This window comes from Variovorax sp. GW460-12-1-14-LB1, from assembly GCF_059423605.1.
Genome location: NZ_JBWKYF010000009.1, coordinates 1 through 111,489, shown reverse-complemented (window position 1 = coordinate 111,489; position 111,489 = coordinate 1). Strand labels below are relative to the sequence as shown.

Annotated in this window: 111 protein-coding genes and 3 tRNA genes (1 of these 114 only partly in view); 42 read left to right on the top strand and 72 right to left on the bottom strand. The window is 67.5% G+C overall.

The genetic code is table 11. From position 1 onward, the window contains the following. The 6 genes from bioF to AC07Y4_RS07235 all read right to left on the bottom strand — a co-directional run. Positions 1-84: the 5' portion of an 8-amino-7-oxononanoate synthase gene (gene bioF, locus AC07Y4_RS07260; protein ID WP_095745235.1), read on the bottom strand. Its footprint begins 1,149 nt before the window's first position; only the first 84 of its 1,233 coding nucleotides appear in the window; its start codon is at positions 82-84; its stop codon lies beyond the left edge, outside the window. Further along, positions 68-1,495 carry an adenosylmethionine--8-amino-7-oxononanoate transaminase gene (gene bioA / locus AC07Y4_RS07255; RefSeq protein ID WP_495274318.1) on the bottom strand — a complete coding sequence of 476 codons (1,428 nt, stop codon included), beginning with the start codon at positions 1,493-1,495 and terminating at the stop codon, positions 68-70. The genes bioF and bioA overlap by 17 nt, the downstream gene beginning before the upstream one ends. A 298-nt stretch (positions 1,496-1,793) precedes the next feature. Continuing rightward, complete coding sequence (locus AC07Y4_RS07250; RefSeq protein WP_487847014.1) at positions 1,794-2,105, bottom strand: plasmid stabilization protein; 312 nt, start codon at positions 2,103-2,105, stop codon at positions 1,794-1,796. Between the two features lie 114 nt (positions 2,106-2,219). Continuing rightward, positions 2,220-2,810 carry a DUF4304 domain-containing protein gene (locus AC07Y4_RS07245; protein ID WP_487847015.1) on the bottom strand — a complete coding sequence of 197 codons (591 nt, stop codon included), beginning with the start codon at positions 2,808-2,810 and terminating at the stop codon, positions 2,220-2,222. Beyond that, entirely contained in the window at positions 2,807-3,424 is a 618-nt protein-coding gene (locus tag AC07Y4_RS07240; RefSeq protein WP_487847016.1) for an alpha-ketoglutarate-dependent dioxygenase AlkB, read from the bottom strand. The genes AC07Y4_RS07245 and AC07Y4_RS07240 overlap by 4 nt, the downstream gene beginning before the upstream one ends. Then, on the bottom strand, positions 3,402-5,741 hold the full coding sequence (locus tag AC07Y4_RS07235) for an ATP-dependent DNA helicase (RefSeq protein WP_487847017.1): 2,340 nt from the start codon (positions 5,739-5,741) through the stop codon (positions 3,402-3,404). The genes AC07Y4_RS07240 and AC07Y4_RS07235 overlap by 23 nt, the downstream gene beginning before the upstream one ends. A 141-nt stretch (positions 5,742-5,882) precedes the next feature. On the opposite strand from AC07Y4_RS07235, the gene AC07Y4_RS07230 reads away from it, so the two are divergent. The 5 genes from AC07Y4_RS07230 to AC07Y4_RS07210 all read left to right on the top strand — a co-directional run bounded on the left by AC07Y4_RS07230 (position 5,883) and on the right by AC07Y4_RS07210 (position 12,524). Further along, positions 5,883-9,383, top strand: coding sequence for a response regulator (locus tag AC07Y4_RS07230; protein WP_487847018.1), 3,501 nt, complete (start codon positions 5,883-5,885; stop codon positions 9,381-9,383). A 47-nt stretch (positions 9,384-9,430) separates the two neighbouring features. After that, positions 9,431-10,261 (top strand): CheR family methyltransferase, encoded by an 831-nt coding sequence (locus AC07Y4_RS07225; protein ID WP_062480071.1) that lies wholly within the window; start codon positions 9,431-9,433, stop codon positions 10,259-10,261. Further along, positions 10,258-10,872 carry a chemotaxis protein CheB gene (locus AC07Y4_RS07220; RefSeq protein WP_307693691.1) on the top strand — a complete coding sequence of 205 codons (615 nt, stop codon included), beginning with the start codon at positions 10,258-10,260 and terminating at the stop codon, positions 10,870-10,872. The genes AC07Y4_RS07225 and AC07Y4_RS07220 overlap by 4 nt, the downstream gene beginning before the upstream one ends. Beyond that, complete coding sequence (locus tag AC07Y4_RS07215; RefSeq protein ID WP_487847019.1) at positions 10,862-12,079, top strand: hybrid sensor histidine kinase/response regulator; 1,218 nt, start codon at positions 10,862-10,864, stop codon at positions 12,077-12,079. Before AC07Y4_RS07220 ends, AC07Y4_RS07215 begins: the two co-directional genes overlap by 11 nt. A gap of 85 nt (positions 12,080-12,164) precedes the next feature. After that, the gene (locus AC07Y4_RS07210) at positions 12,165-12,524 is read left to right on the top strand and encodes a response regulator (RefSeq protein ID WP_095745227.1); all 360 of its coding nucleotides are present in this window, start codon (positions 12,165-12,167) and stop codon (positions 12,522-12,524) included. 19 nt (positions 12,525-12,543) lie between these two features. Here the strand turns inward: AC07Y4_RS07210 and AC07Y4_RS07205 are convergent, their stop codons facing one another. From AC07Y4_RS07205 to AC07Y4_RS07195, 3 genes are all read right to left on the bottom strand, one after another. Next, positions 12,544-12,774 carry a hypothetical protein gene (locus AC07Y4_RS07205; RefSeq protein WP_070060568.1) on the bottom strand — a complete coding sequence of 77 codons (231 nt, stop codon included), beginning with the start codon at positions 12,772-12,774 and terminating at the stop codon, positions 12,544-12,546. A 185-nt stretch (positions 12,775-12,959) separates the two neighbouring features. After that, entirely contained in the window at positions 12,960-13,310 is a 351-nt protein-coding gene (locus AC07Y4_RS07200) for a hypothetical protein (protein ID WP_487847020.1), read from the bottom strand. Positions 13,311-13,432: 122 nt separating this feature from the next. Further along, positions 13,433-14,380, bottom strand: a complete 948-nt coding sequence (locus AC07Y4_RS07195) for an adenylate/guanylate cyclase domain-containing protein (RefSeq protein ID WP_062480056.1) — start codon at positions 14,378-14,380, stop codon at positions 13,433-13,435. A 331-nt stretch (positions 14,381-14,711) separates the two neighbouring features. Here AC07Y4_RS07195 and AC07Y4_RS07190 point away from each other — a divergent pair, with 331 nt between their 5' ends. Next, positions 14,712-15,047, top strand: a complete 336-nt coding sequence (locus tag AC07Y4_RS07190; protein ID WP_062480058.1) for a hypothetical protein — start codon at positions 14,712-14,714, stop codon at positions 15,045-15,047. A gap of 52 nt (positions 15,048-15,099) precedes the next feature. On the opposite strand, the gene AC07Y4_RS07185 is transcribed toward AC07Y4_RS07190, so the two are convergent. From AC07Y4_RS07185 to AC07Y4_RS07150, 8 genes are all read right to left on the bottom strand, one after another. Further along, entirely contained in the window at positions 15,100-16,077 is a 978-nt protein-coding gene (locus tag AC07Y4_RS07185) for an LD-carboxypeptidase (RefSeq protein WP_487847021.1), read from the bottom strand. After that, positions 16,074-17,189 carry a tRNA adenosine(34) deaminase TadA gene (tadA, locus tag AC07Y4_RS07180; protein ID WP_487847022.1) on the bottom strand — a complete coding sequence of 372 codons (1,116 nt, stop codon included), beginning with the start codon at positions 17,187-17,189 and terminating at the stop codon, positions 16,074-16,076. Before tadA ends, AC07Y4_RS07185 begins: the two co-directional genes overlap by 4 nt. Continuing rightward, on the bottom strand, positions 17,179-17,397 hold the full coding sequence (locus AC07Y4_RS07175; RefSeq protein ID WP_370681691.1) for a hypothetical protein: 219 nt from the start codon (positions 17,395-17,397) through the stop codon (positions 17,179-17,181). The genes tadA and AC07Y4_RS07175 overlap by 11 nt, the downstream gene beginning before the upstream one ends. Positions 17,398-17,404: 7 nt before the next feature. Then, on the bottom strand, positions 17,405-18,040 hold the full coding sequence (locus tag AC07Y4_RS07170) for an FMN-binding negative transcriptional regulator (RefSeq protein WP_307583574.1): 636 nt from the start codon (positions 18,038-18,040) through the stop codon (positions 17,405-17,407). Positions 18,041-18,104: 64 nt separating this feature from the next. Continuing rightward, positions 18,105-18,803: an ankyrin repeat domain-containing protein gene (locus AC07Y4_RS07165; RefSeq protein ID WP_070060562.1), complete on the bottom strand. Its 699-nt coding sequence runs from the start codon at positions 18,801-18,803 to the stop codon at positions 18,105-18,107. Continuing rightward, positions 18,803-19,303: a GlcG/HbpS family heme-binding protein gene (locus AC07Y4_RS07160; protein WP_056581174.1), complete on the bottom strand. Its 501-nt coding sequence runs from the start codon at positions 19,301-19,303 to the stop codon at positions 18,803-18,805. The genes AC07Y4_RS07165 and AC07Y4_RS07160 overlap by 1 nt, the downstream gene beginning before the upstream one ends. Positions 19,304-19,419: 116 nt before the next feature. After that, positions 19,420-20,076 (bottom strand): response regulator transcription factor, encoded by a 657-nt coding sequence (locus tag AC07Y4_RS07155; protein ID WP_095745220.1) that lies wholly within the window; start codon positions 20,074-20,076, stop codon positions 19,420-19,422. Further along, on the bottom strand, positions 20,073-21,551 hold the full coding sequence (locus tag AC07Y4_RS07150) for a sensor histidine kinase (RefSeq protein ID WP_095745219.1): 1,479 nt from the start codon (positions 21,549-21,551) through the stop codon (positions 20,073-20,075). Before AC07Y4_RS07150 ends, AC07Y4_RS07155 begins: the two co-directional genes overlap by 4 nt. Positions 21,552-21,612: 61 nt before the next feature. On the opposite strand from AC07Y4_RS07150, the gene AC07Y4_RS07145 reads away from it, so the two are divergent. Together AC07Y4_RS07145 and AC07Y4_RS07140 are read left to right on the top strand one after the other, a co-directional pair. Next, complete coding sequence (locus AC07Y4_RS07145; RefSeq protein ID WP_487847023.1) at positions 21,613-22,677, top strand: DUF72 domain-containing protein; 1,065 nt, start codon at positions 21,613-21,615, stop codon at positions 22,675-22,677. 10 nt (positions 22,678-22,687) lie between these two features. Beyond that, positions 22,688-23,197, top strand: coding sequence for a GNAT family N-acetyltransferase (locus AC07Y4_RS07140; RefSeq protein ID WP_487847024.1), 510 nt, complete (start codon positions 22,688-22,690; stop codon positions 23,195-23,197). Here the strand turns inward: AC07Y4_RS07140 and AC07Y4_RS07135 are convergent. The 9 genes from AC07Y4_RS07135 to icd all read right to left on the bottom strand — a co-directional run bounded on the left by AC07Y4_RS07135 (position 23,194) and on the right by icd (position 34,754). Beyond that, positions 23,194-23,745, bottom strand: coding sequence for a GNAT family N-acetyltransferase (locus tag AC07Y4_RS07135; protein ID WP_487847025.1), 552 nt, complete (start codon positions 23,743-23,745; stop codon positions 23,194-23,196). The two genes, AC07Y4_RS07140 and AC07Y4_RS07135, sit on opposite strands and share 4 nt — an antisense overlap. Beyond that, a complete protein-coding gene (locus tag AC07Y4_RS07130; protein WP_487847026.1) occupies positions 23,732-24,166 on the bottom strand; it encodes a DUF3574 domain-containing protein in 435 nt (144 codons plus the stop codon). Before AC07Y4_RS07130 ends, AC07Y4_RS07135 begins: the two co-directional genes overlap by 14 nt. Positions 24,167-24,185: 19 nt before the next feature. After that, the gene (sbcB, locus tag AC07Y4_RS07125) at positions 24,186-25,625 is read right to left on the bottom strand and encodes an exodeoxyribonuclease I (protein WP_095745215.1); all 1,440 of its coding nucleotides are present in this window, start codon (positions 25,623-25,625) and stop codon (positions 24,186-24,188) included. Then, entirely contained in the window at positions 25,626-27,074 is a 1,449-nt protein-coding gene (gene cls, locus AC07Y4_RS07120; protein ID WP_487847027.1) for a cardiolipin synthase, read from the bottom strand. A gap of 100 nt (positions 27,075-27,174) precedes the next feature. Next, complete coding sequence (gene clpA, locus AC07Y4_RS07115; RefSeq protein ID WP_062471453.1) at positions 27,175-29,496, bottom strand: ATP-dependent Clp protease ATP-binding subunit ClpA; 2,322 nt, start codon at positions 29,494-29,496, stop codon at positions 27,175-27,177. Between the two features lie 67 nt (positions 29,497-29,563). Further along, positions 29,564-29,923 carry an ATP-dependent Clp protease adapter ClpS gene (clpS, locus tag AC07Y4_RS07110; RefSeq protein WP_062471456.1) on the bottom strand — a complete coding sequence of 120 codons (360 nt, stop codon included), beginning with the start codon at positions 29,921-29,923 and terminating at the stop codon, positions 29,564-29,566. Between the two features lie 140 nt (positions 29,924-30,063). Then, a complete protein-coding gene (locus AC07Y4_RS07105) occupies positions 30,064-30,648 on the bottom strand; it encodes a hypothetical protein (RefSeq protein ID WP_487847028.1) in 585 nt (194 codons plus the stop codon). Further along, a complete protein-coding gene (gene tssH / locus AC07Y4_RS07100) occupies positions 30,645-33,134 on the bottom strand; it encodes a type VI secretion system ATPase TssH (protein ID WP_487847029.1) in 2,490 nt (829 codons plus the stop codon). Before tssH ends, AC07Y4_RS07105 begins: the two co-directional genes overlap by 4 nt. 360 nt (positions 33,135-33,494) lie before the next feature. Further along, positions 33,495-34,754 carry an NADP-dependent isocitrate dehydrogenase gene (icd, locus tag AC07Y4_RS07095; RefSeq protein ID WP_062471491.1) on the bottom strand — a complete coding sequence of 420 codons (1,260 nt, stop codon included), beginning with the start codon at positions 34,752-34,754 and terminating at the stop codon, positions 33,495-33,497. 219 nt (positions 34,755-34,973) lie between these two features. On the opposite strand from icd, the gene AC07Y4_RS07090 reads away from it, so the two are divergent. The 3 genes from AC07Y4_RS07090 (at position 34,974) to AC07Y4_RS07080 (ending at position 36,216) form a co-directional block, all read left to right on the top strand. Then, entirely contained in the window at positions 34,974-35,312 is a 339-nt protein-coding gene (locus AC07Y4_RS07090) for a hypothetical protein (RefSeq protein ID WP_062471494.1), read from the top strand. 153 nt (positions 35,313-35,465) lie between these two features. Further along, positions 35,466-35,654: a hypothetical protein gene (locus tag AC07Y4_RS07085; protein ID WP_070060553.1), complete on the top strand. Its 189-nt coding sequence runs from the start codon at positions 35,466-35,468 to the stop codon at positions 35,652-35,654. Positions 35,655-35,745: 91 nt separating this feature from the next. After that, the gene (locus AC07Y4_RS07080; RefSeq protein ID WP_487847030.1) at positions 35,746-36,216 is read left to right on the top strand and encodes a DUF192 domain-containing protein; all 471 of its coding nucleotides are present in this window, start codon (positions 35,746-35,748) and stop codon (positions 36,214-36,216) included. 69 nt (positions 36,217-36,285) lie between these two features. Here AC07Y4_RS07080 and AC07Y4_RS07075 read toward each other — a convergent pair whose 3' ends face one another. Together AC07Y4_RS07075 and xseA are read right to left on the bottom strand one after the other, a co-directional pair. Further along, positions 36,286-36,867, bottom strand: a complete 582-nt coding sequence (locus AC07Y4_RS07075) for a superoxide dismutase (protein ID WP_095745206.1) — start codon at positions 36,865-36,867, stop codon at positions 36,286-36,288. 50 nt (positions 36,868-36,917) lie between these two features. Then, positions 36,918-38,231: an exodeoxyribonuclease VII large subunit gene (gene xseA / locus AC07Y4_RS07070; RefSeq protein WP_487847031.1), complete on the bottom strand. Its 1,314-nt coding sequence runs from the start codon at positions 38,229-38,231 to the stop codon at positions 36,918-36,920. Positions 38,232-38,543: 312 nt separating this feature from the next. On the opposite strand from xseA, the gene AC07Y4_RS07065 reads away from it, so the two are divergent. The 6 genes from AC07Y4_RS07065 to adk all read left to right on the top strand — a co-directional run bounded on the left by AC07Y4_RS07065 (position 38,544) and on the right by adk (position 42,337). Beyond that, positions 38,544-39,176, top strand: a complete 633-nt coding sequence (locus tag AC07Y4_RS07065; protein WP_070060550.1) for a MotA/TolQ/ExbB proton channel family protein — start codon at positions 38,544-38,546, stop codon at positions 39,174-39,176. Positions 39,177-39,190: 14 nt separating this feature from the next. Beyond that, complete coding sequence (locus AC07Y4_RS07060) at positions 39,191-39,616, top strand: ExbD/TolR family protein (protein ID WP_062471507.1); 426 nt, start codon at positions 39,191-39,193, stop codon at positions 39,614-39,616. Continuing rightward, complete coding sequence (gene lpxK / locus AC07Y4_RS07055; protein ID WP_487847032.1) at positions 39,617-40,612, top strand: tetraacyldisaccharide 4'-kinase; 996 nt, start codon at positions 39,617-39,619, stop codon at positions 40,610-40,612. Then, a complete protein-coding gene (locus AC07Y4_RS07050) occupies positions 40,593-40,775 on the top strand; it encodes a Trm112 family protein (protein ID WP_013541700.1) in 183 nt (60 codons plus the stop codon). Before lpxK ends, AC07Y4_RS07050 begins: the two co-directional genes overlap by 20 nt. Next, positions 40,772-41,545, top strand: a complete 774-nt coding sequence (gene kdsB, locus AC07Y4_RS07045) for a 3-deoxy-manno-octulosonate cytidylyltransferase (protein ID WP_487847033.1) — start codon at positions 40,772-40,774, stop codon at positions 41,543-41,545. Before AC07Y4_RS07050 ends, kdsB begins: the two co-directional genes overlap by 4 nt. 135 nt (positions 41,546-41,680) lie before the next feature. Further along, positions 41,681-42,337, top strand: a complete 657-nt coding sequence (gene adk, locus AC07Y4_RS07040; RefSeq protein ID WP_487847034.1) for an adenylate kinase — start codon at positions 41,681-41,683, stop codon at positions 42,335-42,337. Positions 42,338-42,367: 30 nt separating this feature from the next. On the opposite strand, the gene AC07Y4_RS07035 is transcribed toward adk, so the two are convergent. After that, positions 42,368-43,354, bottom strand: a complete 987-nt coding sequence (locus tag AC07Y4_RS07035; RefSeq protein WP_487847035.1) for an asparaginase — start codon at positions 43,352-43,354, stop codon at positions 42,368-42,370. Between the two features lie 73 nt (positions 43,355-43,427). On the opposite strand from AC07Y4_RS07035, the gene lexA reads away from it, so the two are divergent. From lexA to AC07Y4_RS06990, 9 genes are all read left to right on the top strand, one after another. Next, a complete protein-coding gene (gene lexA, locus AC07Y4_RS07030; RefSeq protein ID WP_062471522.1) occupies positions 43,428-44,111 on the top strand; it encodes a transcriptional repressor LexA in 684 nt (227 codons plus the stop codon). A gap of 146 nt (positions 44,112-44,257) precedes the next feature. Then, positions 44,258-44,638, top strand: a complete 381-nt coding sequence (locus AC07Y4_RS07025; protein ID WP_487847036.1) for a hypothetical protein — start codon at positions 44,258-44,260, stop codon at positions 44,636-44,638. A 166-nt stretch (positions 44,639-44,804) separates the two neighbouring features. Then, positions 44,805-45,812 (top strand): D-2-hydroxyacid dehydrogenase family protein, encoded by a 1,008-nt coding sequence (locus AC07Y4_RS07020; RefSeq protein ID WP_062471528.1) that lies wholly within the window; start codon positions 44,805-44,807, stop codon positions 45,810-45,812. Between the two features lie 4 nt (positions 45,813-45,816). Beyond that, entirely contained in the window at positions 45,817-46,977 is a 1,161-nt protein-coding gene (locus tag AC07Y4_RS07015) for an MFS transporter (RefSeq protein ID WP_159277084.1), read from the top strand. Between the two features lie 133 nt (positions 46,978-47,110). Next, positions 47,111-48,631 (top strand): 3-hydroxyacyl-CoA dehydrogenase, encoded by a 1,521-nt coding sequence (locus AC07Y4_RS07010; protein ID WP_487847037.1) that lies wholly within the window; start codon positions 47,111-47,113, stop codon positions 48,629-48,631. An 11-nt stretch (positions 48,632-48,642) separates the two neighbouring features. Continuing rightward, the gene (locus tag AC07Y4_RS07005; protein WP_070060542.1) at positions 48,643-49,422 is read left to right on the top strand and encodes an oxepin-CoA hydrolase, alternative type; all 780 of its coding nucleotides are present in this window, start codon (positions 48,643-48,645) and stop codon (positions 49,420-49,422) included. Positions 49,423-49,482: 60 nt separating this feature from the next. Next, complete coding sequence (locus AC07Y4_RS07000; protein WP_056581250.1) at positions 49,483-50,202, top strand: Crp/Fnr family transcriptional regulator; 720 nt, start codon at positions 49,483-49,485, stop codon at positions 50,200-50,202. Between the two features lie 10 nt (positions 50,203-50,212). Further along, on the top strand, positions 50,213-51,319 hold the full coding sequence (locus AC07Y4_RS06995; RefSeq protein WP_487847038.1) for a phosphotransferase: 1,107 nt from the start codon (positions 50,213-50,215) through the stop codon (positions 51,317-51,319). Positions 51,320-51,353: 34 nt separating this feature from the next. Next, positions 51,354-52,631, top strand: coding sequence for an acyl-CoA dehydrogenase family protein (locus AC07Y4_RS06990; RefSeq protein WP_139706559.1), 1,278 nt, complete (start codon positions 51,354-51,356; stop codon positions 52,629-52,631). Between the two features lie 103 nt (positions 52,632-52,734). Here AC07Y4_RS06990 and AC07Y4_RS06985 read toward each other — a convergent pair whose 3' ends face one another. The 5 genes from AC07Y4_RS06985 to AC07Y4_RS06965 form a co-directional block, all read right to left on the bottom strand. After that, complete coding sequence (locus AC07Y4_RS06985) at positions 52,735-53,229, bottom strand: GNAT family N-acetyltransferase (RefSeq protein WP_487847039.1); 495 nt, start codon at positions 53,227-53,229, stop codon at positions 52,735-52,737. Beyond that, positions 53,226-54,563, bottom strand: a complete 1,338-nt coding sequence (gene glmM / locus AC07Y4_RS06980) for a phosphoglucosamine mutase (protein ID WP_487847040.1) — start codon at positions 54,561-54,563, stop codon at positions 53,226-53,228. The genes AC07Y4_RS06985 and glmM overlap by 4 nt, the downstream gene beginning before the upstream one ends. Next, positions 54,560-55,372 (bottom strand): dihydropteroate synthase, encoded by an 813-nt coding sequence (folP, locus tag AC07Y4_RS06975; protein ID WP_369632697.1) that lies wholly within the window; start codon positions 55,370-55,372, stop codon positions 54,560-54,562. Before folP ends, glmM begins: the two co-directional genes overlap by 4 nt. Positions 55,373-55,487: 115 nt before the next feature. Next, positions 55,488-57,404, bottom strand: coding sequence for an ATP-dependent zinc metalloprotease FtsH (gene ftsH, locus AC07Y4_RS06970; RefSeq protein WP_062471558.1), 1,917 nt, complete (start codon positions 57,402-57,404; stop codon positions 55,488-55,490). A 166-nt stretch (positions 57,405-57,570) separates the two neighbouring features. Continuing rightward, positions 57,571-58,239, bottom strand: coding sequence for an RlmE family RNA methyltransferase (locus AC07Y4_RS06965; protein WP_095947720.1), 669 nt, complete (start codon positions 58,237-58,239; stop codon positions 57,571-57,573). A 33-nt stretch (positions 58,240-58,272) separates the two neighbouring features. Between AC07Y4_RS06965 and AC07Y4_RS06960 the strand changes: the two genes are divergently transcribed. Both AC07Y4_RS06960 and AC07Y4_RS06955 read left to right on the top strand, forming a co-directional pair. Further along, complete coding sequence (locus AC07Y4_RS06960; RefSeq protein WP_062471564.1) at positions 58,273-58,752, top strand: YhbY family RNA-binding protein; 480 nt, start codon at positions 58,273-58,275, stop codon at positions 58,750-58,752. 2 nt (positions 58,753-58,754) lie between these two features. Then, positions 58,755-59,513 carry a glycosyltransferase gene (locus AC07Y4_RS06955; RefSeq protein ID WP_070060536.1) on the top strand — a complete coding sequence of 253 codons (759 nt, stop codon included), beginning with the start codon at positions 58,755-58,757 and terminating at the stop codon, positions 59,511-59,513. Positions 59,514-59,550: 37 nt separating this feature from the next. Here AC07Y4_RS06955 and AC07Y4_RS06950 read toward each other — a convergent pair whose 3' ends face one another. The 21 genes from AC07Y4_RS06950 to rpsB form a co-directional block, all read right to left on the bottom strand. Next, the gene (locus AC07Y4_RS06950) at positions 59,551-59,973 is read right to left on the bottom strand and encodes a DUF4149 domain-containing protein (RefSeq protein WP_487847041.1); all 423 of its coding nucleotides are present in this window, start codon (positions 59,971-59,973) and stop codon (positions 59,551-59,553) included. Positions 59,974-59,978: 5 nt separating this feature from the next. After that, entirely contained in the window at positions 59,979-60,455 is a 477-nt protein-coding gene (greA, locus tag AC07Y4_RS06945; RefSeq protein WP_056518766.1) for a transcription elongation factor GreA, read from the bottom strand. Between the two features lie 66 nt (positions 60,456-60,521). After that, on the bottom strand, positions 60,522-61,391 hold the full coding sequence (kdoO, locus tag AC07Y4_RS06940) for a Kdo hydroxylase KdoO (RefSeq protein WP_487847042.1): 870 nt from the start codon (positions 61,389-61,391) through the stop codon (positions 60,522-60,524). A gap of 12 nt (positions 61,392-61,403) precedes the next feature. Further along, on the bottom strand, positions 61,404-64,652 hold the full coding sequence (carB, locus tag AC07Y4_RS06935) for a carbamoyl-phosphate synthase large subunit (protein WP_487847043.1): 3,249 nt from the start codon (positions 64,650-64,652) through the stop codon (positions 61,404-61,406). Further along, entirely contained in the window at positions 64,645-65,829 is a 1,185-nt protein-coding gene (gene carA / locus AC07Y4_RS06930; RefSeq protein ID WP_062471578.1) for a glutamine-hydrolyzing carbamoyl-phosphate synthase small subunit, read from the bottom strand. Before carA ends, carB begins: the two co-directional genes overlap by 8 nt. 142 nt (positions 65,830-65,971) lie before the next feature. Then, entirely contained in the window at positions 65,972-66,757 is a 786-nt protein-coding gene (locus AC07Y4_RS06925; protein ID WP_487847044.1) for a TrmH family RNA methyltransferase, read from the bottom strand. A gap of 7 nt (positions 66,758-66,764) precedes the next feature. Beyond that, positions 66,765-67,496, bottom strand: a complete 732-nt coding sequence (gene rnhB, locus AC07Y4_RS06920; protein WP_487847045.1) for a ribonuclease HII — start codon at positions 67,494-67,496, stop codon at positions 66,765-66,767. Next, positions 67,468-68,616, bottom strand: coding sequence for a lipid-A-disaccharide synthase (lpxB, locus tag AC07Y4_RS06915; protein ID WP_095947873.1), 1,149 nt, complete (start codon positions 68,614-68,616; stop codon positions 67,468-67,470). Before lpxB ends, rnhB begins: the two co-directional genes overlap by 29 nt. A gap of 10 nt (positions 68,617-68,626) precedes the next feature. Beyond that, entirely contained in the window at positions 68,627-69,415 is a 789-nt protein-coding gene (lpxA, locus tag AC07Y4_RS06910) for an acyl-ACP--UDP-N-acetylglucosamine O-acyltransferase (protein WP_487847046.1), read from the bottom strand. Positions 69,416-69,440: 25 nt separating this feature from the next. After that, on the bottom strand, positions 69,441-69,896 hold the full coding sequence (gene fabZ / locus AC07Y4_RS06905) for a 3-hydroxyacyl-ACP dehydratase FabZ (protein ID WP_056582588.1): 456 nt from the start codon (positions 69,894-69,896) through the stop codon (positions 69,441-69,443). A gap of 23 nt (positions 69,897-69,919) precedes the next feature. Then, positions 69,920-70,897 carry a UDP-3-O-(3-hydroxymyristoyl)glucosamine N-acyltransferase gene (lpxD, locus tag AC07Y4_RS06900; RefSeq protein WP_487847047.1) on the bottom strand — a complete coding sequence of 326 codons (978 nt, stop codon included), beginning with the start codon at positions 70,895-70,897 and terminating at the stop codon, positions 69,920-69,922. A 14-nt stretch (positions 70,898-70,911) separates the two neighbouring features. Beyond that, positions 70,912-71,457, bottom strand: coding sequence for an OmpH/Skp family outer membrane protein (locus AC07Y4_RS06895; protein WP_062471593.1), 546 nt, complete (start codon positions 71,455-71,457; stop codon positions 70,912-70,914). Further along, positions 71,458-73,890 (bottom strand): outer membrane protein assembly factor BamA, encoded by a 2,433-nt coding sequence (gene bamA / locus AC07Y4_RS06890; protein ID WP_062471595.1) that lies wholly within the window; start codon positions 73,888-73,890, stop codon positions 71,458-71,460. A 38-nt stretch (positions 73,891-73,928) separates the two neighbouring features. Then, positions 73,929-75,305, bottom strand: coding sequence for an RIP metalloprotease RseP (gene rseP / locus AC07Y4_RS06885; protein ID WP_487847338.1), 1,377 nt, complete (start codon positions 75,303-75,305; stop codon positions 73,929-73,931). 21 nt (positions 75,306-75,326) lie between these two features. After that, entirely contained in the window at positions 75,327-76,514 is a 1,188-nt protein-coding gene (ispC, locus tag AC07Y4_RS06880) for a 1-deoxy-D-xylulose-5-phosphate reductoisomerase (protein WP_095745190.1), read from the bottom strand. Then, a complete protein-coding gene (locus AC07Y4_RS06875; protein WP_070060528.1) occupies positions 76,511-77,356 on the bottom strand; it encodes a phosphatidate cytidylyltransferase in 846 nt (281 codons plus the stop codon). Before AC07Y4_RS06875 ends, ispC begins: the two co-directional genes overlap by 4 nt. Positions 77,357-77,380: 24 nt before the next feature. Next, positions 77,381-78,106, bottom strand: a complete 726-nt coding sequence (uppS, locus tag AC07Y4_RS06870) for a polyprenyl diphosphate synthase (RefSeq protein ID WP_062471606.1) — start codon at positions 78,104-78,106, stop codon at positions 77,381-77,383. A gap of 8 nt (positions 78,107-78,114) precedes the next feature. Next, a complete protein-coding gene (gene frr / locus AC07Y4_RS06865; RefSeq protein ID WP_062471609.1) occupies positions 78,115-78,675 on the bottom strand; it encodes a ribosome recycling factor in 561 nt (186 codons plus the stop codon). Between the two features lie 11 nt (positions 78,676-78,686). After that, complete coding sequence (gene pyrH, locus AC07Y4_RS06860) at positions 78,687-79,409, bottom strand: UMP kinase (RefSeq protein ID WP_062471612.1); 723 nt, start codon at positions 79,407-79,409, stop codon at positions 78,687-78,689. Between the two features lie 99 nt (positions 79,410-79,508). Further along, positions 79,509-80,432, bottom strand: coding sequence for a translation elongation factor Ts (gene tsf, locus AC07Y4_RS06855; protein ID WP_495274317.1), 924 nt, complete (start codon positions 80,430-80,432; stop codon positions 79,509-79,511). An 81-nt stretch (positions 80,433-80,513) separates the two neighbouring features. Next, a complete protein-coding gene (rpsB, locus tag AC07Y4_RS06850; RefSeq protein ID WP_062471618.1) occupies positions 80,514-81,269 on the bottom strand; it encodes a 30S ribosomal protein S2 in 756 nt (251 codons plus the stop codon). A gap of 205 nt (positions 81,270-81,474) precedes the next feature. Between rpsB and AC07Y4_RS06845 the strand changes: the two genes are divergently transcribed. Beyond that, positions 81,475-82,797: an amidase gene (locus tag AC07Y4_RS06845; protein ID WP_139704627.1), complete on the top strand. Its 1,323-nt coding sequence runs from the start codon at positions 81,475-81,477 to the stop codon at positions 82,795-82,797. Positions 82,798-82,854: 57 nt separating this feature from the next. Beyond that, positions 82,855-84,108, top strand: a complete 1,254-nt coding sequence (locus tag AC07Y4_RS06840; protein WP_487847049.1) for a D-amino acid dehydrogenase — start codon at positions 82,855-82,857, stop codon at positions 84,106-84,108. On the opposite strand, the gene AC07Y4_RS06835 is transcribed toward AC07Y4_RS06840, so the two are convergent. Continuing rightward, on the bottom strand, positions 84,098-84,523 hold the full coding sequence (locus tag AC07Y4_RS06835; protein WP_369647170.1) for a hypothetical protein: 426 nt from the start codon (positions 84,521-84,523) through the stop codon (positions 84,098-84,100). The two genes, AC07Y4_RS06840 and AC07Y4_RS06835, sit on opposite strands and share 11 nt — an antisense overlap. 41 nt (positions 84,524-84,564) lie before the next feature. Between AC07Y4_RS06835 and AC07Y4_RS06830 the strand changes: the two genes are divergently transcribed. Further along, positions 84,565-86,028: an NAD(P)H-hydrate dehydratase gene (locus tag AC07Y4_RS06830; protein ID WP_487847050.1), complete on the top strand. Its 1,464-nt coding sequence runs from the start codon at positions 84,565-84,567 to the stop codon at positions 86,026-86,028. A gap of 9 nt (positions 86,029-86,037) precedes the next feature. On the opposite strand, the gene AC07Y4_RS06825 is transcribed toward AC07Y4_RS06830, so the two are convergent. Next, positions 86,038-86,802, bottom strand: coding sequence for an SDR family oxidoreductase (locus AC07Y4_RS06825; RefSeq protein ID WP_062471631.1), 765 nt, complete (start codon positions 86,800-86,802; stop codon positions 86,038-86,040). Between the two features lie 67 nt (positions 86,803-86,869). Then, positions 86,870-89,140 (bottom strand): ribonuclease R, encoded by a 2,271-nt coding sequence (gene rnr, locus AC07Y4_RS06820; protein ID WP_253252393.1) that lies wholly within the window; start codon positions 89,138-89,140, stop codon positions 86,870-86,872. A gap of 81 nt (positions 89,141-89,221) precedes the next feature. Here rnr and AC07Y4_RS06815 point away from each other — a divergent pair. Beyond that, positions 89,222-89,306: transfer RNA gene (locus tag AC07Y4_RS06815), tRNA-Leu, on the top strand. 271 nt (positions 89,307-89,577) lie between these two features. After that, positions 89,578-89,662: transfer RNA gene (locus AC07Y4_RS06810), tRNA-Leu, on the top strand. Positions 89,663-89,746: 84 nt separating this feature from the next. On the opposite strand, the gene rimO is transcribed toward AC07Y4_RS06810, so the two are convergent. The 6 genes from rimO to AC07Y4_RS06780 form a co-directional block, all read right to left on the bottom strand. Next, a complete protein-coding gene (rimO, locus tag AC07Y4_RS06805) occupies positions 89,747-91,153 on the bottom strand; it encodes a 30S ribosomal protein S12 methylthiotransferase RimO (protein ID WP_139704634.1) in 1,407 nt (468 codons plus the stop codon). An 82-nt stretch (positions 91,154-91,235) separates the two neighbouring features. After that, positions 91,236-91,796 (bottom strand): polyhydroxyalkanoate synthesis repressor PhaR, encoded by a 561-nt coding sequence (phaR, locus tag AC07Y4_RS06800; protein WP_062480702.1) that lies wholly within the window; start codon positions 91,794-91,796, stop codon positions 91,236-91,238. A gap of 69 nt (positions 91,797-91,865) precedes the next feature. Continuing rightward, positions 91,866-92,189, bottom strand: a complete 324-nt coding sequence (locus AC07Y4_RS06795; RefSeq protein WP_223301311.1) for a hypothetical protein — start codon at positions 92,187-92,189, stop codon at positions 91,866-91,868. A gap of 265 nt (positions 92,190-92,454) precedes the next feature. Next, positions 92,455-92,531, bottom strand: a tRNA-Val gene (locus AC07Y4_RS06790). A 38-nt stretch (positions 92,532-92,569) separates the two neighbouring features. Further along, positions 92,570-94,759, bottom strand: a complete 2,190-nt coding sequence (locus AC07Y4_RS06785; protein WP_062480706.1) for a RelA/SpoT family protein — start codon at positions 94,757-94,759, stop codon at positions 92,570-92,572. A gap of 58 nt (positions 94,760-94,817) precedes the next feature. Continuing rightward, positions 94,818-95,771 carry an alpha/beta fold hydrolase gene (locus tag AC07Y4_RS06780; RefSeq protein ID WP_487847051.1) on the bottom strand — a complete coding sequence of 318 codons (954 nt, stop codon included), beginning with the start codon at positions 95,769-95,771 and terminating at the stop codon, positions 94,818-94,820. Positions 95,772-95,839: 68 nt separating this feature from the next. Between AC07Y4_RS06780 and AC07Y4_RS06775 the strand changes: the two genes are divergently transcribed. Beyond that, complete coding sequence (locus AC07Y4_RS06775; RefSeq protein WP_095947875.1) at positions 95,840-96,610, top strand: 3-hydroxybutyrate dehydrogenase; 771 nt, start codon at positions 95,840-95,842, stop codon at positions 96,608-96,610. 64 nt (positions 96,611-96,674) lie between these two features. Here AC07Y4_RS06775 and AC07Y4_RS06770 read toward each other — a convergent pair whose 3' ends face one another. Beyond that, a complete protein-coding gene (locus AC07Y4_RS06770) occupies positions 96,675-97,382 on the bottom strand; it encodes an SIMPL domain-containing protein (protein WP_062480709.1) in 708 nt (235 codons plus the stop codon). A 54-nt stretch (positions 97,383-97,436) separates the two neighbouring features. Further along, positions 97,437-97,874: a hypothetical protein gene (locus AC07Y4_RS06765; protein ID WP_223301309.1), complete on the bottom strand. Its 438-nt coding sequence runs from the start codon at positions 97,872-97,874 to the stop codon at positions 97,437-97,439. Positions 97,875-97,969: 95 nt separating this feature from the next. Here AC07Y4_RS06765 and ompR point away from each other — a divergent pair, with 95 nt between their 5' ends. Both ompR and AC07Y4_RS06755 read left to right on the top strand, forming a co-directional pair. Beyond that, positions 97,970-98,701: an osmolarity response regulator transcription factor OmpR gene (gene ompR / locus AC07Y4_RS06760; protein ID WP_007837017.1), complete on the top strand. Its 732-nt coding sequence runs from the start codon at positions 97,970-97,972 to the stop codon at positions 98,699-98,701. A 77-nt stretch (positions 98,702-98,778) separates the two neighbouring features. Continuing rightward, positions 98,779-100,200 carry a sensor histidine kinase family protein gene (locus AC07Y4_RS06755; RefSeq protein WP_062480711.1) on the top strand — a complete coding sequence of 474 codons (1,422 nt, stop codon included), beginning with the start codon at positions 98,779-98,781 and terminating at the stop codon, positions 100,198-100,200. A 15-nt stretch (positions 100,201-100,215) separates the two neighbouring features. Here AC07Y4_RS06755 and ispF read toward each other — a convergent pair whose 3' ends face one another. Together ispF and ispD are read right to left on the bottom strand one after the other, a co-directional pair. After that, complete coding sequence (gene ispF, locus AC07Y4_RS06750; RefSeq protein WP_159277108.1) at positions 100,216-100,707, bottom strand: 2-C-methyl-D-erythritol 2,4-cyclodiphosphate synthase; 492 nt, start codon at positions 100,705-100,707, stop codon at positions 100,216-100,218. Then, positions 100,704-101,417: a 2-C-methyl-D-erythritol 4-phosphate cytidylyltransferase gene (gene ispD / locus AC07Y4_RS06745; protein ID WP_095745127.1), complete on the bottom strand. Its 714-nt coding sequence runs from the start codon at positions 101,415-101,417 to the stop codon at positions 100,704-100,706. Before ispD ends, ispF begins: the two co-directional genes overlap by 4 nt. Before the next feature lie 118 nt (positions 101,418-101,535). On the opposite strand from ispD, the gene mfd reads away from it, so the two are divergent. From mfd to AC07Y4_RS06730, 3 genes are read left to right on the top strand one after another with little or no spacing between them, the layout of a single operon-like run. After that, positions 101,536-105,018 (top strand): transcription-repair coupling factor, encoded by a 3,483-nt coding sequence (mfd, locus tag AC07Y4_RS06740; protein ID WP_070060516.1) that lies wholly within the window; start codon positions 101,536-101,538, stop codon positions 105,016-105,018. Then, positions 105,015-105,728, top strand: coding sequence for a phosphoserine phosphatase SerB (gene serB, locus AC07Y4_RS06735; protein WP_487847052.1), 714 nt, complete (start codon positions 105,015-105,017; stop codon positions 105,726-105,728). Before mfd ends, serB begins: the two co-directional genes overlap by 4 nt. Further along, positions 105,725-106,789, top strand: coding sequence for an Ldh family oxidoreductase (locus AC07Y4_RS06730; protein WP_492741165.1), 1,065 nt, complete (start codon positions 105,725-105,727; stop codon positions 106,787-106,789). The genes serB and AC07Y4_RS06730 overlap by 4 nt, the downstream gene beginning before the upstream one ends. Positions 106,790-106,795: 6 nt before the next feature. Here AC07Y4_RS06730 and AC07Y4_RS06725 read toward each other — a convergent pair whose 3' ends face one another. Then, positions 106,796-107,122 carry a DUF6172 family protein gene (locus AC07Y4_RS06725; protein WP_487847054.1) on the bottom strand — a complete coding sequence of 109 codons (327 nt, stop codon included), beginning with the start codon at positions 107,120-107,122 and terminating at the stop codon, positions 106,796-106,798. Positions 107,123-107,179: 57 nt separating this feature from the next. Here AC07Y4_RS06725 and AC07Y4_RS06720 point away from each other — a divergent pair, with 57 nt between their 5' ends. After that, on the top strand, positions 107,180-107,407 hold the full coding sequence (locus AC07Y4_RS06720) for a hypothetical protein (protein WP_013541760.1): 228 nt from the start codon (positions 107,180-107,182) through the stop codon (positions 107,405-107,407). Between the two features lie 9 nt (positions 107,408-107,416). Here AC07Y4_RS06720 and AC07Y4_RS06715 read toward each other — a convergent pair whose 3' ends face one another. Further along, positions 107,417-108,604, bottom strand: a complete 1,188-nt coding sequence (locus AC07Y4_RS06715; RefSeq protein ID WP_487847055.1) for an aminotransferase-like domain-containing protein — start codon at positions 108,602-108,604, stop codon at positions 107,417-107,419. 175 nt (positions 108,605-108,779) lie between these two features. Between AC07Y4_RS06715 and nth the strand changes: the two genes are divergently transcribed. Continuing rightward, positions 108,780-109,427 carry an endonuclease III gene (gene nth, locus AC07Y4_RS06710; RefSeq protein WP_487847056.1) on the top strand — a complete coding sequence of 216 codons (648 nt, stop codon included), beginning with the start codon at positions 108,780-108,782 and terminating at the stop codon, positions 109,425-109,427. Between the two features lie 21 nt (positions 109,428-109,448). Further along, the gene (locus AC07Y4_RS06705; protein WP_487847057.1) at positions 109,449-110,306 is read left to right on the top strand and encodes an Ivy family c-type lysozyme inhibitor; all 858 of its coding nucleotides are present in this window, start codon (positions 109,449-109,451) and stop codon (positions 110,304-110,306) included. Positions 110,307-110,316: 10 nt separating this feature from the next. Here AC07Y4_RS06705 and AC07Y4_RS06700 read toward each other — a convergent pair whose 3' ends face one another. Together AC07Y4_RS06700 and AC07Y4_RS06695 are read right to left on the bottom strand one after the other, a co-directional pair. Further along, complete coding sequence (locus AC07Y4_RS06700; protein ID WP_487847058.1) at positions 110,317-110,889, bottom strand: histidine phosphatase family protein; 573 nt, start codon at positions 110,887-110,889, stop codon at positions 110,317-110,319. Then, positions 110,886-111,489, bottom strand: a 604-nt coding sequence (locus tag AC07Y4_RS06695) for an adenosylcobinamide-GDP ribazoletransferase (protein ID WP_495274316.1), incomplete at its 5' end; no start/stop codon positions are given. The genes AC07Y4_RS06695 and AC07Y4_RS06700, both read right to left, overlap by 4 nt.

The window sequence follows — 111,489 nt, the reverse complement described above, 5'->3', positions numbered from 1 at the left end:
CTCGGCGATCTGCCGGCGGCGGCGCAGCGAGCGCGCGTCGAGCGCGGTGATCTCGTCCTGCAGGCGTTCAAGCAAGCGCAGCATCGAGGGCTCCTTCGTTGGCGGTGGCGCCGGATGCGGTGGTGACGGCTTCGAGCGTCGCGAGCGTGCCGTCCACCAGTTGATCGATCTCGTGGTCGGCGATGGCGTACGGCGGCATCAGGTACACGGTCGCGCCGATGGGCCGCATCAGCAGGCCGTGGTCGCGCGCCGCGAGATGAAAGCGCTCGGCAAAACGCGCGCCGGGCTCGCGCACGTCGAAGGCCGTGATCATTCCGCGCTGGCGCAGGCGGTCGACCGCCTGGCCGGCAAGCCCCTCGCGCAGCCGCGCCAGCAGGCGCGCGGCGCGGTCCTGGTTGCGGTTCAGCGCGTCTTCCTGCTCGAACAGATCGAGCGTGGCGAGCGCCGCGCGGCAGGCCAGCGCGTTGCCGGTGTAGGAATGCGAGTGCAAAAAGCTGCGCGCGGCATCGTCGTCGACGAAGCCCTGGTAGATGGCCTCGCGCGTCATCACCAGTGCCAGCGGCAGGTAGCCGCCGCTGATGCCCTTCGACAGGCACAGGAAGTCGGGCCAGATGCCGGCCTGCTCGCAGGCGAAGAAGGTGCCGGTGCGTCCGCAGCCGACCGCGATCTCGTCGGCGATCAGGTGCACGCCGAAGCAGTCGCACAGCGCGCGCACGCGGCGCAGGTAGGCTGGGTCGTGCATCGCCATGCCGGTGGCGCACTGCACCAGCGGCTCGACGATGACGGCGGCGATGCTGTCGTGCTGCGCGGCCAGGAGCGCCTCGAGCTCGTCGGCGGCGCGGTTCGCCACCGCGGCGGCGTCTTCGCCAGGCCGGGCGGCACGCGCGTCGGGCGAGGCCACGAGGTGCGCGCTGGCGAGCAGCGGCGCGTAGGCGTCGCGGAACACGGGCACGTCGGTGACGTGCAGCGCGCCCAGCGTCTCGCCGTGGTAGCCGCCGCGCAGCGCCACGAAGCGGCGCTTGCCGGCGCGGCCCGCGTTGCGCCAGGCGTGGAAGCTCATCTTGAGCGCGATCTCCACCGCCGAGGCGCCGTCGGAGGCATAGAAGCAATGGCCCAGCGCATGGCCCGTGAGCGCCGCCAGCCGCTCGGCCAGCTCGACCGCCGGCGCGTGCGTGCAGCCGGCGAGCATCACATGCGGCAGCGTGTCCAGCTGCGCCTTCAACGCGGCGTTGATCGCCGGGTGCGCGTGGCCGAACAGGTTGACCCACCACGAACTGGTGGCGTCGAGGTAGCGCCGGCCTTCGTGGTCGGTCAGCCAGACGCCCTCGCCGCGCGCGATGGGCAGCGGCGGCGCCACGTCGAGGCGGATGCTCTGGGTGCAGGGGTGCCAGACGTGGCGGCGGCTGCGCTGTTGCCAGTCGGCGTTGGCATTGGCGGCATCGGCACCTGCGGCGGCTGGCGCGGTCGTGGGGGAGAAAACGTTCGAGGGAGGCACCCGCGCGTTCCTTTCTGGAGGGCAAGGCGGCGGATCGTATCGACGCGAACGCACCCCGGCAAACGCCCGGAACGCGTGCGAAAAGAAGGCGGAATGACCGAGGTTGGGCGGTGTAGCGCGTGCGTTCAGGCCAACGTCGCGCAAGCTGGCGACTTCGTGCGGGGCCGCGCCGGCGCGGGGCCGACGCAAGTTGTCCGGCTGCCGTCACAGATGGCGAAGGAATGTCCGCTTTTCAGGGTGTGCGGTGGGTGGACTCCGCTTTTCGGACAGAAGATATGGCTGGTATTCGCAACCGGCTTCAGCCGCGCTTCTCGGCGTTGTGCTTGCGTGTGGCGGCGCCCTTCTTCGCGGAGGCCGAGCGTTCGGCGGCGGTGCGGTTCGCCGCGGCGGCGCCACCGAGGCGCCCGCCCTTGCGCGAGGGCCCGTGGTTCTCGGCCTTGCCGCGGCCCGAACCGCTCTTCTTGCCGCCGCCGGCCTCGGCATTCACCGTGGCCCAGGCGCGGCGCTCGGCCTCGCCCTTGGCCACGCCGCGGTGCTCGTAGCCTGCTTCGATGTGCCCGGCCTTGCGTTTCTGCTTGTCCGTGTAGGACGACTTGTCGCCTCTTGGCATGTCTGCGCTCCTTCAATCAAATGGGATGAAAGAAGCCTTCATGCTGGCCGCCCGTGCGGCGCCATGGGTCGGAAGAGGCAGGCGCTGCGCGTCAGCGCAGTCTGTCGTGCGGGCTCAGGCCGACAACACGTTCGCGAGGTCGGTCTTCAGGGCCGTGGCGCGCTCCGGGGCCCGCGCGAGCCCCGCCTCGACCAGCGCCTGTGCCCGTGCGCTGTCGCCCAGGTGCATCGCGATCCGTGCGAAGTGCAAGGCGGTGCGCGCATGGATCTGGTGCGGGTCGGTCTCTTGCAGCATCTGTTCGAAGCTCTGCGGATAGCTGCCATGCCGTGCGAAGAAGGCACGCCCCGGCCCTTCCCACTCGCTCACGATGAATTCGACGTTTTCTTCGGCCTGTTCTTTCGTCTCGCCATAGGCCCATCCGAACGCGGCGCCGGGCGGTGGGTCCAGGCGGTCGCGGAACACGCAGTGCGATTCTTCGAGCGCCTCGGACGCCACCGGCGTTCCGCCCTCGGGCGGCAAGAAGTCCAGGTGCGCGCCGAGGTTCAGGTAGCAGGCCTTGCCGCCGCTCGCACCCTGCACGTTGAACACGTGGATCACCGGCCCGTCGATGCGCCGCAGCGTCTGGCCCGAACCCTGGAAGCCTTCGGCCTTGAGCACGGGAAAGAGGTGCTGCGTGAGCAGCTTGAGGAAGGTGGTGCGGTTCATGGCGCGCGGGGTCTCCGGGTACGCAAGGTGATCGAATAACGCAGGCCCTCGGTCGGGGCGATGGCATGTTGCCATGCCCAGCGCGCCGGCCCGCGCAGCAGGTACACGGAGCGCGGCTCGACGAGGACGTCGAGCGCGGCCGGCCCCGACGCGGGCGCGCCAGGCACATACGGCCGGAACTGCATCACCGCGTCGCCGTGCAGCGAGACGCCGACGATGTCCTCGAAGTCGGGCACGTCGCGGTGCCAGCCCAGCGGCGTGCCGGGGCGGTACTCGGCGATCAGCACGTGGGTGAGGTCTTCGGGCGCCAGGCCGGCCCAGGCGGCCGCCTTCGCGCGCAGCGGGTGCAGCGCCTCGGGCAGCGGCGCGCCGGGCTTGAGGCGGTTCGTGTCGAAGTCGTAGCTGCCGCCGAAGCTGGTGCCGCGCCGGCGGGCCGTGTATTCCTTGTAGCGCATCTCCTTGAGCGGCAGGCCCTGCACGATGCGCAGCAGGCCGGCCTCCTCGTCGCGCGACAGGAACGCGGCTTCGTAGCGCAGGCCCTCGATGGCCGCCACGGGCGCCTCGCCGAACAGGTCGGGCTGGCCGGCGTGCTCAAGGCGTCGGGTGGCGCGCATCGCCTTCCCCGGCCTGCCCGACCTCCCCGGCCAGTTGCACATGCCACCAGCGCGGCAGCAGCTCGCGGATCTCGGCGCGCGCAAAGCGGTCGTCGAGCAGGTGCAGCACGCCCGTGTCGGCCTCGGTGCGGATCACGCGGCCGGCGGCCTGCACCACCTTCTGCAGGCCGGGGTAGAGGTAGGTGTACTCGTAGCCCTTGCCGAAACGCGACTGCATGCGCTCGCGCGTGATCTCGTTGAGTTCGTTGTATTGCGGCAGCCCCAGGCTCGCGACGAAGGCGCCGATGAGCCGGCTGCCCGGCAGGTCGATGCCTTCGCCGAAGGCGCCGCCGAGCACGGCGAAGCCGATGCCCTGCCCGCCTTCTTCGAAGCGCGCCACGAAATCGTGGCGGTCGGTTTCGCGCATGCCGCGCGTCTGCGTCCACACGGGCACGCCGGGGTGGCGCAGCGAGAACGCGGCGCAGGCCTTGTCCAGGTAATCGAAGCTGCTGAAGAAGGCCAGGTAGTTGCCGGGCAGGCGTTCGAACTGCGCGCCGATGATGTCCGTCACATGGCGCAGCGAGCCGGCGCGGTCGCGAAAGCGCGTGGAGACGCCGGTCGCCACCTCGACGCGCAGCTGCTGGCCGCGAAACGGCGATTCGACGTCGAGCAGCGCCGTGTCTTCGGGCAGCCCGAGCGCATCGCGGTAGAACGCGAACGGCGCGAGCGTGCCCGAGAAGCAGGTGACCGACACCGCATCGGCAAAGCGGCCTTCGAGGAAGGGCCCGGGCACGAGGTTGCGGATGGCCAGGCCGCGCTGTTCCTGCGTGGCGCCCAGCGTGCGCTCGAACACCGAGTGGTCGTCGAAGACCTCGGCCAGCCGCGCGAAGTGCAGTGCGTCGAAGAAGAAGCGCTGCAGCGGCCCCTGCGCCGCGTCGGGCGTGGCGGCGAAGTGCTCGGCCATCGCGGTGTTGGCGGCCTGCAGCGTGCGCAGGAAGCGCTCGGGGATCTCGTCGGCGGTGTCGTAGCCGGCGGTCTGCGCCTGCTGCAGCGTGTCCCATTCGCGGAACAGCCGCGCCAGCGGGCCGCGCACGGCGGCGGGCGCAGCGCGGTGCGCTTCCTCCAGCGCCGCGCCTTCGAGCTTCGCGGTGTACATGCCGCGCGCACGCTCCAGCAGGTTGTGGGCCTCGTCGACCAGCACGGCGACGCGCAAACCGGCGTCCTTCATGCTGGCGAAGAGGAACGCGCTGCTGTCGAAGTAGTAGTTGTAGTCGCCCACGACGACGTCGCTCCAGTGCGTCATTTCCTGCGCCAGGAAATAGGGGCAGACCTCGTGCGCGAGCGCGACCCGCCGCAGCGCTTCGCGGTCGAGCCAGCCCACCTGCGCGGCCTCGGCGCGCGCGGCGGGCAGGCGGTCGTAGAAGCCGCGCGCCAGCGGACAGGCCTCGCCATGGCAGGAGCGGTCGGGGTACTCGCAGACCTTCTCGCGGGCCGCGAGTTCGAGCACGCGTGGCCGGTGGGCGCCGCCCTGCCCCAGCACGCGCAAGGCGTCGAGCGCCACGGGCCGCCCGGAGGTCTTGGCGGTGAGAAAGAACACCTTGTCGAGCTTGTGCGCCGCGCGCGCCTTGAGCAGCGGAAAGAGCGTGGCCAGCGTCTTGCCGATGCCCGTGGGCGCCTGCGCCAGCAGGCAGCGCCCGCCCACGGCGGCGCGGTAGACCGCCTCGGCCAGTTCGCGCTGACCGGTGCGGAAGTCGGCGTGGGGAAACTCGAGTTGCGCCAGCGCGTCGTCGAGCGCGCCGCGGTGCGCGGCCTCGCGCTGCGCCCAGTCGCTGTAGCAGGCGCACAGGGTTTCGAAGTGCGTGCGCAGGGTGTCGCGCGTGTGCTGCTCTTCGAGCACGGTTTCGTCGCCGCTGGCCAGGTCGAGGTAGACCAGCGCGACGGTCAGGCTCTCGTGCCCTTCCTGTTCGCACAGCATCCAGCCGTAGCAGCGCACCTGGGCCCAGTGCAGCGCGCGGTGGTTGGCGCGGATGGCGTCGAAGTCGCCGCGGAAGGTCTTGATTTCTTCCACCCGCGCCTGCGCGGGGTCGTAGCCGTCGGCCCGGCCGCGCACGCGCAGCGTGCCGCAGGTGGTGGCCAGCGGCACCTCGCTCTGGTAGTCGCCGCCGCGCCGGGCCTGCACCAGCGCGTGGCCGGCCATGCCTTCGAGCGCGCTGGGCGCGGGCACGAAGCGCAGGTCGAGATCGCCCGCCTTCGCGCCGAAGGCGCACAAGGCCTTGACGGACACGACGTGCGCCGCCGAAACGGCGGCTGACGGAGCGGAATGGAGGTCGGAAGGCATGCTGCCGATACTGGATGAAATCACAGTATAGCGAGCGCCGAATGCGGCAATACGTCACACAAATCGGTATCGAGGCCTTCTCCGACAGGTCAAATGATCTTTTTCGGCAAGACTTGACAAGTTTTGCTTACAAATGCATTCATGAAAACTCCCTCCGCGATCGACCCCGTCGAATTCGACCGCCTGCTCAGCCGCAACCTCAAGCTGCCGCTGCTGGGCGGACTGATCGGCGCCGTGGCGTTCGTCGCGCTGATCCTGTATCTGCTGACGAGCCTGAGCTGGGTCGAGCACACCGACCAGGTCACGCGCGCCGCCAGCGAACTGCAACGCCGTTCCATCGACATGGAAACGGGCATGCGCGGCTTCCTGATCACCGGCGAGGAGAGCTTTCTCGAGCCCTACCAGTCCGCCCTGCCGCGCCTGAAGGCCGACACCGATGCGCTGCGCCGCCAGGTGTCGGACAACCGCCAGCAGGTGGAGCGTGTCGACCGCATCGTCGGCCTGCAGGAGTCGTGGCTGAACTTCGCGCGGGAAATGATCGAGGCGCGGCGCAACGGCATCGATCCGCAGGCCACCGTCCGGCTGGGCCGCGGCAAGCGCCTGACCGACGACCTGCGCGCCGAGTTCACGGCCTTCATGGACACCGAGCAGACGCTGCGCTTCCAGCGCAACACCGAAGCCAACCGCACGAGCTGGTGGGTGGTCGGGCTGTTCCTTCTGTTCACGCTGGTGTACTCGGGCCTGGTGGCGTTCTTCGGTCGCCGGCAGCTGATGCGCCTGTCCGACAGCTACGACGTGGTGCTGGGCGAACAGGCGGCGCACGCCGAGCGGCTGTCGCAGGAGGCCTGGCTGCGCAACGCACAGACCGAGCTGGTGGGCGAGCTGGTCGGCGAACTCAGCGCGCCGGACATGGGCCGCAAGATCCTCGCGTTCTTCTCGCGCCACCTCGGCAGCTCGGTCGGCGCGCTCTATGTGCGTGAGCGCCACGGCCCGCTGCGCCGCGCCGCGAGCTACGGTTTTTCGAGCGAGGCCGAAGCCTCGCCGCAAGTGTTCTCCCCCACCGAAAGCCTGGTCGGCCAGGCGGCGGCGGAGCAGCGCCGCATGCTGATCGACCCGGTGCAGGCCGATTACCTGAAGGTCAACTCCGGCCTGGGCGAGATGGCGCCCCAGGCCGTGCTGCTGCTGCCGGTGGCGGCCGATGGCGCCGTCAACGGCGTGCTCGAACTCGGCCTGCCGGGCACGCCCGACGCGCGCAGCGAGCAGCTGTTCGACCTCGTGGCCGACGACATCGGCACCTCGCTGGCGGCGGCGCGCTACCGCGAGCAATTGCAGGACGTGCTGGCCGAAACGCAGCAGCTCAACGAAGAGCTGCAGGTGCAGCAGGAAGAGCTGCGCACCGCCAACGAAGAACTGGAAGAACAGTCGCGCGCCCTGCGCGCCTCGCAGGCCATGCTGGAGAACCAGCAGGCCGAGCTGGAGCAGACCAACAGCCAGCTGTCGGAACGCACCGAAGCCCTCGACCAGCGCAACACCGCCCTGCGCCGCGTGCAGCGCGACCTGGAAGACCGCGCCGACGAGCTGCAGCGCGCCAGCCGCTACAAGTCGGAGTTCCTCGCGAACATGTCGCACGAACTGCGCACGCCGCTGAACAGCGCGCTCATCCTGGCCAAGCTGCTGGGCGACAACCCGCAGGGCAACCTGTCGCTGGAGCAGGTGAAGTTCGCGGAATCGATCTACGCCTCGGGCAACGACCTGCTGGTGCTGATCAACGACATCCTGGACATCGCCAAGGTCGAGGCCGGCAAGCTCGAACTGGTGCCCGAGGAGGTGCCGCTCGACAAGCTGGCCCAGAGCCTGGAAAGCACCTTCCGCCCGCTCGCGACCGACAAGAACCTGGAGTTCCGCCTGGAGCTGCGGCCCGACGCGCCGGCCCTGCTGGTCACCGACCGCCAGCGCGTGGAGCAGATCCTGAAGAACCTGCTGTCGAACGCGATCAAGTTCACCGAGCGCGGCGAAGTGGCGCTCACGGTGTCGGCCACGGCCGATGGCGGCGCGGCCTTTGCGGTGCACGACTCGGGCATCGGCATCGACCCGCAGCAGCACGAGCTGATCTTCGAGGCCTTCCGCCAGGCCGACGGCACCACCAGCCGGCGCTACGGCGGCACGGGGCTGGGCCTGTCGATCTCGCGCGACCTCACGCAACTGCTGGGAGGCTCACTGACGGTGAAGAGCGAAGCCGGCCAGGGCAGCACCTTCACGCTGCAGCTGCCGCCGCGCGCGCCGCAGACGATGCCCGCGCCAGCCACGCCCGTGGGCACGCTGCGTTCGGTGTCGACGTCTTCGTCTTCGCATGCACCCGCCGTGCTGTCGCCGCCGCCGCTCGCGCCCCCTGCCCCGGCGCCCGTGGTGCCGGCCCCGCGCTTCGCGGACGACCGCTCGATTCCGCGCGACCAGGTGCGCCGCGTGCTGGTGATCGAGGACGAGCCGCAGTTCGCCCACATCCTGTACGACCTGGCGCACGAGCTGGGCTATCGCTGCCTGGTGGCGCACGGCGCGGCCGACGGCTTCGAGTTGGCCACGCAGTTCGTGCCCGACGCGATCCTGCTGGACATGCGCCTGCCCGACAGCACCGGCCTGGACGTGCTGCAAAAGCTCAAGGACTCGCCGCACACGCGCCACATCCCGATCCACGTGGTCTCGGCCGCCGACAACGCGCAGGCCGCCGCGCTGCACATGGGCGCCATCGGCTTCGCGCTGAAGCCGGCCACGCGCGAGGAACTGACCAAGGTGTTCGGCCGGCTGGAAGAAAAGCTCACGCAGAAGGTCAAGGTCGTGCTGCTGGTGGAAGACGACGCCTTGCAGCGCGAGAGCGTGATCCGGCTGATCGGCGACGACGACATCGAGATCGTCGCGGTCGGCTCCGGCGAGGAGGCGCTGGCGCTGCTGCGCACGCGCGTGTTCGACTGCATGATCACCGACCTGCGGCTGCCCGACATGCAGGGCAGCGAGCTGCTCAAGGCCATGGCGGCGGAAGAGATCGTGTCGTTCCCGCCGGTCATCGTCTACACCGGGCGCAACCTCACGCGCGACGAAGAGACCGAGCTGCAGCGCTACTCGCGCTCGATCATCATCAAGGGCGCGCGCTCGCCCGAGCGGCTGCTCGACGAGGTGACGCTGTTCCTGCACAAGGTGGAGGCCTCGCTGTCCAGCGAGCGCCAGGGCATGCTGAAGACGGCGCGCGGACGCGACCGCATCTTCGAGGGCCGCACCATCCTGCTGGTGGACGACGACGTGCGCAACATCTTCGCGCTCACCAGCGCGCTGGAGCAGCGCGGCGCCACGGTCGAGATCGGCCGCAACGGCCGCGAGGCGCTGGAGCGGCTGGACCAGGTCAGCGAGATCGACCTCGTGCTGATGGACGTGATGATGCCGGAGATGGACGGCCTGGAAGCCACGCGCCACCTGCGCGCCGACCCGCGCTTCGCGAAGATGCCGGTGATCGCCATCACCGCCAAGGCCATGAAGGACGACCGCGACCAGTGCCTGGCCGCGGGCGCCAGCGACTACCTGGCCAAGCCGGTCGACCTGGAGCGCCTGTTCTCGCTGTTGCGCGTGTGGATGCCGAAGATGGAGCGCCTGTGACCCGCAAGCCCCTGCCCGCCGCGCTGCAGGACCCGGCCACCGCCCCCATGCAGCCCCAGCCGCTGAGCGACACCGAGATCGAGCTGCGCCTGCTGATGGAGGCCATCTACCTCAAGTACAGCTACGACTTCCGCAACTACACCACCGCCTCGCAGAAGCGCCGCGTGCTGTATGCGCTGGAGCAGCTCGAGCTGCCCAGCATCTCGGCGCTGCAGGACCGCGTGCTGCGCGACGCGGCGCTGTTCGGCCAGCTGCTGCAGTTCCTGACCATTCCCGTGAGCGAGATGTTCCGCGACCCGGCGTACTTCCTGGCGCTGCGCCGTCATGTGGTGCCGATCCTGCACACCTACCCGTCGGTCAAGGTGTGGGTGGCGGGCTGCAGCACGGGCGAAGAGGTGTTCTCGCTGGCCATCCTGCTGCGCGAGGAAGGCCTGCTCGAGCGCACGCAGATCTACGCCACCGACATCAACCCGGCCTCGCTCGAGAAGGCGCGCCAGGGCATCTTTCCGCTCGAGGCCATCCGCGGCTACACGGCCAACTACCAGCGTGCGGGTGGCCTGAGCGCGTTCTCCGACTACTACACGGCCGCCTACGAGGCCGCGCGCTTCGACCCCTCGCTGTGCGCCGACGTGATCTTTGCCGACCACAGCCTGGCCACCGACAGCGTGTTCGCCGAGACGCAGCTGGTGTCGTGCCGCAATGTGCTGATCTACTTCAACCGCCAGCTGCAGGACCGCGCGCTCGGGCTGTTCCACGAATCGCTGTCGCACCGCGGTTTTCTCGGGCTGGGCTCGAAGGAGAGCATCGACTTCTCGGGCTACGCCGACCGCTTCGACGCCCACGCGCGCGCCGAGCGCATCTACCGCAAGGTCGCATGAAGCGCGCCGGCACGCAGCACCGTCCGTTTCCGGTTCGCCGCGTCGAGGCCGTGGTGCTCGGCGCCTCGGCCGGCGGCATCGACGCGCTCAGCGCGGTGCTCGACGGCCTGCCGGCCAACTGGCGCATTCCGATGGCGGTGGTGCTGCACCTGCCCGAATCGCACGAGAGCCACCTGGCCGAGATCTTCGCGCAGCGCCTGCCGATTCCCGTGCACGAAGCGCTCGACAAGATGCCGCTGGTGGACGGCTGCCTGTACTTCGCGCCGCCGGGCTACCACCTGTCGATCGAGCGCGGGCGCCGCTTTTCATTGAGCTGCGAGCCGCCCGTGCTGTTCTCGCGCCCGTCCATCGACGTGCTCATGGCCTCCGCCGCCGATGCCTACGGGTCGTCGGTGGCCGGCTTTCTCATGACCGGCGCCAACGAGGACGGCGCCGAAGGCCTGCTGCGCATCCACCGCGCCGGCGGACTCACCGCCGTGCAAGACCCGAAAGAAGCCCTGGTTCCCACCATGCCCCTCGCCGCCATTGCGCGCCACGCCCCCGACCACGTGCTTCGGCTGCGCGACCTGCGCATCCTGCTGCAGCTACTGGAGCCCGCCCATGCCCATTGAGGTCGAAAGCAAGCTGCTGATCGTCGACGACCTGCCCGAGAACCTGCTGGCGCTCGAGGCGCTGATCCGCGCGCCCGGGCGGCTGGTGTACCGCGCCGGTTCGGCCGAGGCCGCGCTGGCGCTGCTGCTGGAGCACGAATTCGCGCTCGCCATCGTCGACGTGCAGATGCCCGGCATGAACGGCTTCGAGCTGGCCGAGCTGATGCGCGGCACCGAGCGCACGCGGCACATCCCGATCATCTTCGTGAGTGCCGCCGGGCGCGAGATGAACTACGCCTTCCAGGGCTACGAAAGCGGCGCGGTCGACTTCCTGCACAAGCCGCTCGACCCACATGCGGTGGTCAGCAAGGTCAGCGTGTTCGTCGACCTGCACCAGCACCGCAAGGCGCTGCGCCACGAAATGGAGTCGCTGGCCGCCGCGCACCGCAAGCAGGAAGAGCTGGTGCAGCAGCTGCAGCACACGCAGCGCGAGCTGGAGCGCGCAGTGCGCATGCGCGACGACTTCATGTCGATGGTGTCGCACGAGCTGCGCACGCCTCTGAACACGCTCTACCTGGAGGCACAGCTGCGGCAGCTGCATCTGTCCAAGGGCAAGCTCGACAGCTTCTCGCCCGAGAAGCTGCCCACCATGATCGAGCGCGACCAGCGGCAGATCCGCAACATGGTGCGGCTCATCGACGACATGCTCGACGTGACGCGGCTGCGCCGCGACGCGCTGTCGATCCAGACCAAGCCGGTCGACCTGGCCGAGCTGGCCCGCGCCGTGGTCGACAACCTGCGCCACCAGGCCGAGGCCGCGGGCTGCACCATCAGCCTGGACGCGCCCCCCGCGCTGCGCGGCGTGTGGGACGAGTTCCGCATCGAACAGGTGCTGACCAACCTCTTGACCAACGCGCTGCGCTACGGCGGCGGCAAGCCGGTCGAGATGACGGTGCGCCAGGACGGCGACCACGCGGTGGTCAGCGTGCGCGACCAGGGCATCGGCATCTCGCCCGAGGACCACCAGCGCATCTTCGAGCAGTTCGAGCGCACCGACGTCAGCCGCAAGCACGCGGCCGGGCTGGGCCTGGGGCTGTACATCACGCACAAGATCGTGAGCCTGCATGCGGGCCGCATCGGCGTGGAGAGCACGCCGGGCCACGGCGCGCGCTTTTTCGTCGAGCTGCCGCTGCAGCCGCCGCCCGCCTCGGCCCACACCGGGAAGTAACAAACAAGGCCTCTGTTACGGATTCCGGTAGGCGCAGCGTCGATACTGCGGGATCGCAATCAATGGATGCCGAGAGAAAACAACTGTGAATGTGCTGATCGTCGACGACAACGAGGCCGCGGCCGACCTGCTGCGGGAGCTGCTGACGCTGCAGGATCACACCGCCCGCTGCACCTACACGGCGCAACAGGCGCTGGACGCGGCGGCTGGCGAGCGCTTCGATGCGGCGCTGATCGACCTCACCCTGCCCGACTTCCCGGGCACCGAGGTGGCGCGCCGGCTGCGTGCCACCGCCGCCGAAGGCACGCCGCGGTTGCTGGTGGCGATTTCCGGTTTTTCGGAGCGGGACGCGGCGAATGCGGCGCCGGGCGAGGTGCTGTTCGACCACCACCTGCAAAAGCCCATCGACATCGGGGCGCTCGAGCGCATCCTCGCGCCCAGCTGACCCGGCCTTCTATCGCCCTTCAGCGCATCGCGCGGTAGCGGTAGAGGCGAAAACCTTCCTTCTGGATGAAGCCGCTGGGCTCCCAGCCGCGTGCGAGCGCGCGGTCGGTGATCTGCGCCATCTGCAGGCCGATGCTGTCCTGGAGGTTGTCCCCCACGGCCAGTTCGAACTTACGGAGTTCGCCGTCCAGGGCCTCCACCGCCGCAATGGCGGCCTCGACATCGGTGAAAGGCCGAACGCTGGTCTGCATTTTTTGTCGCTCCTTCGGCACTCTGCGCGCCTGTTGAACGATCCAAGGCAAGTGTCATGCCCCGGGCCCGAACCCTCCCGCAGGCATGAAATGAATTCTTTGATCTTACAAATGTGACTGAATGTGACGTTTTCGTCAGAGTTCACGCCAAGAATTGGCATGCCTGCAAGCTTGCGGACGGCGGGTCAATCGCGGTCGTCATCGTCGTCGTCATCGTTCGGCGCACGGTAGGGATAGCCGGGACCGTAGTACAGGCGCCCGCGCGGCGGGACGTAGATCGGGGCCGGCCGGTAGTACACGGGTGGCGGCGGGCGGTAGTAGACCCGCGGCGGTGGCGGCTCGTAGTAGATCGGGGCCGGGTAGCCGTAGACGGGCGGCGGCACGTAGTACGGCGGCGCGTAGACCGGACCGGGCGCGCCGATCTGCACCGACCAGCTCGTGCGCGCGCTGGCGGCACCCGTGGCGAGCAGCGCGCCGGCCGCCATCGCGGCGACGGCGGCCCATCTGAATACAGAAGAATCACTTGGGGAATGCATGGTGGCTCCAGGCCTGGCGCGAACGGCGCCGGCGTGGTCCTGCAACGCCACATGTCCCTGCGTGGTGCACCTCGAAGCGCACCAGCTGGTTGCCAAACGTGAACGAGATTCCCAGTCGGCCTTCAGTTCACGATGGCCCGGCGCGACAGCATCACGTCGTCGCCCGTCGTGTTGAAGGCGATGGTCGGCGCGCTGAAATCGCTCAGCGGCGCGCCCAGGCCGATCTCGCCGCGGCCGTGCAGCACGCACTCGTCGCGCCGCAGCGCGATCTCGTGGCTCGGCCCACCGTTGCCGTGGAAGCGCACCCAAGTGCCGTAGGTGCTGACATCGATCAGCACGCAACTGCCCTGCCGCTCCTCGATGCGCGCATGCAGCCGCGACACGCGCGGGTCGTTGACCACGAACTGCGCGTCGCCCACGCGGCCCAGGTGAATGGGCAGCTGGTCGATGCGGAACATGGAGCGCACGTCGAGCCACGCCAGTTCGATGCGGCCGAAGGTGGAATCGGGCAGGCGCGCCGGCAGCAGCGCGGCCGGCACAGTGAGGAAGCTGGTGAGGTCTTCCTGCCAGTCGATGCGGTGGACGATCGACATCTCGGTGCGCCCGCGGATGCTGATCGGCCCGAGGTCGCGGTGCTGCACGGCGCCTTCGTGCAGTTGCTGGATCACCGCCTCGGTGACCCAGATCTGGCCGGGGCCGGCCAGGTCGCTCAGGCGCGAGGCCAGGTTGACGGCGTCGCCGAAGCAGTCGCCCTCGACCTCGACCACGTCGCCGCTGGCCACGCCGATCTGCAGCGCCATGCGCAGCGGCACGGGCCAGCCGGCCAGGCGCTTCTGGTGGTAGCGCTGCAACTCGATGACCGCGTGCGTGGCGGCGGCGCCGCTGGTGAAGATGGCGAACACGCCGTCGCCGAGCGATTTCACGACCCGGCCGCCGTGGGCCTCGCACACGCGCCCGATCCATTGGGTCAGCCGCGTCACGGTTTCGGTGGCACGTGCATTCCCCATGGCCTCGAAGACCCTGGTACTTCCGGTCAAGTCCGCGAAAACGACTGTGGAATTGACACCCATACTGTTTTTTCTTGGCGGCAAGCGCTGGTTATGTTGCTCTGGACCTTTCGCCGCTCCTGCGAGAAGTTTCCCCGACATGCGCCTTCACATGCAAGGAACGATCCGCAGAAGCTTCTTGTTGACGCTGCAGCGACAGGGCCAGCTTGGCGCATCGTGCAGATGAATGCCAAAGTTTTTTAATACTTTTGCGCTCAAAATTCAAATGACAACAAAAGAGACCGCTAAAGCTTGTTGTTTGCAAACAAGAAACGGTGTTTCACATCTTGTGTCCCGGCGAACTGAGGCTTAAGGTAGCGACCGTCTCAGCTCCCGGCAATACGCTTTTCGTGACATGCTGCTCTTTCGCCGCCTTTTTCAGCTCCTGAACGTACCCGGCCTGGGCTCGCGGCAGGTTGCGGAAAGTCAGCTCGGGCGCATCCGCACGGCGATGCTGTCGGTGCTCCAGGGCCGCGGCGGCCAGTCGATCCAGCGTGTCAGCCAACGCGTGCGCTTTGCGGTCGATGTCGAGACCCTCTGGTATCTGCGTCAGGACGTGATGGTCGCGCTGAGCGCCATCGACGGCGAATCGGCCGCGCGGCGCCAGATGAAAGAAATCAACAGCATGTTCAAGGGCGGCCTGCCCGGCTCGATGGGCCCGCGCGTCCATCAGCGTTTCACCAACCAGTGATGTCCTGATCGGCCGGCATCGCAGCGGCCCCGGTGGCCGCCTGCGAGTTGGCTCAATGGTCGTGGCCGTGATGGTCGTGACCGTGGTGATCATGGTCATGGTGGCCGTGCCGATGGCCCCACACCAGGAACACATCGCGCCCCTCGGCGGCCAGCGCCACCTTCGCGCCCACCGGCAGCAGCACCTTGGTCTGCACGTGCCCGAACGGCAGGCCGGCAATGACCTGCACCTTCTTCAGGCTGGCGCGCAGCCGGTCGATCACCGTGTTCATGCCGAAGCCGCGGTCGTAGCCGGCGATGTTGCGCACGCCCGTGAACTGACCGAACACGACGGCCTTCTGGCGCGCCAGCACGCCCGCGAGCTTCAGCTGGTCGAGCATGCGTTCGATGCGGTACGGGTGTTCGTTGGTGTCTTCGATGAAGAGCACGCCCTTGTCGACCACCGGGAAGTACGGCGTGCCCAGCAGGCTGGTCAGCACGCAGAGGTTGCCGCCCCAGAGCACGGCGTCTTCGATCGGCTTGACCTTGAGTTCAGCATCGCGCACCGGCATGCGCCAGCCGGTGCCTTCGCCCTGCCCGCTCAACAGGTCGTCGAAGCAGGCTTCCATGATGTCGTCGGCACCGCCTTCGGCGCCGAAGTCTTCGCCGACCGCGGGGCCCGACCAGGTGACGGCGCCGTTCTTGGCCAGCAGTGCGTTCTGCAGGGCCGTGAAGTCGCTGCAGCCGACGAACTCGGTGCCCTTGTCGATGGCCTTGGCCAGCGCCTTGTACGGCAGCGCGTCGAGGATGCGCGTGAGGCCGTAGCCGCCGCGCGCGATCAGCGCCACGTCGGCGCCGCTGGCGGCCGCGCGCGAGATGGCGGCGAGCCGGGTGGCGTCGTCGCCCGCGAAACGCTGGTGCGCCGAGAGCGCGGCTTCATCGACTTCGACTTCATGGCCCAGGGCCTTCAGCCGCGCCACGCCACGCCGGAAGGCGGCCTTGTCGCGGATGGCACTGGAGGGGGAATAGATGTAGATATGTTTGGACGTCACGTCGTCGAGTATCCCATTGCGTCCCGGATCTGCCGGGCCAGGGTGGCAGCCTGCGCGCTGTCCGGCCCGCCCGATGCGGCACGCGGACCGAGCGCGCGCAGCGCGGCCTCGTAGCCCCGGTCGGGGAACGGCGCGCGCCAGGCGTCCTTGGCGCGCACGCCGCTGTCGGGTGCGGCGTGCGTTGCGATGAAGCGGCCCGGTGCCGACGTTTGCAGCAGCGCGGCCAGTTCGCCGCCCGCCTGGCTGTGCACCAGCCCGAGCGGTTCGGGATGCACCTGGTCGAGCCAGGCCAGCAGCACGTCGCAGTGCCATTCGAGCCGGTGCGCGGCTTCGCGCTTGGGCTTGTCGCTCTTGCCGAAGCCGATCAGGTCGGGCACCAGCGTGCGCAGGCCGGGCGTGCCGACGAGGTGGCGGAAGAAGTAGCCCCACTCGCCCGGGCCATGCAGGCACAGGCAATCGGCCACGCGGCCGTCGCTGCCGGCCGGGCCGGTCTCGTCGACCCAATGCAGGCGCCAGCCCTGCAGGATCGGCAGGTCCTGCGCGTGATGCGGAGCGAAGCCGAAATCGGTGAGCGCGGCAAAGCGCTCGGCGGGCGTGCGCAAGGCATCGTCGCGCAGCGGCTCGGCCTGCGCGCGCGCGGCGCTACGGCGTTGCTGGAAGAAGCGCTGCAGCAGTGCGCTGCAGTCGTCGGCCAGCACGCCGCCCTGCACGCGCGTGTGGTGGTTCAGCTTCGGCTCGGCGAAGAGATCGAGCACCGAGCCCGCGGCGCCGGTCTTGGGGTCGGCGGCGCCGAACACCACGCGCGCCAGCCGCGAGTGCAGCATGGCGCCCGCGCACATCGCGCAGGGCTCGAGCGTGACGAAGAGCTCGCAGCCGTCGAGCCGATAGTTGCCGAGCGCGGCGGCACCGGCGCGCAGGGCGTTGATCTCGGCGTGCGCGCTCGGGTCGTGCTGCGCCACGGGCGTGTTGCGGCCGGTTGCGATGACCTGTCCGTCCTTCACCAGCACCGCGCCTACCGGCACCTCGCCCGCGTCGGCCGCGCGCTGCGCTTCCTGCAACGCGAGCGCCATCCAGTGCGCGTCCGATGTCGATGCGGCCGGCTCAGTTGTCATCGGGCATCTTGCGGGCCTGGGCCGCGGCGTCGAGGGCGTCCTTGACCTGTTGCTGGACCTGCTGCGCCTGTGTGCGCGCATCGACCGCCGCAGGGGCCGATGCACCAGGTGCGGCCGGTTGTTTGGCGATGGCGGTGCGTGACAGCTGCTGCTTCGCCAGCAGCCCGACGACCACCAGCGCGAGCACGAGGCCGATCAAACCGAACATCCGCATCTCAGCGCGCCTCCGCTGCGACGGCCATGCCGAGCCGGTCCATCCACACGGCCAGCGCCTGCTCGTCGGCCGAGCCGGCGCGGTAGACCTCGCGCATGGCCGCGTGCGATTCGGGCCGGTGCTGGTTGAGCTTGATCTTGCATTGCAGCGCCGTCACGTGCAGCTCGAAGCCCATGATGCCGGCCAGCATCTTGCGCTGGAACTCTTCGCCGAGGTCCTTCCATTGCTGGGCGTAGGCCGGCTCGTGGTCGCCGATGAGCTTCTTGAGCAACGCGTCCTTGGCCTCGGGCGTTTCGACGAGCCGGGCTTCGACGGTGCAATGGACCGCGAGGTAGTTCCACGTCGGCACCCGCGCCAGGTCGGGATAGACCGAAGGCGACAGGTAGGCGTGCGGGCCCTGGAACACCACCACCGCGCGCGGCCGCGCCTGCAGGTAGCGCCAGTGCGGGTTGGGCTTGGCGCAGTGGCCCAGCAGCACCAGCGCATCGCCCTCGCGCTGCTCGGCCACGATGGGCAGGTGCGTGACGAAGGGCAGGCCCTCGTCGTCGTTCGAGATCAGGTTGGCAAAGGGGTGGTCGCGCATGAGGCCCAGCGCGACGGCCGGGTCCTTGGCGTTGAACTGCGGAGGCATGTACATGGGGCGGGTTCCTCGTGGGGAGGTCCGATTGTCCCCGAGTCGCCCCGGCTTTCGGTGCAGCAGGCTACTTGGCGCGTGCCGCTTCGAGCTGCTTCACCATCGCGGTGTAGCCGCGCGCCTTTGCGAGCTGCAGCGGCGTGAGGCCCTGGCGGTCGGCCAGTTGCAGGTTGGCGCCGCCGGCGATCAGCGCGGCCAGCGTGCGCTGGTGGCGGGCGCCACCGTCGCCGAGCACGATCGATTCGATCACCGCCGTCCAGTGCAGGTTGTTCACGTGGTCCAGCGGCGCACCGGCCGCGACCAGCCGGCGCACGACCTCGTCGTGCCCCAGGTGCGCAGCGGCGATCAATGCGGTGCCGTCGTAGCGGCTGGTGACCTGCCCGGGCTTGGCGCCCAGTTGCAGCAGCAGCGTGAGCGTGGTCACGTCGTCGGCCACGGACGCGATGGTCACGGCGTCGTAGCGGTCGTCTTCGAGCAGGTCGATGTTCGCGCCCGCCTTGGCGAGCAGCGTCACAGCGTCGCGCTGGCGCGCGTAGGTGGCGACCTGCAGCGGCGTGCGGCCGCGCGCGTCGCGCACGTCGAGACTGGCGCCGGAGGCGATCAGGCTCTTGAGCTTGGGCAGGTCGCCGTGCCAGGCGGCGCGGTGCAGGCCTTCGTAGGCCAGCACTTCGGCGGCCAGCGGCGGCACCTGGGCCGCCGCGCCGGGCGCGGCGCTCCAGCCGATCGCGGCGGCGAGCACCGCCGACCAGAGACCGCGCGCCGTCATCAGAGCTGGCCCTTGACCTTCTCGAGCGCGGCGTTGGCGCACTGCTCGTCGAGGTGGCCGCCGGGCGCACCGCCCACGCCCACGGCGCCGATCACTTCGTTGCCCGACTTGATCGGCACACCGCCGCCCAGCAGCAGGAAGCCCGGCAGGTACACGAGGTTGGCGGCGCCGGGGTTCTTCTGGGCGCCTTCCATCATGGCTTGCGTGGGGCTCTTGGCCGAAGCCGAGGTCCAGGCCTTGCGTTCGCTCGACGACAGCGTGTGCGGGCCGGCGTTGTCGGCGCGCTGCACGGCGCGCACGGTGCCGGCGCGGTCGACCACGGTGGCGGCCACGTTGTAGCCGTTGGCGGCGCAGGCAGCCACGGTTTCTGCGGCGATCTGGTTGGCCAGCGCGAGCGAGATGTTCTTCTCGGTGCGAACAGCGGGGGCCGGCGTCTGGGCCTGGGCGACGGAAGCAGCGAGCAGAACGGCGAGGCCGCCAACGCGGATGATCGATTGCATGTGTTGTTTCTCCAGTGATGAGAGGGTTCGTGCCGGCCTGTGCCGACCACGGTGTCACTGTAAAAAATAAGGTCCGCTGCAACCATTCGTACGGCTACGCCCAGCCCTCCGTAGAACTACGGAGCGCCCTCTTCTCCTGCATCCGACGCCAGCACGGCATAGCGCCGGATCAGCTGCGCCAGCGAGTCGCAGTCGAGCTTGGCGAACAGGTTGGCGCGGTGGGTTTCGACGGTGCGCGGCGACAGCGCCAGCACGCGCGCGATCTCCTTGTTGGTGAGCCCCTGCACGATGAAGGCCAGCACCTCGCGCTCGCGCTCCGACAGCTGCGCCACCCGCTCACGCGCGGCGTTGTCGGCCTGCGAGCGCTCGCGCGTGCGCACATGCTGGCGCACGGCCTGCTGCAGGGCTTCGAGCAGTTGCTCGTCGTCCACCGGCTTCTCCAGGAACTCCGCCGCGCCGGCCTTGAAGGCGCGGCGGCACATCTCGACCGTGCCATGACCGGTCAGCATGATCACGGGCTGGTCGACGCCCTGCGCCACCAGCCGGTCGAGCACCGTGAGGCCACTGATGCCAGGCATGCGCACGTCCAGCACGATGGCGCCGACGCTCGCGCGGTCGAAGCCGTCGATGAAGGCCTGCGGATCGGCCCAGCCCTGCACGCGCAGGCCGACGGTGCCGATCAGCAGCGACAGGCTGTCGCGCACGGCCTGGTCGTCGTCGATCAGGTGGATCAGGGGCGATTGCGGCTGGTCGGCTGTGGTTGGCGTGGTCATGTCGAAGGTGCCACCAGCGGCAGCAGCAAGGTGAAGCGCGCACCGCGCGGCGAGGCATTGGCGGCGCTCAGGCTGCCGCCCATGCCGCTGGCCAGCGTTTCGCTCAGGCTCAGGCCGAGGCCCAGGCCGCCTTCGCGCGTGCTGAAGAAAGGTTCGAACAAGCGCGGCAGCGCCTCGGGCGCGATGCCGCGGCCGTTGTCGGTGACGGTCAGCACGCCCTCCTCGCCATTGCGGCCGACCGAAACCACGAGGCGCCGCTCGGCGGCGGGCACGAGGTCCAGCGCCTGCGTCGCGTTCATCAGCAGGTTGTGCACGATCTGCTCCAGCGCCACGGCCTCGGCCTGCACGCGCACGGGCGCCTGCGCGCTGGCGTCGAACTGGGCCGCCACGCCGTGGCGCGCGAACTCGGGCGCCAGCAGGTGCATGGCGCTGCGCACCACCTCCTGCAGCACCAGCGGCTTCACGTCGCCGCCGGCCTCGGGGCGCTCGATCACGCGGCGCAGGCGGCCGACCACGCCGGAGGCACGGCGGGCCTGCTCGACGGCCTGCCCCATCGCGTCGCGCGCGGTGGCGAGGTCGGGCGGGTCGTCGTCGAGCAGGCGGCGCGCGGCCTGGGCGTTGGCCAGCACGGCCGTGAGCGGTTGGTTGAGCTCGTGCGCCAGCCCGGCCGACAGCTCGCCCAACGCATTGAGGCGCGCCACCTGGCCCAAGCGCAGCAGCTCCTCCGCGCGGCGCCGCGCGATGCGCTGGCGCTGCGCGGCCCACAGGCCCGCCAGCAGCAGCGCCATCGCCACCGCCCAGCCGCCGATGGTGCGCCACGGCAGCTCGGCCCAGCCGACCTGGCGCTCGGCCACCAGCTCGAAAGGCTGGCTCGGCGACGCCAGTTCCTTGCTCAGGCTGTAGCGCCAGCCATGTTCGGCCGCTTGGCCGTGCTGCAGCACCAGCTGCTGGCCGTCGCGCTGCAGGACCAGGCGCACGGGACTGCGCTGCGGGTTCATCGGCCAGTCGCGCCAGGGCACCGAGCCGACGAGGTCGATCTCGAGCGCATAGCTCAGCGGCTCCGAGCCGATCACGAGCTGGTAGCGGCCGTGCGGCAGGTCGAGCACGGCCAAGTCGGCGCGGCGTTCGGCGCGCGAGCGGGCCTCGGCGGCGGCCAGCGCGTCGGCGTGTTCGGCATCGGGCCAGGACTCATCGGCCGCGCGCCGCTGCACGCGCAGGATCGACGAGTACACCGACGGCAGGCGCCGCTCGGGGTAGTCGGCGCCGGCGTTGGGCTCCAGCAAGGCGAGCGTGGCCAGCACGGCGTCGTACTGCACCACCTGCTGGCTCATGAGGCGGTGCGCGATGCGCGCGTCGGTCTCAAAATCCTGCTGGAGCCGGGTCAGCTCGGCGCGCGCGAACCACACGGCGCCGGCGGCCGTGAGCACCACCCAAGCCAGCCACCAACCGCCCCGCGTACGCAACCACTGTGTCATGGCGCGGATTGTGCCCGGCGCCGACGGGCCTCCCCGCTTGGCCGAAAATGCCGACCCAGACATGGCTGACGTGCAGGACTCCCTCTTTTCCGACCTCCCCGAACTTCCGCGCCCGGTTGAAGCGGCCGAAGCGCCGCCGCCTTCGCCGAAGAAGTCGCGCGGCGCCACCGTGAAGCCGGTGGCACCCGACGCATCGCTGGTCGCTCTCGCCGCCGAGTTGCCGCCGCAGCTGCGCCTGGGCACCTCGTCGTGGAGCTATCCGGGCTGGGCCGGCCTGGTCTGGGACGGCGACTACGCCGAAACCGTGCTCTCGAAGAAAGGCCTGTCGGCGCTCGCCCAGCACCCGCTGCTGCGCACCGTGAGCCTGGACCGCAACTTCTACCGCGCCCTCACGGCCAGCCAGTACGCGCGCTACGCGGCCATGGTGCCCGACGACTTCCGCTTCGTCGTGAAGGCCCCGAGCCTTGTCACCGACGCCACCGTGCGCGACGAAAGCGGCCGCGGCACGCAGGCCAACCCGGTGTTCCTGAGCCACGAGATCGCGCTGCAGGAGTTCGTGCAGCCGGCGCTCGACGGGCTGGGCCACCGCATCGGCGCGCTGGTGTTCCAGCTGAGCCCGATCCCCGCGCATCTGCTGGCCGACCAGCCTGCGCTGATCGCTCGCATCGGCGCGATGCTGGCGGCGATGCCCGACCTGAAGCCGACCGCACCCGACGCCGTGCTCGCCGTAGAGGTGCGCGACCCGCAGTTGCTGTGCCCCGCCTTCGCCGACATGCTGCGCAGCGTGGGCGCGACCTTCTGCATGGGCCTGCACGCGAAGATGCCGCCCATCGAAGACCAGCTGCCGATGCTGCGCGCCCTGTGGCCCGGGCCGCTGGTGTGCCGATGGAACCTGCACCGCCGCCACGGCCGCTTCGGTTATGAAGACGCCGAAAAGCTCTACGGCCCCTTCGACAAGGTGCTCGACCCCGACCCGGAAACCCGCGCCGCGCTGGCCAAGGTGATCGCGGGCACCACGGGCGCCGGGCAGAACGCCTTCGTCACCGTGAGCAACAACGCCGAAGGCTGCGCGCCGCTGACCATCGCCTCGCTCGCGCAGGACATCGTCGACCGGATAACCCGCTAGAACGCCCGCCATGCATTCGATCTCGTTCCGCCCGCTGCAATCCACGGATTTCGCGATGCTCCACGAGTGGCTGTGCCGCCCGCATGTGGCCGAATGGTGGACGCCCGTGCCGACGCTGGCCGAGGTCGAGGCCGACTTCACGCCGATGCTGACGCCCGACTCGCCCGACCGCGGCTACATCGCGCTGCGCGACGGGCAGCCCTTGGGATTCATCCAGTCGTACGTCGTGATGGGCTCGGGCGACGGCTGGTGGGAAGACGAGCGCGATCCGGGTGCGCGCGGCATCGACCAGTTCCTGGCTCAGGCGGACCAATTGAATCGCGGACTCGGCAGCGCGATGGTCCGCGCCTTCACGAACCAGCTGTTCGCCGACCCGGCGGTGACACGCGTGCAGACCGATCCGTCGCCGCGCAACGCCCGCGCGATCCGCAGCTACGCCAAGGCCGGCTTCCGCGCGCTCGGCGAAGTGGTCACGCCCGACGGGCCCGCGCTGCTGATGGTGCGCGAGCGCGGAGACTAGGTCGAAGACGGTGTCGCGTCGAGGTCGCACCACATGTGGACCTTCGACGAGAACGCGCCATCGAGCACGGTGGCCATCGGCTCGACGCCGAAGACCTGGAAACCGCAGCGCTCGTACAGCGCCTGTGCCGGGCGATTGCCTTCTGTCACCGTCAGTTGCACCACGCGCACGCCGTCGAGCGTGCGTGCATGCGCGAGCAAGGCCCGCACGAGTTGTCGCCCGGCACCCGCGCGCCGTGCCGATTCCGCCACCACCATGCCGAACAAGGTCGCCTTGTGCCGCGTGCGCTGCCGCGATTCGCGACCCAGCCCCGCCGCACCGATCAGCGCGCCGGTGGCATCGAGGGCGCCGTACACCACCTCGGCCGCGTCGGCGTCCGTGCGCAGGCGGGTCTCCCACCAGGCCGGCGGCAGGCTGGCGCGCTCCTCGACCGTGGAGGTGAACGCCTCGGGATGCCGCGCGTAGGCGTCGAGCATCAGCGCGCGGTAGGCCGGTGCGTCGGCGGCGACCAGGCGGCGAACGGTGGGAGCGGCTTCAGAAACGGGCACAGACGGACTGCCTTTCCTGCAACACCGCCTCTTGCGCGAAGCGCTGGCGGTAGGTGTCGATCAACGCGGCGATGGCCGTGTCGGCCTTCGCGTCGCGCGGGTGCAGCAGCACGACCAGCTTCGAAGGCTCGCGCACCACCTGCCCCGACGCACCGCGCCACTGGCCGGCGGCGTCGAGCACGGTGAAGCCTTGCGGAAAGGCCGGTGTGACGCGGGTGTCGAGAAAGTCGGCCCAGTCGGCGTCGGACACCTGACCACCCGTGGGGATGGCGCGGCCGAAATAGAGGGTGTCGCGCTCGAAGGCCTCGAAGCCCGTGGCGCAGTGGCCGGACGGCCCTGCGGCGCAACCTGCAAGCACCGCGGTGGCCAGCGCGCCCGCCATGCCTGCGCGAGACAGCCTGTGGCGTGCGACGCTATTCATGCCGGCCCTCGGTCTTGGTTCAGGCCTCGGGCGCGATCGACTCGGCGTACTCGTACAGCGCGCCCAGGATTTCCTCGCCGCGCTCGTCGGCGTTCTCGGACAGCGCATCGACTTCGCTGAACAGCGCCTCGATGGTGCGCGCCCCGCCCTCGCCCTTGAACAGGCGCGCCACGCGCAGCGCTTCCCAGCGCTCGGCTTCTTCCTCGTTCAGCGACTCGGGCCAGTTGCGCGCGCGGTAGCGGAAGAGGATTTCTTCGAGCCGCCCGTCGTCGAAGGCCACGCGCTCCTTGGCGAGCCCCTCGGGCGACAGCCCGCGCAGCTGGTTCAGGCGCCGGCGGTCGCCGTTGCCGACAAAACCGCCGTAGAGGTCTTCATCGACATCGGGCGTCGCCTCCTTCGGACGGGAAAAGACCTGCGACCAGATCGCGCTCATGTCGGGCAGGTCGCGCGCGATGGCGGCGTGGCGCATGGCGGTGTCCATGTCGACACCCCAGCGCTCGGCCATGGCCGGTGCCAGCGTGCGCAGGTTGCCGACCACCATCGGCGACTTGTTCAGGTGCACGCTCTTCATCGGCAGCCGCGTCATGCCTTCGGGCAGATCGGCGGTGCGCGTGAACAGGCGCAGGCGCAGCGTCTCGGCGTCGAGGTCGCGCAGCTCGCTCGGGTCTTGCGACAGGTCCCAGGCCAGCAGTTCGTTCTTGTTGGTCGGGTGGCTGGCCAGCGGCCACATCACGGCCAGGCAGCCGCGCTCGACCGGGAACATGCCCGACACGTGCAGGAAGGGCTTGGCGGTCTCGCGCATCGCGGGCAGGCCGAGCTCCATCGCCACGCGGTCCTTCTTGTGCAGGCCGAAGGCGAAGTCGAACAGCTTGGGCTGCTTGTCGCGGATGAGCCGCGCCAGCGCGATGGTGGCACGCACGTCGGACAGCGCATCGTGCGCCGACTCGTGCAGCAGGCCGTTGGCGCGCGCCAGGTCTTCGAGCTTGAAGCTGGGCTTGCCGTCTTCCTTCTTCGGCCACTCGATGCCGTCGGGGCGCAGCGCATACGTGAGGCGCACCACGTCGAGCAGGTCCCAGCGGCCGCAGTCGTTCTGCCATTCGCGCGCATACGGATCGATGAGGTTGCGCCAGAACAGGAAGCGCGTCACCTCGTCGTCGAAGCGGATGGTGTTGTAGCCCACGCCGATGGTGCCGGGCTGCGAGAAGGCCTGCTCGATGTGGGCCGCGAACTCGTGCTCGGGAATGCCGCGCTCCAGGCAGACCTGCGGCGTGATGCCGGTGATCAGGCAGGCCTCGGGGCTGGGCAGGTAGTCCGGCGCGGGCTTGCAGTAGATCATCAGCGGCTCGCCGACCTCGTTGAGCTCGGCGTCGGTGCGGATGGCCGCGAACTGCGAGGGACGGTCGCGGCGCGGCACGGCGCCGAAGGTTTCGTAGTCGTGCCAGAGAAAGGTGTGGTTCATTCAGAGCAAGGGAGAAAACAGTCGCGCAATGGCATCGCCGAGGCGGCGCCAGAAAGTCTGCGGGCGGTGGGCGCGCACGGCGCCGGAGCTGTGCAGGTCGGTTTCGAACTGCGCCGCCAGCGGCTGGGTCAGCGCGGGCCCGTAGACCACGGCGCAGACCTCGAAGTTGAGCCGGAAGCTGCGGTTGTCGAAATTGGCGGTGCCGATCATCGCGCAATGGTCGTCGACCACCAGCGTCTTGGAGTGCAGCATGCGTTCCTTGTACTCCCAGATCTTGACGCCGGCGGCGATCAGCTCGTCGAAGTACGAACGCGCGGCGGCGCTCACGATGGCCGAGTCGCTGCGGCGCGGCACGAGCAGCCGCACGTCGACACCGCGCAGCGCCGCACTGGTCAGCGCCATCAGCGCGGGCTCGCCCGGCACGAAGTACGGCGTGGTGAGCCAGGCCCGGCGCGTGGCCGAATGGATGGCCTCGACGTGCATGCGGTGGATGGCCTCGAACGCGTTGTCGGGGCCGCTGGTGACGATCTGCACCGGGATGTCGCCCGCCTCCACCTGGGGCAGCAGCGCGTCCAGGACGGCGTCGGAGCGGTGCTGCTTTTCGCCGGTGGCGTAGCTCCAGTCCTCCAGGAAGGTGGTCTGCAGCCAGCGCACCGCACTGCCTTCGATGCGCACGTGCACGTCGTGGTACGCGTCCTTGGGGTTGGTGCGCTTGTCTTCCTCGTCGGTGATGTTCACGCCGCCCGTGAAGCCCACGCGGCCGTCGCACACCACGATCTTGCGGTGGGTGCGGTAGTTGGTCACGGGGCGCAGGCGCCGGCCGATCTTGGTGTCGTGGAACAGCGCCACGTCCACGCCCGCCGCGTGCATCGGCGCCATGAACTTGCGGCCGATGCGCTTGGAGCCGAGCGCGTCGAGCAGCAGGCGCACCCGCACGCCGGACTGCGCGCGCTCGACCAGCAGGTCGCGCAAGGCGGTGCCGATCCGGTCAGGCTCGAAGATGTAGTACTCGAGGTGGATGTGGTCGCGCGCCGCGCGCACGGCCTCGAAGATGGCGTCGAAGGTGCGCGCGCCGCCCGAGAGCAACTCGACGCCCGTGGCGCTCGACACCGGCAGGCCGCAGGCGGCGGTGCCCAGCCGGGCCATCTGCTGCAGCGCCGGCGGCGCATGCTGCGAGGCGTCACGCAGCCGCGCCAGGTCGGCCTGCGCATGCGCGTTCGCGCGGTTGCGCAGGCGCTTGAGCCGCTGCTTGCGCAGCCGCTGCGGCCCCAGGAAGTAGTAGACGATGAAGCCCGCGAACGGCAGCAGCGCCAGCGACAGGATCCAGCTCATGGTGGACACCGGCGCGCGCTTTTGCATCACGATCCAGATCGACAGCACGGCGATGTAGCCGCTCCACGCCAGGGAGAGGCCGGTTTTCCATTCGTGGCTGAGTTCGGGGAGGATCAAGGCAAAAGCGGGTGAAGGCGGAGTGTTTTCAGCCGGCCCAAAGAAAAAGGCCAGCAGCGAATGCTACCGGCCTTTGACTGGGTTCCTCGAAGCGGCGGGATCAGCCCGTGGCGGCTTCCTCGGCTTCGGGCTTCGACTTGCCTTCCTTCTTCGGGATCGGCTGGATGTCGAGCAGCACTTCGTCCTTCTCGTCGAGGTCGACTTCGAGGCGACCGCCGTCGGTCAGGCGACCGAACAGCAGCTCGTCGGCCAGCGCACGACGGATCGTGTCCTGGATCAGGCGCTGCATCGGGCGTGCGCCCATCAGCGGATCGAAGCCCTTCTTCGCCAGGTGCTTGCGCAGCTTGTCGGTGAAGGTGACCTCGACCTTCTTCTCGCTGAGCTGGGTTTCCAGTTGCAGCAGGAACTTGTCGACCACGCGCAGGATGACCTGTTCGTCGAGCGCCTTGAAGTTGACGATGGCGTCCAGACGGTTGCGGAACTCGGGCGTGAAGAGGCGCTTGATGTCGCCCATTTCGTCGCCCGCCTGCCGCGCGTTCGTGAAGCCGATGGTCGCCTTGTTCATGGTCTCGGCACCCGCGTTCGTCGTCATGATGATGATGACGTTGCGGAAGTCGGCCTTGCGCCCGTTGTTGTCGGTCAGCGTGCCGTGGTCCATGACCTGCAGCAGCACGTTGAAGATGTCCGGGTGCGCCTTCTCGATTTCGTCGAGCAGCAGCACCGCGTGCGGCTTCTTCGTGACAGCCTCGGTCAGCAGACCGCCCTGGTCGAAACCGACGTAGCCCGGAGGCGCACCGATCAGGCGGCTCACCGCGTGACGCTCCATGTACTCCGACATGTCGAAGCGGATCAGCTCGATGCCCATGATGTAGGCCAGCTGCTTCGCCGCTTCGGTCTTGCCGACGCCCGTGGGGCCGGAGAACAGGAACGAACCGATCGGCTTGTCGCCCTTGCCCAGGCCCGAACGCGCCATCTTGACCGCGGAGGCCAGCACTTCGAGTGCCTTGTCCTGGCCGAACACCACGCTCTTGAGGTCGCGCTCGATCGTCTGCAGCTTGCTGCGGTCGTCGTTGCTGACGTTGGCCGGGGGAATGCGCGCGATCTTCGCCACGATTTCCTCGACCTCGGTCTTGCTGATGGTCTTCTTGCGCTTGCTCGGCGGCAGGATGCGCTGGGCGGCACCGGCTTCGTCGATGACGTCGATCGCCTTGTCGGGCAGGTGACGGTCATTGATGTACTTGGCGCTGAGCTCGGCCGCAGCCTGCAAGGCCGCCACGGCGTACTTCACGCCATGGTGTTCCTCGAAGCGCGACTTCAGGCCCTTGAGGATGTCGACGGTTTCCTGCACCGACGGCTCGACCACGTCGACCTTCTGGAAACGACGCGACAGGGCCGCGTCCTTCTCGAAAATGCCGCGGTATTCCGTGAAGGTGGTGGCGCCGATGCACTTGAGCTGGCCGCTGGAGAGCGCCGGCTTGAGCAGGTTCGACGCGTCGAGCGTGCCGCCCGAGGCTGCGCCCGCACCGATCAGGGTGTGGATTTCGTCGATGAACAGGATGGCGTTCGGCTTGTCCTTGAGCGACTTGAGCACGCCCTTCAAGCGCTGTTCGAAGTCACCGCGGTACTTGGTGCCGGCCAGCAGCGCACCCATGTCGAGCGAGTAGACCTGCGCCTCGGCGAGGATCTCGGGCACGTCGCCCTGGGTGATGCGCCATGCCAGGCCTTCCGCGATCGCGGTCTTGCCCACGCCGGCCTCGCCCACGAGCAGCGGGTTGTTCTTGCGCCGGCGGCACAGGATCTGGATGACGCGCTCCACCTCGTATTCGCGGCCGATCAGCGGATCGATCTTGCCGTCCTTGGCGAGCTGGTTGAGGTTTTGCGTGAACTGCTCGAGCGGCGAGGCCTTCTCGTTGCGTTCACCGCCACCCTCTTCGCCTTCGCCCTGAGGCGCTTCGCCGCTGCCCTTGACGGCTTCCGGCGGATCGCTCTTCTTGATGCCGTGGGCAATGAAGTTGACCACGTCCAGGCGGGTGACGCCCTGCTGGTGCAGGTAGTACACGGCGTGCGAATCCTTCTCGCCGAAGATCGCGACCAGCACGTTGGCGCCGGTGACTTCCTTCTTGCCGTTGCCGGTGGACTGCACATGCATGATCGCGCGCTGGATCACGCGCTGGAAACCCAGGGTGGGCTGGGTGTCGACATCATCGGTACCCGCCACCTGGGGCGTGTTGTCCTTGATGAAGTTGGTGAGCGACGCCCGAAGGTCGTCGACGTTCGCCGAGCAGGCGCGCAGAACCTCTGCGGCGCTCGGGTTGTCCAGCAAAGCGAGCAGCAGATGTTCCACGGTGATGAACTCGTGGCGTTGCTGCCGGGCCTCGACGAAGGCCATGTGCAAGCTGACTTCCAGTTCCTGGGCAATCATGTGATTTCCTTTTGCCTTGCTGTAAATAAGTTCTCAGATGGGTTGGAGCGCGTGCAATTCAACTGGTTCACGCGACCGGTTCGCTGACACATTGCAGCGGGTGCCCTGCCTGCTGCGCGGCCTCCATCACCTGATTGACCTTGGTGGCCGCCATGTCGCGGGAATAAACCCCACAGACACCCCGGCCATCGAGGTGGATCTTGAGCATGATCTGGGTCGCCGTTTCTCGGTCCTTGCTGAAGTATTCCTGCAGGATGACGATCACGAACTCCATCGGCGTGTAGTCGTCGTTCAGCATGACGACCTGGTACATCTGGGGCGGCGCCGTTTTTTGCGGGCGGCGCTCCAGAACGACCGAATCTCCGTCGTCGCCCGCCGGTTTCTGCGCCGGTGGGGTGCTGGGAGTTTTGGGAATTCTCGTTGCCATGAAAAAGATTCTATAGAGCGTGCAAGCACCGTGCCGACGCCAACAGACTTGGTGACGCCTATTCGACAAATCAAGAGGCATGCGGCGTGTACGACAGCACGAAGACAGACGTAAAAAAACCGGCAGATTGCCGGTCTTTTTTACAGATTGCGCAGAACGGGACCTTTGGGCGCCGGCAATTTCCGGCCCAGCACCCGGGTCGGAACCGGCAGATCGGGCGGCAAGGCGTCGATTTCTTCGTCGGTGAGTTCGCGCTCGGGAGCCGACTCTGCTTCCTCGTGAACGGGGGCGGGCAGCGTGAACGGGACCGGCGAGTTCTGCAACTCCGAATCCTCATGCAAGGCCGGTACTGGTGGCAATGGTCTCGGCCGCTGCGGGGGTGACGGTGCAACGGGCGGCGCAACCGGCCCTCCTCTTCTGCCCGGCCACGTGGGGAGCGCTGGCGACAACGCCTGCCATTCAGCCAGCCGCCGCGCATCCTGCTCAGCCTGCCACCGCGCCAGTGCCAAGCGTTGCGCTTTCTGATGTGCGGTCTGCTGCTGCCCGAGCAGCGTCAACTCGGCGCGGATCGCCAGCCGCACCTGTTCGCGCTCCGAATCCGAGGCACGGCGCTGCGCTTCGAGTTGCCTGCCGAGCCTGTGCGAGAACACCCAGAGGCCCAGCAAGGCGCCAGCGGTGCCGATCGCGAAGCAGATGACAAGAAAGTTGGCCTGAATCAGCGTCACAGCGAAGCCTCCTCGTCGGCATCCCATTTGCGCAGCAGATCAAGTGGAATGGCATCGGCCACCTGGGAAAACCGCAGGCCGGTCATGCGTTCGGCCTGCTTGAGCAACACGGCGACAGGACTGCTCGGTTCGTGGTTCTCGAACCATCGGCGGTCCGAAGCGCCTCGACCAGCAGCACCAACGACTGCGCAAGCCCTGCCGCCTGCGCCAGACGGGTGCGTGCTCGGCACAGCCAGACAAAGAGATTGATGTCCCGCGTCCGCAACAGCAGCCGGCGGCAGTCCCGTTCGATCTCGGCCCAGTTCGGCGCATCGGGAGCTCCGACGAACTGCCCGTACTGCGCATCGCCACGCGGGGACATCCGGATGGGCCTTTTCCACCTCATCGAGCAGGATCGTGCTGTAGGGCTTTCGGCGCACGGCCTCCGTGAGCACGCCACCTTCACCGAAGCCGACGTACCCCGGGGGCGCGCCTTTCAAGGTCGACACCGTGTGCGACTCCTGGAACTCGCTCATGTTGATGGTGATGAGGTTCTGCTCACCGCCATACATGGCCTCGGCCAATGCCAATGCCGTTTCTGTCTTGCCCACACCCGAAGGCCCGGCCAGCAGGAACACACCCACCGGCTTGTTTGGATCCGTCAGCTGCACCCGCGCCGTCTGCATGCGCTCGGCGATCGCCGCGAGCGCAGGCCCCTGGCCGATCACGCGCGCTTCCAGCCGCGATTGAAGCGCAACGACTGCCGCGACTTCGTCGGTGACCATCCGACCTACGGGAATCCCCGTCCAGTCGGCCACGATGCCCGCAACCACGGCCTCGTCCACCTGGGGAAAAATCAGAGGCAACTCCTTCTGGTGCGCGGCAAGCTCGAGTTCGAGGGCCTCCAGCTGCGCCGAGGATGCATTCCCCTCGGCGCAGCTCAGCTCTTTCGCCTCCTCCTTCTTCTTTGTCCGCAATCCATGAATCGTGCGAACCAGTGCAAGCTCGTCTTGCCATCGCGCTTCGTGCAAGGTCAACGCCTGCTGCGCGGCATCGAGTTGAGATCGGGCTGCGTCGAGGCGCAACGCTCTTGCATCACTCCCCTGGGCAACGACACCCTCCTGACCCAGCAGTTCGAGCTCGACCTGGAGGGCTGCGATGCGGTGCCGCCATTGCTCGACTTCAGGCGGCGGCGTGTGAAGCGACATGGCAACGCGCGCACATGCGGTGTCCAGGAGACTGATCGCCTTATCGGGGAGCTGGCGTGCAGGGATGTAGCGATGCGACAGCGTCACGGCCGCGCGCACGGCTTCATCGAGTACGAGCACGCCGTGGTGCTCTGCAAAGGTGGCGACAAGGCCACGCACCATCTCGATCGCAGCAATCTCGTCGGGCTCTGCCACCTGCAGCGTCTGAAAGCGTCGCGTCAGCGCCGGGTCTTTCTCAATGTGGCGCTTGTACTCGCTCCAGGTGGTGGCACCGATCGTGCGCAAGGTTCCCCGTGCAAGCGCGGGCTTGAGCAGGCTGGCGGCATCGCCGGTTCCGGATTGCCCGCCCGCGCCGACCAAGGTGTGCACCTCGTCGATGAAGAGGATGACGGGCTGCACCGACTTGCCCGCCTCTTCCAGCAGGGCCTTGAGGCGGGACTCGAACTCCCCGCGCATGCTTGCGCCGGCCAACAGCGCTCCGACATCGAGGCTCCACAAGCGGCAGTTCTTCAGATCGGGAGGAACCTCGCCTTGCGCGATGGCCAACGCGAGCCCCTCGACCACCGCTGTCTTGCCGACGCCCGCGTCTCCCGTGAGCAGGGGATTGTTCTGACGGCGACGCAGCAGGATGTCGACCATCGTGCGGATCTCGTGTCCGCGCCCGATGACCGGATCGATCTGCCCTTGAGACGCGCGCTCGGTCAGATCCGTGCAGTAGCGCCGCAACGCGGACCTTCCATCCGAAGCTGCATCCGTGAGCGCGGCGCTGGCTTCACCGGGCAGCGCCGATGGCAGACCGGAGCCATCGTGCGGTCCTTCCTGCCCTTCGGGAGAACCGGCCACGATGGCATCGATGGCCTCCGTCAGTTGGTCTGCTGGGATTCTCTGAAACGCAGGCGAGATGCCAAGAAGCACACGCCGCAGGTCCGGCGTCTGAAGCAGCGCAGCAAGCAGCCACGCACCACGCACGCAATGCGCGCCGAACTCGAGACTCGAGAGCACCCACGCGCGCTCGATGGCAGCTTCGATGTGACTGGAAAAATCGGTCAGCGAGGTTGCACCCGATGGCAAGCTGGACAAGGCCGATGCGAAGTCTTTCTCGATGGCTTGCGCGTCGATCTGGTAGTGCCCACAGATGCGGTGCAGATCGCTGTCGTTGAGCTGCCAGAGCTGGTGAATCCAGTGCGTCAGTTCGACATAGGGATTGCCGCGCAGCTTGGCAAAGGCAGTGGCGGATTCGATGCCGCGAAACAAGGTGAGGTTGAGCTTGCCGAACAGCGCTCGCCGAGAGATCGTCATTGCGCGATCTGCCGTGCAACGTGCACGCCCTGTTCGATCGAGTCGTCTGCGAGGCCCCCTGTTGCCGGGCAGATTCCTGCGTTCTTTTTCCCCACTTCGCGCCCCCTATGCTTCTTGGAATGGGCGCGATTCTGGCGGCTCGCTGCGAGGCAAACACAGCACAGTTTCTACCAATGGTTAAACGAAAGACGGAGCCTATTGATCTGTGATGTTTGCCCGCCTCTCCTTACGTTCAGAGCACAAAGGAGGTAATTCACTAACGATATCGCGAGGGCGACAGGCAAGAAAAAACCCTCGACTCCTTTCGGAAGCTCGAGGGCTTGATAAGGGTCTGACGTTTCTCGACGTCAGCGATCGCAATTACATGTTGTCGATCATGACCTGACCGAAACCAGAGCAGCTCACTTGCGTCGCGCCGTCCATCAGGCGCGCGAAGTCATAGGTGACCTTCTTGCTGGCGATCGATTTTTCCATCGAGCTGATGATCAGGTCGGCCGCTTCGGTCCAGCCCATGTGGCGCAGCATCATTTCGGCGGACAGGATCTCGGAACCCGGGTTCACATAGTCCTTGCCGGCGTACTTGGGGGCCGTGCCGTGGGTGGCTTCGAACATGGCGACGGTGTCGCTCAGGTTCGCACCCGGTGCAATACCGATGCCGCCAACCTGTGCGGCCAGCGCGTCGGAGACGTAGTCGCCGTTGAGGTTCAGTGTGGCGATCACGCTGTATTCGGCGGGACGCAGCAGGATCTGCTGCAGGAACGCGTCGGCGATGCTGTCCTTGACGGTGATTTCCTTGCCCGTCTTGGGGTTCTTGAACTTCATCCACGGGCCGCCGTCGATCAGCTCGGCGCCGAATTCCTTGGCGGCCAGGTTGTAGCCCCAGTCACGGAAGCCACCTTCGGTGAACTTCATGATGTTGCCCTTGTGGACCAGGGTCACGCTGGGCTTGTCGTTGTCGATGGCGTACTGGAAGGCCTTGCGCACGAGGCGCTCGGTGCCTTCGCGCGAAACCGGTTTGACGCCGATGCCCGAGGTGTTGGGGAAGCGGATCTTCTTGACGCCCATCTCGTCCTGCAGGAACTTGATGAGCTTCTTGGCCTTGTCGCTTTCGGCTTCGAACTCGATGCCGGCGTAGATGTCTTCCGAGTTTTCGCGGAAGATAACCATGTTGGTTTTGTGCGGCTCGCGCACCGGGCTGGGCACGCCTTCGAAGTACTGGATGGGCCGCAGGCAGACGTACAGGTCGAGCTCCTGGCGCAGCGCCACGTTCAGCGAGCGGATGCCGCCGCCGACGGGCGTGGTCAGCGGGCCCTTGATGGACACCACGTAGTCGCGCACCGCATGCAGGGTTTCCTCGGGGAGCCAGACGTCGGGGCCGTAGACCTTGGTCGACTTCTCACCGGCGTAGACCTCCATCCAGTGGATCTTCTTCTTGCCGCCGTAGGCCTTGGCCACTGCGGCGTCCACCACCTTGAGCATCACCGGCGTGATGTCCAGCCCGGTGCCGTCGCCTTCGATGAACGGAATGATCGGCTGATCGGGCACATTGAGCGAATTGTCAGCGTTGACCGTGATCTTCTGGCCTTCGGTCGGGACTTTGATGTGCTGATAGCTGGACATGAGGGGGCTTGACTCCGGGAGTGACGTAATTCGAACGACTGTCTGCGAATTCAGACAGCGAGGGAGAATCGCTGTACAGCGCGCTAACAAATCGCTGTACATTTTAGACGCAACCCATCAGCGGACAATTGTCAACCGTAGGGCGATAGAGCCCGTTACTGGCTGACCTTCTGCTCGCCGGGAGGCGTTTCCAACCAATTCTCGATAGAGGAATCATCAATGAGCAAACTTCTCGCAGTCATGATCGCTGGCCTGTTCGCCGCTGGCGCGTACGCCCAGAACCCGGCCGGTACCACGCCCGAACAAGGCAACGCGACCAACAGCAAGCCGCAAGCTCGCGCTGAAGCCAAGAAGGAAGCCAAGCCCGCTGGTCAAGTGGCTCCCGCTGCTGGCGACATCGCCAAGACGCCTGAAGGCGGCGCCTTCGGTGCCGACAAGGCTGGCGTTGCTGGCGAAAAGCGCGCCAAGACCCGCGACGATCGTCGTCGCAACAAGGACGGCAGCGTGAAGCGCAAGGCCACGCAAGGCGGCACGCCTGACATGCCCGGCGCCAAGTAAGCTGGTCTGTCCCCCCTAAGAAAAGCGCTCTCCGGAGCGCTTTTTTTCGTTCGTAGTTTTGTTCAACCACTGTCAACCGGGGTTCTTGAGGTCCGTTGAATGGAGGCCTTCCGCAGGGAGGTGATCCATATCAACAATCTCAAAGGATTTCTCATGAACAAGCTGATCGCAGCCCTGGTCGCCGGCCTCTTCGCAGCCGGTGCATTCGCCCAAGCCGCCGAACCCGCTCCCGCAGCGCCGGCCGCTCCCGCCGTCCACAAGGCCAAGGCCAAGCACACGGTCAAGAAGCACAAGGTGCGCCACGTCTCCAAGGCCCACGCGGCCGCCGCCAAGAAGGTGTAAGCTTTCAAGCTCCCGGCAATGCCCGCTTCAGCGGGCATTTTTATTGGTCACGGGCCGACCTCGTGTGTCCCGGCCCCGAAAGAGTCATCCGATGTTTCAGCGTCTCGCCGCGCTGCTTCTGGTGTCCGCGTCCTTCCTGGCGCCGGCCCACGCGCAGCAGCAAATCCAACCGCAACCCCAAACCGATCTGGCACGCACGCAGTTGTCGGTCGGCCTCTACAAGATCGATGCGCAAGTGGCGCAATCGCCCCGCGAACGCGAGATCGGCCTGATGTTCCGCAAGACGATGCCGCAGGCCGAGGGCATGATCTTCGTCTTCGAGCAGCCGGCCACGCAGTGCTTCTGGATGCGCAACACCCTGTTGCCGCTGACCGTCGCCTTCGTGGCCGACGACGGCCGCATCGTCAACCTGGTCGACATGCAGCCGATGACCGAGAACTCGCACTGCTCCGAGGAGCCGGTGCGCTACGTGCTCGAGATGAACCAGGGCTGGTTCGCCAAGAAGAACATCAAGAAGGGTGCCAAGCTCGGCGGCGAGCTCTTCTCGGCCGCCAAGCGCTGAGCAACTCGGCGCGCGTAAAAAAGCCGACCCGCAGGTCGGCTTTTTTCATGGCAAGCGCCAGGTCCGGCTTCAGCCGAAGTTCTTCGCCGCGAAGTCCCAGTTGGCCAGCTTGGCCAGGAAGGTCTCGACGAACTTCGGGCGCAGGTTGCGGTAGTCGATGTAGTACGCGTGTTCCCACACGTCCACCGTCAGCAGCGCGGTGTCGGCGGTGGTCAGCGGCGTGCCGGCGGCGCCGGTGTTCACGATGTCCACCGAACCGTCGGCCTTCTTCACCAGCCACGTCCAGCCCGAACCGAAGTTGCCCACGGCCGACTTCACGAAGGCTTCCTTGAAGGCGTCGTAGCTGCCCCACTTGGCATCGATGGCCTTGGCCAGCGCGCCGGTGGGTGCGCCGCCGCCCTGGGGCTTCATGCAGTTCCAGAAGAAGGTGTGGTTCCAGATCTGGGCGGCGTTGTTGTAGATGCCGCCGCTGGACTTCTTGACGATCTCTTCGAGCGTCATCGCTTCGAACTCGGTGCCCTTTTGCAGGTTGTTCAGGTTCACCACGTAGGCGTTGTGGTGCTTGCCGTGGTGGTACTCGAGCGTTTCCTTCGAATACTCGGGGGCCAGTGCGTCGATGGCGTACGGCAGGGGTGGGAGCACATGTTCCATGGTTTTTTCTCGTGGGTTGGTTGTGGGGAATGAAGGATTCTAGGAAGTAATCAGGGGGGCGGCGTCAGACGCGTTCCCGTCGCGCCGCCGGGCGTCACGGTCAGGTCGACCGAGCCATCCGAAAGGCGCGCGACCACCGCATCGCCGGCCTGCAGGCTGCCCGCGCTGACGACCGCGCGGCCTTCGCCGTCGGTCAGCAAGGCATAGCCGCGCTGCAGCACCAGGGCGGGGTCGAGCAGCCGCAGGCGCAGGGCCACGCGTTCGAGCCGCTCGCGCCGCTGCGTCAGCGAACGCGTGAACTTCGCGGAGAAATCGGTGGCGATGGCCTGCGGCACCTGCGCCAGGCGCTCCTGGCGCGACAGCACCGCGTAGTGCAGCCGCTGCGCGTGGTGCGCCAACCGCAACTGCTGGCGCGCGACCAGGCCCGAGGGGCGGCCCAACCGTGCGGCCGCCTGGTCCAGCCGTTGGCCGAGCACGTCGAGGCGCCCGCCCAGCGCATCGCCGAGCCGCTCGTCGAGCAGGTCGAGCGCGCCGAGCCACAGGTCGCGCGGCGCGCTGACGAGTTCGGCGGCAGCCGTCGGCGTCGGCGCGCGCAGGTCGGCACAGAAATCGGCGATGGTGAAATCGGTTTCGTGCCCCACGCCGCTGATCACCGGCACGGGACTCTGCACGATGGTGCGCGCCAGCGTTTCGTCGTTGAAGGCCCAGAGGTCCTCGATGGAGCCGCCACCGCGCACCAGCAGGATCACGTCGACGGCCGGCTCCAGCGTGTAGAGCGACTGCAAGGCGCGCACCAGTTCGGCCGGCGCGTTGGCGCCCTGCACTGCCGCCGGCGCCAGCACCACGGGAACATGTGGCACGCGTCGCCGCAGCGCGGTCACGACGTCATGCAGCGCCGCGGCCCCCAGCGAGGTGACAACGCCCACGGCACGCGGCATGGAGGGCAGCGCGCGTTTGCGCGCCGGGTCGAACAGACCTTCGGCCTCGAGGCGTGCCTTGCGCTGCAGGAACTGCTCGAACAGCGCGCCCTGCCCCGCGCGCCGCAGGCTTTCGACCACCAGTTGCAGATCGCCGCGCGGTTCGTACACCGCCAGCCGACCGCGCACTTCGACCTGGTCGCCGTCGCGCGGCGTGAAATCGAGCAGGCCGGCCGCGCGGCGGAACATCGCGCAGCGCAACTGACCGGATTCGTCCTTGAGCGAGAAATAGCAATGACCGCTCGACGCACGCGAGAAGCCAGAGATTTCCCCGCGCACCGAGACCGGGTTGAAGCGCGCATCGAGCGCATCGGCCACCGCGCGGCACAGCGCGCCCACGGCCCACACGCGCGGCCCGGGCGCGGCATTCGGCTCCCTGAAGCTCATCGCGCCCCTCCGCCGCCGAGCGCCACTCTTCCACAACGGGCGTCGCGCCCCCCACTTTGGAGGGGTATGGTGGAACAGATGCACGAGTTCTCGTGCAAGCTGTTGATTTCATTAAAAAAAGTGCTGCTCAAAATTCAATCGATCTAACGGAAAGCCCGTCCCATGCGGGTTCGGAGACATTGCGCGATGGGTTAATCACAAAGTTATCCACAGAATCTGTGCGTCCTTGCCGACACGCAAACAAGCCGCGAGCCGATGGTGGCTCGGTGGATAATCGCCGCGCATTTGCAGTCTACGGGCCGGAGGATTTTCTTGTTTTCCATCATTGTTGCCGCGGGCTGGCCAATCTGGCCATTGCTCGCCTGTTCGGTCATCGCACTCGCGCTGGTCATTGAACGTTTCACCAGCCTCAAGACCGTCAAGGTCCTGCCGCCGAAGCTGCTGGACGAGACCATCACCGTGTCGCGCGGCGCGGTTCCCGGCCCGGATGTCGTGACCAAACTGGAAAGCAACTCGATGCTCGGCCAGGTGCTCGCCGCCGGCCTGCGCGCGCTGAACGCCAACCCGCGCTGCACCGAAGAAGACCTGCGCGCCGCCATGGAGGCCTCGGGCCGCACCGTGGCGCACAAGCTGGAACGCTACCTGCCGGCGCTGGCCACCATCGCCTCGGCCGCGCCGCTGCTCGGCCTGCTGGGCACGGTGATCGGCATGATCGAGATCTTCGGCTCGCAGTCGCCCGGCAGCGGTGCCGTCGGTTCGGGCAATCCGGCGCAGCTGGCGCACGGCATTTCGATCGCGCTGTACAACACGGCCTTCGGCCTGATCGTGGCCATCCCCACGCTGATCTTCTGGCGCTACTTCCGCAGCCGCGTCGACGAGTACCTGCTGAACCTCGAACTCTCGGGCGAGCGCTTTGCCCGCCACCTGAACGCCCTGCGCAAATGAGCACGCGGGGCCGCATGCAGTTTCGCCACGGCGCGCGCGACGAGCCGGAGATCAACCTGATCCCGTTCATCGACGTGCTGCTGGTCGTGCTGATCTTCCTGATGCTGTCGACCACCTACAGCAAGTTCACCGAGATGCAGCTGCGGCTGCCGACCGCGGACGTCGACGCCCAGCGCGACTACCCGAAAGAGGTGATCGTGGCAGTGTCGGCTGACGGCCGCTACGTGATCAACAAGTCGCCGCTGGCGGACCGCAGCGTCGACACCGTGGCCGCCGCGCTCGGCGCCGCCGCCACCGGTGGCAAGGACAGCGTCGTGATCATCAGCGCCGACGCCGCCAGCCCGCACCAGGCCGTGGTGACGGTGATGGAGGCCGCGCGCCGCGCCGGCCTGATGCAGATCACCTTCGCCGCCCAGTCGACGGCCCAGGCCGGTCACTGAGTGTCGACCAGCGCGCGGCTGCAGGACGCATGGCTGCGCCGCGGTGCGCTGGCCTGCCTGCTGTGGCCGCTGTCGCAGGTCTACGGCGCCCTCTTCGCGCTGCGGCGCGCCTTCTACCGATGGGGTTGGCAGAAAACCGGGCGTGTGCCGGTTCCCGTGATCGTGGTCGGCAATGTGATTGCGGGCGGGGCCGGCAAGACACCGGTCGTGATGGCCGTCGTGCGCCATCTTCAGGCGCGCGGCCTGCGGGTCGGTGTGGTGTCGCGCGGCTACGGCCGGCGCACCGACGACTGCCGTGAAGTCCAGGCCGACAGCGACCCGCAGGACGTCGGCGACGAACCCGCGCTGATCCACCATGCCACCGGCGCGCCGGTCTTCGTGGCCCGACAGCGCATCGAGGCCGCACGCGCCCTGCTCGAACAACACCCGGCCACCCAGGTCATCGTCAGCGACGACGGCCTGCAGCACTTGGCGCTGGCGCGCGACATCGAGATCTGCGTGTTCGACGACCGCGGTGTCGGCAACGGCTGGCTACTGCCCGCCGGCCCCCTGCGCGAGCCGTGGCCGCGCCATTGCGACCTGCTGTTGCACAGCGGCGAGCGGCCCGCCTTCGCCGAGGGCTACACCGCCACCCGCGAACTGGCGCCGCACGCCCTCGCGAAGGACGGTCGACGCATCCCGCTCGACACGCTCGCCGGCCAGCCCGTGATCGCGCTCGCCGCCATCGCGCGGCCAGAGGCCTTCTTCACGATGCTGCGCGCGCGCGGCCTGACGCTCGCGGACACCTTCGCGCTGCCTGACCACCACGATTTCAACGGCTGGCAACGACCAGCCGGTCCCGCCCTGCCCCTCGTCTGCACGGAAAAAGACGCCGTCAAGCTCTGGCAGCAGGCGCCCGACGCGCTCGCCGTGCCACTGCACTTCGAACCCTCGCCGGCGTTCTTCGCCGCCCTCGACGCGAAGCTATCATCGCTCGATGGATACCAAGCTGCTTGAACTGCTCGTCTGCCCCGTCACCAAGGGCCCGCTGACCTGGAACGCCGAGAAGCAGGAACTCTGCTCGCGCAGCGCGCGCCTGGCCTACCCGGTGCGCGACGGCATCCCGGTGCTGCTCGAGAACGAGGCCCGCACGCTGTCCGACGAAGAGCTGGGCCTGTGAGCTTCACCGTTCTGGTGCCGGCCCGGCTGGCTTCGACGCGACTTCCCAACAAACCGCTGGCCGACATTGCCGGCCTGCCGATGGTCGTGCGCGTGGCACAACGCGCCCGCCAGTCCGGCGCCCTTCGCGTGGTGGTGGCCGGCGACGACGCCACCATCATCGACGCCTGCAAGGCGCATGGTGTCGAGGCCCTGCTCACCCGCCAGGACCACGCCAGCGGCACCGACCGGCTGGCCGAAGCCTGCGAACAACTCGGGCTCGACGGTGACGCGATCGTCGTCAACGTGCAGGGCGACGAGCCGCTGATCGACCCCGCGCTGATCGATGCCGTGGCCGCCACGCTGGCTGCGCGACCGCAGGCCGCCATGAGCACCGCCGTCCATGCGATCGACTCGCTGGCCGACTTCATGAATCCGAACGTCGTGAAGGCCGTGCTCGACGCACAAGGTCATGCGCTCTATTTCAGCCGTGCACCGATCCCCTGGTGGCGCGACGGCTCTTCAGGCGGCGCGGCACCCTCGGTGCTGCCCAGCCCGGCACCGCTTCGTCATATCGGCATCTACGGCTATCGCGCGGGCTTCGTGCGGCAATTTCCGTTGCTGTCGCCCGCGCCCGTCGAAGCCACCGAAGCACTCGAACAGCTGCGCGCGCTGTGGCACGGGCACCGCATCGCGGTGCACGTGAGCGATGTGGCACCGGGCCCCGGGATCGACACGCCCGAAGACCTGGCACGCGTGCGCGCCGTCTTCGCGGCCGGCTCGCCTGCGTGAGCTGCAGGCCGCCCCGAGGGAGACGGCGGCAATTTGTCACGGGGACGCATGCTATCCTCAATGCAATTCCGCCTCGGCGCGCCTGAGGGCGCGCATGGGGCGCGACACAAAATCTAAGAACCTTCCGAGGACACCATGAGACTTATTTTGCTGGGCGCGCCCGGAGCAGGCAAAGGCACGCAAGCGACCTTCATCTGCCAGAAATACGGCATTCCCCAAATCTCGACCGGCGACATGTTGCGCGCCGCGGTCAAGGCAGGCACCCCCCTCGGGCTGCAGGCCAAGACGATCATGGATTCGGGTGCACTGGTCAGCGACGACCTGATCATCAACCTCGTGAAGGAACGCATCGCGCAGCCCGACTGCGACGGCGGTTTCCTGTTCGACGGCTTCCCGCGCACCATTCCGCAGGCCGACGCCATGAAGGCGGCCGGCGTCAAGCTCGACTACGTGCTCGAGATCGACGTGCCCTTCGGCGACATCATCGAACGCATGAGCGGCCGCCGCTCGCACCCGGCCTCGGGCCGCACCTACCACGTCAAGTTCAATCCGCCGAAGGTGGAAGGCAAGGACGACGTGACCGGTGAAGAGCTGATCCAGCGCGAAGACGACAAGGAAGAGACCGTGCGCAAGCGGCTCGACGTCTACAGCCAGCAGACCCGTCCGCTGGTCGACTATTACTCGGCCTGGGCCAAGACCGACCCGGCCGCCGCGCCGAAGTACCGCGCCATCCAGGGCGTGGGCACGGTCGACGAGATCACGCAGCGCGCGCTTGCCGCCCTGAACAGCTGATTCAGAGGCTGATTCGTCAGCCTCTTTCTCCTAGCCGCCCTCCGCCTCCGGCAGGGCGGCCACTCCCAAGAGTTCCAGCACCAGCGCGACCCGCGCCTTCACCGGCGTGAGTGCGCTCGCATCCCGCAGCCCGTCACCGGGTTTCGGCAGGATGCGTCCGTTGGCACAGCGCGTGGCGCGCAGCACCGACACGCCACCGCCCTGCGCCTTCAGCGCTGCGGCTTCCAGCGCGTGGTGCACGGTGCCGTTGCCGGTCGTGGCCACGACCAGGCCGCGCAAGGGCTCAGCCGACGGGAGCAGCAACGCCTCCACGATCGCACCGCTCGCGCCCGCGTGGCTCATGACGATCTCGACGCGGGGCCACGGCTTCGATACCGCCTCCAGCCGCGCCGCATCGAACGGCGCTCCCTGCGGCCACGCACGCACGCGCCGCACTTCGCCCTCCTCCACATAGCCGACCGGCCCCGCATCGCCCGACGCGAAGGCATCGAGACGGTAGGTGTGCACCTTCTGCACATCGAGACCGCTGTGGACCGTTCCCGCGCACACCACCGTCACGCCCCGTGCGCCGGGCGTCGAGGCCACAGCGAGCGCGTCGCGCACGTTCTGCGGACCGTCGGGCGACAGGGCCGTTGCCGGGCGCATCGCGCAGGTCAGCACCACCGGCTTGGCCGGCGCGAGCACGGCGTGCAGGAAGAAGGCCGTTTCCTCCAGCGTGTCGGTGCCGTGCGTGATCACGATGCCGGCCACATCAGGCTGCGCCAGCCAGTGCGCGCAACGCGCGGCCAGCTGGCGCCAGGTGTCGGCGTCCATGTCCTTGCTGTCGAGCTGCGCGACCTGCTCCGCCACCAGCGCCACGCCGGCCGGCGCCTCGATGCCGCCCAGCAGGTCCGCCACGCCCACCTGTCCGGCGGTGTAGCCGATGTTGTCACCGCTGCTGGCGGCCTTGCCGGCAATGGTGCCGCCGGTGCCCAGCACGACCACGCGGCGCGTCTCGGACGAAGAGGAATGAGTCATGGCTTGTCAACTTTTGAAAACTGGTTAAAAATACAGGTACTGGATATCTAGCCAGTGCCGCAAGGAAACCACTATGCAGTTCGCAGTGAAGCTTACCGCCCGCCAGCAGCAGATCCTGGACTTGATCCAGGGCGCCATCGCACGCACCGGTGCGCCGCCCACGCGCGCCGAAATCGCCAACGAGCTGGGCTTCAAGTCGGCCAACGCCGCCGAGGAGCACCTGCAGGCCCTGGCCCGCAAGGGCGTGATCGAACTCGTCAGCGGCACTTCGCGTGGCATCCGCCTCAAGGGCGATGCGCTGCGCTCGCTCCACGAAACGCGCCACCGCGAAGGCAACCAGTTCTCGCTCTCGCTGCCCGGCATGGCCCAGCTCGCGCTGCCGCTCATCGGCCGCGTGGCGGCGGGTTCGCCCATCCTTGCGCAAGAGCACGTCGACCAGACCTACTACGTCGAGAACACGCTGTTCCAGCGCCAGCCCGACTACCTGCTCAAGGTGCGCGGCATGTCGATGCGCGACGCCGGCATCATGGACGGCGACTTGCTCGCCGTGCAGGCCACGAAGGAAGCGCGCAACGGCCAGATCGTGGTGGCACGCCTGGGCGAAGAAGTCACCGTGAAGCGCCTGAAACGCAACAAGCAGGTGATCGAGCTGCACGCCGAGAACCCCGACTACCCGACCATCATCGTCCAGCCCGGCGAGCCCTTCGAGATCGAAGGCCTCGCGGTCGGCCTCATCCGCAACACGATGCTGATGTAGCCCCCCGGGCCTGCGTGCTGCCAGCAGCACGCACCTCATCCGGCCGCGACAGGTGGCGGGCGTATGGCGCGAAGTCGCCATCACCCTGTCGTGGCCGATTCAAGAAATCCTGCCTGTGTTCAACCTCATACTTTTTTGGAGTTCACATGGGAATCGCCCTCCTCGCCATCGCCGACCTCTGGTCGCCCCTGCAATCGCTGGCCACCCGCTGGATGCCCGCCCGCCGCCCGTCGCATGGTGAGAGCGGCGACGCTGCCGCTGGCCTGCGCTACGTGGCCATTCGCCCGGCCTGCACGGCACGCACCGCTGGCAGCCCGGCGCCGGCCGCGTCACCGTCCGCCGCCACGCCCGCCCGCCCGCTGCGCGTGGTCCGCGTGGTCGACCGGCAAGGCTCGCAGCGCGGCTGCGCCAACCGGGTCGTGATTTCCGGCCGCATGGCCGACGTGTGCGCCGAACTCGACCGGCTCGCCGCGCTGGAAGCCGCGGAAACCGGCAGCGGCGCGCCCCGCCCCAGCCACCTGCACTGAGAAAGTGCCAACGAACCCGCCGTGCCTGCGCACTCTGCGCACCCTCATGCGCACGGCGGATTCACTGGAATCGGCCTGAAACAGGCCTCCCGGGCGCCATCCGGCACCGGGTATCCAAACGTTCACACGTGCGACGTGCCGATGCTGCGAGGCACAATGGCATGCCATGAACATTGTGATCCTCGACGACTACCAGGACGCCGTGCGCAAGCTGCAGTGCGCTGCCAAGCTGGACGCTTACGCCGCCAAGGTCTACACCAACACGGTCAAAGGCATCGGTCAGCTGTCGGTTCGCCTCAAGGATGCGGACGTCATCGTGCTCATCCGCGAGCGCAGCCAGATCTCCCGCCAGCTGATCGAGAAGCTGCCCAAGCTCAAGCTGATTTCCCAGACCGGTCGCGTCGGCGGCCACATCGACGTCACGGCCTGCACCGAACGCGGTGTGGCGGTGGCCGAGGGCTCGGGTTCGCCGCAGGCGCCCGCCGAACTCACCTGGGCGCTGATCATGGCGGCCATGCGCCGCCTGCCGCAGTACATCAGCAACCTCAAGCACGGGGCCTGGCAGCAGTCGGGCCTCAAGTCGGCGTCGATGCCGCCGAATTTCGGCGTGGGCTCGGTGCTCAAGGGCAAGACGCTGTGCATCTGGGGCTACGGCCGCATCGGCCAGCTGGTGGCCCGCTATGGGCAGGCCTTCGGCATGCAGGTCGTGATCTGGGGCCGCGAGGCCAGCTGCGCCAAGGCGCGCTCCGACGGCTTCCAGGTGGCACAGAACCGCCACGAATTCTTTGCGGCCGCCGACGTGCTGTCGGTGCACCTGCGGCTCAACGAGGACACCCAGGGCCTCGTCAAGCTCGAAGACCTCTCGCGCATGAAGCCGACGGCGCTGTTCGTCAACACCTCGCGCGCCGAGCTGGTCGAGGCCGATGCCCTGCTGGCTGCGCTCAACCGCGGGCGCCCCGGGCTGGCGGCCATCGACGTGTTCGAGAGCGAGCCTCCGCTGCAGGGCCATGCGCTGCTGCGCCTCGAAAACTGCATCTGCACGCCGCACATCGGCTACGTCGAGCAGGAAAGCTACGAAAGCTACTTCGGCCAGGCGTTCGACAACGTCGTGAGCTTCATCAAGGGCAACCCCACGAACATCGTGAACCCCGGCGCGCTGCAGGTCCGGCGGTGAACGCATGAGCCGGCCCGCGCCGCAGCGAGGCGCGCTCTGGGCGCTGCTGGCCGGCAATTTCGTGATCGGCACGGGCGTGATGGTCGTGCCGGGCACCCTCAATGAGATCAGCGCCTCCTTGGCCATCAAGGTCGCCACCGCAGGCCAGCTGATCAGCGCGGCCGCCTTCGTGATGTGCCTGGGCGCCCCGCTGCTGGCCGCCGCGGTCGCCGGCTGGGACCGCCGCAAGCTGCTCGCCCTCACCCTGCTCTGGTACGCCGCGTGGCACGTGGTTGCGGCGCTCGTGCCCAGCTTCGGCGCGCTGCTGCCGGTGCGCATGCTGACGGTGATCGCGCCCGCCATCTTCACGCCCCAGGCCGCGGCCTGCGCCGGCATGCTGGTGCCGCCCGAGCAGCGCGGGCGCGCCGTCACCTTCGTCTTTCTCGGCTGGTCGGTGGCCTCGGTGCTGGGCCTGCCGATCGGCGCGCTGATCGGCGGCCACCTGGGCTGGCGCATGGCCTTCATGGCCATCGCGGCGCTCAGCGTCGTGAGCGCCGCCTCGGTCTGGCTCACGCTGCCCAGCGGCATCCGGCCCGCCGCGCTCACAGCCGCTGCCTGGTCGCGGGTGCTGCGCAGCCCGGTGCTGATGGGCATCGTGTCGGTCACGGCGCTGCAGGGCGTCGGCCAGTTCGTGCTGTTCAGCTATTTCGGCCCGCTGCTCAAGCAGGGCTTCGGCGCCGATGCCAACACGCTGAGCCTGATGTGGGCGCTGTTCGGCGCCTTCGGCCTGCTGGGCAACATGGTGGTGAGTCGCTACATCGACCGCGTCGGCGCCGGGCGCATGGTGCTGCTGACGACCGGGCTGATCGCGCTGAGCCTGCTGCTGTGGCCGCTGGCCAGCACGCTGGCGTGGCTCGCGGTGGTGCTCGTGCCCTGGGGCCTGGGCTGCTTTGCCACCAACTCCTCGCAGCAGGCGCGCCTCGTGGGGCTGGCGCCCGCCCTGGCGCCGGGCTCGGTGGCGCTCAACAGTTCGGGCATCTACATCGGCCAGGCCCTGGGCGCGGCGCTGGGCGGCTGGCTGCTGGCGAACGACGCCACCGAGTGGATGAGCCGGGTCGGTTTTGCACTGATGCTGCTGGCCATGGGCCTGAGCATCGCCATCGACCGCAGCCGCCGCCCGGCCTGAATCCGATGCCCCGCGTAACACCCGGGGCGCGGGTCTCCCGCGAGATTGCAAAATCGGAGCTTTCGTCCGTGTCGCGCACCCGCGCCGACGCGGCCGCCCCGGACACCCACCAACCCATGAGAACCTTGATCCCATGACAGTGAACTACCCCCGAATCGGCGTGATCGGCGCCGGCGCCATGGGGCGCGGCATCGCGCAGATCGCCGCCCAGGCCGGCAGCGAAGTGCTGCTGCTCGACAGCTTCGCCGGTGCCGCCGAGCGCGGCCGCGAAGCCCTCGCCGCCCAATGGAACAAGCTGCACGAGAAGGGCAAGATCGACGCCCCCACGCGCGACGCCTACGCGGCGCGCGTGAAGGCGGTCGACGGCATGCAGGCGCTCGCCGGCTGCGACCTCGTGGTCGAGGCCGTGGTCGAGAACCTCGAGGTCAAGCGCACGCTGTTTCGCGAGCTCGAGGACGTGGTCGCGCCCACCGCCACGCTGGTCACCAACACCTCGTCGCTGTCGGTCACGGCCATCGCGGCGGGCCTGCAGCACCCCGCGCGCTTCGCGGGCTTCCACTTCTTCAACCCCGTGCCGCTCATGAAGGTGGTCGAGGTGGTGGCGGGCTTCAAGACCTCGCCCGAGGTCTGCCAGAAACTGGCCGGCTACGCCACACAGATGGGCCACAGCGCCGTGCAGGCGCAAGACACGCCCGGCTTCATCGTCAACCACGCGGGCCGCGGCTACGGCACCGAGGCACTGCGCATCGTCGGCGAAGGCGTGGCCGACTTCGCCACCATCGACCGCATCCTGAAGGACCAGGCGGGTTTTCGCCTCGGCCCGTTCGAGCTGCTCGACCTGACGGCGCTCGACGTGTCGCACCCGGTGATGGAGTCGATCTACCACCAGTACTTCGAAGAGCCGCGCTTCCGCCCGAGCGTGATCACCGCGCAGCGCCTGGCCGCCGGCGCACTCGGCCGCAAGACGGGCGAAGGCTTCTACCGCTATGAAGACGGCGTGATGCAGCAAACGCCCGAGGCGCCGGCGCCGGTGATCGAAGGCACGCCCGCGGTCTGGGTGTCGCCGCGCGCCGCGCGCCGCGCCGAGCTGCTGCGCCTGGTGAACACGCTGGGTGCGCAGATCGACAGCGGCAGCGCCCCCGCACCGCAGTCGATCATCCTGGTCGCGCCGCTGGGCTTCGACGTGACGACGGTCGCGGCGGTCGAGCGGCTGGACGCCACGCGCACTGTCGGCATCGACATGCTGATCGACGACGCCGCCACCAAGCGCCGCGTGCTCGCCACCAACCCGGCCACGCGCCGCGACGTGCGCGACGCCGCGCACGCCCTCTTCGCGCGCGACGGCAAGGCCGTGAGCGTCATCCGCGACAGCGGTGGCTTCGTCACGCAGCGCGTGATCGGCGCCATCGTCAACATCGCCGCCGACATGTGCCAGCAGCGCGTGTGCACGCCGGCCGACCTCGAGACCGCCGTGCAGCTGGGCCTGGGCTACCCGCGCGGCCCGCTCGCCATGGGCAACCTCTACGGGCCGACCAACATGCTCGAAGTGCTGTTCAACCTGCAGACCGTGTATGGCGACCCGCGCTATCGCCCGAGCCCGTGGCTGCGCCGCCGCGGCGCGCTGGGCCTGAGCCTGCTGCACGAAGAAGAATAAGCACGCACACCATGACCGCCGAACTCAAGAGCACCAGCGAAGGCAGCACCATGGTGCTGACCATCGTCAACCCGACCCAGCGCAATGCACTGGGCCCCGAGATCTATGCCGCCGGCATCGAGGCGCTGAACGGCGCCGAGAGCAGCGACGAGATCCGCAGCGTCGTCATCGTGGGCGAAGGCGCCTGGTTCTGCGCCGGCGGCTCGCTGCAGCGGCTGCTGGCCAACCGCCAGCTCGACCGCTCGGTGCAGGCCGAGAGCATCGAGGGCCTGCACAACTGGATCGACTCGATCCGCACCTTCCCCAAGCCAGTGATCGCGGCCGTCGAGGGTGCGGCGGCCGGCGCCGGCTTCTCGCTCGCACTGGCCTGCGACTTCGTCGTGGCCGCGCGCGACGCCGTGTTTGCGGCCTCGTACAGCAACGTGGCGCTCTCGCCCGACGGCGGCCTCAGCTGGCACCTCGGGCAGGCGCTGCCGCGCCAGCTGGCGAGCGAATGGCTCATGAACGGCGAGCGCATCGAGGCCGCGCGCCTGCATGCCTTCGGCCTCGTCAATGAGCTCACCGACAGCGGACAGGCGCTGGCCGGCGCGATGGCCCTGGCCACGCGCCTGAACGCGCGCGCGCCGAACTCGCTGGCCAGCATCAAGGAGCTGCTGAGCGACGCGCGCGGCGCCACACTGGCGTCGCAGCTATCGCAGGAGCGCGATCATTTCGTGCGCAATCTGCACCACGCGAACGCGGGCATCGGCATCGCCGCGTTCCTCGACAAGACACCGCCACGCTACGAGTGACGCCTGACGGCGTCGCTCTTGAGACACCCCACAGCTTTTCAGTCGCCGAGAGGACAGACCATGGACGACCCCATTCTTACCATCGAAGAACGTGAAGCGATCAACAGTGGTCGCTGGTTTTCTTCCCTATCTCCATCGCTACGGCACGACATCCTCCGATGCGCCTTTGTCAAACGCTACAAGGACGGCGACCTGCTCGCCGCGCGCGGCGACCCGCCCGAGCACTGGATCGCCTGTGCCAAGGGGGCGTTGCGCGTGAGCTCGACCGCGGTGTCGGGCAAGCAGGTGACGCTGACCTACGTCGAACCGGGCATCTGGTTCGGCGACGTGGCGATGTTCGACGGGGAACGGCGCACGCACGACACGTACTCGCACGGCGACACCACCGTGCTGTGCGTGGCGCGGGCCGACTTCCAGAAGATCCTGGCCACGCACGTCGAGCTGTACGAAGCGCTGATGCGGCTGCAGGCGCGCCGCATCCGCACGCTGTTCGGGCTGGTGGAAGACCTCAACACCCTGCCCTTGCGCGCACGCCTGGCCAAGCAACTCATTCATCTGGTGCGCAGCTACGGCGTGCCCAGCCTGGACGACGGCAGCCAGACGCGCATCGGCCTGCAACTGGCGCAGGAAGAACTCGCGCAGCTGCTCGGCGCCTCGCGCCAGCGGGTCAACCAGGAACTCAAGACGATGGAGCGCGAGGGCACCATTCGGATCGAGCCGGCCGGACTGGTCGTGCTGGACCGCTCGGCGCTGATGCAAATCTCCGTAGCAGACAACTAAAAGAATCGACATGAGCCAGGACTTCTCCAGTTTCATCGGCACCCGCGCGGTGTCCCAACAGCACACCTTCGACGTGGACGCGCTCGCGGCCTGGCTCGAAAAGAACCTCGAGGGCTTCCAGGGTCCGCTGACGGTCGAGATGTTCAAGGGCGGGCAGTCCAACCCGACCTACAAGCTGGTCACGCCCACGCAGAGCTACGTGATGCGCGCCAAGCCCGGTCCGGTCGCCAGGCTGCTGCCCTCGGCCCATGCGGTCGAGCGCGAATACAAGGTGATGCGCGGCCTGCAGGGCACCGACGTGCCCGTGCCGCGCATGCACTGCCTGTGCGAAGACGAGGCCATCATCGGCCGCGCCTTCTACATCATGGAGTTCATGCAGGGCCGCGTGCTGTGGGACCAGTCGCTGCCCGGCTTCAGCAACGCCGAACGCGCGGCCTACTACGACGAAATGAACCGCGTCATCGCGGCGCTGCACACGGTCGACTTCGCCGCCCGCGGCCTGGGCGACTACGGCAAGCCCGGCAACTACTTCGAGCGCCAGATCGGCCGCTGGAGCAAGCAGTACAAGGCCTCGGCCGATGGCGCCGGCGAACTGTCGCAGCCCATCGAGGCCATGGAGCGCCTGATCGACTGGCTGCCCGCCCACATGCCGGCGAGCGCACGCGACGAGAGCAAGGTCTCCATCGTGCATGGCGACTACCGCCTGGACAACGTGATGTTCCACGCCACCGAACCGCGCATCATCGCGGTGCTCGACTGGGAGCTCTCCACGCTGGGCCACCCGCTGGCCGACTTCAGCTACCACTGCATGTCGTGGCACATGCCCCCCACCACCGGCCGCGGCATCGGCGGCGTGGACGTGGCGGCGCTGGGCATTCCCACCGAGAGCGAATACATCGCCCGCTATTGCGAGCGCACGCGCGTCAGCACGCCCGAGGCGCTGGCGCCCGACTGGAATTTCTACCAGGCCTACAACCTGTTTCGCATGGCCGCCATCCTGCAGGGCATTGCGAAACGCGTCGAAGCCGGTACTGCATCGAGCGAGCAAGCCGTGGCGTCCGCCCGAGGCGCACGGCCGATGGCCGAGATGGCCTGGCAATTTGCCCAAAAGGCATAGCCAGCCCTCCCCCTTAACCCCACCAGGAGACAGCATGGATTTCGAATATTCGGCCAAAACCAAGGAGCTTCAGAAGCGCGTTCTCGCCTTCATGGAAGACCACATCTACCCGGCCGAAGCCGAGTACAGCGCCGAACTGGCCGCCAACACGGTCGCCGGCAAGCGCTGGAGCGCCCTGCAGACCGTCGAGAAGCTCAAGGCCAAGGCCAAGGCACAAGGCCTGTGGAACCTGTTCCTGCCGGTCGACAGCGCCTCGGCCTCGGGCTATGAGGGTGCCGGCCTGACCAACCAGGAGTACGCCCCGCTGGCCGAGATCATGGGCCGGGTGCCATGGGCCTCCGAAGCCTTCAACTGCTCGGCGCCCGACACCGGCAACATGGAAACCATCGCCCGCTACGGCTCGGAAGAGATCAAGGCGCGCTGGCTCAAGCCGCTGCTCGAAGGCCAGATCCGCTCGGCCTTCGCCATGACCGAACCCGACGTCGCTTCCAGCGATGCCACCAACATCGCCACGCGCATCGAGCGCCAGGGCGACGAGTACGTCATCAACGGCCACAAGTGGTGGATCTCCGGTGCCGCCGATCCGCGCTGCGCCGTGTTCGTCACCATGGGCAAGACCGATCCCGAAGCGCCCAAGCACTCGCAGCAGAGCATGGTCATCGTGCCCGCCGACACCAAGGGCATCCGCATCGTGCGCCCCCTGAACGTGATGGGCTACGACGACGCGCCGCACGGCCACGTCGAGATGTATTTCGAGAACGTGCGCGTGCCCGTCGGCAACATCCTGCTGGGCGAAGGCCGCGGCTTCGAGATCGCCCAAGGCCGCCTTGGCCCCGGACGCATCCACCACTGCATGCGCCTGATCGGCCTGGCCGAACGCGCGCTCGAGCTGATGTGCAAGCGCGCCTCGTCGCGCGTGGCCTTCGGCAAGACCGTCGCCTCGCAGACCGTCACGCAGGAACGCATCGCCGAAGCGCGCTGCAAGATCGACATGGCCCGCCTGCTCACGCTGAAGGCCGCCTGGCTGATGGACGTGGCCGGCAACAAGGTCGCACGCACCGAGATCGCGATGATCAAGGTCGTGGCACCCACCATGGCCTGCCAGGTCATCGACTGGGCCATGCAGGTCCACGGCGGCGGCGGCATGTGCGACGACTTCCCGCTGGCCTCGGCCTACGCACAGGCGCGCACGCTGCGCTTTGCCGACGGTCCGGACGAAGTGCACCGCAACGCGATCGCCAAGTGGGAGCTGGGCAAGTACGCCGCCGACAAGTCGGGTGCCACCGCCGACGCGCCTGTCACGCGCTTCTGATCCAGACAAAAGAAAGGGCGCGATCGCCGCGCCCTTCTCTTTCCAATCTGGCCATGCCGCCTACGCCTTGCGCGTCGGCGGCATTTTTATTTACCGCATTCGGTCAGAGCTTCTTCTGCAGGAAGACGGCGTGGCCGAATTCCGGGTCGAGCTGGTAGCTGACGAAGCCTTCGCGCTGGTAGCTGCGCAGCGCGGGGGCGTTGCCCGACAGCACCTCGAGCGTGAGCTTGCAGGCGCCGCGCCGCCGGGCTTCCTGCTCGACCTGCGCAAACATCTGCTGTGCCACGCGCTGGCCACGGTGGCTGGCGCGCACGACCACGTCGTGCACATTGACCAACGGCTGGCAGGCGAAGGTCGAGAAACCCTCGATGCAGTTGATCAGGCCCACGGGCGTGTCGCCGTCGAAAGCCAGCACGCTGAACGCCTGCGGACGCGCCGCCAACGCGGCGGGCAGGCCTTCGCGCACCGATGCGGGCAATGGCGTGCCGCCGCCGGCTGGGTCGCGCGCGTAGCTGTCGAGCAACTCGACCAGCGCCGCCGCTTGCAGCGGATCGCGGTAGTCGGCAAGGCGGGTTTCGATGCGGCCCGCCGTCGTCATGCGACAGGCCTGAGCGTGGCCGCGAGGCGCTCGGCGCAGGACTGCGACTGCTTCGGATCGCGCGCCTCGACCATCACGCGCACCAGCGGCTCGGTGCCACTCGCACGGATCAGCACGCGGCCCGCATCGCCCAGCTCGGCTTCGATGCGCTTCGTTTCGCTGGCGAGCGCCTGGTTGCTCTTCCAGTCCTGGTCGGGCGCGAGGCGCACGTTGATCAGCGTCTGCGGGAACAGCGTCACGCCTTCGAGCAGCTGCGCCACCGTCTTGCCGCTGCGCACGCAGGCCTGCAGCACCTGCAGCGCGCTGACGATGCCGTCGCCCGTGGTGTGGCGGTCGAGCGCCAGCAGGTGGCCGGAGCCTTCGCCGCCGAGCAGCCAGCCGCGCTTGTCGAGCTCTTCAAGCACGTAGCGGTCGCCGACCTTGGCGCGCACGAACTCGATGTCCTGTGCGCGCAGGGCCATCTCGACGGCCTTGTTGGTCATGAGCGTGCCGACCACGCCCGCCGGCTTCTCGCCGCGCGCGACGCGTTCGGCCACCATCAGGTACAGCAGCTCGTCGCCGTTGAACAGGCGGCCGCTGGCGTCGACCAGCTGCAGCCGGTCGGCGTCGCCGTCCAGCGCGATGCCGTAGTCGGCCTTCTGCGCCGTCACCGTGGCGACCAGCGCCTCGGGATGCGTGGCGCCGAAGCCCTTGTTGATGTTGAGTCCGTCGGGCGCACAGCCGATGCTGGTGACGTCCGCGCCCAGTTCGTGGAACACGTTCGGCGCCACCTGGTAGGCCGCGCCGTGGGCGGCATCGACCACCAGCTTCATGCCGCGCAGCGACAGGTCGTTGGCGAAAGTGCTCTTGCAGAACTCGATGTAGCGGCCATCCGCATCATTGAGGCGGCGGGCCTTGCCCAGGTTGGCCGAGTCGACCCAGACGGGTTCTTCTTCGAGCGCGGCCTCGACGGCCAGCTCCCAGGCATCGTCGAGCTTGGTGCCCTGCGCGCTGAAGAACTTGATGCCGTTGTCGGGAAAGGCGTTGTGGCTGGCGCTGATCACCACGCCCAAGCTGGCGCGCTGGGCGCGCGTGAGGTAGGCCACACCCGGCGTAGGCAACGGGCCGAGCAGCACCACGTCGACGCCGGCGGAGTTGAAGCCCGACTCGAGCGCCGACTCGAGCATGTAGCCCGAGATGCGGGTGTCCTTGCCGATCAGCACCGTGGGACGGGCCTGGGTTTTCTTGAGCACGCGGCCGACGGCGTGCGCGAGACGCAGCACGAAATCGGGGGTGATGGGCGATTGGCCGACCGTGCCGCGGATGCCGTCGGTGCCGAAATACTTACGGGTCATGTTGTTGCTCTTTGAAGGTGTTCTTGCGGTGCTTCCGCGCGCATGGCACGCCATACGGCGAGGGCGGCGACGGTGTCGCGTACGTCGTGCACCCGCACGACCGCCGCACCGCGGTCCACGGCCAGCACGGCGGCTGCCACGCTGGGCACGGTACGCCCGGATGCATTCTCGATGCCGGTGACGGCCCCGATGGAGGACTTGCGGGACCAACCTAGCAACAAGGGGTAACCGGTTGCCAACAATTCCCGCTGTCGACCGAGGAGCGCGAAGTTCTGCGCCACGCTCTTGCCGAAACCGACGCCCGGATCGAGTGTGATGCGCGCAGGGTCGATGCCCAGCGCCGTCAGGGGCGCCAGTTGCGCGTCCCAGAAAGCCAGCACCTCGGGAATCACGTCACCCTGCATCGGCAGCGCCTGCATGGTCTGCGGGTCGCGGTGCATGTGCATCAGGCAGATGCCGCAGGTCGGGTGCGCCGCCACGGCCTCGCGCGCGCCGGGTTGGCGCAGCGCCCAGATGTCGTTGACGATGTCCGCGCCCAGGTCGAGCACGGCGCGCATCACCTCGGGCTTGTAGGTGTCGATCGACAGCGGCACGTTCAGCTTCACGGCCTCGCGCACCACGGGCAGCACGCGCGCCAGCTCGGCGTCCAGCGGCACGGCGGGGCTGCCGGGGCGGGTCGATTCGCCGCCGATGTCGAGGATGTCGGCGCCCTCCTTCAGCAACTGCTCGCAGTGCTTCAGCGCAGTCTCGGTCGACGCGTGCGCGCCGCCGTCGGAGAAAGAATCGGGCGTGACGTTGACGATGCCCATCACGCGCGGCTGCGCGAGGTCAATCCTGAAACGCGAGGTCTGCCAAACCGCACCATCTGGCTCACCATGGAAAACGGGGCCAGGGGCCCCGTTGTTGCTTGATTTCAAGCCCACCTCAAGCGGCGGTCGGCGCCGGGTCAGGATTGACGGCCGGCGTGCCACCACTGCCGCCGCTGCCCGAAGGCGGGATGCGCGGCGTCCAGTCCTTGGGCGGACGCGGTGCGCGGCCGGCCATGATGTCGTCGAGCTGTTCGCTGTCGATGGTTTCCCATTCGAGCAGCGCCTTGGCCATGGCGTGCATCTTGTCGCTGTTCTCTTCGATGAGGCGGCGCGCCAGGGCGTACTGCTCGTCGATGATGCGGCGCACCTCGCCGTCGACCTTTTCCATGGTCTGTTCGCTCATGTTGGTCGTCTTGGTGACCGAGCGGCCCAGGAACACTTCGCCTTCGTTCTCGGCATAGACCATCGGGCCCAGCGCGTCGGTCATGCCGTAGCGCGTGACCATGTCGCGGGCGATGGAGGTCGCGCGCTCGAAGTCGTTGCTGGCGCCGGTGGTCATCTGGTGCATGAACACTTCTTCGGCGATGCGGCCACCGAACAGCATGCTGATCTGGTTCAGCATGTACTCGCGGTCGTAGCTGTAGCGGTCCTGCGACGGCAGGCTCATGGTCACGCCGAGGGCGCGGCCACGCGGAATGATCGTGACCTTGTGGACCGGGTCGCACTTGGGCAGCAGCTTGCCGATGAGGGCGTGGCCGGACTCGTGGTAGGCCGTGTTGCGGCGCTCTTCCTCGGGCATGACCATGCTCTTGCGCTCGGGGCCCATGAAGATCTTGTCCTTGGCCTTCTCGAAGTCCTGCATCTCGACCACGCGCGCATTGCGGCGGGCGGCCATCAGGGCGGCTTCGTTGCACAGGTTGGCCAGGTCGGCGCCCGACATGCCGGGCGTGCCGCGGGCGATCACGCTCGGGTTCACGTCCTGGCCCAGCGGGACCTTGCGCATGTGGACGGCCAGGATCTGTTCGCGGCCGCGGATGTCGGGCAGGGTGACGTACACCTGACGGTCGAAACGGCCCGGACGCAGCAGTGCGGCGTCCAGGATGTCCGGGCGGTTGGTGGCAGCCACCACGATCACGCCGAGGTTGGTTTCGAAGCCGTCCATCTCGACCAGCATCTGGTTGAGGGTCTGCTCGCGCTCGTCGTTGCCGCCGCCGAGACCGGCGCCGCGCTGGCGACCCACCGCATCGATTTCGTCGATGAAGATGATGCAAGGCGCGTTCTTCTTGGCGTTCTCGAACATGTCGCGCACGCGGGCTGCGCCCACGCCGACGAACATTTCAACGAAGTCGGAACCCGAAATCGAGAAGAACGGCACCTTGGCTTCGCCGGCGATCGACTTGGCCAGCAGCGTCTTGCCGGTGCCCGGAGGGCCGACCAGCAGCAGGCCGCGCGGAATGCGGCCGCCGAGCTTCTGGAAGCGCTGCGGGTCTTTGAGGAAGTCGACGACTTCACGGACTTCTTCCTTGGCCTCGTCGCAGCCTGCGACGTCGGCGAAAGTCACCGTGTTGTTGTTCTCGTCCATCATGCGGGCCTTGCTCTTGCCGAAGCTGAACGCCCCGCCCTTGCCGCCGCCCTGCATCTGGCGCATGAAGTAGATCCACACGCCGATCAGCAGCAGCATCGGGCCCCAACTGACCAGCAGGGTCATGAGGAGCGAGCCCTCTTCGCGCGGCTTGACGTCGAACTTGACGTTGTGGTCGATCAGGTCGCCCACGAGGCCGCGGTCGAGGACCGTGGCGGTCGTGCGGATCTTGCGATCGTCGTTGGTGACGGCGACGATCTCGCCGCCGCCGGCGCCTTCAGGAATGATGGCGCTCTTGATCTGGTTGTTGCGGACCTGGTCCAGGAACTCGGAATAGCTCACCGTTCCCGAGCCGACGCCACCGCGGGTGTCGAACTGCTTGAACACAGTGAACAACACCATGGCAATGACGAGCCATACGGCAACTTTGGAAAACCACTGATTGTTCAAACGAAGCTCCAGTCGAAAGCGCGTGACGGGAATATGAAATACGCGCTGAGGGTACGCAATTGCGCCCCATTTTAGGCTTTTCAAGCTGCGAAAAGCGGACATTTCCCTATAGCAGCCATAGGCTGACAAGGGTTTGCGCCCCTGGAGGGCACCCCACGGCAAGGTATCAATGCGTATCGAGCGCCTTCAATCCCCTGCCAATGAGGAAGGTCTCTGCCGATTTATCGCGCGATGCCTTGGGCTTGAGCGGCTTCACGACGCGGAAATTGGCCTTGAACATCTTGACCAATTCGTCGTACCCGCTGCCGTGGAATACCTTCGCCACCAATGCCCCTTCGGGCTTCATGTGGTGCTGGGCGAAGTCGATGGCCAGCTCGATCAGGTGCGCCACCCGGGCAGCGTCGGCCGAATGGATGCCCGACAGGTTGGGCGCCATGTCGGACACCACCAGGTCGGCCTTGCGGCCGTCCAGCACCGCCAGGAGCTGCGCCAGCAGCGCGTCCTCGCGAAAGTCGCCCTGCAGGAAGGTCACGCCTTCGATGGGCTCCATCGGCAGCAGGTCGAGCGAGATGATGGTGCCGTTGAGGTCGCCGACCGCCGCCCCGCCCGGCGACATGCGCCGCCGCAGGTACTGGCTCCAGGCGCCGGGAGTCGAGCCCAGGTCGACCACCAGCTGGCCGGGCTTGACCAGCCCGAGCGACTCGTCGATTTCCTTGAGCTTGTAAGCCGCGCGGGCGCGGTAGCCCTCTCTGGTCGCGAGCTTCACGTAGGGGTCGTTGATGTGGTCGTGAAGCCACGCCTTGTTGACTTTTTTGCTTTTGGCTTTGGTGCTCATGAGGGTGTTCGTGTACGCGTCGATAATACGGGGATGCCCGCCATTCAACTTACCCCTGCCGAGCGCAAGGTGCACCGCGCCGAAGCTCACCACCTGGATCCGATCGTCATGGTCGGTGGAGACGGGCTCACCCCTGCCGTGAAAAAGGAGGCCGACGCGGCCCTGAAGGCCCATGGCCTGATCAAGGTGCGCGTCTTCTCCGACGACCGCCTCGCGCGTGACGCCATGCTCCAGGAGCTCGCCGACGAGCTCGACGCCGCCCCGATCCAGCACATCGGCAAGCTGCTCGTGCTGTGGCGCCCGAAGCCCGAAAAAGAGCGTGTGATCGACGAAGACCGCATGCCCGGCCCGCGCGACGTGAAGATCGTCAAGTACAGCAAGCGCGGCGGCCAACGCCCTGAAATCAAGACACTGCGTGTGCTCGGCAACCAGCGCCTGACCCCTGGCGGCACCATCAAGCGCGCCAAGGCCAAGCGCCCGCTGTCGGCCAAGAAACGCAACCAGGCGGACTGAACTTGGTGGCAGCGCAAGGCGCCCAGCGCCATATCCTCTGCATGAAGTGGGGCACCAAGTACGGCCCCGAGTACGTCAACCGGCTCTACGCCATGGTGCGCCGCCACCTCAGCGGCGACTTCAAGTTCGTCTGCCTGACCGACGACGGCAACGGTATCCGCCCCGAAGTGACGTGCCTGCCGATTCCGCCGCTCAACCTCCAGCTGGCCCCGGGCCAGCGCGACGGCGCCTGGAAGAAGCTCACGACCTTCGAGCAGGACCTGCACGGCCTGCGCGGCACCGCCCTCTTCCTGGACGTCGACGTGGTGATCGTCGGCAGCCTGGACGCCTTCTTCGAACAACCCGGCGAGTTCCTGATCATTCACGACTACGCCCGCCCCTGGCGGCGCGAGCGGATCACGGGCAATTCATCGGTCTACCGCTTCGAGCTGGGCGCCCATGCCGACGTGCTGGCGTACTTTCGCGCCAACATGGACAAAGTGCAGGCCGAGTACCGCAACGAGCAGGCCTACCTGTCGGACGTGCTGCACAAGCAGGGCAAGCTGGCCTACTGGCCGGCCGCCTGGTGCCCGAGCTTCAAGTACCACGGCATCCCGACCTGGCCGACCAACTACTGGGAAGAGCCCTTCGTGCCCGAAGGCGCCCGCGTGATGGTGTTCCACGGCGAGTGCAACCCGCCCGATGCGCTGGCGGGACGGCGCAACCGCGCCTTCCGCTACATCCGGCCGGCGAGCTGGGTCGCCAAGCACTGGAAAGAGTAAAGCCGGAGGCGGCGGCGATGCGTGTCGCCGCCCCGGTTCAGCGTGGCGCCCGAGCGGCGGCACCCATGCGCCACAGCAACGTGCCGGCGCACACCCACTGAACGAAATACATGCCCGTGCCCACGGCGTGCCACAGCTTGAGGTTGTCGCGCGCCACGATGCGCGGCGCCACGGCGTACTGCTGCAACAGCGCCAGCAGCAGCGCCGCCAGCACCAGGAAGATGGCCGTCAACACCGGTTGGGTCATGCCATCGTCGGCCTTCTGGCGGAAATGGATCAGCAGGATCAGCCCGCAGCCGATGGCGATCCAGCTTTGCGCCTCGAACAGCTGGGCCGCGAAATTGCCCGCCACCGCCGGGTTGCCGAGCCGGGCGAAGAGCATCGGCACCACCAGGAAACCGATGGTGCTGAGACTGCCCCACCAGAGGGCCGCCAGCATCAGCGCGATGCGGTCTTTCATCCGACTCAGAGGTAGCGGACCGCCACGATCTCGTAGCGCTTGAGGCCACCCGGCGCCTGCACTTCGGCCGTGTCGCCCTCTTCCTTGCCGATCAGCGCGCGTGCGATCGGGCTGGAGATGTTGATGAGGCCGAGCTTCAGGTCGGCTTCGTCTTCGCCCACGATCTGGTACTTGACGGCATCGCCCGACTCTTCTTCCTCGAGCTCGACGGTCGAGCCGAACACCACCTTGCCACCGGCATCGAGCTCGCTCGGGTCGATGATCTGCGCGGCCGAGAGCTTGCCTTCGACTTCCTGGATGCGGCCTTCGATGAAGCCCTGGCGGTCCTTGGCGACTTCGTATTCGGCGTTTTCGCTCAGGTCGCCCTGAGCGCGTGCCTCGGAAATGGCGTTGATGACCCAGGGACGGTCGACCGTCTTGAGCTGGTGCAGTTCGGCACGCAGTTTTTCAGCGCCGCGCTTGGTGATCGGAATGGTGGCCATGTTGTTGGTTCTCCATAAAGCGAAACCGCCGAACGCTGCCGTTCGGCGGTCGATTGAGGGAATTGATCAGACGAGTGTGCGTCCGGTCAGCCGGCTCAGGATGGCGAGCGGGCTCGATTCGGGATTGTATTGCTTCGATGCGGCCAGATGAAGGGTCTGCTCGAGCATGTACTGGCCTGCCATCACGGCGTGCGAGGTCTGGTCCGAGAAGCACACCCACACCGAACCCGGCGGGAATTTCGCCGTTTCCTGCGGCGAGTTTTCCTGGTACGCCATGTCCGACTTCATGCCGTCGTGCAGCTGCAGCATCAGGTGGTCGTACTCGCTGCGGAACGACTTGGTGACGTGCAGCGCCTGCAGCAGCTTGGCCTGCCAGCGCGCATAGGGCTTGGCCCGCGGCAGGAAGCGCTTGGCGATGTCCTCGAAAGGCTCGCCCACCCGCCACACGCGGGGTGCGCCGTCGGGATTGACGTTGGTGAACACGCGCAGGATGCGCTCGCCGTAATTGGGCCGCGACGGGAATGCATCGACGTGCAGGCGCCGGTCGTCGGCGCGCCACGACTGCACGCGCGTCTCGACCTGGGCCGGCCGGTAGCTGGTCGGTGCCAGGCGCAAGGCCGGCGTGTAGTGCGGCAGCAGCCCATGGATGAGCTGCTGCGCCTGCGTGCGAAAACGCTTCACCATCGCCGCCGTGGCGCGCTGCACCGCCTCGTCACCGACGGCGCCCTTGAGCTTGCCATGGGCGTCGAGGCTGATGTTGCGCACGTCGGGCGACAGCAGGCTGGGCGTCAGCAGGCTGCGCTCTTCAGGCATCAGCTCGAAGCCCAGCCGCGGGAAGTACAGCACCTTGCCGGCTTCCAGTTCCGCGATCCACGCCTCGTTGGGCGTGGCTGCATTCCAGTCCGCGAGGTCCAGTTCGACCAGCTGCGTTTCCATGGCGGTGCCCGGTCAGGCAGCGGCCAGCTGCGCGTGCATCTCCTGCACCGAGATCACGCCCAGCTCGTCCATGAAGCCCATGCCTTCGACCGCGGCTTCGGCGCCGAAGATCGTGGTGAAGGTGGTCACGCGTGCCAGCAGTGCCGAGGTGCGGATCTGGCGCGAGTCGGTGATCGCGTTGCGGCGCTCTTCCACCGTGTTGATGACCAAGGCAATCTCGTTGTTCTTGATCATGTCCACGATGTGCGGGCGGCCTTCGGTCACCTTGTTGACCGTCTCGCAGGCGATGCCGGCGGCGCTGATGGCCGCGGCGGTGCCCTTGGTGGCGACCAGTTCGAAGCCCAGCTTGGCCAGGCCGCGCGCCACTTCGACGGCGCGCGCCTTGTCGTTGTTCTTCACCGAGATGAAGGCCTTGCCCGTCTTGGGCAACAGCGTACCCGCGCCCAGCTGCGACTTCACGAAGGCTTCGCCGAAGGTCTTGCCCACGCCCATGACTTCGCCGGTCGACTTCATCTCAGGGCCGAGGATGGTGTCCACGCCCGGGAACTTGACGAACGGGAACACGGCTTCCTTCACGCTGAAGTACGGCGGCGTCACTTCCTTGGTCACGCCCTGCGACGCGAGCGACTGGCCGGCCATGCAGCGTGCCGCCACCTTGGCCAGCTGGATGCCCGTGGCCTTGCTCACGTAAGGCACGGTGCGCGACGCACGCGGGTTCACTTCGAGCACGTAGATGACGTCCTTGCCGTCCTTCTGCTGGATGGCGAACTGCACGTTCATCAGGCCGACCACGTTCAGCGCCTTGGCCATGGCGGCGCTCTGGCGCTTCAGCTCGGCCACCGTGTCGGCGTTCAGGCTGTAGGGCGGCAGCGAGCAAGCCGAGTCGCCCGAGTGCACACCAGCTTGCTCGATGTGCTCCATCACGCCGCCGATCAGCGTGCCGCCTTCGGCATCGCGGATGCAGTCGACGTCGCACTCGACGGCGTCGTTCAGGAAACGGTCGAGCAGCACCGGCGAGTCGTTGCTGACCTTCACGGCCTCGCGCATGTAGCGCTCGAGGTCGCGCTGCTCGTGCACGATTTCCATCGCACGGCCGCCGAGCACGTAGCTCGGACGCACCACCAGCGGGTAGCCCAGGGCCGCAGCCTTTTCGAGCGCTTCGGGTTCGGTGCGCGCGGTGGCGTTCGGCGGCTGGCGCAGGCCCAACTCGTGCAGCAGCTTCTGGAAGCGCTCACGGTCTTCGGCCGCATCGATCATGTCGGGCGAGGTGCCGATGATCGGCACGCCATTGGCCTCGAGGTCGAGCGCGAGCTTCAACGGCGTCTGGCCGCCGTACTGCACGATCACGCCGAGCGGCTTTTCCTTGTCGACGATCTCCAGCACGTCTTCGAGCGTGAGCGGCTCGAAGTACAGGCGGTCGGAGGTGTCGTAGTCGGTCGACACGGTCTCGGGATTGCAGTTGACCATGATGGTCTCGTAGCCGTCCTCGCGCATCGCGAGCGCGGCGTGCACGCAGCAGTAGTCGAACTCGATGCCCTGGCCGATGCGGTTGGGACCGCCGCCGAGCACCATGATCTTCTTCTTGTCCGTCGGGTCGGCTTCGCACTCGTCCTCGTAGGTCGAGTACATGTAGGCCGTGTTGGTCGCGAACTCGGCCGCACAGGTGTCCACTCGCTTGTAGACCGGACGCACGCCCAGGGCGCGACGCTTCTCGCGGATGGCCGTGTCGGTGGTCTTGAGCTGCTTGGCCAGGCGGCGATCGGAAAAGCCCTTCTTCTTGAGCGCGAGCAGCGTGTCCTTGTCGATGTCGTCCAGCGACTTGGTTTCCAGCTCGAGCTCGATCTTCACGATCTCTTCGATCTGCACCAGGAACCACGGGTCGATCTTGGTCAGCGCGAACACTTCATCGACGCTCAGGCCCATGGCGAAGGCATCGCCCACGTACCAGATGCGTTCGGGACCGGGCTCGCCCAGTTCCTTTTCGAGCACTTCGCGGTCCTGCGTCTTCTCGTTCAAGCCATCGACGCCCACTTCGAGGCCGCGCAGGGCCTTCTGGAACGATTCCTGGAAGGTGCGACCCATGGCCATCACCTCGCCCACCGACTTCATCTGCGTCGTGAGGCGCGAGTCGGCCTGCGGGAATTTTTCGAAAGCGAAACGCGGGATCTTGGTGACCACGTAGTCGATCGACGGTTCGAACGACGCGGGCGTGGCGCCGCCGGTGATTTCGTTGCGCAGCTCGTCGAGCGTGTAGCCCACGGCCAGCTTGGCCGCGACCTTGGCGATCGGGAAGCCCGTGGCCTTGGAGGCCAGCGCCGACGAACGCGAGACGCGCGGGTTCATCTCGATGACGACCATGCGGCCGTCTTTCGGGTTGATGGAGAACTGCACGTTCGAACCGCCCGTATCGACGCCGATCTCGCGCAGCACGGCCAGCGAGGCATTGCGCAGGATCTGGTATTCCTTGTCGGAGAGCGTCTGCGCGGGTGCCACGGTGATCGAGTCGCCGGTGTGCACGCCCATCGGGTCGAGGTTTTCGATGGAGCAGACGATGATGCAGTTGTCAGCCTTGTCGCGCACGACCTCCATCTCGTACTCTTTCCAGCCGAGCAGCGATTCTTCGATCAGCAGCTCGTTGGTGGGCGAGGCTTCGATGCCGCGCTTGCAGATGGTCTCGAATTCTTCCGGGTTGTAGGCGATGCCGCCGCCGGTGCCGCCCAGCGTGAAGCTGGGGCGGATGACGACCGGGAAGCCGACCGTCTTCTGCACGGCCCACGCCTCGTCGAGCGTGTGGGCGATGCCCGAACGCGCCGAGCCCAGGCCGATCTTGGTCATCGCGTCCTTGAACTTCAGGCGGTCTTCGGCCTTGTCGATGGCTTCGGGCGTGGCGCCGATCAGCTCGATCGGGCGGTTCGTGGCCGTGCCGGTGTACTTGTCGAGCACGCCGTTGCGCCACAGATCGAGCGCGCAGTTCAGCGCGGTCTGGCCGCCCATGGTCGGCAGGATCGCGTCGGGGCGTTCCTTGGCGATGATTTTTTCAACCGTCTGCCAGGTGATGGGCTCGATGTAGGTGACGTCGGCCGTGGCCGGGTCGGTCATGATCGTCGCGGGGTTGCTGTTGATCAGGATGACCTTGTAGCCCTCTTCGCGCAGCGCCTTGCAGGCTTGAACGCCGGAGTAGTCGAACTCGCAAGCCTGGCCGATGATGATCGGGCCGGCGCCGATGATGAGGATCGATTTGAGGTCGGTGCGCTTAGGCATTCTTGTGCTCCGTCTTGTGCTTTTCCATGAGTGCCGTGAAGCGATCGAACAGGTAGCCGATGTCGTGCGGGCCCGGCGAAGCTTCCGGGTGGCCCTGGAAGCAGAACGCGGGCTTGTCGGTGCGCGCCAGGCCCTGCAGCGTGTTGTCGAACAGGCTGATGTGGGTGGGACGCAGGTTGGCCGGCAGCGACTTCTCGTCGACCGCGAAGCCGTGGTTCTGGCTGGTGATGCTCACGCGGCCGTTGTCCAGGTCCTTCACCGGATGGTTCGCGCCGTGGTGGCCGAACTTCATCTTGAAGGTCTTGGCGCCCGAGGCGAGCGCCATGATCTGGTGGCCCAGGCAGATGCCGAAGGTGGGAATGCCGGTTTCGATCAGTTCCTTGACGGCGCTGATGGCGTAGTCGCAGGGCTGCGGGTCGCCGGGGCCGTTGGCCAGGAAGATGCCGTCGGGCTTGAGCTTGAGCACGTCGGCCGCGGGCGTCTGCGCCGGCACCACGGTGATGCGCGCGCCGCGCTGCGCGATCATGCGCAGGATGTTCTTCTTGACGCCGTAGTCGAACGCGACCACGTGGAACTGCGGCGTGATCTGCACGCCGTAGCCCGCGCCGAGCTTCCACTCGGTCTCGGTCCATTCGTAGGTCTGCTTGACCGACACCACCTTGGCCAGGTCGAGGCCAGCCATGCTGGGCGCGGCCTTGGCTGCGGCGATGGCCTTGTCGATCAGCGCCTGCGTCACGGTCTCGCCCGCGGCCAGGCCCAGGATGCAGCCGTTCTGCGCGCCGTGGGTGCGCAGGTGGCGCGTGAGCTTGCGGGTGTCGATGTTCGCAATAGCCACCGTGTTGCCGGACACGAGGTACTCGGTCAGCGTGGCGGTCTTGCGGAAGTTGGAAGCGACGAGGGGCAGGTCCTTGATGATCAGGCCCGCGGCATGGATCTTGTCGGCTTCGATGTCCTCGCCGTTGACGCCATAGTTGCCGATGTGCGGATACGTCAGGGTGACGATCTGCTGGCAGTAGCTGGGGTCGGTGAGGATTTCCTGGTAACCGGTCATGGCGGTGTTGAACACCACTTCACCGGTCGTGGAGCCGGCGGCTCCGATCGAGTTGCCGAGAAAGACCGTGCCGTCTGCGAGCGCCAGGATGGCGGGCGGGAAACTTCCCTTGAGAGACAAAAGCACTGGGTTCTCCGGATGGTTACGGTCGCCCGGAGCCCCAGGCGCGTTGCCTGCGGACTGCTGCTTAAGGGGATTTTGGCGTTGAAGGCGGCCGGGCGACGCTGATTTGCGAGTAAGCCCCCGATTGTAGCCCGGACTGGGTGTGTTATTTGGCCTGCAGGGCTGCTCCGCTTGCGTGCAGGCAGATGGCGGCCGCCGCCGCCACGTTGAGCGACTCTTCGCCGCCCGGTTGCGCGATACGGATGTGGTGGGCGGCTCGGGTCTCCAGCGCGGCCGAAACGCCCTGCCCCTCGTGGCCCATCAGCCAGGCGCAGGGGTGCGGCAGATCGGCCTTGTGCAGCCATTCGCCCCGGTGCGAGCTGGTGGCCACCAGCGGCACCCGCAGCGCGTCGAGCGCGTCGATGTCCACGCCTTCGACCAGCCGCAGGCCGAAGTGGGCCCCCATGCCGGCACGGAGCACCTTCGGTGCCCACAGCGCGGCCGTGCCCTTGAGCGCGATCACCTGGGTGAAGCCGAAAGCCGCCGCGCTGCGCAGGATGGAGCCGGCATTGCCTGCATCCTGGAGACGGTCGAGCACCACGCTCGGGGCGTCGGGCAGGATTTCGGGCCGCGCCGGCAGCTCGAGCACGAAGCCCATCGGCGCGGGCGACTCCAGGCCACTCACTGCGCGCAGCAAGTCGTCGGCAACCACTACCGTTTTGATAGCACTCTGCACCCATTCGGCGGGTGCCGAGGGCCAGAATGCCTCCGAGAACACCGCCACCGCCGGCCTGACGCCGCGGGCCAGCGCCGCGCGACACAGGTGATCGCCCTCGAGCCAGAGCCGGCCGAGCTTGCGATAGGCGCCCGGATCTTGCGCGAGCTTGCGCAGGTCCTTGAGCAAGGGGTTGTCGCGCGAGCTGATGTGGCTCGGGCCGGTGTCGGTGGTCATGGCGGGCTCAGGGGGCGGCGCGCGGATCGAGGCGTGCGTTGTGGTTTTCGGCGGCGCCGATCACGTGGGCGACCGAAACCTCGCCGGCCATGACATTGACGCCTGACGTTGCAGCAGCCGTGCGCGCCAGCGCCGCCGCCACCGGACTGAACGAGCGGCGGTGGTGCGCGCAGGCGCCGTGACGCTGGAGCGCCTCAAGGTGCTCGCGCGTGCCGTAGCCCTTGTGACCGGCGAAGCCGTAGTGCGGAAATTCGTCGTGCAGTTGCGTGCAGAGCCGGTCGCGGTGCACCTTGGCCAGGATGGACGCGGCCGAGATCGCCTTGACCCGCGCGTCGCCCTTGACGATGGCCTCGGCCAGCACGTCGAGCCGGGGCAGGCGGTTGCCGTCCACCAGCACCTTGACGGGCTTGAGCCGCAGGCCTTCGACCGCGCGACGCATAGCGAGCATGGTGGCCTGCAGGATGTTGAGGCTGTCGATCTCCTCGACCGAGGCCTGCGCGATCGAGCAGCACAGTGCCTTGGCCAGGATCTGGTCGTGCAGGCGTTCGCGCTGCAGGGCCGTGAGCGTCTTGGAGTCGGCCAGGCCGCGGATCGGGCGCAGGTCGTCGAGGATCACGGCCGCGGCCACCACGGGGCCGGCCAGCGGCCCGCGCCCTGCCTCGTCGACGCCCGCCATCAGGCCGGGCGCGTCCCACACCAGCGGGGCCTGCTCAGCCTTCAAGAACTTTCTGGATCGCATCGGCGCACAGTGTGGGCGTGTCGCGCTGCAATTGCACATGCAGCGCGGAAAATCTTTGTTGCAGCGCCTGCGTCTTCGCGGGCGCGTCGAGCCATTCGAGCGTGGCGTTGGCCAAGGCCTCCGGCGAGGCGGCTTCCTGCAGCAGTTCGGGTACCACGAACTCGCGGCACAGGATGTTTGGCAGCCCGACCCAGGGCTGCAGCTGCTTGCGCTGCATGAGGCGCCAGGAGAGCCCGTTCATGTTGTAGGCGATGACCATCGGCCGCTTGAACAGCGCCGCCTCGAGCGTGGCCGTGCCGCTGGCGATCAGCGTGACGTCGCAGGCGGCGAGCGCGGCATGCGACTGGCCGTCGAGCAGCTTCACCCGCCCTGCCATGCCGGCGGCCTGCAGCAGGCTTTCGACCTCGGCGCGCAACCCCGGCAGGATCGGCGCGATGAACTGCAGCTTCGGCTTGGCCTTCTGCATCAACGCCGCAGCCGCGAAGAAGCGGGCCGCGAGATAACGGATCTCGGAACGCCGGCTGCCGGGCAGCAGCGCGACGACCTGCGCCTCGGGGTCCAGTCCCAGTGCGGCGCGGGCGGCGGCGCGGTCGGGCGTCATCGGGATCACGTTGGCAATCGGATGGCCCACGTAGCTCGCGGCCACGCCCTGCTTTTCGAGCAGTTCGGGCTCGAACGGGAAGATGCACAGCACGTGGTCAGCCGCGGCCCGGATCTTGTCGATGCGATCGGCACGCCAGGCCCAGATCGAGGGGCAGACGAAGTGGACGGTCTTGATGCCCTCGCTGCGCAGGCCGGCTTCGAGGTCGAGATTGAAATCGGGCGCGTCGACACCGATGAACAGCTCGGGGCGCTCGCGCAGCAGTCGGGCCTTGAGCTGGCGACGGATGCCGGCGATCTCGGCGTAGTGCCGAAGCACCTCGATGTAGCCGCGCACCGCCAGCTTTTCCTGCGGCCACCAGCTCTGGAAGCCATGGGCCAGCATGCGCGGACCGCCGATGCCGACGGTCTGCAAGGCAGGCCAGCGGGCTTCGAGGCCGTCGAGCAGCAAGCCCGCGAGCAGGTCGCCGGACGCTTCGCCCGCGACCAGCGCGAAGCGGCGCTGCTCGTTCGTGCTCATCGCGCCCATGTCAGCGCGCGATGCCGCGCGTTGAATGAGCGAGGAAGGCCTCCATCAGCGCGACATCGCCGGCGGCCTCGGGCATTTCCGCTGCGAGCTCGGCGATGGCGGCGCGCGCCTCTTCGAGCGTCTTGCCCTGGCGGTACAGCAGGCGGTGCATCTGTTTGACCGCCGCGAGCCGCTGCGCCGAGAAATCGCGCCGGCGCAGGCCCACGATGTTGAAGCCGCGAACCGCCAGCGGATTGCCGTCGACCAGCATGAAGGGCGGCACGTCCTGCGAGATCGCGCTCGCGAAGCCGACCATGGCGTGCGCGCCGATCGAGACGAACTGATGGATGCCGGTCAGGCCGCCGATCGTGACCCAGTCGGCCAGGTGCACGTGCCCGGCTAGCGTGGTGTTGTTGGACAGCGTCGTGTGGTTGTCGACCCGGCAGTCGTGCGCGATGTGCGTGTACGCCATGATCCAGTTGTCGTTGCCGACACGCGTGATGCCCCCTGCCCCGGGCACGCCGAGGTTGAAGGTGCAGAACTCGCGGATCACGTTGCGGTCGCCGATGGTGAGCTCGGTGGGCTCACCCGCGTATTTCTTGTCCTGGGGGATCGCGCCGAGCGACGAGAACTGGAAGATTCGGTTGTCGCGCCCGATGGTCGTGCGCCCTTCGATCACGCAATGCGCGCCGATGGTGGTGCCCGCGCCGATCCGCACGTGCGGGCCGATCACGGTGTAGGGACCGACCGACACCGAGGCGTCGAGCTGGGCCTTCGGGTCGACGATCGCGGTCGAATGAACCTGGGTCATGCCTTGCAAGAGACGATGAGCCGGATCAGCTGTTGATCTGGCGCATGGCGCACATCAGCGAGGCTTCGCACGCCAGTTCGCTGCCCACGAGCGCACGGCCCTTGAACTTCGAGATGCCGGCCTTCATGCGCTCGATCTCGACTTCCAGCGTGAGCTGGTCGCCCGGCTCCACAGGGCGCTTGAAGCGCGCGCCGTCGATGGCCGCAAAGTAGTAGACCGTGTTGTCGTCGGGCACGATGTCCAGCGAACGGAACGACAGCAGCGCCGCGGCCTGCGCCATGGCTTCGAGCATCAGCACGCCCGGCATCACCGGACGGTGCGGGAAGTGGCCGTTGAAGAAGGGCTCGTTCATCGTCACGTTCTTGAGCGCCGTGATGCGCTTGCCCTTCTCCATGCTCAACACCCGGTCCACCAGGAGAAACGGGTAGCGATGCGGCAGCAACTTGAGAATTTGGTGGATATCGAGCGTCGTGTCCGTCATGGTGTTCTGTTCCTGCATCGTCGTCATTGTTTCGAGGGGGCTTTTTCCAGCGCCTTCAGTCGTTCGCGCAGGCTGTGCAACTGCTTGAGTGTTGCCGCATTCTTTTCCCAGTTCGCATTGTCATCGATCGGAAACATGCCGGTGTACTGGCCCGGCTTGCGGATGGAACGCGTCACCACGGTGGCGGCCGACACGTGCACGCCGTCGGCCACCGTGAGGTGGCCCAGCACGATGGCGCCGCCGCCGAAGGTGCAGTGGGCGCCGATGGTGGCGCTGCCGGCCACGCCGACGCAGCCCGCCATCGCGGTGTGCTTGCCGACGCGCACGTTGTGGCCGATCTGGATCAGGTTGTCGAGCTTCACGCCGTCTTCGATCACGGTGTCGTCGAGCGCGCCGCGGTCGATGCAGGTGTTGGCGCCGATCTCGACGTCGTTGCCGATGCGCACCGCGCCCAGCTGCTCGATCTTGACCCAGGCGCCCTGGTGCGGCGCGAGGCCGAAGCCGTCGGCCCCGATCACCACGCCCGGGTGCAGCAGGCAGCGCTCGCCGATGCTGCAGTCTTCGCTGACCGTGACGCGCGACTTCAGCACGGTGCCCGCGCCGATGCACGCGCCCCGCTCCACCACGCACAGCGCACCGATGCGCGCGGTGGCGTCGACATGGGCTTCGGGATGGATCACGGCGGAGGGATGGATGCGATCGGCTTCCGGGCGCGCATGGTGCGCTTTCCACAGCTGCGTCAGGCGCGCAAAGTAGTAGTACGGGTCGGGCGTGACGATGTAGGCGCCGCGCGCCGCGGCAGCCTCGCGCATGGCGGGCGACACGATGACACAGGCCGCCTTGGAGGCGGCCAGTTCCTGCTGGTATTTGGGATGGCTCAGGAAGCTGAGCGCATCGGGCTGTGCATTCTGAAGCGGCGCGAGCCGCTCGATGGACAGCGTGGCATCTCCATGAAGCTCGCCCCCGAGGGCGTCAACGATGGCTCCGAGCTGCAGCGACACGCCGGTTCGCGGCGTTACTTGCCGGCCGCAGGCGCAGAGGAGCCGACCGACGCGTTGAGCGCCTTGATCACCTTGTCGGTGATGTCGTGCTTCGGGTTGATGTAGATCGCTTCCTGGAGGATGGCGTCGTACTTTTCGGCTTCGGCGACCTGCTTGACCACGCGGTTGGCGCGCTCGTAGACCTGCTGGAGCTCTTCGTTCTTGCGCGCGTTCAGGTCTTCCTGGAACTCGCGGCGCTTGCGCTGGAAGTCGCGGTCCTGGTCGACCAGCGAACGCTGGCGCGAGACGCGCTGGCTTTCCGACAGGGTCGGTGCCTCGCGCTCGAACTTCTCCGAGGCCGTCTTCAGTGCATCGCCCTGCACGGTCAGGTCCTTTTCGCGCTTGAGGAATTCAGCCTCGAGCTTGGCTTGCGCGGTCTTGGCCGGCTGCGCTTCACGCAGCACACGGTCGGGGTTCACGAAACCGATGCGAAAGCTTTCCTGGGCCTGCGCGGGCGCAGCCACGAGGGCAAAAGCGGGAATCAGGAACGCGCCGGCGGCGGCGCGAATCAAATGCTTCATTTAGAAAGACGTTCCGATCTGGAATTGGAGGCGCTGAATTCTATCCTTCGGGATCACGACGAACCCGGTGCTCGGATCCGTCACTTCCTTCTGGGACTTGACGGGGAAAGCGTAGGCCAGGCGCAGCGGGCCCAGCGGCGAGATCCAGCTGATGCCCAGGCCGACCGAGGCGCGCAGCTTCTTCTGGGCCTTCCATTGCTCGTCCGTCACGTTGGGTGCACGGGAGCCGAACACGTTGCCGACGTCGAAGAAGCCGTACAGGCGCAGCGTGCGGTCGTTGCCGGCGCCGGGGAACGGCGTACTCAGCTCGGCGTTGAAGATGGCCTTCTTGGTACCGCCCAGTGCCGCGCCTTCGGTCTGACCGAGCAGCGGCTGGTCGCGCGGACCCAGCGAGTTCTGCTCGAAACCGCGGATCGAACCCAGGCCACCGGCGTAGAAGTTCTTGAAGATCGGGTAGACCTTGCCACCGAAGGCCTTGGCATAACCCACTTCACCATTGATGGCGAAGGTGTACTGCTTGTTGATCGCGAAGAACTGCTGGTATTGATAGCTGGTCTTCAGGTACTTCATGTCGCCGCCCACGCCCAACTCGAGGTTGGCGCGCTGCAGGCGGCCGGTGGTCGGGACCAGCGCGCTGTCGCGGCTGTCGCGGCCCCAGCCCACGGTCAGCGGGATGCCCCAGACGCTCTTCTGGTCGCAGCTGGTGACGAACCAGCCGGTCGCGTCCTTGCCGCAATGGAAGTAGTTCAGGTACGACTGCGGCGTGGTGAGGCCGGCGAGCGCCGAGCGGTTCGGGTCGAACGCGTAACGCTCCAGGCCGACGCCGAAGAAGACGGTGTCGAGTTCGCTGAACGGCACGCCGAAACGGATCGAGGCGCCCTGGTTCACCAGCTTGTAGTCGCCGTCTTCGTTCGTGGAGTACGGGCGCGTCGTCGTGTGGTACACGCTGATCGTGCGCGAGATGCCGTCCTTCGTGAAGTACGGGTCGGTGGTGGTCAGCGACAGCGTGCGGTTGTACTTGCTGGTGTTGACCTGCACGCCCAGGAAGTTGCCCGAGCCGAACACGTTTTCCTGCGAGATGCCGAAGGTCAGCGCGACCTTTTCCGCGCTCGAGTAGCCGGCGCCCAGCTGCAGCGTGCCGGTGGGCTTTTCGGCCACGTTGACGGTCAGGTCGACCTGGTCGGGCGAGCCCGGCACTTCCTGGGTCTCGACGTTCACTTCGGTGAAGAAGCCCAGGCGGTCCACGCGGTCGCGCGAGACCTTGATCTTGTCGCCGTCGTACCACGAGGCTTCGAACTGGCGGAACTCGCGGCGGATCACTTCGTCACGCGTCTTGTTGTTGCCGCCGACCGACACGCGGCGCACGTACACGCGGCGCGAGGGCTCGGCCTGCAGCGTGAGCGTGACGCGGTTGTTCACGCGGTCGATGTCCGGACGCGCCTGCACGCGGGCGAAGGCGTAGCCGAAGGTGCCGAAGTAGTCGCTGAAGGCCTTGGTGGTCTCGGTGACCTGCTCGCCGTTGTAGGGCTCGCCCGGCTTGATCGTGATGAGCGACTTGAACTCGTCGTCGCGGCCCAGGTAGTTGCCGTCGAGCTTGATGCCCGCCACCACGAACTTCTCGCCTTCGGTGATGTTCACCGTGACGCTCAGGTCCTTGCGGTCCGGCGAAATGGCGACCTGGGTCGAATCGATGCGGAACTCGAGGTAGCCGCGGGTGATGTAGTAGCTCTTCAGCGTCTCGAGGTCGGCGTTGAGCTTGGCGCGCGAGTACTGGTTCGACTTGGTGTACCAGCTCATGAAGCCGCCGCTGTCCTGGTCGAACAGGCTCAGCAGCGTCGATTCGCTGAAGGCCTTGTTGCCGACCACGTGCACTTCGCGGATGCGGGCGGATTCGCCTTCGGTCACGGTGAACGTCAGGTTCACGCGGTTGCGCTCGATGGGCGTGACCGTGGTCACGACGTTCGCGTTGTAGAGGCTCCGGCTCACGTACTGGCGCTTGAGCTCCTGCTCGGCGCGGTCGGCCAGCGCCTTGTCGTACGGGCGGCCGTCGGCCAGCCCGATTTCACGCAGCGCCTTCTGCAGCGCCGCCTTGTCGAATTCCTTGGCGCCGACGAAGTCGACGTCGGCGATGGTGGGCCGCTCTTCGACGATCACCACCAGCACGTTGCCGTTGACGTCGATGCGCACGTCCTTGAACAACCCCAGGTCGAACAGCGCACGGATCGCGGCCGAGCCGCGTTCGTCGCTGTAGGTGTCGCCCACACGCAGGGGCAGCGACCCGAAGATCGTGCCGGCCTCGACGCGTTGCAAGCCTTCGACGCGGATATCGCGCACCGTGAAAGGCTCGACGGCCCAAGCGGCCGTGGCCGCCAGCGTGCTGGCCACCACCGCGGCAACGCTACGCAGGCGAAAGCGACTGAAGTTTGTGTTCATCTGTGAATTGGGCCGGCACGGAAAGGGCCGGCAGAAAGTTAACCAAAGAGCCGCGTGACGTCGTTGAAGAGTGCGACCGACATCATCACCAGCAGCAAGGCGACACCGCCACGCTGCAGCCGTTCCATCCAGGCGTCGGAGACGCTTTTCCCGGTCAGGCCCTCCCAAAGATAATACATCAGGTGCCCCCCATCGAGGACCGGCAGCGGCATCAGGTTGAGCACCCCGAGGCTCACGCTGATGAGCGCGAGAAAGACCAGGTACTGCGTCAGACCGAGGCTGGCGGACTTGCCGGCGTAATCAGCAATTGTTAAGGGACCGCTCAGGTTCTTGATCGAGGCCTCGCCGATCAGCATCTTGCCCATCATGCGAACCGTGAGCGCGGACACCTCCCAGGTGCGCACCACGCCGCGCCAGACGCCGTCGATCACGCCCTGGCGCACCGTGACCATCTCAGGCGGCGCGCCGACGTACGCGCCGATGCGCGCGACCTTGGCGGCGCCCTCTTCGCGCACTTCCGGCTTGACCTCGAGCGCGAGCGGCTGGCCGCCGCGCTGGAGCTGCCAGGTCAGCGTGCGCGCCTGCCCGGAGGCATCGACCGAGGCCCGGATGACTTCGCGCAGCTGCTGCCCGTCGAGGATGGGGGTGTCGCCGATGGTCAGGACCAGGTCGCCGTTGCGCAGGCCCGAACGCTCGGCCGCGCTGCCCGCCATGACCTCGCCGATCTCAGGACGGGTCAGCGGTGCGACCACGCCGATCTTGCGGAACATCTGCGGATCGGCGTCCTTGGCCTCCATACGGCTCAGCGGCAGGACCAGCTGGCGGCCGGGCCGACCGCCCTCGCCCGCCACTTCGAGCGTGAGGTCGCGGCCGTCGAGCGCGCCGCGCGTCATGCGCCAGCGCAGGTCTTCGAAGGACTGGACCGGCGACAGGTCGCCATCGAAACCGGCCTGGGTGATGTGTTCGCCGCCGCGCAGGCCGGCCGCCTCGGCCAGCGACGCCGCCACGGGCCGGGCCAGCTTGGCCACGGGCTCGTCGACGCCGATCCAGTTGACCGCCGTGTACAAAACGACCGCCAGCAGCAGGTTGGCGATCGGGCCAGCGGCCACGATGGCCGCGCGCGAGCGCAGCGGCTGGGTGTTGAAGGCGCGGTGCCGCTCCTCGGGCGCCACAGGGCCTTCGCGCTCGTCGAGCATCTTGACGTAGCCACCGAAGGGAAAGGCGCCGATCACGAACTCGGTCTGCTGCCCCGGATGCTGGCGCTTAGGTTGCCAGCGCAGGATGGCCTTGCCGAAGCCGACCGAGAAGCGCTCCACCTTGACGCCGCAGGCCACGGCCACGCGGTAGTGGCCGTATTCATGGACCGCGATGAGGACGCCGAGAGCGACCACAAAAGCTATGACGGTGAGCATCAGGGTCCTCTGCGCAGTAGGGAATCAGGCCGCGAAACGTGCCGCAGCGGCATTGGCCGCCTCGCGGGCGCTGGCGTCGAGCGCCAGCAGGTCGGCCAGCGATGCCGGCTTGGAGGGCATGACCGCCTCCAAAGTTTCCAGGTTGACCGCATGAATGCGATCGAAACGCAGGCGCCGGTCGAGAAAGGCGGCCACAGCCACCTCGTTGGCCGCGTTCAGCACCGCCGTGGTGCCTGAAGCGGCGCGCAAGGCCTGCCACGCCAGGCCCAGGCCGGGGAACAGCGCAGGATCGGGCGCGTCGAAGGTCAGCGAGCCCATCTGACGGAAATCGAGCCGTGCCGCCCCGCTCTCGACGCGCTCCGGCCAGGCCAGCCCGACCGCGATCGGCACGCGCATGTCGGGCGTGCCGAGCTGCGCGATGACCGAGGCGTCGGTGAACTGCACCATCGAATGGACCACGCTCTGCGGGTGGATGACGACCTCGATCTGCTCCGGCGACACGCCGAACAGGTGGCGCGCCTCGATCACCTCGAGCGCCTTGTTCATCATCGTGGCCGAGTCGACCGAGATCTTGCGGCCCATGACCCAGTTCGGGTGCGCACAGGCCTGCTCGGGCGTCACGGCGCCCAGCGTGTCGGGTGCCCGGGTGCGGAACGGGCCACCCGAGGCCGTCAGGATGATCTTGTCGATGCGCCGCGCCCAGGTGGACGGGTCTTCGGGCAGCGACTGGAAGATGGCCGAATGCTCGCTGTCGATGGGCAGCAGCGTGGCGCCGCCCTCCTGCACCGTGCGCATGAACAGCTCGCCGCCGACGACCAGGGCTTCCTTGTTGGCCAGCAGCAGGCGCTTGCCGGCTCGCGCGGCGGCCAGGCACGGCGCCAGACCGGCGGCACCGACGATGGCGGCCATCACGGCGTCGACTTCGTCGTCCGACGCTATTCTTTCGAGAGCATCGTCGCCCATCAGGACGCGGGTCGGCAGGTTGTTCTGCTTGAGCTTTTCGGCCAGCAGCGCGGCATGCGGCGCACTGGCCATGACGGCGAAGCGCGGCGAGAAGCGCGCGCATTGGGCCAGCAACTCGTCGACCTTGGTGGCCGCCGAGAGCGCAAACACCTCGAAGCGTTCGGGGTGACGGGCAATGACGTCGAGCGTGCTGACACCGACCGAACCGGTCGAACCAAGCACCGTGACACGTTGTTTGGGAGTGTTCACAGGAAAGCCAGCATCATGGCAATGGGAAGTGCCGGCAAGAGGGCATCCACGCGGTCGAGCACGCCGCCGTGGCCGGGCAGCAGCCGGCTGCTGTCCTTGGCGCCGGCGCTGCGCTTGATCAACGATTCGACGAGGTCGCCGACGACGCTCATCGCCGCCAGGAACACCGCCCCGATCAACAGCAGCCACCAGCCGCGCTCATGCAGGCGGGTGTAGAGGCTGGGCACCGTGGCGCCCAGGCTCTTGTCGGCCCAGACCCAGGCGAACGCCAGCACGATGACGCCGGCCATGCCGCCCCAGACACCTTCCCAGCTCTTGCCGGGGCTGATGGCGGGCGCCAGCTTGGCGCGCGTGAACTTCAGGCCGAAGGCGCGGCCGGCGAAATAGGCGAACACGTCCGCCACCCAGACCAGCACCAGGATCGACAGCAGGAAGTTGATGCCGACCATGCGCGCCTGCACCGCCGCGAGCCATGCGACCCACAGCGCCAGCAGGCCGCCCACCAAGCGCAGCCCGCGCGGAATGCGCGGCCAGCCAGGCACTGCGACGCGCAGCAGCGCCGCGCCGCCGAGCACCCAGGCCGCACTGGCCAGGGACCACATGAGGAACAGGCGCTGCTCCAGCAGCCCCAGCCACCACGACAGCCCGCACAGCGCCACCATCTCGGCGCCCAGGAACAGCGACATGCCCTGCCCGTAGCCGTTCAGGCGGCCCCACTCCCACGCGGCGGCGCCGATCAGCACCAGCATCACGCAGGCGAAGGGAATGTGGTTTCGGTAGAACAGCGCCGGCAGCAGGATCGCGAGCAGCACGATCGCCGTGAGGATGCGTTGTTTGAGCATGCGGAAGGTGGTGTCGGGCCGTTGTCAGGCCGCGGAAGCCGAGACCTGCGCCGAGGTCTGGCCGAAGCGACGCTCGCGACCCTGGAACGCGGCAATGGCCTCATCCAGCGCAGCCTCGTCGAACTCGGGCCACAGCTTGTCGCTGAAGAACAGCTCGGCGTAGGCACTCTGCCAAAGCAGGAAATTCGACAGCCGCTGCTCGCCACCCGTGCGGATGAACAGGTCGGGGTCGGGCACGTGGGCCAGCGCCATGGCGCGATCGAGGTTCATCTCGGTCATGGGCAGGCCCTGCTCGGCGAGCTTGGCCGCGGCGCGCGCGATGTCCCAGCGTCCACCGTAGTTGAAGCAGATGTTGAGAATCAGACGCGTGTTGTGAGCCGTGGTCTGCTCGGCCGACACCAGGCCGGCCACCATCTTGTCGGACAGGCCGGCGCGTTCACCCACGAAATGCAGCCGCACGCCATCGGCGTTGAGTCGCGGCACTTCGCGTGCGAGTGCCCCGACCATCAGTTGCATCAGGCCGGAGACTTCTTCAGGGGGGCGGTTCCAGTTCTCCGAGGAGAACGCGAACACGGTGAGCACGCCCACGCCACGGTCGGCGCAGGCCTTGACGCAGCGCCGCAGCGACTCCACGCCCTGCTTGTGCCCCGCCACGCGAGGCAGGAAGCGCTTGGTGGCCCACCGGCCGTTACCATCCATGACGATGGCAACGTGGTGCGGAGGGGGCGTCGTCTGCGGCGAGGAGGCCATGCGGAGCCTCAAACGGCCATGATCTCCGCTTCTTTCGCGGCGACCAGACGGTCGATTTCCGCGATGTGCTTGTCGGTGACCTTCTGGATGTCGCCTTCGGCGCGCTTCTGGTCGTCTTCCGAGGCCAGCTTGTCCTTCACGAGCTTCTTGACGGCTTCGTTCGCATCGCGGCGCAGGTTGCGCGTCGCGATCTTGGCGCTTTCGCCTTCGTTGCGGACCAGCTTGGTCATTTCCTTGCGGCGCTCTTCGCTCATGGCGGGCAGCGGCACGCGGATCAGGTCGCCCATCGACGCCGGGTTCAGGCCCAGGTCGCTTTCGCGGATGGCCTTCTCGATCTTGGCGCCCATGCCCTTTTCCCAGGGCTGGACACTGATGGTGCGCGAGTCGAGCACCGACACGTTGGCCACCTGGCTCAGCGGCACCTGCGAGCCGTAGTACTCGACATGGATCGAGTCGAGCAGTGCCGAGTTGGCGCGGCCCGTGCGGATCTTGGTGAGGTTGTTCTGGAAGGCGGCGAGCGACTGGTTCATCTTCGCGTCGGTCGCACTGCGAATGTCTGCAATGGTCATCTCATTTACTCCTAGGCATGCACCAGCGTGCCCTCGTCCTCGCCCATCACGACGCGCTTGAGGGCGCCGTTCTTGAAGATCGAGAACACCTTGATCGGCAGCTTCTGGTCGCGGCACAGCGCGAAGGCCGTGGCGTCCATGATGCCGAGATTCTGCGCAATCGCCTCGTCGAAGGTGAGCGTGGCGTAGCGCGTGGCTTCGGGGTGGGTCTTGGGATCGGCGGTGTAGACGCCGTCCACCTTGGTCGCCTTGAGCACCAGCTCGGCGCCGATTTCGGCACCGCGCAGCGCGGCGGCCGTGTCGGTCGTGAAGAAGGGGTTGCCGGTACCGGCAGCGAACACCACGACCTTGCCCTCTTCGAGGTACTGCAGGGCCTTGGGGCGCACATAGGGCTCGACCACCTGCTCGATGGCGATGGCGGACATCACGCGGGCCACGAGGCCCTGCTTGTTCATCGCGTCGGCCAGGGCCAGCGAGTTCATGACGGTGGCCAGCATGCCCATGTAGTCGGCCGTGGCGCGGTCCATGCCGACGGAGCCTCCCGCGACACCGCGGAAGATGTTGCCACCGCCGATCACGACCGCCACCTGGACGCCCATGTTCACGACCTCGGCCACCTCCTCGACCATGCGCACGATGGTGGCGCGGTTGATGCCGAAGGCGTCATCGCCCATCAATGCCTCACCCGACAGCTTCAACAAGATCCGCTTGTGGGCTGGGCGGGCATCAGACATGGGCATTTTCCTTAGAGGGTTGGCGGGGGCGAGTGTAAAACGTGGCGGTGAAAAAGCGGCGGCACGCTGTCGCGCACCGCCGCTTGGAGGCCTGCCGGATCAGGCGGCAGCCTTGGCAGCAGCGACCTGGGCAGCGACTTCGGCAGCGAAGTCGTCGACCTTCTTCTCGATGCCTTCGCCGACCACGTACAGGGTGAAGCCCTTGATCGTGGTGTCGGCGGCCTTGAGCATCTGCTCGACGGTCTGCTTGTCGTTCTTCACGAACGGCTGGTTGTGCAGCGAGACTTCCTTGAGGTACTTCTGCACGCCGCCTTCGATGCGCTTGGCAACGATGTCGGCCGGCTGCGGCTTCTTGCCTTCGGCTTCGGCCGTCTTGCGGTCTTCTTCAGCCTTGCCAGCGGCCACGGCGCGCTCTTTTTCGATCAGCTCGGCAGGCACATCCGATGCCTGGATGGCGACCGGCTTCATGGCGGCGATGTGCATCGCGACGTCCTTGGCCGAGGTGTCGTCACCTTCGAATTCGACCATCACGCCGATGCGCGTGCCGTGCAGGTACGACGCCAGCTTGCCGTTGCCCGTGAAGTGCTTGAAGCGGCGGAAGCTCATGTTCTCGCCGATCTTGCCGATCAGGCCTTTGCGCACGTCTTCGAGCGTAGGGCCGAAGCCGTCCTGCTCGTAGGCCAGCGCGCCCAGCGCGGCGATGTCTGCGGGATTGTTCTTGGCGACCAGCATCGCGGCAGCATTGGCCATGGCCAGGAAGCTGTCGTTCTTGGTGACGAAGTCGGTTTCGCAGTTGATTTCGATCATGCCGCCGGCAGCGCCGTCGACGAAAGCCGTGACCACGCCTTCAGCAGTGATGCGGCCCGATGCCTTGCCAGCCTTGTTGCCGAGCTTGATGCGCAGCAGCTCTTCGGCCTTTTCCATGTTGCCGCCGGCCTCCGTCAGAGCCTTCTTGCATTCCATCATGGGCGCATCGGTCTTCGCGCGCAGTTCGCCGACCATGCTTGCGGTGATTGCAGCCATTTGTGTATCTCCGTAAATCCAAAAATCAGGTTAAAAAAAAGGGGCACCAAAGCCCCTTCTTCAGGCTCGCGAACGCGCCTATCAGGCCGAAGCGCCTTCTTCGACTTCGACGAATTCGTCGCCGCTGCCTTCGGCAACGGCCTTGACCACGTCACCACCGGCGCTGTTGCGGCCTTCGATGATCGCGTCGGCGATGCCACGGGCGTACAGCGTGACGGCCTTCGACGAGTCGTCGTTGCCAGGAATCACGTAGTCGATGCCTTCGGGCGAGTGGTTGGAGTCGACCACGCCGATCAGCGGGATGCCGAGCTTCTTGGCTTCGGCCACGGCGATCTTGTGGAAGCCCACGTCGATCACGAAGATGGCGTCGGGCAGCGCAGCCATGTCCTGAATGCCGCCGATGTCCTTCTCGAGCTTCGCGATTTCGCGCGAGAACGTGAGCTGTTCTTTCTTGCTCAGACTGTCGAGGCCGGCTTCTTGCTGGGCCTTCATGTCCTTCAGACGCTTGATCGAGGTCTTGACGGTCTTGAAGTTGGTCAGCATGCCGCCGAGCCAGCGGGTGTCGACGAAAGGCACGCCGGCGCGGCGGGCTTCGGCAGCCACGATTTCACGGGCCTGGCGCTTCGTGCCGACCATCAGGATCGTGCCGCGGTTGGCCGTGAGTTGCTTGGCGTACTTCATCGCGTCCTGGAACATCGGGAGCGACTTCTCCAGGTTGATGATGTGAATCTTGTTGCGGTGACCGAAGATGAACGGAGCCATCTTGGGGTTCCAGAAGCGGGTTTGGTGACCGAAGTGGACACCGGCTTCCAGCATTTCGCGCATGGTGGTCGACATTGAATTTACTCCAAAGGTTGGGTCTAAAATCCAGCCCGTTTTGCGCCCCTTCGACGGGGTCGCAACACCTTGATTGGGCCGGTTTGCGGATGTGCTTGACTGGCGGCGACAAAACTGTCGCATAACCAGCGAAACCCAAAGAGTATAGCACGGCGGCCACCCCCTCCTCCCTCGAACCGAGCCGTTCCAAGGTACCCTCGACGCCATGAACGACCTTCACGCCACCCGTCTCACCCTTCTGGCTGGCGGTTCCGATGCGCGCACCGAAATGGAGCGCGCCATCGCCCTCTCCGAATCTCCCGCCTGCGCCCACGTTTTCACCCGCACGATGTTCGACGAGGCCCGCGCGGCCGCCGCCGCATCGGCGCCCGAAAGCCGCCTCGCCGGGCTTGCCTTCACCAGCAAGGACCTGTTCGACGTCGCCGGCCAGCCGACACCCGCCGGCTCGGCCGTGCTCTCGCACGCACCGGCCGCCCCAGCCGATTCGCTCGCCGTGGCCCGACTGCGCGCCGCCGGCGGCGTGCTGACCGGGCGCACCAACATGACGGAGTTCGCCTTTTCCGGCGTCGGCGTCAACCCGCACCACGGCACGCCGGCCAACGTGAGTGACGCTGCCACGCCGCGCATTCCGGGCGGCTCGTCCTCCGGCGCGGCGATCTCGGTGGCGAGCGGTGCGGCCTTCATCGGCCTGGGCTCCGACACCGGCGGCTCGATCCGCATCCCGGCGGCACTGAATGGCATCGTCGGCTTCAAGAACACCGCCCGCCTCACGCCGGCCGACGGCGCACTGCCCCTGTCGACCACGCTCGACACCGTCTGCGCCATGACCCGCTCGGTGCGCGACGCCGTCACCGCGCACGAAATTCTCTCGGCGCGGCAGGTGACGCCCGGCTCGGCGCCGCTGTCGGCCTACCGGCTGGCCGTCGTGAAGAACGTCTTCCTCGACGACCTCGAGCCCACCGTGGCCACGGCCTTCGAGCGCACCCTCGCGACCCTGCGCGCCACGGGCGCTCATATCCACGAGATCGAACTGCCCGAGCTGGCCGACCTGCAGGCCATCAACGCCACCGGCGGCTTCTCGGCGGCCGAGTCGTACGCTTGGCACCGCCTGCTGCTGGAACGCAGCGGCGCCGGCTACGACCCGCGCGTGGCGCAGCGCATCCTGCGCGGCGCGGGCATGAAGGCGCACGAGTACATCGACCTTGTCCGCGCCCGCCGCGACTGGATCGCCCGTGTCGAGAAAGCGCTGGCACCGTTCGACGCCGTGGTGTCGCCGACCGTGCCGATCACGGCGCCGTCCATCGCCAGCGTGGCACCGGGGGCCGAGCGCGACGACGAATTCTTCCGCGTCAACGCGCTGCTGCTGCGCAACCCGTCGATCGTCAACATGCTCGACGGCTGCGCCATTTCGCTGCCCTGCCACGTCGCCGGCGAACTGCCGGTCGGCCTGATGCTGTGGCACGGCGCGATGCACGACGACGCCGTGCTCGCGGTGGCGCTCCAGGCCGAACGCACGCTGCAGAAATAACCGCTGTCACCGCCCGCCTCACGGGCGTCAGCCGCTTCTTTTATCTAGAACATTTCAATGAAAATCGCGATCGTGGGCGCCGGCATCGTCGGCGTCACCACCGCCTGGGAACTGGTTTCCGACGGCCATGAAGTGAGCGTGTTCGAGCGCCGCGGCGCCGCCGCCGAAGAGGCCAGCTTTGCCAACGCCGGCGTGGTCGCGCCGGGTTATGTCACGCCGTGGGCCGCACCGGGCATGCGCGGCAAGGTGCTGCGCTCGCTGCTGTCTTCGCACGGCGCGATCAAGCTGCGCTGGCCGCTGAGTTCGCGCGACCTCGGCTGGATGTCGCGCTGGCAGAAGGCCTGCAAGCTCGAGACCTACCTGGCCAACCGCGCCCGCATGCAGAGGCTGGCCTTCTACAGCCGCACCCGGCTGCACGCGGTGACCGAAGCGCGCGAACTGAGCTACGAACGCAGTGACGGCTACCTGGTGCTGCTGCGCTCCAAGCGCGAGAAAAAACTGATTCAGCCTGGCCTGGAAGTGCTGCGCTCGGCCGGCAGCGTGTTCCGCGAAGTCGACGCCGACGAGGCCCGCCTGATCGAGCCCGCGCTCAACCCCGACACCCCGCTGGCCGGCGCCATCCACCTGCCGGAAGACGAGGTCGCGAACTGCCGCCAGTTCGCGCTGCTGCTCAAGTGGGAAGCCGAGGCGCTGGGCGCACAGTTTCATTTCAATTGCGACATCGCACCGCTGAGCCGCGCGACCCCCACTTCGCTGACGCTCGCCAGTGGTTCGGACGCGCTGCAGTTCGACGCCATCGTGGTGTGCGCCGGCCTCTCGTCGGCCGCGCTGCTGCGTCCGCTGGGGCTGCGCATTCCGCTGGCGCCGGTCTACGGCCATTCGGTCAGCGCCCCGGTGCGCGAGCCGCTCAATGCGCCGCGCAGCGCGGTGATGGACGAGCGCTACAAGGTCGCGATCTCCCGCCTGGGCCAGCGCGTGCGCGTGGCCGGCAGCGCCGAGATCGGCGGCTCGCCCGACGCCATGAGCCCGGCCGCGATCCAGACGCTCTACAAAGTGCTGCACGACTGGTTTCCGGGCGCAGCCACACTGCAATCGGGCATCCAGCAATGGAAAGGCGCCCGTCCGATGCTGCCCGACGGCCCACCGGTGCTGGGCGCCAGCGGCATTCCGGGCGTGTGGCTCAACCTGGGCCACGGCTCGAGCGGCTGGGCGCTGTCGTGCGGCAGCGCACGCGTACTCGGCGACCTGATCGCAGGGCAAGACCCGGGCATCGACCTCGAAGGCCTGGGAATCGAACGGCTCAGTCTTTAGGGCCCCAGCGGCGCAGTTGCTCGGGGGTGGCCGGTTTTTCCACCGGCAGCGGCTCTACTGGCTTCGGCCTGCGCCTGTCGCCATCCCAAGACACCAGGATCGGCATCACCCAGGAAAATGCGGCAAGACTCAGCAAGATCGTGCCCGCCAGCAGCCAGCGGGGCAACCCCTGGGACGTGTCAATGCGATCGAGCCACTGCACCACGCCAATGCCGTATGCCACGCTTCCGGCCCAGGCCAAATGGCCCAGACGCGACCAGCCAACTCGCGCGGCCAGCCACAAACTTCCCCAGAACAAGGCCAGCAAGCCTAGCGCCCAAGTGACACCGCCATCCAACGCCATCAGCGTGAAGACATTCGCGACAAACCACGCCAGCAACAAGCAGAGCAGCCAGGCGATTTTTCTCAGCGTCATGTCGCGATGATAGGCAGCCGCCCCGGCGGCACAATGGCTCGATGCATCGCATCACGTCCGCCAGCGCCGCCGACCTGTTCGACATCGCCGCCACGCGTCGCATCGAGCAGGCAGCAGCCTCCGCCCTTCCACCTCATACGCTGATGCAGCGCGCCGGCCTCGCTGCCGCACGGCTCGCGATGGCGCTCGCGCCGCACGCGCGAACGATCTGGATCGCCTGCGGCCCAGGGAACAACGGCGGCGATGGCTTCGAAGCCGCGGCGCAACTGCGGCATCGCGGCTTCTTTCCGGTCGTCACCTTCGTGGGCGATGAAGGCCGGCTGCCAGCGGATGCCAAGGCGTCGCTGCAGCGTGCGCGCGATGCGGGCGTCACCTTCGCTTCGGCGCCGCCATCGAGCTTCGAGCTGGCGATGGATGCACTGCTCGGCATCGGATCGACCCGCCCGCCGTCGGGCGCAATGGCCGAATGGCTTGCGCGGATGCACACGGGTGCACCACCGGTGCTCAGCCTCGACGTGCCCTCGGGCCTCGGCGCCGACACCGGCATGCTGGCCTCCAACACAGATCAAGCATCGGCATCGGTCCGCACCACCCTCACCTTCCTCACGCTGAAACCCGGCTTGTTCACGGCGCAAGGCCGCGACGCAGCCGGCACGGTGTGGTTCGACGATCTGGGCTGCCGCGCTTTCATCCAGGAGCGACCGACGGCCCGCCTCGCAAGCACGCCCGATATCCAGCGGCGCAGCCACGCCTCGCACAAAGGCAGCTACGGGGATGTCGCGGTGATCGGTGGCGCGTCAGGCATGGCCGGCGCCGCGCTGCTGGCCGGCTCGGCCGCGCTCCATGCGGGCGCAGGACGCGTGTTCGTCGGATTGCTCGATCCCCGCGCAGCGCCGGTCGACACCTCGCAGCCGGAACTGATGCTGCGCGACGCCCACGCGCTGGACCTCGCGGGCATGACGGTCGTGTGCGGCTGCGGTGGCGGCGATGCCGTGCGCGAACTGCTGCCGCGCGTGCTGTCGATGGCCGCCGCGCTGGTGCTCGACGCCGACGCACTCAACGCCATCGCCGCCGATCCGTCACTTCAGGCGCAGCTGATCGCGCGAGGCCAGGCCGGAGCTCCCACCGTGCTCACGCCGCATCCGTTGGAAGCCGCGCGCCTGCTCGGCGACACGACGGGTGGCGTGCAAGCCAACCGCCTCGCCGCGGCCCGTGCGCTGGCGTCGCGCTTCGGCGCGGTGACGGTGCTCAAGGGTTCAGGAACAGTGATTGCCGACGCGAGCGACGGGCCGCCGGTCATCAACCCGACCGGCAATGCCCGCCTTGCCACCGCAGGCACCGGCGATGTGCTCGCCGGCATGATCGGCGCGGCGCTCGCGATGCGCGGCCCCGCATTCGAGGCGGCATGCGAAGCCGTCTGGCAGCACGGCCGCATCGCCGACCTGTGGCCAGCCGATGCAGCCCCGCTCACGGCAGGCTCGCTGGCCCGCCGCACACCCGACTGAGCGCAGGACTCAGCCGCGCCCGACGAAGGGCATCTTCGTGGCCATGATGGTGTGGAAGAGCACGTTGGCTTCCAGCGGCAGGTTCGCCATGTAGAGCACCGACTGGCCGACGATCTTGACGTCGATCAGTGGCTCGATCGCGAGCTCGCCGTTGGCCTGCGGTACGCCGGTGGCCATGCGCGCGGCCAGCTCGGTCATGGCATTGCCCACGTCCACCTGCCCCACCGCGATGTCGTACTTGCGGCCGTCGAGCGAAGCGGTCTTGGTCAGCCCTTCGACCGCGTGCTTGGTCGAGGTGTAGGCCGCGGAATTCGGCCGCGGCGTGGTCGCCGAGATCGACCCGTTGTTGATGATGCGACCGCCCCGCGGCGTCTGCGCCTTCATCGTGCGAAAGGCCTGCTGGATGCAGAAGAACATGCCGGTGAGGTTGATGTCCACCACGCCCTTCCACTGCTCGGGCGTCCAGTCCTCGAACGGTCCCGGCGGGTTACCCACGCCGGCGTTGTTGAACAGCAGGTCGACGCGCCCGAAGCGCTCGACCGTGGCGCCGAACAGCGCCTGCACCGAGTCGGCATTGGCCACGTCGGTGGGCACCGCGAAGGCGCGCGCACCGGCGCCCGACTCTTCCGCCACCTGCTCCAGCGGCTCGAGGCGGCGCCCCGCAAGGGCCACGCTCCAGCCGTCAGCCAGCAGGGCCAGCGCGGCCGCACGGCCGATGCCCGACCCCGCGCCCGTGACGATCGCGATGCGGCCCTTGTTGTTTTCCACGCTCATGCTTCAAGTCTCCTTTTCAACTGATCCATACACACGGTAAGCAAACCGGTAGTGTGCACGGCACGTCTCATCCGCGGCGGGGCTTGCGGCCCTTGCCCTGCATCTTGTTGGCGGCTTTCTTCACCGCCGACTTGAAGGCCTGCATGGCCGATTGCGGACCGGCGGGCACCGCGGCAGCGCCGCCGCCACCGTGCTCCGCTCGCGACTCGCCACCGGCCTCCGCCTTGTGGCGGGAGCTTCGCTTGGCCGACGCCTTCACCGGCGCGCCGCCCTTGTCCTTCATGGCGCGCGAGGTCAGGTCCTCGCCTTCGCGCACGAGGCGGAAGTCGATCTTGCGGCCATCGAGGTCGACGCGGCTCACCTGCACCCGCACCCGCGTGCCGATGGCGTAGCGAATGCCGGTGCGCTCGCCACGCAACTCCTGACGCATCTCGTCGAACTTGAAGTACTCGCCGCCCAGCTCGGTGATGTGGACCAGGCCTTCGACGTACATCGCATCAAGCGTGACGAAGATGCCGAAGGTGGTGGCTGCGGTGACCACGCCGCCGTATTCCTCGCCGAGGTGCTCGCGCATGTACTTGCACTTGAGCCAGGCCTCGACATCGCGGCTGGCTTCGTCGGCGCGGCGCTCGTTGGCGCTGCAATGCAGGCCGGCGGCCTCCCAGGCCAGCACTTCCTTGCTCGGCGCGACGGTCGCCTTCTGCGGCTTGTTCGTCGGCGCCTTGACGCGCGAAGCGAGCCGCTTGGCCAGCTTGGCATGCGCCTCGCCGGGCGTGGGCAGCATCGGCAGCTGGTAGCGCGTCTTGCCGAGGATCGCCTTGATCACGCGGTGCACCAGCAGGTCGGGATAGCGACGGATCGGGCTGGTGAAGTGCGTGTAGGCCTCGTAGGCCAGGCCGAAGTGGCCGCTGTTGATCGGCGTGTAGATCGCCTGCTGCATCGAGCGCAGCAGCATGGTGTGGATCTGCTGCGCGTCGGGGCGTTCCTTGGTGGCTTCGGCGATCGCCTGGAACTCGCCGGGACGCGGCTCGTCGGTGATGCTCAGGCCGACACCCATGGCCTTCAGGTAGCCGCGCAGGATTTCCTTCTTCTCGGGCGTCGGGCCTTCGTGTACGCGGAACAGGCCCGGATGCTTGCCTTCGGCGATGAAGTCGGCGCTGCAGACGTTGGCGGCGAGCATCGCCTCCTCGATCAGGCGGTGCGCCTCGTTGCGCGTGCGCGGCACGATCTTCTCGATGCGGCCGGCGTCGTCGCAGATGATCTGCGTCTCGGTGGTTTCGAAGTCGACCGCGCCGCGCTTGCCGCGCTGCTTGAGCAGGGCCTTGTAGACGTCGGCGAGGTTCAGCAGGTCCTTGACGCGGTCCTTGCGCTTGGCGGCTTCGGGGCCGCGCGTGTTGCCGAGGATGGCGGCGACTTCGGTGTACGTGAAGCGCGCATGGCTGAACATCACGGCCGGATAGAACTGGTAGGCGTAGATCTCGCCGTCGGCGGCAACCAGCATGTCGCACACCATGCACAGGCGCTCGACCTCGGGGTTCAGCGAGCACAGGCCGTTCGACAGCTTCTCGGGCAGCATCGGGATCACGCGGCGCGGGAAGTAGACGCTGGTGGCGCGGTCGTACGCATCGATGTCGATGGCGGAGCCGGTCTGCACATAGGCGCTGACGTCGGCGATGGCCACCAGCAGGCGCCAGCCCTTGCCGCGGCCCACCTTCGCGGGCTCGCAGTACACGGCGTCGTCGAAGTCGCGGGCGTCTTCGCCGTCGATGGTGACGAGCGGCACGTCGGTGAGGTCGATGCGGCCCTTCTTGTCGGCGGGGCGCACCTTCTCGGGCAGGGCCTTGGCCTGTGCCAGGCACTCCGCGGAAAACTCATGCGGCACGCCGTACTTGCGCACGGCGATCTCGATTTCCATGCCGGGGTCGTCGATCTCGCCCAGCACTTCTCTCACGCGACCCACAGGCTGGCCGAACAAGGCCGGCGGCTCGGTGAGCTGGACGACCACCACCTGGCCGACCTTGGCGGGACCGGTCGCGCCCTTCGGGATCAGGACGTCCTGGCCGTAGCGCTTGTCTTCCGGTGCAACGAGCCAGATCCCGCCTTCGTGCAGCAAGCGGCCGATGATGGGCTGCTCGGGTCGCTCGACGATCTCGACCACGCGCCCCTCGGGGCGGCCGCGGCGGTCCTGTCGCACGATGCGCGCCTTGACGCGATCCTTGTGCAGCACCGCGCGCATCTCATTCGGCGGCAGGTAGATATCTGCCTCGCCGTCGTCGCGTTGCACGAAGCCGTGCCCGTCGCGATGTCCTTGAACTGTTCCTTCGATTTCATCCAACAAGCTGCTGGAAGTGACATTATTTTTGATATGATCTCCTTCTTTCCTGAAATTCAAAACGTGACTGCTTCTGCAGTCATGTGGGCCCAGATGGCGGAATTGGTAGACGCACTAGTTTCAGGTACTAGCGAGTAACATCGTGGAGGTTCGAGTCCTCTTCTGGGCACCAAGTTTAAACAGACCTTTACCAGGTCATCCGATTGAAGCCACCGGTCTCCGGTGGCTTTTTTCATGGCCGCTCGAAACTGCATCAAACGGGCGACGCGATCGTCAGATCACGCCCCTTGATGCCGGCCATGCACGCACGATCGCACCCACCCGCCTTCGGCAGGACATCCGCCGCACGAGCGATGTCGCGCAGAAGCTGAAATTTCGACACGCTCAAAAGAGCGCGCCAAATTTGTGTATATAATCGTAGTCTTTGCTGAGAAGCAAAATCAGCCCAGATGGCGGAATTGGTAGACGCACTAGTTTCAGGTACTAGCGAGTAACATCGTGGAGGTTCGAGTCCTCTTCTGGGCACCAAGATTGAACAGACCCCTGCCAGGTCTTCTGACAAAAGCCACCGGCCTCCGGTGGCTTTTTTCTTGGCCGTTTGAATCAGGTGCATCAAACGGGCAATGCGATCAGGTCGTGGCCTTCAGCGCCCACGATGCGTGCACGCGTGAACTCGCCGACCTTCATCGTCTTGCTGATCTTCTCGGGCGGCAGGAGGCGAACAGTGCCGTCGATTTCCGGTGCATCGGCGTACGTACGCCCCACCCCACCCTTGCGGCCCAGTGCCGGCGCTGAATCAACCAGCACCTGCATCGTCGAGCCGATGCGCTTTTGCAGCTTGGCGATCGACACGGCCTCGGCCACTTCCATGAAGCGGGCGCGGCGCGCTTCGCGCTCGGCCTCGGGCAGCATGCCCGGAATGTCATTGGCAGTGGCGCCCTCGACCGGGCTGTAGGCAAAGCAGCCCGCACGATCGATCTCGGCTTCGCGGATGAAGTCGAGCAGGTGTTCGAACTCCTGCTCCGTCTCGCCCGGGAAACCGGCGATGAAGGTGCTGCGGATCACGAGTTCGGGGCAGACCTCGCGCCAACGCGCGATCCGCTCCAGATTCTTCTCGCCGCTGGCCGGCCGCTTCATGCGCTTGAGCACATCGGGGTGGCTGTGTTGCAGCGGCACGTCGAGGTACGGCAGCACCAGGCCGCTCGCCATCAACGGAATGATTTCGTCGACGCTCGGATACGGGTACACGTAGTGCAGGCGCACCCAGGCGCCATACGGCTCGGCAATTTCGCCCAGCGTGCGCACGAGTTCGAGCATGCGGGTCTTGACCGGCTTGCCATCCCAGAAACCGGTGCGGTACTTCACGTCGACGCCATAGGCCGAGGTGTCCTGGCTAATCACCAGCAGCTCCTTCACGCCACCCTCGAACAGGGCCTTGGCTTCGCTGAGCACATCGCCCACCGGACGCGAGACGAGGTCGCCGCGCATCGAGGGAATGATGCAGAAGGTGCAGCGGTGGTTGCAGCCTTCGCTGATCTTCAGATAGGCGTAGTGCCGCGGCGTGAGCTTGAGGCCGGCCACGCCGAAGGTGTTCGGCACGAGGTCGATGAACGGATCGTGCGGCTTCGGCAGGTTGGCGTGCACCGCATCCATCACCTCCTGCGTGGCATGCGGACCGGTGACGGCCAGCACGCTGGGGTGCATCTGGCGCACGAGGTTGCCGCCCTGGTCGCCGGTCTTGGCGCCCAGGCAGCCGGTGACGATCACGCGGCCGTTCTCGGCGAGCGCTTCGCCGATGGTGTCCAGGCTTTCCTTCACGGCATCGTCGATGAAGCCGCAGGTGTTGACGATCACGAGGTCGGCCCCCTCGAAAGTCTTGGCGGTTTGATACCCCTCGGCACTCAGCTGGGTCAGGATCAATTCGGAATCGGTCAATGCCTTGGGACAACCAAGGCTGACGAAGCCGACCTTGGGGGCGGTCGGCGTGACGGTACGTTCAGGGGAGGCAACTTCGCTCATAGGCCTCTATTGTCCCAGCTATCGGTGACAGCGGGGCATTCATCGGGCAGTCACCCCATTCGGGCGGGCCGCCGCGCGGCGCTCAGGGGCGCTTGATGCCAAAGGCGCCCAGCACCTGCTCGGTGTTTTTCTGCATCTGCTCCTGCATCTGCAGGAAGACGTTCTTCGATTGCTCGACGTAGTTGCCCATCAGCCCCTGGATCATCGGCGACTGCATGGTCATGAAGCGCGACCACATCTCGGGCGTCAGGCCTTCGGCCTTTTCGGCGAGCTGGGCCTGCATCTCGGTCATCGCTTGGATGTTCTTCTCGAGGTACGGGCCCATGTAGCCCTGCATGGCCTGGCCGTAGAAACGGATGATGTTGGCCAGCACCTGCTCGGTGAACATCGGCGCACCGCCCGCCTCTTCTTCCAGGATGATCTGCAGCAGGATGCTGCGCGTGAGGTCGTCGCCAGTCTTGGCGTCGCGCACCACGAACTGCGCGTTCTTGATGACCAGCTGCTTGACCTCGGTCAGCGTGATGTACGTGGATGTCTCCGTGTCGTAGAGCCGTCGGTTGGGGTACTTCTTGATCACACGCTGGACCGGCTTCACCCCGGACTTCTTGCTCTGCACTACAGACTCCTTCACATGGACGCCCATGTCATCGGATGATTCTAGGGAGCGGTTTTGCTGCATCGCGACAAGGTTTACCCTGACCGTGATTCTTCTTCAGGCGTCCGGCGCCGTCGCGTACTCGGCACCGCACGCATGACACGCTGCAGTTTCGGGACGCTCCGGGGTCGACAACCTGAAACGCAGCGGGATCTTCTGCCCGTAGACCACCCAGCACCGGGGGCAATGCTCCTGCCCCGCCGTCGGAAGATAGGCGCGTGCGCGCTGCTCGGCGCGCTCCTCGGTCACCGGCATGCCCTGTCGTTGTGCACGCGCCACTTCGCGTGCGGCCATGGTGTCGGCGCGGCCGGCGGCAAGGTCATTGATGCCGTAGACCGCGCGCGCGAATTCAAGAGGGGCTTGCTTGAGCAATGCGGCCACGCGGTGGTCGGCGTGCGCCCGATCAACTGGCGTTGATCGCGTATTCATCAGATCGCTTATCAAGGAAATTCGAGAAGGTTGGCAGACCGCTCAAGGTAGCACAACCACATGGCTCAGGCACCTTGCCTGCACCGCGCGAAGGGCCGCCCGTGAAAGGGGTTTTCGCTTGCGCCGATCACTCAGGACGACCGGGCTGATCCAGAGACAAACGTCGCCCAAACGACGAACGGGTTGCAGCGAAATCGCTGCAACCCGTGTTTGAATTTGGTAGGCGCGATTGGATTCGAACCAACGACCCCCACCATGTCAAGGTGGTGCTCTAACCAACTGAGCTACGCGCCTAAGAGAAGCATCGAGTATAGCAGGAGAAATGGCCCTTTTCAGCGCCGACGTGCAGATCGCACACCAGTCACTGCAGTCACCACACTCAACACCTGCGTCAACCGCGCGGCATCGGCGATTTCCACAGTGAACGTCATCCACGCCGTGCCCTTGATCGACTGCGTCTGCACGCCGATCACGTTCATCTTCTCGCGCGCAAAGACATCGGAGATATCGCGCAGCAAACCCTGACGATCGGCCGCTTCCACTGCCACGTCGACTGCGTAGACCGGTGCATCGGCGCCCTTCTTCGGCAGGCCCCATTCGACATCAATCACGCGTTCGCCGTCCTTCGCGGCCATCGTGCGGAAGTTGCTGCAATCCGCGCGATGCACGCTGACGCCATGGCCACGCGTGACAAAGCCACGGATCGCATCAGGCGGCGCCGGCTTGCAGCACTTGGCGAGCTGCGTCATCAGAGACGACACGCCCACCACCAGCACGCCGCCCTTGCCCGACTTCTCGCTGCCGCGCGCCTTCTTGATCTGCACGCCGTCGTCAGGGTTCAGCGCCGGCTCGGGCGGACGCAGCAGCGTCTCGATGTTGCGCAGCGAAAACTCGTCCTTGCCGACCACCTCGAACAGATGGTCCGCCGACTTGAAACCGAGCTGCGACGCCAGGTCTTCGAGCCGCATGGCCGTCTTGCCTTCGCGCTGCAGCAGCTTCTCGACGGCTTCGCGTCCGCGCGCCACGGTCTCGTGCGTGATCTGTGCGTTGAACCAGGCACGCACCTTGGCGCGTGCGCGGTGGCTCGCCAGATAACCCAGCTCGGCATTCAGCCAGTCACGCGACGGCCCGCCTTCCTTGGCCGCCATGATCTCGACCGTCTGCCCGTTCGACAGCGGCGTGTTCAGCGGCACCATCGCGCCATCGACACGCGCACCGCGGCAGCGATGCCCCAGCGTCGTGTGCACCGTGTAGGCGAAGTCGACCGGCGTCGCGCCCTGCGGCAACTCGACGATGGCGGCATCAGGCGTAAGCACATAGATGCGGTCGTCGAACAGCCCCTGCCCCTGCAACCCACCCGACAGGTCGCGTTCCCAGGCCAGCAGCTGGCGCAGCACGGCGATCTTGGCGTCGTACTCACCGCTCGCCCAGACGCCGGCGTAGCCCTTGTGGCCCGCTTCCTTGTAGGCCCAGTGCGCCGCGACGCCGTGCTCGGCGTGGTCGTGCATTTCCTCGGTGCGGATCTGGATCTCGATGGGCTTCCCCACCTTGCCGTCGACGATCTCGCGCACCACCGTGTGCAGCGACTGGTAGCCGTTCGGCTTGGGCCGCGCGATGTAGTCGTCGAACTCTTCGTCGATGGGCTGGAAGTGCGAGTGCACCCAGGCCAGCGCGGCGTAGCAGTCCTTCACGTCCGGCACCACCACGCGCAGCGCGAGGATGTCGAAGACCTGCTCGAAATCGAGCGACTTGCCGCGCATCTTCTTGACGATGCTGTAGATGTTCTTCGGGCGTCCCTGCACCGTGGCCTTGACGCCTTCGGCCTGCAGTTCGTGCTCCAGTTGCGAACGCAACTGCTCGACGTGGCCTTCGCGCTCGATGCGCTTCTCATCGAGCAGGCGTGCGATCAGCTTGTAGGTCTCGGGCTCGAGAAAGCGGAACGAGAGGTCCTCGATCTCCCACTTCACCTGCCAGATGCCCAGCCGGTTCGCGAGCGGCGCAAACACCTGCAGCGACTCGCGCGCCACGCTTTCTGGCGCGGGCTGCTTGCTGGCCGCCGCGTGCCGCAGCGTCTGCAGGCGCGAGGCCAGCCGCAGCATGACCACGCGCAGGTCGCGCGAAAACGCGAGCAGCATCTTGCGCACGTTCTCGGTCTGCGCGCCGGCGCCTTCGGCGTGGTGCCCTTGCGAGGCGGTGCGCGCCTGCTCCTGCACGCGCACGAGCTTGGTGGTCTCGACCGCGAGCGCCGCGAAGTTGTCGCCGAAAACCTTGGCGATCACTTCCTGCGGGCGGTTCAGGTGCTGGCACGAATACACGAGGTAGCTCGCGGCCTGCATCGCCTCGGAGCCGCCCATCTTCGCAACGATGGCGGCCACCGCATCGGCGTGCGCCAGCGTGTTCTCGCCGGTGTCGAGTTTTTCGTCGGCGATCAGCGGTTCGGCGAACGCGCGGGCGCGCGCCAGCATGTTCTCCATGACCGGCGAGCGGTCGGCCGTGGCGGCCGACAGCGGGTAATCGACCATGACGCCGTCGGACAGGGGTGCCGTCTGAAGGTTCGCAGACTCTCGCTTCACGATGCCCTCAATCGAACAGGAAATTCGTGACGACGGCGACCTGTGCGGGATCGACGAAAGTCGGCGCGTGCCCCACGCCCTCGAACTCGACAAGCGTGGCACGCGGCCCGCGCTGCGTCATCGCGGCCGCCGTCTCGGGCGACAGCAGGTCGGACACCGCGCCGCGCGTGAGCAGCGTGCGCGCCTCGATGGCGTCGTACAGGCTCCACATCACCGCCCCGCCCTGCGCCGCGATCTCCGGCGTGATGGCGCGCAACGGCACGCCGATGGCCGGGTCGTAGTGCAGCACCCAGGCGCCCTCGCCCACCGGGCCGGCACTGGCGGTCTTGGCGGCACCGTCGGCGCTGCGCTCGGACGCCGGCACCACCATGTGCTGCGACAGCGCGCGCCACTGCTCGGGCGTGTGCGGCCCGAACGTGGTCGACAGGGCCCACATCGCATCGGCCGCGGCCTGCACGCTCGGAAACTGGCCGCTCTTGCCCACATACGCGCCGATGCGCTGGATGGCAGCGGGCTCGACCGTGGGGCCGACATCGTTCGCGACGAAACGGCGAATGGGCCGTGGCAACGGCAGCTCCTTGTGGCCGGCCAGCACGAAGCCGATCAGCCCGCCCATGCTGGTGCCGACGTAGTCGAGCGTGTCGATGGGATGCTCGCCGTGCAGCTGCGCGATCAGCGCCACCATGTCGGCCGCGTACACAGGCACTTGATAGAAAGCGGGGTCGCGCAGCCAGTCGCTTCGGCCGCGCCCGACCACGTCGGGACAGACAACACGCACATCGCCGCCCGCGCGCGCCACGATGGCCTGCGCGAGCACGTCGAAATCGCGCCCCTGCCGGGTCAGCCCGTGCACGCAGACCACGACATGTGCGCTGTGCGCGTCGCCCCATTGCCAATAGGCCATGCGATGACCGCCCTGGGCGTCGTTGCAGGCCACGTCGTGAAGGGTCGGTTCTGTCATGGAAACGGAGGGGTTCGGGTGCGGATAATGGTCTCGTTGCATCCTAATTCATCCGGAGATTGATCTTCATGCTCAAAGGCAAAACCGCGCTTGTCACGGGGTCCACCAGTGGCATTGGCTTCGCCATCGCCAAGGCGCTGGCCCAACAGGGCGCACACATCGTGCTCAACGGCTTCGGCGACGCCGACACCCCCAAGGCCCAGATCGAGGCGCTCGGCGTGCGTGCCGAGTACCACGGGGCCGACATGAGCAAGCCCGACCAGATCGAGGACATGATGAAGTTCGCGGCGTCGAAGTTCGGCCGCGTCGACATCCTCGTCAACAACGCCGGCATCCAGCACGTGGCCAAGGTCGAGGACTTCCCGACCGAACGTTGGGACGCGATCCTCGCGATCAACCTCACGAGCGCCTTCCACACGACGCGCCTGGCGATCCCCGCGATGCGCGAGGCCAACTGGGGCCGCATCATCAACGTGGCGTCGGCGCACGGGCTCGTGGCCTCGGCGCAGAAGTCGGCCTATGTCGCGGCCAAGCACGGCATCGTCGGCCTGACCAAGTCGGTGGCGCTCGAAACCGCCACCACCGGCGTCACCTGCAACGCGATCAGCCCGGGCTGGGTGCTCACAGCGCTGGTGCAAAAGCAGATCGACGACCGCGCGGCCCGCGAAGGCATTTCGGCCCTCCAGGCGCAGAACGAATTGCTGGGAGAAAAGCAGCCCTCGCTGCAATTCACGACGGTCGAGCAACTGGGCGGGCTGGCCGTCTTCCTGAGCTCTCCCGCCGCCGATCAGGTGCGGGGCGTCGCCTGGGCCATGGATGGCGGCTGGACGGCTCAGTAAATAGACAGAGACAACGAAAAAACGCCGGCGGCACTCGACCGCCGGCGCCGAGCTCTTTGTCTTCTTACTTGAGCTGCACCGAGCCGGAGACGTTCACGACCACGCTGGTCTTGCCCGCTTCCACCGGCACCGCCGAATCGGCGGCCGAGAACGATTTGGCCTGCATGGCCATCACGCGCGGGCGGATCGGGCCGCTGTCGTTCGCGTTCACCGACACCTCGCGCAGCGTGTAGCCGCCGAAGCCGAAGCCCTTGGCCAGCTCGCCGGCCTTCTGCTTGAAGTTGTCGATGGCGATGTTCTGCGCCTCGGTCTCGGTCTTGGCGCGCTGTTCGCGGCTCAGGCCGAAACCGACGTTGCCCACGCTGAGCGTGCTGATGCGCCCGGCCGTCTGGGTGATGCGCGCGAAGTCGCGGCCTTCGAGCACGAGTTCGGTCGACCCCTGCCAGCCGTTGATCTTGCCGTCCTTGGTGTAGCGCGGCGAAAGGCTGAAGTTGCCGGTGCGCACGTCGAGCTGGCCCGGCTGCGCATTCTTCTTGGCCTCGGCCAGCGCGGCATCGAGCGCCGTCTTGAGCTGGGTCTGCACGGTGCCCGCCTCGGCGGCGTCGCGCGTGGTGACGAGGGTCATGCTCAGCAGGTCTTGCTGAACTTCGACGGTGCCGGAGGCCGACAGCTGGAGCACGTTTTGTGGAGCAGGCATGACGGCATTCTGGGCCAAGGCGGCCCCGGCAAAGGTCAGCGCGGCGCAGGCCGCGATCAATTGAACAGTCTTCAAGACAGATTTCTCCCTGGTGGATGCGAGGAAAAGCCCTCGCCCGCGCCCTCTTCTTCAGTGGCGCAGGCTGCGCGGCGCGGTTTGCGGACTGGCGACGGGCTGCGGTACCGGCACGATGCGCTCAGCAGGCTGTGATTCTGCCGAATTCAGAAGAACACCCGTTCCCGCAGGCACCCACTGCCCCCGGACCTGCTGCCTCAACTCGAAGAGTTCGCCCGCCGTGAGACGGCGCCCCGCCAGCGCTTCGCCGCGGCGCTGCTCTTCCCGCTGGGCCGCCCGGTGCGCGGCCACGGCATCGCGCACTTCGCTGCGGCGCCCTTCACTGACCCGCAAAAACCCTTCGGAAGCGACGGACGTCGCACCACAGGCGCATGCGAAAAAAAGCAGAGGCAAGGCAGAAAAAGAAGGTCTCATCGCGCAATCGTCATAAGGCAGCACGGACTGTGCCACCGCCGGGCAAAGCCCGGATGACCAGACGGCGAGCGGCCGCAAGTTGTGTAACTTAGTGTCAACCACTACGGAATTCGGCAGCAATGGGGTCCTAACGCCTTCAGAATCGGCGCTGTTACAAATTCAACGTTGTAGAAATGACTCAAGTTCCCGCTCGCACCGACAAGATCGTGATCGTCGACGACGACGCCCGCATCCGCGACCTGCTGCGCCGCTACCTGACGCAGGAAGGATTCGAAGTGATCGTGGCCGAGGACGGCAAGGCGCTCAACCGCATCCTGTTGCGCGACACGGTCGACCTGATCGTGCTCGACCTGATGATGCCCGGCGAAGACGGCCTCTCCGTGTGCCGCCGTCTGCGTGCCGCCAACGACCGCACGCCGATCATCATGCTCACCGCCAAGGGTGAGGACGTGGACCGCATCGTCGGTCTCGAAGTCGGCGCCGACGACTACCTCGGCAAGCCCTTCAACCCGCGCGAACTGCTGGCCCGCGTGCACGCGGTGCTGCGCCGCCGTCCGCCGCTCGAGGCGCCCGGCGCCCCCTCTACCGAGAACGAGACCGTCACCTTCGGCCCCTTCGCCTTCGACCTCGGCTCGCGCACCCTGAAGAAGGACGGCGAAGAACTCTCGCTGACCACCGGCGAGTTCGCGATGCTGAAGGCGCTGGTGCGCCACCCGCGCCAGCCGCTGTCGCGTGAAAAGCTGGCCCAGCTGGCACGCGGCCGCGAATTCGAGCCCTTCGACCGCAGCCTGGACGTGCAGATCTCGCGCCTGCGCAAGCTGGTCGAGTCCGACGCCGCGGCGCCGCGCTACATCCAGACCGTCTGGGGCGTGGGCTACGTGTTCGTGCCGGACGGCACGGCCTGACGATCCGCTGAGAGGTGGCCATCGGCCTCCATTCCGCCCGACCTGACCCGGCCCAGGAGGACGGGGCACAGGTCACGATGCCGAGCCCGCTCGAAGCGAGCGCGCAACGTGACCGCCGCCCCGGCCTCAAGCTGGGTTTCAGCCTTTTCTGGCGCACCTTCTTTCTGCTCGCGCTGCTGCTGATCGGCTGCACGGTCGCGTGGCTGCAGACCTTCCGCTCGCTCGAATACGAGCCGCGCGCCATCCAGACCGGGCACCAGATCGCCTCGCTCGTGAACCTCACACGCGCGGCGCTCGTGTACTCGGACGCGATCACGCGGGTCTCGCTCATCAAGACGCTGGCCGACCAGGAAGGCGTGCGCATCCTGCCGCGCGAACCCAACGACCGCTTCCAGCCCTACACCAGCGGCGCGCTCGACGAGCGCGTCACCGAAGAGCTGATCGCCCAGCTCGGCGAAGGCACCACGGTGGCCAGCCGCGTGAACGACGAGCCGGGCCTGTGGATCGGTTTCACCATCGAGAGCGACACCTACTGGCTGCTGCTCGACCCCACGCGCTTCAGCCGCGTGGGCGGGCGCACCTGGCTGGTCTGGCTCAGTACGGCGATGGCGCTGTCGCTGGCCGGCGCGGCGCTGATCACACGGCTCATCAACCTGCCGCTCAAGCAGCTGTCGCGCGCCACCTTGCAGGTGCGCGAGGGCGAGTACGAGGCGCACCGGCTCGACGAGCGCGCCCGCACCAACGAAATCCGCGCGGTGAACATCGGCTTCAACCGCATGGCCGACCAGCTCGCCAAGATCGAGCAGGACCGCGCCATCATGCTGGCCGGCATCTCGCACGACCTGCGCACGCCGCTGGCGCGGCTGCGGCTCGAAACCGAGATGAGCGTGGCCGACGAAGACGCGCGCGACCACATGGCCGCCGACATCGCACAGCTCGACGCGATCATCGACAAGTTCCTCGACTACGCCCGCCCCGACCATGTCGACCAGCGCCCCGTGCTGCTGCGCGACGTGATCGACGCCTGCACCTACGCCGTGCAGGACTACGAAGAGATGAACATCCACGTCGACGTGCCCGCCGACCTGAAGGTGATGGGCGACGAGGTGGAGCTCACGCGCGTGATCTCCAACCTGGTCGAGAACGCGCGGCGCTACGGCAAGACGCCGTCGACCGGCGTGGCCGACGTCACGATCCAGGCGCAGGCCAACAACGACGCGGTGCTGATCAAGGTGCGCGACCACGGCGCGGGCGTCGAGCCCGCCCTGCTCGTGCAGCTGACCAAGCCCTTCTTCCGCGGCGACGCGGCACGCACCTCGGCGGCCGGTGCCGGCTTGGGGCTGTCGATCGTGGCGAAGAACATCGAGCGCATGGGCGGCACCTTCGCGCTCACCAGCACGCCGGGCCGGGGCCTCGCGGCCCACATCCGGATGCCGCGCGCGATGCCGGCGGGCAGCAGCAAGCCCGGCGAGGTGCCGGGCAAGAAACAGGTCGCCTGAAGAAGAACCCGGGGCTCAGCGGTGCAGCAGCACCGCGGCGCGGGCTTCCATCGCCCGGCCCTCGCCCACCGGGCCGAGCTTCTCGGCCGTCTTGGCTTTCACATTGACCTGATCGAGCGCGATGCCCAGCGTGTCGGCGATGCGCTGGCACATGGCCGGGATGTGCGGCGCCAGCTTGGGCGCCTGCGCGATCACGGTGCTGTCGACGTTGCCGATCTCCCAGCCGGCGGCCCGCACGCGGCGCGCCGCCTCGGCCAGCAGCACGGCCGAATCGGCGCCGCGGAACTGGGCGTCGGTGTCGGGGAAATGCCGGCCGATGTCGCCCAGCCCGGCCCCGCCCAGCAGCGCGTCGGTGATGGCGTGCAGCAGCACGTCGGCGTCGGAATGCCCGAGCAGGCCCGTGGTGTGCGGCACCTCGATGCCGCCCAGGATGAGCTTGCGCCCCGCCACCAGCTGGTGGACGTCCCAGCCTTCGCCGACGCGGATGTTGAACGGTGTCGTCGTCATGCCATGGCCTTCTTGCGGCCAAGCAGCACCGCCTCGGCCAGTGCGAAATCTTCGGGGAAGGTGACCTTGAAGTTCTGCGCGCTGCCGGGCACCAGCAGCGGCGCCAGGCCGAGGGTCTCGATGGCGCTGGCCTCGTCGGTCACCACGTCGCCCACGCGCTCCAGCGCGTCGAGCAGCATGCCGATGCGGAACATCTGCGGCGTCTGCGCCAGCCACTTGTCGGCGCGCGGCAGGGTCTGGGTCGAGCGGCTGTCGGTCGACGAGACCTTCAGCGTGTCGGCCAGCCGCTGCGCCAGCAGGCCGCCGACGGCATCGTGCTCGCAGGCGGCGATCAGCGCCTCGATCTGGCTGGACGTGACCAGGCAGCGCGCCGCGTCGTGCACCAGCACCCAGTCGTGCGGCCCGGCGCCCTTCTGGCGCAGCGCCGCCAGGCCGTTGCGCACCGAGGCGGCGCGCGTCAGGCCGCCCACGCGCAGCAGGTACTCGCCGGTCGCCGGGAAGCGCGGCAACGCCGTTTGCACCTCGCGGTCGTCGGGCGACACCACCACGGCCACGCCCGCGAAACGCCCGGCCAGCGCGCGGAATGCGTCCACCGTGTGGGCCACCATCGACTGGCCCGCCAGGCGCCGGTACTGCTTGGGCTGCGCGCCGCCGGCGCGGTGGCCGGAACCGGCACAGGGGATCAGCACGTAGAAACGGGAAGAAGACATGGAGGGTGCGGCACGGGCCGATGGCCGACAAGCGGATAAGGGGCCGCCATTCTAGAATTGACATTCGCACACCCCTCGCCGTCCGGCGCGGGGTGTCGTGCATTTTTCGAACCGCTCCATGGACCTCCCCCTTCTCCCGGCGGGCAAGCGTTTCACGCTGCCGCGTCCCCCGTTGTCGGCCGATGCGCTGATGCTGGCCCAGCTCGGCATGCGCGAGAAGGCCGCGGGGCGCGCCACCGCGATGTTCACCGCCGACGCGAACGACGCCCAGCGGCTCATCGACGAAATCGCCTTCTTCGCCCCCGAGTTGCGCTGCGCCCTGTTCCCCGACTGGGAAACGCTGCCCTACGACAGCTTCTCGCCGCACCAGGACCTGATCAGCGAGCGCCTGGCCACGCTGTGGCGCATCAGCCAGAAAGAGGCCGACGTGGTGCTGGTGCCCGCCACCACCGCGCTGTACCGGCTGGCGCCGCCTGCCTTCCTGGCCGGCTACACCTTCCAGTTCAAGGCCAAGCAGAAGCTGCAGGAATCGAAGCTCAAGGCGCAGCTCACGCTGGCCGGCTACAGCCACGTGACGCAGGTCGTGAGCCCGGGCGAATACGCGGTGCGCGGCGGCCTGATCGACCTGTTCCCGATGGGCTCGCCGGTGCCGTTTCGCGTCGACCTGTTCGACGACGAGATCGACTCCATCCGCACCTTCGACCCCGACACCCAGCGCAGCCTGTACCCCGTGCCCGAGGTGCGCCTGCTGCCGGGCCGCGAGTTCCCGATGGACGACGACGCCCGCGCGCGCTTTCGCAGCCGCTGGCGCGAACTGCTCGAGGGCGACCCGACCAAGAGCCGCATCTACAAGGACATGGGCAACGGCGTGGCCACCGCCGGCATCGAGTACTACCTGCCGCTGTTCTTCGACGAGACGGCCACGGTGTTCGACTACCTCGGCCCCGACGCCACCGTCGTGCTGCACGGCGACCTCGAACCCGCGTTCCAGCACTTCTGGCAGGACACCAACGAGCGCTACCGCCTGGTGCAGGGCGACCCCGAGCGCCCCGCGCTGCCGCCCGAGGCGCTGTTCCTCAACGCCGAGCAGTTCTACCAGCGCGCCAAGCCGCATGCGCAACTCGCCATCCGGGGCGACATCGCCACCGACGCGCCCTACGCCGAGTTCGACAAGCTGCCGCCCTTTGCCGTCGTGCGCGGCGCCGAAGACCCGCTGGTCGGCCTGAAGGCCCACATCGCCGCCACGCCGCACCGCGTGCTGCTGATCGCCGAGAGCGACGGCCGCCGCGAGAGCCTGCTCGACTTCCTGCGCGCCAGCGGCGTGAACCCGCCGGCCTTCGACTCGCTGGCCGAGTTCGAAGCCTCGGGCGACGAAAAAATCGGCATCGCCACCGCCGCGCTGGCCTCCGGCTTCGCGTGGCGCGAACAGGCGATCGACTTCGTCACCGAGACCGAGCTGTTCGCCACCGCGCCCACCACGCGCCGGCGCAACAAGAAGCAGGAACAGGTCAGCGACGTCGAAGCGCTGATCAAGGACCTGTCCGAACTCAACGTGGGCGACCCGGTGGTGCACAGCGCGCACGGCATCGGCCGCTACCGCGGCCTGATCCACATGGACCTGGGCCAGGGCACGGGCGCGGACGGCAAGCCGCTGCTGCAGGAAATGCTGCACCTGGAGTACGCCGACAAGGCCACGCTCTATGTGCCGGTGAGCCAGTTGCACCAGATCAGCCGCTACACCGGCGTGAGCGCCGACGAGGCGCCGCTGCACAAGCTGGGCTCCGGCCAGTGGGAAAAGGCCAAGCGCAAGGCCGCCGAACAGGTGCGCGACTCGGCCGCCGAGCTGCTCAACATCTACGCCCGCCGCGCCGCGCGCGAAGGCCATGCCTTCCGCTACTCGCCGGCCGACTACGAGGTGTTCGCCAACGACTTCGGTTTCCAGGAAACCGCCGACCAGAAAGCCGCCATCCACGCCGTGGTGCAGGACATGATCTCGCCCCAGCCGATGGACCGCCTCGTGTGCGGCGACGTGGGCTTCGGCAAGACCGAGGTCGCGCTGCGCGCCGCCTTCATCGCCGTCACCGGCGGCAAGCAGGTGGCGTTTCTCGCGCCGACCACGCTGCTGGCCGAGCAGCACTACCAGACGCTGGTCGACCGCTTCGCCAAGTGGCCGGTGAAGGTGGCCGAGATGAGCCGCTTCCGCTCCGCCAAGGAAATCACGGCCGCCGCCAAGGGCCTGGCCGAGGGCCAGGTCGACATCGTGGTCGGCACGCACAAGCTGCTCTCGCAGTCGGTCAAGTTCAAGAACCTGGGCCTGCTCATCATCGACGAGGAGCACCGTTTCGGCGTGCGCCATAAAGAGGCGATGAAAGCCATGCGCGCCGAGGTCGACGTGCTCACGCTCACGGCCACGCCGATTCCGCGCACGCTGGGCATGGCGCTCGAAGGCCTGCGCGACCTGAGCGTGATCGCCACCGCGCCGCAGCGCCGCCTGGCCATCAAGACCTTCGTGCGCAACGAGGGCACGGGCGTGATCCGCGAAGCCGTGCTGCGCGAATTGAAGCGCGGCGGGCAGGTCTACTTCCTGCACAACGAGGTCGAGACCATCGAGAACCGGCGCCAGAAGTTGGAAGAAATCCTGCCCGAGGCCCGCATCGCCGTGGCCCACGGCCAGATGCCCGAGCGCGAGCTGGAACGCGTGATGCGCGACTTCGTGGCCCAGCGCTACAACATGCTGCTGTGCTCGACCATCATCGAGACCGGCATCGACGTGCCCACCGCCAACACCATCGTGATGAGCCGCGCCGACAAGTTCGGCCTGGCGCAGCTGCACCAGTTGCGCGGGCGCGTCGGCCGCTCGCACCACCAAGCCTATGCCTACCTCATGGTGCCGGACACCGAGGGCCTGACCAAGCAGGCCTCGCAGCGGCTCGAGGCGATCCAGCAGATGGAAGAACTGGGCTCGGGCTTCTACCTCGCGATGCACGACCTGGAGATTCGCGGCACGGGCGAAGTGCTCGGCGAGAACCAGAGCGGCAACATGATGGAGATCGGCTTCCAGCTCTACAACGAGATGCTCAGTGAAGCCGTGCGCTCGCTGAAGGCCGGGCAGGAGCCCGACCTGCTCTCGCCGCTGTCGGTCACCACCGAGATCAACCTGCACGCCCCCGCCCTCCTGCCCGACGACTACTGCGGCGACGTGCACCTGCGGCTGTCGTTCTACAAGAAGCTCGCCACCGCGAAGAACCCCGACCAGATCGACACGCTGCTGGAAGAGATCGTCGACCGCTTCGGCAAGCTGCCGCCGCAGGCGCAGACGTTGATCGACACACACCGCCTGCGCGTGCTCGCGCGGCCCTACGGCGTGGTCAAGGTCGATGCGGCGCCGGGCATCATCAACATCACCTTCCGCAAGGACGCGCCGGTGGACGGCATGGCCATCATCCAGCTGATCCAGAAGAACAAGCACATCAAGCTCGCCGGCAACGAGAAGCTGCGCATCGAGCGCGAACTCAAGGAGCCGAAGGACCGCGCCCAGATGGTGCGCGACGTGCTGCGCAGCCTCGGACAACCCCTCGTCAAGGAAACCGCCCCCGCATGAGCGCTACGATAGAAATCTCTCCCGGCCTCGTCCTCCAGCGCGTGAAGCCGCCGCTGAAGCTCGCCGACTTCAAGCTGATCGCGTTCGACATGGACTCGACGCTCATCAACATCGAATGCATCGACGAGATCGCCGATGCCGTCGGCAAGAAAGCCGAGGTGGCTGCGATCACCGAGGCCACGATGCGCGGCGAGATCAAGGACTTCAAGGAAAGCCTGCGCCGCCGCGTGGCGCTGCTGCAAGGCGTGCCCGTGGCTGCGCTGCAGCAGGTGTACGACGAGCGCCTGAAGCTCAACCCCGGCGCCACCGAGCTGGTCGCCGCGTGCAAGAAGGCGGGCCTCAAGGTGCTGCTGGTGTCGGGCGGCTTCACCTTCTTCGCCAACCGCGTGAAGGACCGCCTGGGCATCGATTTCGCGCGCTCCAACCTGCTCGACGAAGCCGACGGCCAGCTCACCGGCCAGGTCGTGACGCAGAGCTGGGGCGACATCTGCGACGGCGCCGAAAAGCGCCGCACGCTGCTCGAAGTGGCCTCGCTCATGGGCATTTCGCCGCAGGAAACCATCGCCGTGGGCGACGGCGCGAACGACCTGCCGATGATGGGCGAGGCCGGGCTGTCGGTGGCCTACCACGCCAAGCCGAAGGTGCGCGAGCAGGCCATGGTGGCGATCAACGAAGGCGGGCTCGACCGCGTGCTGGAAATCCTGAAATGACCGACGCCGCCCCGCTGTACCGCGCCGACGCGCTGCGCGACTACGCCAGCGCCCTGCTGCAGAAAGCGGGGCTCGCGGCCTCGATGGCCGACAGCGTGGCACGCACGCTGGTCGAGGGCGACCTGCTGGGCCACGACACGCACGGCCTCGCGCTGCTGGCCGGCTATGTGAAAGAAATCGAATCAGGTGGCATGACGCGCGACGGCGCGCCCGAGGTGCTGTCCGACCGCCCCGCCGCCGTGCTGTGGGACGGCAAGCGCCTGCCCGGCCCGTGGCTCATGGACCAGGGCATGGACCTGCTGGTGCCGCGTGCGCGCGAACTGGGCACGGCCTCGCTCGTGATTCGCCGCAGCCACCACATCGCCTGCCTCGCGGTCTACATGCTGCGCGCGCTGCAGGAAGACATGCTGATGCTGCTGGCCTGCTCCGACCCCAACACGGCCAGCGTCGCGCCCTTCGGCGGCACGCAGGCGGTGTTCACGCCGAATCCGCTGGCGATGGGCTTTCCGCTGTCGCAGGGCGGCGTGATGGTCGACATCTCGGCCTCGATCACCACCAACGGGATGAGCAACCGCAAGCGCGCGGCCGGTGAGACTTTCGCCGAGGAATGGCTCATCGACGCGTCCGGCAAGCCATCGAACAACCCGCAGGTGCTGTTCGACCAGCCGCCCGGCACGCTGCTGCCCGTGGGCGGCCTGAGCCACGGCCACAAGGGCTACGGCATGGCGCTCTTGGTCGAGACGCTCACGGCCGGCCTCGCGGGCCACGGCCGCGCCGATCCGCCCGAAGGCTGGGGCGCGACCGTGCACCTCACGCTGCACGACCTGCACGCCTTCGGCGGCAAGGACGCTTTCCTGCGCCAGATGGACCACGTGGCCAAAAAATGTCGCGACAACGCGCCCATCGACCCGGCCAGGCCTGTGCGGCTGCCGGGTGAAGGCGGGTTGAAGCGTCGGGAAGCGCAATCGGCGAACGGGGTGCGGCTGCACCCGTCGATTGCGCGTTCGCTGCAGGAGGCGGAGCAGCGGCATGGCCTGCGGCTGGCGCAGGCGCTGATCTGACGGGGTTTATTCCTCGCCGTCGTTCTCGGCGTGGTCGGGCGCACCCGCAGGCCGCGGCTGGCGCTTGCCGGGCTTGGCCAGGATCTCGATGTAGAACTGCTTGCCGCCCTCTTTCACCACACCGTCGATGAGGCCGGTGATGGCCGTGAGGTGGATGGTTTCGGCGGATTCCTGGGCGCTGCCGAACCGGCAGTCGAAGTCCCAGAAGTCGGCGCCTTCGGGCAGGTCGCGGCGGCGCTCGCGCTTGATGTACTTGCGGATCTCGTGCTTGACGGCTTCGAGGAGACGGTCGGGGTGCTTGCCCTCGACCTGAAGCTGGAAGGTTTTTCTCATGGGTGATGGTAACCCGCTGTGTAAAGTCGGCGGTTCAAATGGAAAGCAGGTGAAGACATGGCACGCGCAAACGACTGGGCAAGCAAGGTGATGGCATTGGTGAACGGCGGCAACGCCCCGGCGGCCATTGCGCAGATCAAGGTCGCGCCGTCGGTCAAGGACCTGAAGGCACTGCAGACCATCATGACGCTCTCCAAAATGAAAGGCCGCTATCCAAACGTGGATGCGGCCATTTCAGACAACCTGGACCTGCTGGCAGCGCCCCGGCTGCACCGGTCCCCCTGAACGTCGGCGTTACAGGGCCTGGCCGAGGCGCTTCACGCCCTCTTCGATCTTCTCGATGTCGGCCGTGGCAAAGCTCAGGCGCAGCGTCGCCACATCGGGCTTCTCGGCGAAGAACGGCGCACCGGGCACGAAGGCCACCAGCTTCTCGATCGCACGCTTGGCCAGCTCGTTGGCATCGGCCAGCTTGCCGTTGGCGCCCGTCAGGCGCGCCCAGAAGAACAAACCGCCGTTGGGCTGCGTGAAGCTCACCGCATCGCCCAGTTCGCGCTTCAGCGCAGCGCCCATGGCCTGCGCACGCTGGCCGTAGACCTCGCGCACATGCGCCAGCGTGCCGGGCATGCGGCCGCTCTTGAGGTACTGCGCGGCCGTCGCTTGCGCGAAGGTGCTGGTGTGGGCGTCGCTGAACTGCTTGCACATCGTGGCCTTGGCCAGCAGCTCGGGCGGCGCGATCATCCAGCCGATGCGCAGGCCGGGGCTGAGCACCTTGCTCAGGCTGCCGCAGTGCGCGAGCAGCTCGCGGCTGCCAGGCACGTCCTTGCTCAGCGACATGATCGACGGCGGCGGTGCTTCGCCGAAGTACAGGTCGCCGTAGGGGTCGTCCTCGACGATCAGCGTCTGGTACTTCACGGCCAGTTCGAGCACCTTCTTGCGGCGCTCCAGCGTCAGCATCGCGCCGCTGGGGTTGCCGAAGGTCGGGATCAGGTAGACGAACTTCGGCTTGTGCTCAGCGATGAGCTTCTCGAGCTCGTCGGTCTTCACGCCGTTGGCGTCGATGGGCGCGCTGATGAGCTGCGCGCCGTACAGGCGAAAGCACTGGATCGTGGCCAGGAAGGTCGGGCCTTCGACGATCACCTTGTCGCCAGGCGAGATCATGGTCTTGCCCAGCAGGTCGAGCGCCTGCTGGCTGCCGGTGGTGACGATGAGGCCGCTGGGGTCGACGTCGACGCCCTTGGTCTTCATGAACGCCGAGAGCTGGTTGCGCAGCGGCTCGTAGCCTTCGGTGGCGCCATATTGCAAGGCCGCGCCGGGCTCTTCGGCCAGCGCCTTCTGGCTCGCCTCCTTCAGGCCCTCGACGTCGAACATGGCGCTGTCGGGAAAGCCGCCCGCAAAACTGATGATGCCGGGCTTGCCCAGCAGCTTGAAGAGTTCGCGGATGGCGGAGGTTTCGACGTTGTCGAGGCGGGAGGCGAATTGCATGGTCAGTCTCACTTTCTGGGCGTCATTGTCGCGAAAGCCCGGGCAGGAAAGCTGCGTAGGGCCATGGCTTTTCGACGATATATTGCATCCATCGCCGCAAACGCCGGTGCTCGCCCTGCCTTCCACGGCATGCGCCCCGCGAGCCCCTTGCAATGAACGGCGGCCCCCACGACCCATGAAAAAATCCGACATCCCCCTCTTCTTCGCCACCCTGCAGGCCGCCAACCCCGAGCCGCGCACGGAGCTCGAATACAGCACGCCCTTCGAACTGCTCGCCGCCGTGCTGCTGTCGGCGCAGGCCACCGACGTGGGCGTGAACAAGGCGACGCGCCGGCTGTATCCGGTGGCGAACACGCCGCAGGCGATCCTCGACCTCGGGGTGGAAGGGCTGGAGTCGTACATCAAGACGATCGGGCTGTACCGCAGCAAGGCCAAGCACCTGATCGAGGCCTGCCGGATGCTGGTCGAGCTGCATGGCGGCGAGGTGCCGCGCACGCGCGCCGAGCTCGAGGCGCTGCCGGGCGTGGGGCGCAAGACGGCCAACGTGGTGCTCAACGTGGCCTTCGGCGAGGAGACGATCGCGGTCGACACGCACATCTTTCGCATCGGCAACCGCACCGGGCTTGCGCCCGGCAAGACGCCGCTGGACGTGGAACTCAAGCTCGAAAAGCGCATCCCACCCGAATTCCGCCTGCACGCGCACCACTGGCTGATCCTGCACGGGCGCTATGTCTGCGTGGCGCGCAAGCCGCGCTGCTGGGAATGCGCGGTCTCCACCTTCTGCTCGTTCAAGCCCAAGACGCCGGCCCCCAAGACCGCCTGAGCGGCACACACCACCTCGCACATGACGACGACAACGATTTTCAAGAAGACGCCTTCCACCGCCCTCCTCTTTCTCGCAGCGCTGTGCAGCGCGGGCGCCGCCTGGTCGCGCGACGGCGTGCTGCCGCCGGAGACGATGGCGCTCTACGGCGGACGCTGGTCCACCAACTGCGCCGACGCAGCCGCACCGACGCTGCAGGTGCGCGAAGACATGCTGATCGCCGAGCGCGGCAAGCGCCGCGTCGTCGGCCGCCAGCCGGACACAGCGCACAGCTTCTTCGGCAACCAGGCGCCGCCGCCGAACTTCGACGTGGCGCTGATGAGCCGCGTGGGCAAGGGTGACGACGCAATGATGAATTTCCTGGTCTTTCGCGATGCGCGCGGCCAGTCGATCACGCTGAAGGCCGACAAGCCGGTCATGGGCCAGCTGGGCCCGGAACTGATGAAGCCACGCTACTGGCGCTGCGACGGTCCGGCGCGCGCCGCGGCGCCGCCCGCCGAACCCGCGACCGCCGCCCCCAAGCCACCGGCACCCGCCACGGGCAGCCCGGCCGCCCTCGCTCGGGGCCCGGCGATGGACAAGGCCTGGCGCGCCGCGCTGGGCACACGGGAAACTGAACGCTGGCTGGTGCGCCGCGAAGGCCCGGCGCCCGAGCCGCAATGGGTGACGGTGGACGGCACGCGCTACCTGCTGCACGCCTTCTGCAAGCCGCACGACTGCTACGACCACAACGCGATCGCGCTGTACGACCAGGGCTCGGGCCGGCTCTATGGGCTGGTACAGCGCAACGGGCAGAACCAGCTCCTGGGTGGCCCGTCGCCGCAATTCGCGGGGCAGCTCGATCGTCTCTGGCGCGAGCAGTGGCGCGCGAAGAACTGACGGCGCCTCGTCAGCCGAGCGGCGCGGCGACCACGCGCCAGTCGCCGAAGGCCGCTGCGTCGTTGGGCCATTGATCGGCCCGCTCCGGGCACGACACGCCCTGCGACAGCAACTGCACCGCCCGCAGCACGCCCGCATGCGTGACCCACAGCGCATCGGTACCGGTCGCCATCCAGTCGGCATGCGCCGAGGCCACGCGCTGCATGAAGACACGCACGCTCTCGCCGTTGCCTCCTGCCGGAGCATCGGCGAAACGATTCGTCCAGGCCTCGAACTCTTCACGGGCCACAGCCGACCACAGGCGCCCTTCCCAGGCGCCGAAACTCATCTCGGCCAGCCGCGCATCGCGCCGCACCGACAGATCCGGCCGCAGCGCAACGATGGCATCGGCCAGTAGAGCGCAACGCCGCAGCGGCGAACTCCACAGCGCGATGCCGGCCGGCAGCACCGCGGCGATGCGCGCGGCGGCGGCCTGCGTGCCGTCCGCATGGGCATCGAGGTCGGTCGCGCCGTAGCACAGGCCCGCCGGCGCGATCACCGGTGCATGACGCTGCAGCCAGAGCTGGGCGGTCGCGGTGCTCATGCCTTCCACACCAGCACGAGGTAGATCGCCAGTTCGCACACCTGCTGCGTGGCACCAAGCCCGTCGCCCGTGAAGCCCTGCAGCCGACGCACGAAGAGCCGCGCCATCCAGCCCCCGGCGAGCACCAGCGCCAAGAGCGCCGCGCCCACGTGCACTGCGTCGTGCGCGCACAGCAGCAGCGCCACGGCGGGTGCGGCCCAGAGCATGGCGACGAGCAGCGCACCGCCGCTGATCGCGTCGGCCAGCGGCTTGGCCTTGCTGCCGCTGCTGTCGCCCACGTAGGGCAGCCAGCGGATCAGGAACAGCGGCGCCAGCCGCGACAGCACGTGTGCGCCGACGATGGACACCGCCGCCACGTCCAGCCCGCGCGCGGCCAGCGCAGCCAGCAGGCCGAACTTCAGGCCTAGCGCCAGCACCAGCGCGACCGCCCCGAAGGCGCCGATGCGCGAGTCCTTCATGATCTCCAGCGCGCGCTCGCGGCTGGCCGAACCGCCGAGGCCGTCGGCCACGTCGGCCAGGCCGTCTTCGTGGAAGGCGCCCGTGAGCATCACGGTGGCGACGGTGCTCAGCACGGCCGCGACCAACGCCCCAGCCACGCCC

Coding starts and splice junctions, on each gene's coding strand:
- AC07Y4_RS07250 (WP_487847014.1), bottom strand. CDS start 2,105: ATGCCAAGAGGCGACAAGTCGTCCTACACGGACAAGCAGAAACGCAAG.
- AC07Y4_RS07245 (WP_487847015.1), bottom strand. CDS start 2,810: ATGAACCGCACCACCTTCCTCAAGCTGCTCACGCAGCACCTCTTTCCC.
- AC07Y4_RS07240 (WP_487847016.1), bottom strand. CDS start 3,424: ATGCGCGCCACCCGACGCCTTGAGCACGCCGGCCAGCCCGACCTGTTC.
- AC07Y4_RS07235 (WP_487847017.1), bottom strand. CDS start 5,741: ATGCCTTCCGACCTCCATTCCGCTCCGTCAGCCGCCGTTTCGGCGGCG.
- AC07Y4_RS07230 (WP_487847018.1), top strand. CDS start 5,883: ATGAAAACTCCCTCCGCGATCGACCCCGTCGAATTCGACCGCCTGCTC.
- AC07Y4_RS07225 (WP_062480071.1), top strand. CDS start 9,431: ATGCAGCCCCAGCCGCTGAGCGACACCGAGATCGAGCTGCGCCTGCTG.
- AC07Y4_RS07220 (WP_307693691.1), top strand. CDS start 10,258: ATGAAGCGCGCCGGCACGCAGCACCGTCCGTTTCCGGTTCGCCGCGTC.
- AC07Y4_RS07215 (WP_487847019.1), top strand. CDS start 10,862: ATGCCCATTGAGGTCGAAAGCAAGCTGCTGATCGTCGACGACCTGCCC.
- AC07Y4_RS07205 (WP_070060568.1), bottom strand. CDS start 12,774: ATGCAGACCAGCGTTCGGCCTTTCACCGATGTCGAGGCCGCCATTGCG.
- AC07Y4_RS07200 (WP_487847020.1), bottom strand. CDS start 13,310: ATGCATTCCCCAAGTGATTCTTCTGTATTCAGATGGGCCGCCGTCGCC.
- AC07Y4_RS07195 (WP_062480056.1), bottom strand. CDS start 14,380: ATGGGTGTCAATTCCACAGTCGTTTTCGCGGACTTGACCGGAAGTACC.
- AC07Y4_RS07190 (WP_062480058.1), top strand. CDS start 14,712: ATGCTGCTCTTTCGCCGCCTTTTTCAGCTCCTGAACGTACCCGGCCTG.
- tadA (WP_487847022.1), bottom strand. CDS start 17,189: ATGACAACTGAGCCGGCCGCATCGACATCGGACGCGCACTGGATGGCG.
- AC07Y4_RS07175 (WP_370681691.1), bottom strand. CDS start 17,397: ATGTTCGGTTTGATCGGCCTCGTGCTCGCGCTGGTGGTCGTCGGGCTG.
- AC07Y4_RS07170 (WP_307583574.1), bottom strand. CDS start 18,040: ATGTACATGCCTCCGCAGTTCAACGCCAAGGACCCGGCCGTCGCGCTG.
- AC07Y4_RS07165 (WP_070060562.1), bottom strand. CDS start 18,803: ATGACGGCGCGCGGTCTCTGGTCGGCGGTGCTCGCCGCCGCGATCGGC.
- AC07Y4_RS07160 (WP_056581174.1), bottom strand. CDS start 19,303: ATGCAATCGATCATCCGCGTTGGCGGCCTCGCCGTTCTGCTCGCTGCT.
- AC07Y4_RS07155 (WP_095745220.1), bottom strand. CDS start 20,076: ATGACCACGCCAACCACAGCCGACCAGCCGCAATCGCCCCTGATCCAC.
- AC07Y4_RS07150 (WP_095745219.1), bottom strand. CDS start 21,551: ATGACACAGTGGTTGCGTACGCGGGGCGGTTGGTGGCTGGCTTGGGTG.
- AC07Y4_RS07145 (WP_487847023.1), top strand. CDS start 21,613: ATGGCTGACGTGCAGGACTCCCTCTTTTCCGACCTCCCCGAACTTCCG.
- AC07Y4_RS07140 (WP_487847024.1), top strand. CDS start 22,688: ATGCATTCGATCTCGTTCCGCCCGCTGCAATCCACGGATTTCGCGATG.
- AC07Y4_RS07130 (WP_487847026.1), bottom strand. CDS start 24,166: ATGAATAGCGTCGCACGCCACAGGCTGTCTCGCGCAGGCATGGCGGGC.
- sbcB (WP_095745215.1), bottom strand. CDS start 25,625: ATGAACCACACCTTTCTCTGGCACGACTACGAAACCTTCGGCGCCGTG.
- clpA (WP_062471453.1), bottom strand. CDS start 29,496: ATGATTGCCCAGGAACTGGAAGTCAGCTTGCACATGGCCTTCGTCGAG.
- clpS (WP_062471456.1), bottom strand. CDS start 29,923: ATGGCAACGAGAATTCCCAAAACTCCCAGCACCCCACCGGCGCAGAAA.
- tssH (WP_487847029.1), bottom strand. CDS start 33,134: ATGACGATCTCTCGGCGAGCGCTGTTCGGCAAGCTCAACCTCACCTTG.
- icd (WP_062471491.1), bottom strand. CDS start 34,754: ATGTCCAGCTATCAGCACATCAAAGTCCCGACCGAAGGCCAGAAGATC.
- AC07Y4_RS07090 (WP_062471494.1), top strand. CDS start 34,974: ATGAGCAAACTTCTCGCAGTCATGATCGCTGGCCTGTTCGCCGCTGGC.
- AC07Y4_RS07085 (WP_070060553.1), top strand. CDS start 35,466: ATGAACAAGCTGATCGCAGCCCTGGTCGCCGGCCTCTTCGCAGCCGGT.
- AC07Y4_RS07080 (WP_487847030.1), top strand. CDS start 35,746: ATGTTTCAGCGTCTCGCCGCGCTGCTTCTGGTGTCCGCGTCCTTCCTG.
- AC07Y4_RS07075 (WP_095745206.1), bottom strand. CDS start 36,867: ATGGAACATGTGCTCCCACCCCTGCCGTACGCCATCGACGCACTGGCC.
- xseA (WP_487847031.1), bottom strand. CDS start 38,231: ATGAGCTTCAGGGAGCCGAATGCCGCGCCCGGGCCGCGCGTGTGGGCC.
- AC07Y4_RS07060 (WP_062471507.1), top strand. CDS start 39,191: ATGCAGTTTCGCCACGGCGCGCGCGACGAGCCGGAGATCAACCTGATC.
- AC07Y4_RS07050 (WP_013541700.1), top strand. CDS start 40,593: ATGGATACCAAGCTGCTTGAACTGCTCGTCTGCCCCGTCACCAAGGGC.
- adk (WP_487847034.1), top strand. CDS start 41,681: ATGAGACTTATTTTGCTGGGCGCGCCCGGAGCAGGCAAAGGCACGCAA.
- AC07Y4_RS07035 (WP_487847035.1), bottom strand. CDS start 43,354: ATGACTCATTCCTCTTCGTCCGAGACGCGCCGCGTGGTCGTGCTGGGC.
- lexA (WP_062471522.1), top strand. CDS start 43,428: ATGCAGTTCGCAGTGAAGCTTACCGCCCGCCAGCAGCAGATCCTGGAC.
- AC07Y4_RS07025 (WP_487847036.1), top strand. CDS start 44,258: ATGGGAATCGCCCTCCTCGCCATCGCCGACCTCTGGTCGCCCCTGCAA.
- AC07Y4_RS07020 (WP_062471528.1), top strand. CDS start 44,805: ATGAACATTGTGATCCTCGACGACTACCAGGACGCCGTGCGCAAGCTG.
- AC07Y4_RS07015 (WP_159277084.1), top strand. CDS start 45,817: ATGAGCCGGCCCGCGCCGCAGCGAGGCGCGCTCTGGGCGCTGCTGGCC.
- AC07Y4_RS07010 (WP_487847037.1), top strand. CDS start 47,111: ATGACAGTGAACTACCCCCGAATCGGCGTGATCGGCGCCGGCGCCATG.
- AC07Y4_RS07005 (WP_070060542.1), top strand. CDS start 48,643: ATGACCGCCGAACTCAAGAGCACCAGCGAAGGCAGCACCATGGTGCTG.
- AC07Y4_RS07000 (WP_056581250.1), top strand. CDS start 49,483: ATGGACGACCCCATTCTTACCATCGAAGAACGTGAAGCGATCAACAGT.
- AC07Y4_RS06995 (WP_487847038.1), top strand. CDS start 50,213: ATGAGCCAGGACTTCTCCAGTTTCATCGGCACCCGCGCGGTGTCCCAA.
- AC07Y4_RS06990 (WP_139706559.1), top strand. CDS start 51,354: ATGGATTTCGAATATTCGGCCAAAACCAAGGAGCTTCAGAAGCGCGTT.
- AC07Y4_RS06985 (WP_487847039.1), bottom strand. CDS start 53,229: ATGACGACGGCGGGCCGCATCGAAACCCGCCTTGCCGACTACCGCGAT.
- glmM (WP_487847040.1), bottom strand. CDS start 54,563: ATGACCCGTAAGTATTTCGGCACCGACGGCATCCGCGGCACGGTCGGC.
- folP (WP_369632697.1), bottom strand. CDS start 55,372: ATGGGCATCGTCAACGTCACGCCCGATTCTTTCTCCGACGGCGGCGCG.
- AC07Y4_RS06965 (WP_095947720.1), bottom strand. CDS start 58,239: ATGAGCACCAAAGCCAAAAGCAAAAAAGTCAACAAGGCGTGGCTTCAC.
- AC07Y4_RS06960 (WP_062471564.1), top strand. CDS start 58,273: ATGCCCGCCATTCAACTTACCCCTGCCGAGCGCAAGGTGCACCGCGCC.
- AC07Y4_RS06950 (WP_487847041.1), bottom strand. CDS start 59,973: ATGAAAGACCGCATCGCGCTGATGCTGGCGGCCCTCTGGTGGGGCAGT.
- greA (WP_056518766.1), bottom strand. CDS start 60,455: ATGGCCACCATTCCGATCACCAAGCGCGGCGCTGAAAAACTGCGTGCC.
- kdoO (WP_487847042.1), bottom strand. CDS start 61,391: ATGGAAACGCAGCTGGTCGAACTGGACCTCGCGGACTGGAATGCAGCC.
- carB (WP_487847043.1), bottom strand. CDS start 64,652: ATGCCTAAGCGCACCGACCTCAAATCGATCCTCATCATCGGCGCCGGC.
- AC07Y4_RS06925 (WP_487847044.1), bottom strand. CDS start 66,757: ATGACCACCGACACCGGCCCGAGCCACATCAGCTCGCGCGACAACCCC.
- rnhB (WP_487847045.1), bottom strand. CDS start 67,496: ATGCGATCCAGAAAGTTCTTGAAGGCTGAGCAGGCCCCGCTGGTGTGG.
- lpxB (WP_095947873.1), bottom strand. CDS start 68,616: ATGAGCACGAACGAGCAGCGCCGCTTCGCGCTGGTCGCGGGCGAAGCG.
- lpxA (WP_487847046.1), bottom strand. CDS start 69,415: ATGACCCAGGTTCATTCGACCGCGATCGTCGACCCGAAGGCCCAGCTC.
- fabZ (WP_056582588.1), bottom strand. CDS start 69,896: ATGACGGACACGACGCTCGATATCCACCAAATTCTCAAGTTGCTGCCG.
- AC07Y4_RS06895 (WP_062471593.1), bottom strand. CDS start 71,457: ATGAAGCATTTGATTCGCGCCGCCGCCGGCGCGTTCCTGATTCCCGCT.
- bamA (WP_062471595.1), bottom strand. CDS start 73,890: ATGAACACAAACTTCAGTCGCTTTCGCCTGCGTAGCGTTGCCGCGGTG.
- AC07Y4_RS06875 (WP_070060528.1), bottom strand. CDS start 77,356: ATGCTCAAACAACGCATCCTCACGGCGATCGTGCTGCTCGCGATCCTG.
- uppS (WP_062471606.1), bottom strand. CDS start 78,106: ATGGCCTCCTCGCCGCAGACGACGCCCCCTCCGCACCACGTTGCCATC.
- frr (WP_062471609.1), bottom strand. CDS start 78,675: ATGACCATTGCAGACATTCGCAGTGCGACCGACGCGAAGATGAACCAG.
- pyrH (WP_062471612.1), bottom strand. CDS start 79,409: ATGTCTGATGCCCGCCCAGCCCACAAGCGGATCTTGTTGAAGCTGTCG.
- tsf (WP_495274317.1), bottom strand. CDS start 80,432: ATGGCTGCAATCACCGCAAGCATGGTCGGCGAACTGCGCGCGAAGACC.
- rpsB (WP_062471618.1), bottom strand. CDS start 81,269: ATGTCGACCACCATGCGCGAAATGCTGGAAGCCGGTGTCCACTTCGGT.
- AC07Y4_RS06845 (WP_139704627.1), top strand. CDS start 81,475: ATGAACGACCTTCACGCCACCCGTCTCACCCTTCTGGCTGGCGGTTCC.
- AC07Y4_RS06840 (WP_487847049.1), top strand. CDS start 82,855: ATGAAAATCGCGATCGTGGGCGCCGGCATCGTCGGCGTCACCACCGCC.
- AC07Y4_RS06835 (WP_369647170.1), bottom strand. CDS start 84,523: ATGACGCTGAGAAAAATCGCCTGGCTGCTCTGCTTGTTGCTGGCGTGG.
- AC07Y4_RS06830 (WP_487847050.1), top strand. CDS start 84,565: ATGCATCGCATCACGTCCGCCAGCGCCGCCGACCTGTTCGACATCGCC.
- AC07Y4_RS06825 (WP_062471631.1), bottom strand. CDS start 86,802: ATGAGCGTGGAAAACAACAAGGGCCGCATCGCGATCGTCACGGGCGCG.
- rimO (WP_139704634.1), bottom strand. CDS start 91,153: ATGAGCGAAGTTGCCTCCCCTGAACGTACCGTCACGCCGACCGCCCCC.
- phaR (WP_062480702.1), bottom strand. CDS start 91,796: ATGGGCGTCCATGTGAAGGAGTCTGTAGTGCAGAGCAAGAAGTCCGGG.
- AC07Y4_RS06785 (WP_062480706.1), bottom strand. CDS start 94,759: ATGGTCGATTACCCGCTGTCGGCCGCCACGGCCGACCGCTCGCCGGTC.
- AC07Y4_RS06780 (WP_487847051.1), bottom strand. CDS start 95,771: ATGACAGAACCGACCCTTCACGACGTGGCCTGCAACGACGCCCAGGGC.
- AC07Y4_RS06775 (WP_095947875.1), top strand. CDS start 95,840: ATGCTCAAAGGCAAAACCGCGCTTGTCACGGGGTCCACCAGTGGCATT.
- ompR (WP_007837017.1), top strand. CDS start 97,970: ATGACTCAAGTTCCCGCTCGCACCGACAAGATCGTGATCGTCGACGAC.
- AC07Y4_RS06755 (WP_062480711.1), top strand. CDS start 98,779: ATGCCGAGCCCGCTCGAAGCGAGCGCGCAACGTGACCGCCGCCCCGGC.
- ispF (WP_159277108.1), bottom strand. CDS start 100,707: ATGACGACGACACCGTTCAACATCCGCGTCGGCGAAGGCTGGGACGTC.
- ispD (WP_095745127.1), bottom strand. CDS start 101,417: ATGTCTTCTTCCCGTTTCTACGTGCTGATCCCCTGTGCCGGTTCCGGC.
- mfd (WP_070060516.1), top strand. CDS start 101,536: ATGGACCTCCCCCTTCTCCCGGCGGGCAAGCGTTTCACGCTGCCGCGT.
- serB (WP_487847052.1), top strand. CDS start 105,015: ATGAGCGCTACGATAGAAATCTCTCCCGGCCTCGTCCTCCAGCGCGTG.
- AC07Y4_RS06730 (WP_492741165.1), top strand. CDS start 105,725: ATGACCGACGCCGCCCCGCTGTACCGCGCCGACGCGCTGCGCGACTAC.
- AC07Y4_RS06725 (WP_487847054.1), bottom strand. CDS start 107,122: ATGAGAAAAACCTTCCAGCTTCAGGTCGAGGGCAAGCACCCCGACCGT.
- AC07Y4_RS06720 (WP_013541760.1), top strand. CDS start 107,180: ATGGCACGCGCAAACGACTGGGCAAGCAAGGTGATGGCATTGGTGAAC.
- AC07Y4_RS06715 (WP_487847055.1), bottom strand. CDS start 108,604: ATGCAATTCGCCTCCCGCCTCGACAACGTCGAAACCTCCGCCATCCGC.
- nth (WP_487847056.1), top strand. CDS start 108,780: ATGAAAAAATCCGACATCCCCCTCTTCTTCGCCACCCTGCAGGCCGCC.
- AC07Y4_RS06705 (WP_487847057.1), top strand. CDS start 109,449: ATGACGACGACAACGATTTTCAAGAAGACGCCTTCCACCGCCCTCCTC.
- AC07Y4_RS06700 (WP_487847058.1), bottom strand. CDS start 110,889: ATGAGCACCGCGACCGCCCAGCTCTGGCTGCAGCGTCATGCACCGGTG.